This window comes from Streptomyces sp. NPDC059787 (genome assembly GCF_042732315.1).
Lineage (GTDB): Bacteria > Actinomycetota > Actinomycetes > Streptomycetales > Streptomycetaceae > Streptomyces > Streptomyces atrovirens.
The window spans coordinates 1-115,343 of the sequence record NZ_JBHWHX010000023.1; the positions used below are offsets into that span (position 1 = coordinate 1).

At 71.6% G+C, this 115,343-nt stretch carries 100 protein-coding genes, 1 tRNA gene and 1 riboswitch (1 of these 102 running past the window's edge); of the genes, 87 read left to right on the forward strand and 14 right to left on the reverse strand.

The window, feature by feature from the left end; translation table 11 throughout:
- Positions 1-457 precede the first annotated feature (457 nt).
- The 7 genes from ACFV5H_RS21910 (at position 458) to ACFV5H_RS21940 (ending at position 7,633) form a co-directional block, all read left to right on the forward strand.
- Positions 458-1,747, forward strand: a complete 1,290-nt coding sequence (locus ACFV5H_RS21910; RefSeq protein ID WP_371101826.1) for an ABC transporter substrate-binding protein — start codon at positions 458-460, stop codon at positions 1,745-1,747.
- A 14-nt stretch (positions 1,748-1,761) separates the two neighbouring features.
- A complete protein-coding gene (locus ACFV5H_RS21915; protein ID WP_385049183.1) occupies positions 1,762-2,718 on the forward strand; it encodes a carbohydrate ABC transporter permease in 957 nt (318 codons plus the stop codon).
- Complete coding sequence (locus tag ACFV5H_RS21920) at positions 2,715-3,590, forward strand: carbohydrate ABC transporter permease (RefSeq protein WP_385049180.1); 876 nt, start codon at positions 2,715-2,717, stop codon at positions 3,588-3,590. The genes ACFV5H_RS21915 and ACFV5H_RS21920 overlap by 4 nt, the downstream gene beginning before the upstream one ends.
- A 10-nt stretch (positions 3,591-3,600) precedes the next feature.
- Positions 3,601-4,200, forward strand: coding sequence for a hypothetical protein (locus tag ACFV5H_RS21925; RefSeq protein ID WP_385196808.1), 600 nt, complete (start codon positions 3,601-3,603; stop codon positions 4,198-4,200).
- Between the two features lie 100 nt (positions 4,201-4,300).
- Positions 4,301-7,036 carry a Tat pathway signal sequence domain protein gene (locus ACFV5H_RS21930; RefSeq protein WP_385049174.1) on the forward strand — a complete coding sequence of 912 codons (2,736 nt, stop codon included), beginning with the start codon at positions 4,301-4,303 and terminating at the stop codon, positions 7,034-7,036.
- Between the two features lie 36 nt (positions 7,037-7,072).
- The gene (locus tag ACFV5H_RS21935) at positions 7,073-7,522 is read left to right on the forward strand and encodes an SRPBCC family protein (protein WP_385196811.1); all 450 of its coding nucleotides are present in this window, start codon (positions 7,073-7,075) and stop codon (positions 7,520-7,522) included.
- Between the two features lie 39 nt (positions 7,523-7,561).
- Positions 7,562-7,633 (forward strand) — tRNA-Val (locus tag ACFV5H_RS21940).
- A 58-nt stretch (positions 7,634-7,691) separates the two neighbouring features.
- On the opposite strand, the gene ACFV5H_RS21945 is transcribed toward ACFV5H_RS21940, so the two are convergent.
- Positions 7,692-8,417 (reverse strand): 3'-5' exonuclease, encoded by a 726-nt coding sequence (locus ACFV5H_RS21945; protein ID WP_385049169.1) that lies wholly within the window; start codon positions 8,415-8,417, stop codon positions 7,692-7,694.
- A gap of 168 nt (positions 8,418-8,585) precedes the next feature.
- On the opposite strand from ACFV5H_RS21945, the gene ACFV5H_RS21950 reads away from it, so the two are divergent.
- From ACFV5H_RS21950 to ACFV5H_RS21965, 4 genes are all read left to right on the forward strand, one after another.
- Entirely contained in the window at positions 8,586-9,152 is a 567-nt protein-coding gene (locus ACFV5H_RS21950) for a DUF4365 domain-containing protein (RefSeq protein ID WP_385049166.1), read from the forward strand.
- A complete protein-coding gene (locus tag ACFV5H_RS21955) occupies positions 9,149-10,384 on the forward strand; it encodes a hypothetical protein (RefSeq protein WP_385196813.1) in 1,236 nt (411 codons plus the stop codon). Before ACFV5H_RS21950 ends, ACFV5H_RS21955 begins: the two co-directional genes overlap by 4 nt.
- 113 nt (positions 10,385-10,497) lie before the next feature.
- Positions 10,498-12,474, forward strand: coding sequence for a threonine--tRNA ligase (thrS, locus tag ACFV5H_RS21960; protein ID WP_385196816.1), 1,977 nt, complete (start codon positions 10,498-10,500; stop codon positions 12,472-12,474).
- An 82-nt stretch (positions 12,475-12,556) separates the two neighbouring features.
- Positions 12,557-13,123: an HIT family protein gene (locus ACFV5H_RS21965; protein ID WP_385049157.1), complete on the forward strand. Its 567-nt coding sequence runs from the start codon at positions 12,557-12,559 to the stop codon at positions 13,121-13,123.
- An 81-nt stretch (positions 13,124-13,204) separates the two neighbouring features.
- Here the strand turns inward: ACFV5H_RS21965 and ACFV5H_RS21970 are convergent, their stop codons facing one another.
- Entirely contained in the window at positions 13,205-14,860 is a 1,656-nt protein-coding gene (locus tag ACFV5H_RS21970; protein WP_385049153.1) for a hypothetical protein, read from the reverse strand.
- A 218-nt stretch (positions 14,861-15,078) separates the two neighbouring features.
- Entirely contained in the window at positions 15,079-17,277 is a 2,199-nt protein-coding gene (locus ACFV5H_RS21975) for an elongation factor G-like protein EF-G2 (RefSeq protein WP_385049150.1), read from the reverse strand.
- Positions 17,278-18,193: 916 nt separating this feature from the next.
- Here ACFV5H_RS21975 and pgsA point away from each other — a divergent pair.
- The 15 genes from pgsA to relA all read left to right on the forward strand — a co-directional run bounded on the left by pgsA (position 18,194) and on the right by relA (position 33,713).
- Positions 18,194-18,865, forward strand: a complete 672-nt coding sequence (gene pgsA, locus ACFV5H_RS21980) for a phosphatidylinositol phosphate synthase (protein ID WP_385049147.1) — start codon at positions 18,194-18,196, stop codon at positions 18,863-18,865.
- Positions 18,862-19,803 carry a phosphatidylinositol mannoside acyltransferase gene (locus ACFV5H_RS21985; RefSeq protein WP_385049144.1) on the forward strand — a complete coding sequence of 314 codons (942 nt, stop codon included), beginning with the start codon at positions 18,862-18,864 and terminating at the stop codon, positions 19,801-19,803. Before pgsA ends, ACFV5H_RS21985 begins: the two co-directional genes overlap by 4 nt.
- Positions 19,800-20,963, forward strand: a complete 1,164-nt coding sequence (locus ACFV5H_RS21990; protein ID WP_385049141.1) for a glycosyltransferase family 4 protein — start codon at positions 19,800-19,802, stop codon at positions 20,961-20,963. The genes ACFV5H_RS21985 and ACFV5H_RS21990 overlap by 4 nt, the downstream gene beginning before the upstream one ends.
- Before the next feature lie 194 nt (positions 20,964-21,157).
- Positions 21,158-21,700, forward strand: a complete 543-nt coding sequence (locus ACFV5H_RS21995) for a hypothetical protein (RefSeq protein ID WP_385049138.1) — start codon at positions 21,158-21,160, stop codon at positions 21,698-21,700.
- A gap of 141 nt (positions 21,701-21,841) precedes the next feature.
- Entirely contained in the window at positions 21,842-22,753 is a 912-nt protein-coding gene (pdxS, locus tag ACFV5H_RS22000; RefSeq protein ID WP_073933758.1) for a pyridoxal 5'-phosphate synthase lyase subunit PdxS, read from the forward strand.
- Entirely contained in the window at positions 22,747-23,352 is a 606-nt protein-coding gene (gene pdxT / locus ACFV5H_RS22005) for a pyridoxal 5'-phosphate synthase glutaminase subunit PdxT (protein ID WP_385049310.1), read from the forward strand. The genes pdxS and pdxT overlap by 7 nt, the downstream gene beginning before the upstream one ends.
- A 48-nt stretch (positions 23,353-23,400) precedes the next feature.
- Positions 23,401-24,153: a YebC/PmpR family DNA-binding transcriptional regulator gene (locus ACFV5H_RS22010; RefSeq protein WP_385049135.1), complete on the forward strand. Its 753-nt coding sequence runs from the start codon at positions 23,401-23,403 to the stop codon at positions 24,151-24,153.
- A gap of 108 nt (positions 24,154-24,261) precedes the next feature.
- The gene (gene ruvC, locus ACFV5H_RS22015; RefSeq protein WP_385049133.1) at positions 24,262-24,828 is read left to right on the forward strand and encodes a crossover junction endodeoxyribonuclease RuvC; all 567 of its coding nucleotides are present in this window, start codon (positions 24,262-24,264) and stop codon (positions 24,826-24,828) included.
- On the forward strand, positions 24,825-25,430 hold the full coding sequence (gene ruvA / locus ACFV5H_RS22020; protein ID WP_385049130.1) for a Holliday junction branch migration protein RuvA: 606 nt from the start codon (positions 24,825-24,827) through the stop codon (positions 25,428-25,430). Before ruvC ends, ruvA begins: the two co-directional genes overlap by 4 nt.
- Positions 25,431-25,458: 28 nt before the next feature.
- Positions 25,459-26,532 carry a Holliday junction branch migration DNA helicase RuvB gene (gene ruvB / locus ACFV5H_RS22025; RefSeq protein WP_385196818.1) on the forward strand — a complete coding sequence of 358 codons (1,074 nt, stop codon included), beginning with the start codon at positions 25,459-25,461 and terminating at the stop codon, positions 26,530-26,532.
- A gap of 165 nt (positions 26,533-26,697) precedes the next feature.
- Positions 26,698-27,189, forward strand: coding sequence for a preprotein translocase subunit YajC (gene yajC / locus ACFV5H_RS22030; RefSeq protein ID WP_073933764.1), 492 nt, complete (start codon positions 26,698-26,700; stop codon positions 27,187-27,189).
- Positions 27,190-27,321: 132 nt separating this feature from the next.
- Positions 27,322-29,094 carry a protein translocase subunit SecD gene (gene secD / locus ACFV5H_RS22035; RefSeq protein ID WP_385057365.1) on the forward strand — a complete coding sequence of 591 codons (1,773 nt, stop codon included), beginning with the start codon at positions 27,322-27,324 and terminating at the stop codon, positions 29,092-29,094.
- A 1-nt stretch (position 29,095) separates the two neighbouring features.
- On the forward strand, positions 29,096-30,214 hold the full coding sequence (gene secF / locus ACFV5H_RS22040; protein ID WP_385196821.1) for a protein translocase subunit SecF: 1,119 nt from the start codon (positions 29,096-29,098) through the stop codon (positions 30,212-30,214).
- Positions 30,211-30,750: an adenine phosphoribosyltransferase gene (locus tag ACFV5H_RS22045; RefSeq protein WP_073933767.1), complete on the forward strand. Its 540-nt coding sequence runs from the start codon at positions 30,211-30,213 to the stop codon at positions 30,748-30,750. Before secF ends, ACFV5H_RS22045 begins: the two co-directional genes overlap by 4 nt.
- A gap of 440 nt (positions 30,751-31,190) precedes the next feature.
- On the forward strand, positions 31,191-33,713 hold the full coding sequence (gene relA / locus ACFV5H_RS22050) for a GTP pyrophosphokinase (protein ID WP_385057361.1): 2,523 nt from the start codon (positions 31,191-31,193) through the stop codon (positions 33,711-33,713).
- A 74-nt stretch (positions 33,714-33,787) separates the two neighbouring features.
- Here the strand turns inward: relA and ACFV5H_RS22055 are convergent, their stop codons facing one another.
- On the reverse strand, positions 33,788-35,017 hold the full coding sequence (locus ACFV5H_RS22055) for a DUF349 domain-containing protein (protein WP_385057359.1): 1,230 nt from the start codon (positions 35,015-35,017) through the stop codon (positions 33,788-33,790).
- 138 nt (positions 35,018-35,155) lie between these two features.
- Positions 35,156-35,977 (reverse strand): peptidylprolyl isomerase, encoded by an 822-nt coding sequence (locus ACFV5H_RS22060; protein ID WP_385057357.1) that lies wholly within the window; start codon positions 35,975-35,977, stop codon positions 35,156-35,158.
- Positions 35,978-36,160: 183 nt separating this feature from the next.
- Between ACFV5H_RS22060 and ACFV5H_RS22065 the strand changes: the two genes are divergently transcribed.
- From ACFV5H_RS22065 to nusB, 19 genes are all read left to right on the forward strand, one after another.
- Positions 36,161-36,871, forward strand: coding sequence for an MBL fold metallo-hydrolase (locus ACFV5H_RS22065; protein ID WP_385057355.1), 711 nt, complete (start codon positions 36,161-36,163; stop codon positions 36,869-36,871).
- Positions 36,872-36,882: 11 nt separating this feature from the next.
- A complete protein-coding gene (gene hisS / locus ACFV5H_RS22070; RefSeq protein WP_385196823.1) occupies positions 36,883-38,145 on the forward strand; it encodes a histidine--tRNA ligase in 1,263 nt (420 codons plus the stop codon).
- A gap of 263 nt (positions 38,146-38,408) precedes the next feature.
- Positions 38,409-39,077, forward strand: coding sequence for a vitamin K epoxide reductase family protein (locus tag ACFV5H_RS22075; protein ID WP_385057351.1), 669 nt, complete (start codon positions 38,409-38,411; stop codon positions 39,075-39,077).
- Positions 39,078-39,119: 42 nt separating this feature from the next.
- The gene (locus ACFV5H_RS22080) at positions 39,120-40,475 is read left to right on the forward strand and encodes a replication-associated recombination protein A (protein WP_073933774.1); all 1,356 of its coding nucleotides are present in this window, start codon (positions 39,120-39,122) and stop codon (positions 40,473-40,475) included.
- Positions 40,476-40,778: 303 nt separating this feature from the next.
- Positions 40,779-41,393, forward strand: a complete 615-nt coding sequence (gene rpsD / locus ACFV5H_RS22085) for a 30S ribosomal protein S4 (protein WP_385057350.1) — start codon at positions 40,779-40,781, stop codon at positions 41,391-41,393.
- Positions 41,394-41,582: 189 nt separating this feature from the next.
- Complete coding sequence (locus ACFV5H_RS22090; protein ID WP_385057348.1) at positions 41,583-42,035, forward strand: DUF948 domain-containing protein; 453 nt, start codon at positions 41,583-41,585, stop codon at positions 42,033-42,035.
- A gap of 7 nt (positions 42,036-42,042) precedes the next feature.
- On the forward strand, positions 42,043-42,423 hold the full coding sequence (locus tag ACFV5H_RS22095) for a hypothetical protein (RefSeq protein WP_385057347.1): 381 nt from the start codon (positions 42,043-42,045) through the stop codon (positions 42,421-42,423).
- Positions 42,423-45,095 (forward strand): alanine--tRNA ligase, encoded by a 2,673-nt coding sequence (gene alaS / locus ACFV5H_RS22100; RefSeq protein ID WP_385057345.1) that lies wholly within the window; start codon positions 42,423-42,425, stop codon positions 45,093-45,095. The genes ACFV5H_RS22095 and alaS overlap by 1 nt, the downstream gene beginning before the upstream one ends.
- 35 nt (positions 45,096-45,130) lie before the next feature.
- Positions 45,131-45,595 (forward strand): Holliday junction resolvase RuvX, encoded by a 465-nt coding sequence (ruvX, locus tag ACFV5H_RS22105; protein ID WP_385057367.1) that lies wholly within the window; start codon positions 45,131-45,133, stop codon positions 45,593-45,595.
- A gap of 127 nt (positions 45,596-45,722) precedes the next feature.
- Positions 45,723-47,429 carry an endolytic transglycosylase MltG gene (mltG, locus tag ACFV5H_RS22110; RefSeq protein ID WP_385196825.1) on the forward strand — a complete coding sequence of 569 codons (1,707 nt, stop codon included), beginning with the start codon at positions 45,723-45,725 and terminating at the stop codon, positions 47,427-47,429.
- The gene (locus tag ACFV5H_RS22115; RefSeq protein ID WP_385196828.1) at positions 47,429-48,256 is read left to right on the forward strand and encodes a shikimate dehydrogenase; all 828 of its coding nucleotides are present in this window, start codon (positions 47,429-47,431) and stop codon (positions 48,254-48,256) included. Before mltG ends, ACFV5H_RS22115 begins: the two co-directional genes overlap by 1 nt.
- A gap of 51 nt (positions 48,257-48,307) precedes the next feature.
- Positions 48,308-48,739: a hypothetical protein gene (locus ACFV5H_RS22120; protein WP_385057339.1), complete on the forward strand. Its 432-nt coding sequence runs from the start codon at positions 48,308-48,310 to the stop codon at positions 48,737-48,739.
- A gap of 182 nt (positions 48,740-48,921) precedes the next feature.
- A complete protein-coding gene (gene aroC, locus ACFV5H_RS22125; protein WP_385057338.1) occupies positions 48,922-50,106 on the forward strand; it encodes a chorismate synthase in 1,185 nt (394 codons plus the stop codon).
- Positions 50,103-50,618 (forward strand): shikimate kinase, encoded by a 516-nt coding sequence (locus ACFV5H_RS22130; protein WP_385057336.1) that lies wholly within the window; start codon positions 50,103-50,105, stop codon positions 50,616-50,618. The genes aroC and ACFV5H_RS22130 overlap by 4 nt, the downstream gene beginning before the upstream one ends.
- The gene (gene aroB / locus ACFV5H_RS22135) at positions 50,615-51,709 is read left to right on the forward strand and encodes a 3-dehydroquinate synthase (protein ID WP_385057334.1); all 1,095 of its coding nucleotides are present in this window, start codon (positions 50,615-50,617) and stop codon (positions 51,707-51,709) included. Before ACFV5H_RS22130 ends, aroB begins: the two co-directional genes overlap by 4 nt.
- A gap of 126 nt (positions 51,710-51,835) precedes the next feature.
- The gene (locus tag ACFV5H_RS22140; RefSeq protein ID WP_385057332.1) at positions 51,836-52,699 is read left to right on the forward strand and encodes a Pro-rich N-terminal domain-containing protein; all 864 of its coding nucleotides are present in this window, start codon (positions 51,836-51,838) and stop codon (positions 52,697-52,699) included.
- Between the two features lie 523 nt (positions 52,700-53,222).
- Positions 53,223-54,329: an aminopeptidase P family protein gene (locus tag ACFV5H_RS22145; RefSeq protein ID WP_385057330.1), complete on the forward strand. Its 1,107-nt coding sequence runs from the start codon at positions 53,223-53,225 to the stop codon at positions 54,327-54,329.
- A 70-nt stretch (positions 54,330-54,399) separates the two neighbouring features.
- The gene (efp, locus tag ACFV5H_RS22150; RefSeq protein ID WP_385057328.1) at positions 54,400-54,966 is read left to right on the forward strand and encodes an elongation factor P; all 567 of its coding nucleotides are present in this window, start codon (positions 54,400-54,402) and stop codon (positions 54,964-54,966) included.
- A gap of 2 nt (positions 54,967-54,968) precedes the next feature.
- On the forward strand, positions 54,969-55,400 hold the full coding sequence (gene nusB, locus ACFV5H_RS22155; RefSeq protein WP_073933788.1) for a transcription antitermination factor NusB: 432 nt from the start codon (positions 54,969-54,971) through the stop codon (positions 55,398-55,400).
- Between the two features lie 227 nt (positions 55,401-55,627).
- On the opposite strand, the gene bldD is transcribed toward nusB, so the two are convergent.
- Positions 55,628-56,131 (reverse strand): transcriptional regulator BldD, encoded by a 504-nt coding sequence (gene bldD, locus ACFV5H_RS22160; protein ID WP_018570201.1) that lies wholly within the window; start codon positions 56,129-56,131, stop codon positions 55,628-55,630.
- A 264-nt stretch (positions 56,132-56,395) separates the two neighbouring features.
- Here bldD and pyrR point away from each other — a divergent pair, with 264 nt between their 5' ends.
- The 14 genes from pyrR to ACFV5H_RS22230 all read left to right on the forward strand — a co-directional run bounded on the left by pyrR (position 56,396) and on the right by ACFV5H_RS22230 (position 73,306).
- Entirely contained in the window at positions 56,396-56,971 is a 576-nt protein-coding gene (gene pyrR / locus ACFV5H_RS22165) for a bifunctional pyr operon transcriptional regulator/uracil phosphoribosyltransferase PyrR (RefSeq protein WP_385196830.1), read from the forward strand.
- 104 nt (positions 56,972-57,075) lie between these two features.
- Complete coding sequence (locus tag ACFV5H_RS22170) at positions 57,076-58,056, forward strand: aspartate carbamoyltransferase catalytic subunit (RefSeq protein WP_385051724.1); 981 nt, start codon at positions 57,076-57,078, stop codon at positions 58,054-58,056.
- Between the two features lie 5 nt (positions 58,057-58,061).
- Positions 58,062-59,348: a dihydroorotase gene (locus ACFV5H_RS22175; RefSeq protein ID WP_385196832.1), complete on the forward strand. Its 1,287-nt coding sequence runs from the start codon at positions 58,062-58,064 to the stop codon at positions 59,346-59,348.
- Positions 59,345-59,905 carry a hypothetical protein gene (locus ACFV5H_RS22180; RefSeq protein ID WP_385051721.1) on the forward strand — a complete coding sequence of 187 codons (561 nt, stop codon included), beginning with the start codon at positions 59,345-59,347 and terminating at the stop codon, positions 59,903-59,905. The genes ACFV5H_RS22175 and ACFV5H_RS22180 overlap by 4 nt, the downstream gene beginning before the upstream one ends.
- A complete protein-coding gene (gene carA, locus ACFV5H_RS22185) occupies positions 59,902-61,044 on the forward strand; it encodes a glutamine-hydrolyzing carbamoyl-phosphate synthase small subunit (protein WP_385051719.1) in 1,143 nt (380 codons plus the stop codon). Before ACFV5H_RS22180 ends, carA begins: the two co-directional genes overlap by 4 nt.
- Positions 61,037-64,345 carry a carbamoyl-phosphate synthase large subunit gene (gene carB / locus ACFV5H_RS22190; protein WP_385051717.1) on the forward strand — a complete coding sequence of 1,103 codons (3,309 nt, stop codon included), beginning with the start codon at positions 61,037-61,039 and terminating at the stop codon, positions 64,343-64,345. The genes carA and carB overlap by 8 nt, the downstream gene beginning before the upstream one ends.
- Before the next feature lie 237 nt (positions 64,346-64,582).
- On the forward strand, positions 64,583-65,689 hold the full coding sequence (locus ACFV5H_RS22195) for a quinone-dependent dihydroorotate dehydrogenase (protein WP_385051715.1): 1,107 nt from the start codon (positions 64,583-64,585) through the stop codon (positions 65,687-65,689).
- A complete protein-coding gene (gene pyrF / locus ACFV5H_RS22200; protein WP_385051713.1) occupies positions 65,686-66,531 on the forward strand; it encodes an orotidine-5'-phosphate decarboxylase in 846 nt (281 codons plus the stop codon). Before ACFV5H_RS22195 ends, pyrF begins: the two co-directional genes overlap by 4 nt.
- A gap of 256 nt (positions 66,532-66,787) precedes the next feature.
- Positions 66,788-67,111, forward strand: a complete 324-nt coding sequence (locus ACFV5H_RS22205; RefSeq protein ID WP_003977346.1) for an integration host factor — start codon at positions 66,788-66,790, stop codon at positions 67,109-67,111.
- A 60-nt stretch (positions 67,112-67,171) separates the two neighbouring features.
- Positions 67,172-67,729, forward strand: a complete 558-nt coding sequence (gmk, locus tag ACFV5H_RS22210) for a guanylate kinase (protein ID WP_030867773.1) — start codon at positions 67,172-67,174, stop codon at positions 67,727-67,729.
- Between the two features lie 62 nt (positions 67,730-67,791).
- Positions 67,792-68,064 carry a DNA-directed RNA polymerase subunit omega gene (gene rpoZ / locus ACFV5H_RS22215; protein ID WP_004933985.1) on the forward strand — a complete coding sequence of 91 codons (273 nt, stop codon included), beginning with the start codon at positions 67,792-67,794 and terminating at the stop codon, positions 68,062-68,064.
- 121 nt (positions 68,065-68,185) lie between these two features.
- Positions 68,186-69,388 carry a bifunctional phosphopantothenoylcysteine decarboxylase/phosphopantothenate--cysteine ligase CoaBC gene (gene coaBC, locus ACFV5H_RS22220; RefSeq protein ID WP_385051710.1) on the forward strand — a complete coding sequence of 401 codons (1,203 nt, stop codon included), beginning with the start codon at positions 68,186-68,188 and terminating at the stop codon, positions 69,386-69,388.
- Between the two features lie 237 nt (positions 69,389-69,625).
- Positions 69,626-70,834: a methionine adenosyltransferase gene (gene metK, locus ACFV5H_RS22225; RefSeq protein ID WP_385051708.1), complete on the forward strand. Its 1,209-nt coding sequence runs from the start codon at positions 69,626-69,628 to the stop codon at positions 70,832-70,834.
- Positions 70,835-71,158: 324 nt separating this feature from the next.
- A complete protein-coding gene (locus ACFV5H_RS22230; protein WP_385051706.1) occupies positions 71,159-73,306 on the forward strand; it encodes a primosomal protein N' in 2,148 nt (715 codons plus the stop codon).
- Positions 73,307-73,394: 88 nt separating this feature from the next.
- Here the strand turns inward: ACFV5H_RS22230 and ACFV5H_RS22235 are convergent, their stop codons facing one another.
- Entirely contained in the window at positions 73,395-73,943 is a 549-nt protein-coding gene (locus ACFV5H_RS22235) for a hypothetical protein (RefSeq protein ID WP_385051704.1), read from the reverse strand.
- A 328-nt stretch (positions 73,944-74,271) separates the two neighbouring features.
- Between ACFV5H_RS22235 and fmt the strand changes: the two genes are divergently transcribed.
- The 12 genes from fmt (at position 74,272) to ACFV5H_RS22295 (ending at position 90,164) form a co-directional block, all read left to right on the forward strand.
- Positions 74,272-75,204, forward strand: a complete 933-nt coding sequence (fmt, locus tag ACFV5H_RS22240) for a methionyl-tRNA formyltransferase (RefSeq protein WP_385051702.1) — start codon at positions 74,272-74,274, stop codon at positions 75,202-75,204.
- A gap of 66 nt (positions 75,205-75,270) precedes the next feature.
- Positions 75,271-76,689: an RsmB/NOP family class I SAM-dependent RNA methyltransferase gene (locus ACFV5H_RS22245; RefSeq protein ID WP_385051700.1), complete on the forward strand. Its 1,419-nt coding sequence runs from the start codon at positions 75,271-75,273 to the stop codon at positions 76,687-76,689.
- Between the two features lie 259 nt (positions 76,690-76,948).
- Positions 76,949-77,635, forward strand: a complete 687-nt coding sequence (gene rpe / locus ACFV5H_RS22250; protein ID WP_385051698.1) for a ribulose-phosphate 3-epimerase — start codon at positions 76,949-76,951, stop codon at positions 77,633-77,635.
- Between the two features lie 78 nt (positions 77,636-77,713).
- A complete protein-coding gene (locus tag ACFV5H_RS22255; RefSeq protein WP_385051695.1) occupies positions 77,714-78,757 on the forward strand; it encodes a sugar-binding transcriptional regulator in 1,044 nt (347 codons plus the stop codon).
- Between the two features lie 499 nt (positions 78,758-79,256).
- Positions 79,257-80,699, forward strand: coding sequence for a GuaB1 family IMP dehydrogenase-related protein (locus ACFV5H_RS22260; protein WP_385196877.1), 1,443 nt, complete (start codon positions 79,257-79,259; stop codon positions 80,697-80,699).
- 285 nt (positions 80,700-80,984) lie between these two features.
- Positions 80,985-82,463 carry an amino acid permease gene (locus tag ACFV5H_RS22265; protein ID WP_385051693.1) on the forward strand — a complete coding sequence of 493 codons (1,479 nt, stop codon included), beginning with the start codon at positions 80,985-80,987 and terminating at the stop codon, positions 82,461-82,463.
- Between the two features lie 10 nt (positions 82,464-82,473).
- Complete coding sequence (locus ACFV5H_RS22270; RefSeq protein WP_030867804.1) at positions 82,474-82,926, forward strand: Lrp/AsnC family transcriptional regulator; 453 nt, start codon at positions 82,474-82,476, stop codon at positions 82,924-82,926.
- A 29-nt stretch (positions 82,927-82,955) separates the two neighbouring features.
- Positions 82,956-83,657, forward strand: coding sequence for a hypothetical protein (locus ACFV5H_RS22275; RefSeq protein WP_385196835.1), 702 nt, complete (start codon positions 82,956-82,958; stop codon positions 83,655-83,657).
- On the forward strand, positions 83,657-85,834 hold the full coding sequence (locus tag ACFV5H_RS22280) for a bifunctional polysaccharide deacetylase/glycosyltransferase family 2 protein (protein WP_385196837.1): 2,178 nt from the start codon (positions 83,657-83,659) through the stop codon (positions 85,832-85,834). The genes ACFV5H_RS22275 and ACFV5H_RS22280 overlap by 1 nt, the downstream gene beginning before the upstream one ends.
- Positions 85,835-85,995: 161 nt before the next feature.
- A complete protein-coding gene (locus ACFV5H_RS22285) occupies positions 85,996-87,189 on the forward strand; it encodes an MFS transporter (protein WP_385051687.1) in 1,194 nt (397 codons plus the stop codon).
- 439 nt (positions 87,190-87,628) lie between these two features.
- Entirely contained in the window at positions 87,629-88,417 is a 789-nt protein-coding gene (locus ACFV5H_RS22290; RefSeq protein ID WP_385196839.1) for a carbon-nitrogen hydrolase family protein, read from the forward strand.
- Positions 88,418-88,466: 49 nt separating this feature from the next.
- Positions 88,467-90,164, forward strand: coding sequence for a flavin monoamine oxidase family protein (locus ACFV5H_RS22295; RefSeq protein ID WP_385196841.1), 1,698 nt, complete (start codon positions 88,467-88,469; stop codon positions 90,162-90,164).
- Here ACFV5H_RS22295 and ACFV5H_RS22300 read toward each other — a convergent pair.
- Positions 90,125-90,871 carry a DUF5995 family protein gene (locus tag ACFV5H_RS22300; protein WP_385196843.1) on the reverse strand — a complete coding sequence of 249 codons (747 nt, stop codon included), beginning with the start codon at positions 90,869-90,871 and terminating at the stop codon, positions 90,125-90,127. The two genes, ACFV5H_RS22295 and ACFV5H_RS22300, sit on opposite strands and share 40 nt — an antisense overlap.
- A 173-nt stretch (positions 90,872-91,044) precedes the next feature.
- Between ACFV5H_RS22300 and ACFV5H_RS22305 the strand changes: the two genes are divergently transcribed.
- The gene (locus tag ACFV5H_RS22305; RefSeq protein ID WP_385051730.1) at positions 91,045-92,169 is read left to right on the forward strand and encodes a glycoside hydrolase family 6 protein; all 1,125 of its coding nucleotides are present in this window, start codon (positions 91,045-91,047) and stop codon (positions 92,167-92,169) included.
- Here the strand turns inward: ACFV5H_RS22305 and ACFV5H_RS22310 are convergent.
- Entirely contained in the window at positions 92,151-93,554 is a 1,404-nt protein-coding gene (locus ACFV5H_RS22310) for a uracil-xanthine permease family protein (protein ID WP_385196845.1), read from the reverse strand. The two genes, ACFV5H_RS22305 and ACFV5H_RS22310, sit on opposite strands and share 19 nt — an antisense overlap.
- A gap of 175 nt (positions 93,555-93,729) precedes the next feature.
- On the opposite strand from ACFV5H_RS22310, the gene ACFV5H_RS22315 reads away from it, so the two are divergent.
- Positions 93,730-94,188, forward strand: coding sequence for an acyl-CoA thioesterase (locus tag ACFV5H_RS22315; protein ID WP_385051677.1), 459 nt, complete (start codon positions 93,730-93,732; stop codon positions 94,186-94,188).
- On the opposite strand, the gene ACFV5H_RS22320 is transcribed toward ACFV5H_RS22315, so the two are convergent.
- A complete protein-coding gene (locus tag ACFV5H_RS22320; protein WP_385051675.1) occupies positions 94,148-95,353 on the reverse strand; it encodes an MFS transporter in 1,206 nt (401 codons plus the stop codon). The genes ACFV5H_RS22315 and ACFV5H_RS22320 overlap by 41 nt on opposite strands.
- A gap of 132 nt (positions 95,354-95,485) precedes the next feature.
- On the opposite strand from ACFV5H_RS22320, the gene ACFV5H_RS22325 reads away from it, so the two are divergent.
- Positions 95,486-96,676, forward strand: a complete 1,191-nt coding sequence (locus ACFV5H_RS22325; protein ID WP_385196847.1) for an ROK family transcriptional regulator — start codon at positions 95,486-95,488, stop codon at positions 96,674-96,676.
- A gap of 274 nt (positions 96,677-96,950) precedes the next feature.
- Here the strand turns inward: ACFV5H_RS22325 and ACFV5H_RS22330 are convergent, their stop codons facing one another.
- Entirely contained in the window at positions 96,951-97,709 is a 759-nt protein-coding gene (locus ACFV5H_RS22330; protein WP_385051671.1) for an SDR family oxidoreductase, read from the reverse strand.
- Positions 97,710-97,923: 214 nt separating this feature from the next.
- Entirely contained in the window at positions 97,924-100,248 is a 2,325-nt protein-coding gene (locus ACFV5H_RS22335) for a chitinase C-terminal domain-containing protein (protein WP_385196849.1), read from the reverse strand.
- A gap of 223 nt (positions 100,249-100,471) precedes the next feature.
- Positions 100,472-100,602: riboswitch (FMN riboswitch) on the forward strand.
- Between the two features lie 145 nt (positions 100,603-100,747).
- Here ACFV5H_RS22335 and ACFV5H_RS22340 point away from each other — a divergent pair.
- The 9 genes from ACFV5H_RS22340 (at position 100,748) to ACFV5H_RS22380 (ending at position 108,214) form a co-directional block, all read left to right on the forward strand.
- Positions 100,748-101,362, forward strand: coding sequence for a riboflavin synthase (locus ACFV5H_RS22340; RefSeq protein WP_385051667.1), 615 nt, complete (start codon positions 100,748-100,750; stop codon positions 101,360-101,362).
- Positions 101,359-102,000: a nicotinamide riboside transporter PnuC gene (locus tag ACFV5H_RS22345; protein WP_385196852.1), complete on the forward strand. Its 642-nt coding sequence runs from the start codon at positions 101,359-101,361 to the stop codon at positions 101,998-102,000. Before ACFV5H_RS22340 ends, ACFV5H_RS22345 begins: the two co-directional genes overlap by 4 nt.
- Complete coding sequence (locus ACFV5H_RS22350; RefSeq protein WP_385196854.1) at positions 101,997-103,286, forward strand: bifunctional 3,4-dihydroxy-2-butanone-4-phosphate synthase/GTP cyclohydrolase II; 1,290 nt, start codon at positions 101,997-101,999, stop codon at positions 103,284-103,286. The genes ACFV5H_RS22345 and ACFV5H_RS22350 overlap by 4 nt, the downstream gene beginning before the upstream one ends.
- A 21-nt stretch (positions 103,287-103,307) precedes the next feature.
- Entirely contained in the window at positions 103,308-103,793 is a 486-nt protein-coding gene (ribH, locus tag ACFV5H_RS22355) for a 6,7-dimethyl-8-ribityllumazine synthase (RefSeq protein ID WP_385051661.1), read from the forward strand.
- Positions 103,794-103,827: 34 nt separating this feature from the next.
- A complete protein-coding gene (locus tag ACFV5H_RS22360) occupies positions 103,828-104,100 on the forward strand; it encodes a phosphoribosyl-ATP diphosphatase (RefSeq protein ID WP_029383007.1) in 273 nt (90 codons plus the stop codon).
- A 48-nt stretch (positions 104,101-104,148) separates the two neighbouring features.
- Complete coding sequence (gene hisG / locus ACFV5H_RS22365; protein ID WP_385051659.1) at positions 104,149-105,033, forward strand: ATP phosphoribosyltransferase; 885 nt, start codon at positions 104,149-104,151, stop codon at positions 105,031-105,033.
- Between the two features lie 19 nt (positions 105,034-105,052).
- Positions 105,053-105,523: a PH domain-containing protein gene (locus tag ACFV5H_RS22370; RefSeq protein WP_385196857.1), complete on the forward strand. Its 471-nt coding sequence runs from the start codon at positions 105,053-105,055 to the stop codon at positions 105,521-105,523.
- A gap of 280 nt (positions 105,524-105,803) precedes the next feature.
- Entirely contained in the window at positions 105,804-107,141 is a 1,338-nt protein-coding gene (locus ACFV5H_RS22375; protein WP_385196859.1) for a hemolysin family protein, read from the forward strand.
- A complete protein-coding gene (locus tag ACFV5H_RS22380) occupies positions 107,138-108,214 on the forward strand; it encodes a hemolysin family protein (protein ID WP_385196861.1) in 1,077 nt (358 codons plus the stop codon). The genes ACFV5H_RS22375 and ACFV5H_RS22380 overlap by 4 nt, the downstream gene beginning before the upstream one ends.
- A gap of 182 nt (positions 108,215-108,396) precedes the next feature.
- Here the strand turns inward: ACFV5H_RS22380 and ACFV5H_RS22385 are convergent, their stop codons facing one another.
- Together ACFV5H_RS22385 and ACFV5H_RS22390 are read right to left on the reverse strand one after the other, a co-directional pair.
- Positions 108,397-110,259: an AAA family ATPase gene (locus ACFV5H_RS22385; RefSeq protein WP_385196864.1), complete on the reverse strand. Its 1,863-nt coding sequence runs from the start codon at positions 110,257-110,259 to the stop codon at positions 108,397-108,399.
- Positions 110,260-110,688: 429 nt separating this feature from the next.
- A complete protein-coding gene (locus tag ACFV5H_RS22390; RefSeq protein WP_385051728.1) occupies positions 110,689-111,309 on the reverse strand; it encodes a uridine kinase in 621 nt (206 codons plus the stop codon).
- A gap of 287 nt (positions 111,310-111,596) precedes the next feature.
- On the opposite strand from ACFV5H_RS22390, the gene ACFV5H_RS22395 reads away from it, so the two are divergent.
- From ACFV5H_RS22395 to ACFV5H_RS22410, 4 genes are all read left to right on the forward strand, one after another.
- The gene (locus tag ACFV5H_RS22395) at positions 111,597-112,991 is read left to right on the forward strand and encodes a peptidase C39 family protein (protein WP_385196867.1); all 1,395 of its coding nucleotides are present in this window, start codon (positions 111,597-111,599) and stop codon (positions 112,989-112,991) included.
- Positions 112,992-113,133: 142 nt separating this feature from the next.
- A complete protein-coding gene (locus ACFV5H_RS22400) occupies positions 113,134-113,274 on the forward strand; it encodes an SCO1431 family membrane protein (RefSeq protein ID WP_385051646.1) in 141 nt (46 codons plus the stop codon).
- A 94-nt stretch (positions 113,275-113,368) separates the two neighbouring features.
- Positions 113,369-114,025 (forward strand): TetR/AcrR family transcriptional regulator, encoded by a 657-nt coding sequence (locus ACFV5H_RS22405; protein WP_385051644.1) that lies wholly within the window; start codon positions 113,369-113,371, stop codon positions 114,023-114,025.
- Positions 114,026-114,299: 274 nt separating this feature from the next.
- Positions 114,300-115,343, forward strand: partial view of an acyl-CoA dehydrogenase family protein gene (locus ACFV5H_RS22410; RefSeq protein WP_385051642.1) — the 5' portion only. Its footprint extends 129 nt past the window's final position; the window shows 1,044 of its 1,173 coding nt (coding positions 1-1,044); the start codon lies at positions 114,300-114,302; its stop codon lies off the right edge, out of view.

A 115,343-nucleotide genomic window follows, 5' to 3' on the forward strand; every position in this document is an offset into this window, starting at 1 on the left:
GTGGGAGAGCGCTTCGTTCACACCGAAGAGGTCACTGGTTCGAACCCAGTATCGCCCACCGGATCATCAGGCGGCCCCGCGCACCAATACTGAGCCGGGGCGCCTCGTCGTGTGCGGCCGGCCGGCGCGTCCGCGGCGGGGTGCCGCCGGGCGAGGACCCTTCCCGTGTCTCCGAGGCGTTCCGCTTCCGGCCGTCTTCATCCAACCGTGACCTTCCGCCGCGCCCGTCCCGGTAGGCTCCGACATGTTCGGCGGGTCGGCCGCAGGGCTGCCACCTGGGATTTTGTGGCCGGCCCTGGCTCTGCGGGCGAGGTGACCGCCGCCGGTGCCGGATCGCGGCGCACATGAATTCCTGTCCGAATCATTGACGTGCCCGTAGGCCCTCCGTAACTTGTGCCAGCAAGCGCTTACTTGAAACGATTCATGAGGCGGACGCGAACGTCGCGGGGAGGCTCATATGCAGCAGGGTGGGAATGTGGAGAGGCGGACGATCCTCAAAGCGGCGGGGGCCTCGCTGGCCGTCGCGGGGATCGGGGCGACGGCCACCGCCTGCGGTGGCGGCAGCGGTTCGGGAGACGGAACGGTCACGATCCGTTACGCGTGGTGGGGTGGCGAGCCGCGCACCATCGCCATCAAGAAGACGATCGCGCTCTTCGAGAAGAAGTTCCCGAAGATCAAGATCAAGCCTGAATTCACCGACTACGAAGCGTTCTGGGAGAAGTTCCAGACCCAGGCCTCCGGCGGGAATCCGCCGGACGTTTTCCAGAATGCGGTCGGCTTCCTGCGCAAGTACGACAAGCGCGGTGTTCTGCTGGATCTCAAGTCGCAGGCGGACGCCGGAAACCTGAGCCTGGAGAACTTCCGCAACGGCGTGCTGGCGAACGGTCAGGTCGACGGCAAGCAGATCGCCGTCCCCGTCGGTGCCAACACCATGTCGCTCGTCATCGACCTCAAGGCCTTCGAGAAGGCCGGCGTGGAGGCGAAGTTCGGCTGGACCTGGGACGAGTACTTCGACGCGCTGCAGACGATCCAGGACAAGCTGAAGATCGCCGGCGACACCGGCTACTTCAGCATCATGTACCTCTACGACCTCTACCTGCGCCAGAACGGCAAGGCCTTCTTCACGGACACCGACCTCGGCTTCACCGAGGACGACCTGACGCAGTGGTGGGAGGACGGCTACAAGCGCGTGCGGTCCGGGCTCGTCGCCGACCCGAAGAAGGTCGAGCAGGTCAAGCCCAAGTCCGCGCTCTCGGCGGGCCTCGCGGCGTCCGAGTTCACCTGGGACAACTTCTCCATCCGCTACGAGGGCGAGGGCGAGTCGGACTACGGGCTCGCGCCGATCCCCACCACGGACGGCAAGGAGACCGGCCAGTACCTCGGCTCGCTGATGCTGAGCGCCTTCTCCGGGACCGAGCACCCCAAGGAAGTCGCCCAGTTCATCGACTTCATGGTCCACGACCCCGAGGTCGGCAAGATCATGGGCTACGACCGCGGCATCCTCGCCACCACCGAGCAGTACGAGGCGTTCAAGCCCACCGACGACAACAACAAGGGCGTCGCGGCCTACGAGGAGGAGGTCGCCGAGGCCGGCGTCCTCGGCAAGATCACCCCGCACCCGTCGGGTGCCGACGTCATCGAGGCCGCGTTCCTGCGCATCGGTGGCGAGGTCGCCCAGGGCAAGACCAAGCCGGCCGACGCCGCCAAGGCACTGTTCGGCGAGGCCAAGGCCGCGTTCGCCGGCTGAGGGGACGTACCACCATGACGCTCGTCAAGGAAGCGCCCGCGCGCCCGGCCGGGAAGCGGCCCGCCGCCCCCGCCGCCGGGCGGCGCGGGCGGCGCCGCGAGACTCTCGTCGGCTATCTGTTCATGTCGCCGTGGATCGCGGGGTTCCTGCTGCTCACGGCGGGGCCGATGATCGCGTCGCTGTACTACGCGTTCACCAGCTACAACCTGTTCTCGCCGCCCAAGTGGATCGGCCTGGACAACTTCACGACGATGTTCCAGGACCCGCGCTGGCAGAAGTCGGTCGAGGTCACGCTCAAGTACGTCGTCGTGGCGACTCCCCTGAAGCTGCTGCTCGCGCTCGGTGTCGCGCTGCTGCTCGCGCAGAAGCGGCGCGGACAGGGCCTGTACCGGGCCGCGTTCTACATGCCCTCGCTCGTCGGCGCCAGCGTCTCCGTCGGCTTCGTGTGGCGGGCGCTGTTCTCGGACGACGCGGTCGTGGACCGTACGCAGAAGGTCTTCGGTTTCGACGTGGGCGGCTGGATCGGCAACCCGGACTACGTCATCTACGCCCTGGTGGCCCTGAGCATCTGGCAGTTCGGCGCGCCCATGGTCATCTTCCTGGCCGGCCTCAAGCAGGTCCCGCAGGAGCTGTACGAGGCCGCCGAGATGGACGGTGCCGGACCGCTGCGCAGGTTCTGGAACGTCACGCTGCCGATGATCTCCCCGGTGCTGTTCTTCAACGTGCTGCTGGAGTCCATCCACGCGTTCCAGGTGTTCGGCTCCGCCTACGTCGTCTCCGACACCCGGTGCGGGCCCGCCGACGCCACGCTCGTCTACACCTGTTACCTCTACCAGAAGGGCTTCAAGGAGGCCCAGATGGGCTTCGCCTCCGCGATGGCCTGGACGCTGGTGATCGCGGTGGCGCTCGTGACGGCGGTCCTGTTCTGGTCGCAGAAGAAGTGGGTGCACTACGAGGAGGCCGCCAAGTGACCAGTGCCACCAGCCCTGCCCTGCCCACCGCGAACGAGCGGCGGCGCTTCGGATCGATCGCCTGGCACGTGGGCGCGCTTCTCGTCCTCGCGGTCGTCCTCTATCCCGTGATCTGGGTGGTCGGCGCCTCGTTCAAGCCGAGCAAGGACATCATCGCCAGCCTCGACCTGCTGCCCACGAAGCCGGTCTGGGAGAACTTCTCCGGGCTCGCCGACGGCATCTCCGGCATCTCCATCGGCAGCTTCTTCTGGAACTCGCTGGTGTACGCGCTCCTCGCCGTGGCCGGTGTCGTCCTGTCCAGCTCGCTGACCGCGTACGCCTTCGCCAAGATCCGGTTCGCCGGACGGAACCTGCTCTTCACGCTGATGATCGGCACGCTGCTGCTGCCGTACCACGTGCTGCTCATCCCGCAGTACGTGCTCTTCCGCAACCTGGAGCTCACCGACACCCTGGTGCCGCTCGTCGCGGGCAAGTTCCTGGCCACGGAAGCCTTCTTCGTGTTCCTGATGGTGCAGTTCATGCGCGGACTGCCCAGGGAGCTGGACGAGGCCGCCAAGCTCGACGGCTGCGGGCACCTGCGCACCTACTGGTCGATCGTGCTGCCGCTGAGCCGGCCCGCGATCATCACCAGCGCGATCTTCACCTTCATCAACGCCTGGAACGACTTCATGGGACCGTTGATCTACCTCAACACCCCCGAGAAGTACACCGTCTCGCTCGGCCTGATGATGTTCCGCGACCAGGAGGGCGTCTCCAACTACGGCAGCATGATCGCGATGTCGCTGGTGGCGCTGGTGCCCGTCATCGCCTTCTTCATGGCCTTCCAGCGCTACCTCATCGACGGTATGGCGACCTCCGGACTGAAGGGCTGAGGCGGTCACCATGGCGCAAGCACGCGTGAAGGCGCGCACCTCGCGCAGGGAGTCGGTCTTCGGCGAGCGCTTCTCGGTCTTCGCCGAGTGCCTGCTCACCGGCGTGTGGATCGCCGTGGCCTGTCTCGGGGTCGTCACCTACCCCGCGGCCTTCGCCGCCGGCGCGCGGCATCTGCGGCGCCGTACCACCCACCAGGGCGGCGGCCTGCGGGAGTTCGTCACGGACTTCCGTACGGCCGTACGCGGCGGGTGGGCCGTCGGGCTCGCCGGGTGGGCCGTGGCCGCCGCGGTGTGGGTGGACGTCCTGGCCGCGCGGGCCGGACTCCCCGGTGGACCGCTCGTCGGGGCCGTCGGTGTCCTCGCGCTGATCGGGGCCGCCGTGGCCCTGTTGCGGGCGGCCGCCCTCTGGGCGCCCGGCACCACCTGGCGGGCGCTGCTCGCGGACGCCGGCCGGCGGACCGTGCTCGACCCCGCCGGGTCCTTCCTGGTCGTCTGCGGGCTGGCCGTCGTGGTCCTGTCCGCCTGGTTCGTCCCGCCGCTGGCGGTCCCCGTCCTGGGGGCCGTCGCGGCGGCGGCCGTCGCCGTGGAGACGCGGTACCGGCACCGCTGAGAGGCGGTGCCCCTCTTTCCAGGTCGGCGCTTCGGCGCCGCACCTCTCTCTGTCATGCCCTTGACATCACCTTGCGGTGTCGCAACGGAAAGGAAAGGCCATGTCCCCCATTCCCCGCAGATCCCTGCTCAAGGCGGCCGCCGTCGCCGGAGCCGCCGCCCAGTTCAGCTGGGCCCTGGGAACACAGAACGCCGCCGCCGCGCCCCGCGCGGAAGCCGCCGACGCCGACCCGGTGACCCTCGACTGGCTGGAGGACGGCGGTCTCGGCGCGGCCCCCGGCTCCACCGTCGGCGTGCCCTGGCCCAAGGGCGCCCACCAGGAGGACCAGACCTTCGCGCTGACCGACGCCGACGGAAAGTCCGTCCCCGTCCAGTCCTGGCCGCTCGCCTACTGGCCCGACGGCTCCCTCAAGTGGACCGCGCACGCCGTGAGTTCGGGCTCCGGCAAGCTCACCCTGACCACCGGGGCGCCCACGGCGCCCGAGAAGAAGGTCACCGTCGACAAGCGCGGCGGCACCATCGACATCTCCACCGGTGTCATCACCGCCAGGATCGGCAAGTCCGGCTCCACGATCGTCAAGTCGGTCCGTCGCGGCTCGACCGAGATCGCCCGCGACGGCCGCCTCGTCGTACTGCGCCAGCCCGAGTACGAGGACGGCGACCAGACCACCGTCAGGACCGAGCGCTTCGACGGCGCCATCTCCGACGTCACCGTCGAGCAGGAAGGCCCCGTCCGCGCGGTCGTCCGCGTCGACGGCAAGCACCGCAAGGGCCACCGCGACCTGCTGCCCTTCTCCATCCGCCTCTACTTCTACGCCGGCGCCGACTCCTTCCGCATGGTGCACACCATCACCTACGACGGAAAGCAGGAGCCCGGCAAGGCCAGTGGCGACTTCGTCCGGGGCCTCGGCGTCCGCTTCACCGTGCCCATGCGCGACGAGTCCTACGACCGCCACATCCGCCTCGGCGGCGAGGGCACCGGCCTGCTCCGCGAGGCCGTCAAGGGCATCACCGGACTGCGCCGCGACCCGGGAGCCGCCGTCCAGGCCGCCCAGTTCGCCGGCGAGAAGCTGCCCGACCCCGCCACCTGGGACCAGCGGGTCACCACCCGCCTGCAGTACATCCCCGAATGGGGCGACTACACCCTCTCCCAGCTCTCCGCCGACGGCTTCACCCTGCGCAAGCGCACCAAGAAGGGCCACGGCTGGATCGGCGCCGGCGGCGGCCGGCGCGCCTCCGGCTTCGGCTACGTCGGCGGCGTCACCGGCGGCCTCTCCTTCGGCCTGCGCGACTTCTGGGAGAAGCACCCCGCCCAGCTCGACATCCGCGACGCCCAGACCGACGAGGCCGAGGTCACCCTCTGGCTCTGGTCACCCGAGGCCCAGCCCATGGACCTGCGCTTCTACCACGACGGCATGGGCCAGGACACCTTCCCCGAACAGCTCGAGGGCCTCAACATCACCTACGAGGACTACGAGCCCGAGTTCGGCACCCCGTACGGCATCGCCCGCACCTCCGAACTCCTCTTCTGGGCCAACGAGTCCACCCCGAGCGCCGACAGGCTCGCCGAACAGGTCGAGGCGGTCCGCGTCCTCCCGCAGCTCGCCGCCCCGCCCAAGCAGCTCGTCGCCGCAGGCGTCTTCGGCAAGGGCCTGTTCGCCGAACCGGACCGCTCCACCCCCGCCAAGGCCAGGATCGAGGACCACCTCGACTTCCTCTTCACCTACTACAAGGACCAGGTGGAGCAGCGCCGCTGGTACGGCTTCTGGGACTACGGCGACATCATGCACACCTACGACACCGTGCGGCACCAGTGGCGGTACGACGTCGGCGGCTACGCCTGGGACAACTCCGAGCTCTCACCCGACCTGTGGCTCTGGTACGCGTACCTGCGCTCCGGCCGCGCCGACATCTTCCGCTTCGCCGAGGCGATGACCCGCCACACCGGCGAGGTCGACGTCTACCACATCGGCAAGTGGGCCGGCCTCGGCACCCGCCACGGCGTCCAGCACTTCGCCGACAGCGCCAAGCAGCAGCGCATCGCCAACACCACCTACCGGCGCTACTACTACTTCCTCACCGCGGACGAACGCGTCGGCGACCTCATGCACGCCAACGTCGACTCCGACGAGACCTTCCTGGTCCTCGACCCCATCCGCAAGATCCGCACCGAGCCGTACACGCCGGACCGCAACGCCCTGTCGATCGGTTTCGGCACCGACTGGAGCGGACTGGTCTCCGCCTGGCTCACCGAGTGGGAACGCAGGGGCCCGAAGTGGGAGAAGGCCAAGGCCCGCGTGCTCTCCACCATGGAGACCATCGCCGCCCAGCCCAACGGCTTCGTCCAGGGCACCGGCCTGTACGACCTCGACACCGGGAAGTTCGCGATCGCGGACGAACCCGTGGTGGGCGTCTCCCACCTGTCGGCCGTCTTCGGCCTCAACGAACTCTGCGCCGAACTCATCGACCTCGTCGACATGCCGAAGTTCAACGAGGCGTACTACGACTACTGCCGCTACTTCAACGCCAGCAAGACGGAACAGGCAGCCCGCTACGGCTCCAACTTCGGCAGCCTGATCCTCTTCCAGGGCCACTCCCGCCTCGACGCCTACGCCGCCGTACAGACCGGCGACGAGAAGCTGGCCGAGAGGGCCTGGCAGAAGTTCTACGACTCCGACGGCTACAAGGAGTCGGCACCCTGGAAGACCGAGAAGGTCAGCGGCCCGACGGCCCTGGTCGCAGGCAGTGAGGCCACCTGGGTGTCCACCAACGACACCGCGCTCTACGGCCTCGCCGCCATCGAGCTGCTGTCGCTGCTCGGGGACCGGATGCCGTAGACGCACACAACGGGCGCGGACGGGAACACGACGTCCATGGACTGGAACCATCACCGCTTCCGCAGTCTGTGGACCCTGTCCGCGCCCGCCCCGGTGGTCTACCGCGTCCTGGAGCGGATCGAGGACTACCCCCTGTGGTGGCCCCAGGTACGGGACGTCACCCGGCTCGACGACACCAGCGGGATCATCACGATCCGCTCCCTCCTGCCGTACGACCTGACCTCGACCGTGCGGGAGGGCCGGCGCGACCCGGAGACCGGGATCCTGGAGGCCGGCCTCTCCGGCGACATCGACGGCTGGGCCCGCTGGACCGTCACCCGCCTGGGGCCCCACGGCTGCCTCGCCCACTACGAGCAGGAGGTCGACGTCCGCAAACCACTGCTGCGCCTGCTCGCCGTGCCCGGACGGCCCGTCTTCCGCGCCAACCACGCGCTGATGATGCGGGCCGGCCGGCGCGGCCTGGCCGCCCACCTGGAAGCGGTTTGAAGGAACCGTCCCCGGACCTGTATTGTTCAGTGCGTTCCCGGGCGATTAGCTCAGTGGGAGAGCGCTTCGTTCACACCGAAGAGGTCACTGGTTCGAACCCAGTATCGCCCACCGGGAAAGCCGGTCCGTCCCCGACGGACCGGCTTTTTTTATGTGCCCACCCGATGCCTCATGCCGCCGCCGACAGATCCGGACGCAGTGGCCACGCCGGGTCCACCACCTCGTCCGTGCCCGTGCGCGCGAACCACGCCTGCAGCCCCCGCGCCTGTGCCGCGTGCCACACCGCCTGCAAGGGGTGCAGCTCGGCGGGGGACAGCCGTTCCAGCCGGGACGCGAAACGCCGCCCCACCGCCCGGGTCACCTCCAGCGCGGCCGTCGCGTCCGCCGCCGCGTCGTGCGCCCCCTCCAGGGCGACGCCGTAGTGCGCGCACAGATCGGTCAGCGTGCGCCGGCCCTTGCGATAGCGGTCCAGGTGCTTGTCCAGCACCCACGGGTCCAGCACCAGCAGCGGCGTCCGCTCGAACCAGCGGCCCAGCGACGACGCGCGATGCCGGCGCAACTCCCGGTCCAGCAGCGTCAGATCGAACGGCGCGTTCATCACCACCAGCGGCCGGCCCACCCTGGCCTGCTCCGCCAGCGCCTGAGCCATCTCGTACATCACCGGCGCCGGCCAGCGGCCGTTGCGCTGCAGGTGATCGTCGGTCAGCCCGTGCACCTCCGTCGCCGCGGCCGGCACCGGCACCCCCGGATTCACCAGCCAACGGGTCACCCGCGGCCGGGCGCCCGGCGCGTCCTGCACGACGAGGGCGGCCGACACGATCCGGTCGGTCTCGACGTCCACACCCGTCGTCTCCGTGTCGAAAGCGGCCAACGGCCCTTCGTACCAGCACGCCATACCCAACAACCCCTCGTTCACCGTCGGCAGTCGACGCACCGTCCGCTGCCCGATCCGGTGATACCCGGCCTGTTTGCGCCGTACGCCGGAAGGAGACAACAGGAGTACGGGTCTTTGCAGTTCAACGACCCACAGCGGGAAAACACTTGTTCTGGAAGGCTGTTGGTCATGGCCATCGCGCAGCCCGAACGGGGCGGGCTGCTGCCCGAGCGCACGCCACCCACTCGCGGCACTCTCGCCACCACCGCCTGCATGGAGACACTGCAGGTCGGCTATCTGCACGCCGTCGCCGCCGCCGCGGGCTGCTCACTGTCCCAGCCGTTCCCGGACAACGGCATCGACTGGCACGTCAGCCACAGCGCCGCCGGGCACGTCGTCGACGACGAGGTCACCATCAAGGTGCAGCTCAAGGCGACCTACCAGCTCCGCCCCCACCCGCCGGGCCACTCCTTCTCCTTCACGCTGGACAACGCGCACCTGGAGAAGCTCGCCCGCACCCCGGTCTCGGTGCACAAGATCCTGGTCGTGATGATCGTGCCGCGCTCCCAGGACGACTGGCTGCGCGCCGGCCACGACCGGCTCGACCTGCGGCACTGCTGCTACTGGACCAACCTCGCCGGACACCCGGTCACCGGCCGGCGCCGCACCACCGTACGGATCCCCACCTCACGCATCTTCGACGACCGGGCGCTGTGCGAGATCATGACGCGGGTCGGGACGGGAGGAAAACCGTGACGCACCGCCCGACCGGGGAACCCTTGAGGCCCGTACGCCCCCATCCCGCCGACGCCGCCCACGACGGCCGGCCGCCCGAGCCCGCCGACATCGACCCCGCCGTGCTCACCGCCCTCCTGTACCGGCACGGCTGGCAGCGACGCGGCGGCGCCATCGGACGCTACGGCCGCTGGACCCCGCCCGGACCCGGCACCGGCACCAGCCTGCTGGTACCGGCGAGCCGCGCCTTCCCGGACAGCGAGGACCTGCTCACCGAGGCCCTGCAAGCACTGTCCCGCAGCGGCACACCCTCCGCCCGCGAGATCCTGCTCGCCCTCGCCGTACCCAGCGACGAGATCCACTGGTGGCGCGACATACCGGCGGGACCCGGCGGCGCCACCGCCTGGACCGCGGAGGAACAGCTGCGCTCCGCCGCCCGCCGGACCCTCCTGGCCGCCGCACTCGCCACCCGCGCGCGAGCCGGCTTCCACGGCGCCCGGCACCGCCGCCAGGCCGCCGCCGCACTGGACGCCGTCCTCGTCGGACCCGCACCCGGCGGGCGCCGGCTGACCGCGTTCGCCCCCGTCACCACCGGCCGCCCCCTCGCCGTACGCCTCCACCACGCCCTGTACGCCACCCGTGAGGCCATCGACTACCGCCGCGCCACCGGCGGCATGGACGCCTTCGACACGGCCGTCACGGCGGGCGTCAGCCATGAGCTGACCGAGGCCCTCGTCGCCCTGGTCCGGGGCACGGAGGGCGCCCGGATCGCCGTGGCCTGGGCCCCGGCGGCCGGTGTGCCCGAGGGCTGCGCCGCCGCCGCGGAACCCGTCGAGTTCTCACCCGGCGACCTGCCCGTGCTGCTCGAGGCCGGCCTGCGCTACCGGCGCGCGGAGCCGTCGACGACGGTGCGGATCACCGGCACGGTGGTCCGGATGCACAGGTCGGGGCACCGCGGCGAGGGCACGGTCCGGCTGCGCGTACTCGCCGGGGCCGAGGTCGGTCACGTCCGGATCGCACTCGGCGAGGAGGACTACCGCGTCGCCGGACACGCCCACCTCGTCGGACTGCCGGTGCGGGTGCGCGGGCGGCTGGAGAGCCGGGGCGGCTTCCGCCGGCTCACCGACGTCGGCGAGCTGGCACCGGTGCAGGTCGACGAGGCCGAGCGGGACCGGCTGGCGAAGGCGCTCCAGGCGAACGCGGAGACCGCGGCCTTCTTCGGTGAGGCCTGCGGACCGGACTGCGAGGACTGACACCGGACCGCGGGGACTGATTTCGCGGTCGGCGGGCCCGGGTCGGTACGATCGCACCCATGCGTGCGCTCCGGTATGGCGCCGCGACCACAGCCTTCAGTCAGGAGAGACCGGTGTCAGACGTCCGTGTGATCATCCAACGCGATTCCGAGCGGGAAGAACGCGTGGTGACGACGGGCACTACGGCCGCCGAGCTCTTCGCCGGCGAGCGCTCGGTCATCGCCGCGCGCGTGGCCGGGGAGCTCAAGGACCTCGCCTACGAGGTCAAGGACGGCGAGACCGTCGAGGGAGTGGAGATCTCCTCCGAGGACGGTCTGAACATCCTGCGCCACTCCACCGCGCACGTCATGGCCCAGGCCGTGCAGGAGCTGTTCCCCGAGGCCAAGCTGGGCATCGGCCCGCCCGTCAAGGACGGCTTCTACTACGACTTCGACGTCGAGAAGCCCTTCCACCCCGATGACCTCAAGGCCATCGAGAAGAAGATGCAGGAGATCCAGAAGCGCGGGCAGAGGTTCTCCCGCCGCGTGGTCACCGACGAGGCCGCCCGCGAGGAGCTCGCCGACGAGCCGTACAAGCTGGAGCTGATCGGCCTCAAGGGCTCCGCCTCGCACGACGACGGCGCGGACGTCGAGGTCGGCGCCGGCGAGCTGACCATCTACGACAACCTGGACGCCAAGACCGGCGAGCTGTGCTGGAAGGACCTCTGCCGGGGCCCCCACCTGCCCACGACCCGGAACATCCCGGCCTTCAAGCTGATGCGCAACGCCGCCGCCTACTGGCGCGGCAGCGAGAAGAACCCGATGCTCCAGCGCATCTACGGCACCGCCTGGCCGACCAAGGACGAGCTGAAGGCACACCTGGAGTTCCTCGCCGAGGCCGAGAAGCGCGACCACCGCAAGCTCGGCTCCGAGCTGGACCTGTTCTCCATCCCGGAGCAGATCGGCTCCGGCCTCGCCGTCTTCCACCCCAAGGGCGGCATCATCCGCCGGGTCATGGAGGACTACTCGCGGCGCCGCCACGAGGAGGAGGGCTACGAGTTCGTCTACACCCCGCACGCGACGAAGGGGAAGCTCTTCGAGACCTCGGGCCACCTGGACTGGTACGCCGACGGCATGTACCCGCCCATGCAGCTCGACGAGGGCGTGGACTACTACCTCAAGCCCATGAACTGCCCGATGCACAACCTGATCTTCGACGCGCGCGGCCGCTCGTACCGTGAACTGCCGCTGCGGCTCTTCGAGTTCGGCACCGTGTACCGGTACGAGAAGTCGGGCGTGGTGCACGGCCTGACCCGGGCCCGCGGCTTCACCCAGGACGACGCGCACATCTACTGCACCCGCGAGCAGATGTCGGAGGAGCTCGACAAGACGCTCACCTTCGTGCTGAACCTGCTGCGCGACTACGGCCTGAACGACTTCTACCTGGAGCTGTCCACCAAGGACCCGGAGAAGTTCGTCGGCTCCGACGAGGCCTGGGAGGAGGCCACCGAGACGCTGCGCCAGGTCGCCGAGAAGCAGAACCTGGAGCTCGTGGCGGACCCGGGCGGCGCCGCCTTCTACGGCCCGAAGATCTCCGTCCAGGCCAAGGACGCCATCGGCCGCACCTGGCAGATGTCGACCATCCAGCTCGACTTCAACCTGCCGGAGCGCTTCGACCTGGAGTACACCGGCGCGGACGGCTCCAAGACCCGCCCGGTCATGATCCACCGCGCGCTGTTCGGAAGCATCGAGCGGTTCTTCGCGGTGCTCCTGGAGCACTACGCGGGCGCGTTCCCGGCGTGGCTCGCCCCGGTCCAGGCGATCGGCATCCCGATCGGCGACGCGCACGTCGAGTACCTGGAGAAGTTCGCGGACACGGCCCGCAGGCAGGGGCTGCGCGTCGAGGTCGACTCCTCCTCGGACCGCATGCAGAAGAAGATCCGCAACGCCCAGAAGCAGAAGGTGCCCTTCATGGTCATCGCGGGCGACGAGGACATGGCCAACGGTGCCGTCTCCTTCCGCTACCGCGACGGCTCCCAGGAGAACGGCATCCCCGTCGACGAGGCCATCGCGAAGATCGCGAAGGTCGTCGAGGAGCGGACCCAGGTCTGACCGCGCGGATGACTCCGAGGCCCCCGGGAGCGATCCCGGGGGCCTTTTCCGCGGTCCTCCGATGACGCCATATGCTGCACGCATGACGAGTGAGCCGGAGCAGCAGTTGGGAGTGGGCACGCAGGACGCGTTCCAGCGTCTGTGGACGCCCCACCGGATGGCGTACATCCAGGGCGAGAACAAGCCGAGCGGCCCGGGCGCCGACGACGGCTGCCCCTTCTGCTCCATCCCGGCCAAGTCCGACGAGGACGGGCTGATCCTGCGGCGCGGCGAGCGGGTCTACGCGGTGCTCAACCTCTACCCGTACACGGGCGGCCATCTGATGACCGTGCCGTACCGGCACGTGGCCGACTACACGGACCTCACCGCTCAGGAGACGGCGGAGCTCGCCGAGCTCACCAAGCAGGCGATGACGGCACTGCGTACCGCGTCGGGCGCGCACGGCTTCAACATCGGCATGAACCAGGGCACGGTCGCGGGCGCGGGCATCGCCGCCCACCTCCACCAGCACGTCGTCCCCCGCTGGGGCGGCGACACGAACTTCATGCCGGTGGTCGGCCACACGAAGATCCTGCCCCAGCTCCTGGCCGACACGAGGAAGATGTTGTCGGAGGCGTGGCCTGCGTCGGCCGGCCCGTCCGGCGTCTGAGGACGAGGCCGTTCAGGCCGGTGGGGGTCTGGGGGCGTAGCCCCCAGTGACCGTCACCGCAGCCGCCTGACCGCCGGAGGCCTACGCGTCGTACACGTCGGCCTTCCGAGGCGAAGCGTCCTGCACCGCCGTGCTGAGGAACGACGACCGCGACCCGAACTTCTCCGTGTCCACCCCGTTCTCCTCCAGCACCTTGATCGCGGCGGAGTGCACCACCCGCAGCACAGGCGCGGCCGCCCGCAACGCGTCGTCCGCCATGAACCGGTGCCGCCACGGCTTGTCCGCCCACGCGTGCCGCAGACCGAACGGCTCCGGCAGGCTCAGCTTGCCGCCCAGCCAGTACAGCAGCGGCGGGTACCAGGTCAGCGGCGCCCGGGCGGCCAGGCGTACCACCTCGTCCGAGTCGACCAGCGGGAGCTTCACCTTCCGGGTCTCCCAGAACCTGATCGACTTCTGGACCTCCTTCTCCTTGGCCGCCGGCTTGCTGGTGAACAGCGAGTGCACCGGCCCCAGCGCGTGCCCGGTGACCTCGATGCGCAGCGTCTCGTGCAGCACGGTCACGGTGATCAGCATGGTGATCACCAGCTGGCCGTCCCACAGCGTCCACTGCACGCCCAGATAGTGCCGGTCGCCCGCGCCGAACTGCTGCTTGTTGCAGATGTCCTGTATGGCGTGCGACTTGACCTGGTACGCCTCGACGTCCGTGCCCTCGGGCCGGGAGACCGCGTCGGCGTTCTCACCGATGGGGGTGACGATCCAGTGCCGTACCGACGGCTTGGGGAAGCCGCCGGTGTGCAGCGGCCCGCGCTCCAGCATCCGCAGCCGGTCGTGGATGGACTTGATGACGTCCCAGCTGCGGAACGGGTTGATCTCCCGGTCCGGGTGGAGGGGCACCAGGTCCTCGGCGAGCTGCCAGCTGCCCCAGCGGGTGCCCATGCCGAGTATGCCCTTGGGGCCGGCGTAGAAGACGGAGTTGGACTGCTGTTCGGCGCTGAGCCGGGCCAGGGACTGGCGCAGTTGCTCGGCGGCCGTCTCGCCGGGGCTGCTCGGCACCGCCTCGGGCACCTTGGCGCCGATGCTGCTGCCGGAGAGCAGGCCGCTCCAGCGCTCGCGCAGGTCCCTCGCCGTGCGCTCGCAGATCTGCTTGGCCCAGAACCAGCCCAGCACCGGGGCGACGACCGCCGCGCGCGCGTACCAGCCCCAGAATCCGTCGAACGGCATGCGGATCAGGAACAGCACGGCGAGGGCACCCACCGCGACCAGCAGGGTGGTGGCCAGCGCGCCCGCCCGCTTGTCCTCCCGCCTGGACATCGTCGTACGGATCTGGAAGACCAGCAGCCACACCAGCAGCCCCGGCAGGAAGAGCAGACCGCACAGGACCATGACGGCGCTCAGCCAGTTGTCCCGCTCGCGGCGGATGCGGTGCGCCGCCAGTGAGTGCTCGACCACCACCTGCGGCTGGGTGCCGAAGGACTGGATGAGCGGCGCGCGGCCGGAGCCGAGCATCCGGTCGATGATCGCCCTGGAGTACGCCTCGCCCAGGTTCGGCCGGAACAGCTTCAGCCTGGGTGCGCTCACGGCCGACTTGTGCCACTCGTTGTTGGCCTTGAGTATCTCCTCGGCCTCGTTGTCCCGGTAGGCCGCCGAGGCCAGCGCGAGCGTCGGCGTCTGCCCCTCGTCGCCCGTGCGCGGCACCTGCGGACCGAAGAAATCCGCGTAACCGCTCTCAACGGTCATTCCCGCCCCCGATCGCCGCGACTGTCGTCTTGCGGCCTTCCCGACTTCCTTGCTGCGCACACCTGTTGATCAGGTCTTCAGCGTATCCGTACCCGCCGTCGTCCGTCGGCGGACGGCCGAAGCCGTCCGCCGCCACGGAGTGAAGCACTCCGGAGTCGTCCCGGTGCGAGGGGCGTACGCGGGCGCCCGCCGGGTCTCCCGGGGGCGCCCGTCGCCGGTTACGAGGCGGTACGCGCCTCTTCCTTGACCCGTTCCGCCACGTTCGACGGCATGGGTTCGTGCCGCGCGTACCGGCGGCTGAACCGGGCGGTGCCGTGCGAGAGGGAGCGCAGGTCGACGGCGTACCGGTCGATCTCGATCTCGGGAACCTCGGCCTTGATGAGGGTGCGTCCACCGGGTGACTGCTCGGTGCCGAGCACCCGGCCGCGCCGGCCGGACAGGTCGCTCATCACGGGGCCGACGTAGTCGTCGCCGACCAGGACGCTCACCTCGGCCACCGGCTCCAGCAGATGGATCTTCGCGTCCGCGGCCGCCTCCCGCAGGGCCAGCGCGCCGGCCGTCTGGAACGCGGCGTCGGAGGAGTCCACGGAGTGCGCCTTGCCGTCGAGGAGTGTCACGCGGACGTCGATCAGCGGATGTCCCGTGGCGATTCCCTTGACGGCCTGGGCCCGTACGCCCTTCTCGACGGAGGGGATGAACTGGCGCGGCACCGCGCCGCCGACCACCTTGTCGACGAACTCGATGCCCGAGCCGTTCGGCAGCGGCTCCACCTCGATCTCGCAGATGGCGAACTGTCCGTGCCCGCCGGACTGTTTGACGTGCCGGCCACGCCCGGCCGCCTTGCCGCCGAACGTCTCCCTGAGCGACACCCGGTGCGGTACGACGTCGACCTGGACGCCGTAGCGGCTGCGCAGCCGTTCCAGGGCCACGTCCGCGTGTGCCTCGCCCAGGCACCACAGCACCACCTGGTGGGTGTCCTGGTTCTGTTCCAGCCGCATCGTCGGGTCCTCGGCCACCAGCCGGGACAGGCCCTGCGAGAGCTTGTCCTCGTCGGGTTTGCTGTGCGCCTGGATGGCCAGCGGCAGCAGCGGGTCGGGCATCTCCCAGGGCTCCATGAGCAGCGGGTCGTCCTTGGCGGACAGGGTGTCGCCGGTCTCCGCGCGGCTGAGCTTCGCCACGCACGCGAGGTCGCCCGCGATGACATGGGAGACGGGCCGCTGCTGTTTCCCGAACGGTGTGGACAGGGCGCCGATCCGCTCGTCCACGTCGTGGTCCTCGTGGCCCCGGTCGGCGAGCCCGTGTCCGGAGACGTGCACGGTCTGGTCGGCGCGCAGGGTGCCGGAGAAGAGCCGGATCAGGGAGAGCCGGCCGACGTACGGGTCGGAGGAGGTCTTCACGACCTCCGCGACCAGCGGGGCGTCCGGGTCGCACGGTTTCAGCTCGCGCGGCCTGCCGTCGACGGTGGTCACGCTCGGGGTGCCGTGCTCCAGCGGGGTCGGGAAGCCGCCGGTGACCAGCTCCAGCAGCTCGACCGTGCCGAGTCCCTGGCGGGCGCCGTCGGTGGCCGGGGCGGCGGCCAGGACGGGGAAGAACACCCCGCGCGCGACCGCCCGTTCCAGGTCCTCGATCAGCGTCCGGACGTCGACCTGCTCGCCGCCGAGGTAGCGGTCCATGAGGGTCTCGTCCTCGCTCTCGGCGATGATCCCCTCGATGAGCCGGCCGCGGGCCTCCTCGATCAGCGGGAGCTGGTCCTCGCCGGGTTCGGACTCCTTGCGTTCGCCGGTGGAGTAGTCGAACAGCTTCCGCGACAGCAGTCCGGTCAGACCCGTCACGGGCGCGTGCCCGTCGGGTCCCTCCGGGCCGTGCAGCGGCAGGTACAGCGGCAGCACGGCGTCGGGGTCGTCGCCGCCGAACGTCTCCGCGCAGACGCGGGTCATCTCCTCGAAGTCCGCGCGGGCCGCCTCCAGGTGCGTGACGACGATGGCGCGCGGCATGCCGACCGCCGCGCACTCGTCCCACACCATGCGGGTCGAGCCGTCCACGCCGTCCGAGGCCGAGACGACGAAGAGGGCCGCGTCCGCCGCCCGCAGACCGGCCCTGAGTTCCCCGACGAAGTCGGCGTATCCGGGGGTGTCCAGAAGGTTGACCTTGATGCCGTCCCATTCGAGGGGCACCAGGGAGAGCTGTACGGAGCGCTGCTGCCGGTGCTCGATGTCGTCGTAGTCGGAGACGGTGCCGCCGTCCTCCACACGGCCCGCCCGGTTCACCGCCCCCGCGGTCAGCGCGAGGGCCTCCACCAGGGTCGTCTTGCCCGATCCGGAGTGGCCGACCAGCACCACATTCCGTACGGACGTGGGATGGCCGGCCGCCTGTGCCCTGCCGGCGGCTCCGGGATGTGTGTGTGCCTTGTCGCCCATGATCCTGCCTCCCGTGCACGGTGAGGTCACTGTGGGCGCGGACCCGCGGAATCCGCGTGCGGTGCGGCTCCGGCGACGCCCGCGGTCCTTCGAGCTTTCCACTCCCGTCACGGCGCGTCCATACGAACGACGCGGTCCCGACGCCCGTCCCTGCCCGCAGCGGTGCGAACCGCGTCGCCGGCCAGGGCCTGCCCGACGGTCGAGCCGGAGAAAACCGGCGACGCCTCGCGGCCCGGGTGAGCGGGAGCGACGGGGCCCCGCGTGCGAGGTACCGCTCGAGCGGAGCCGGGAGCGGGGGAGCGCGCGCAGCCGCGAGGCGGGGGAAGGAGCCGACGAGACGGGGGTTCCTCCCGCGCGGCGGAGATCTCCTCCGCTCGAGCGGAGCCGAACGTGGGGGAGCCGGAGAGTGACGACAAAGCGGCCCGGGGTGTCCCACCCCCTTCGGGCAGTGGGGGAGTGCGTACCGGGCCCCGCGTCCGCGGAGTGGTCCGCCGGACGGACCCGCTCCCGCTCCCGCTCCCGCGCGGGCGTGGCGGGCGGCGGGTGGTGCGTGCCGGAGCGAGGGCATCGTGATCCTGCCCTCGCGTGGGTGTGACGGGTGGGCATCGGCACCGGTCGGCGCCGGTGAGTCCTGCCCTCGCGCGGGGCGTGGCGGGTGGTGCGTGCCGGAGCGAGGGCATCGTGATCCTGCCCTCGCGTGGGTGTGACGGGTGGGCATCGGTACCGGTCGGCGTCGGCGAGTCCTGCCCTCGCGCGGGGCGTGGCGGGTGGTGCGTGCCGGAGCGAGGGCATCGTGACCCCGCTCCCGCGCGGGTGTACGGGTGCCCCGCCGTCGCCCGCGCGCGTGCGTGGCTACGATTGGGCCCGCCGGGTGGCCAGCAGGGGCCACGCGGCCACACCGACCGTCGGGAAGGCCATGCTGAACAAGTACGCGCGTGCATTCTTCACGCGTGTCCTCACACCGTTCGCCGCGTTTCTCATCCGGCGGGGGGTCAGCCCCGACACGGTCACGCTCATCGGCACCGCGGGAGTGGTCGCGGGCGCGCTGGTCTTCTACCCCATGGGCGAGTTCTTCTGGGGCACGGTCGTGATCACGCTGTTCGTGTTCTCCGACCTCGTCGACGGCAACATGGCCCGCCAGCTGGGCCGCTCCAGCCGCTGGGGCGCCTTCCTGGACTCCACCCTGGACCGGGTCGCCGACAGCGCGATCTTCGGCGGCTTCGCCCTCTGGTACGCCGGGGGCGGCGACGACATCGCCCTGTGCGCGGTGTCGATCTTCTGCCTGGCCAGCGGCCAGGTGGTCTCGTACACCAAGGCGCGCGGCGAGTCGATCGGCCTGCCGGTCGCCGTCAACGGGCTCGTCGAGCGGGCCGAACGGCTGGTGGTCTCGCTGGTCGCGGCCGGTCTCGCGGGCCTGCACGCGTTCGGTGTACCCGGCATCCAGTACCTGCTGCCGGTCGCCCTGTGGATCGTCGCCGTCGGCAGCCTGGTCACGCTGATCCAGCGGGTGGTCACCGTGCGCCGCGAGTCCGCCGAGGCGGAGGCCGCGGAGCGGCAGGAGGCCCAGGGGAGCGAGGCCGCGAAGTGAGCGCCCAGGAGCGGCTGACCGACGCCTTGTACGGCGCCGGCTGGGGCACCGTCAGGAAACTCCCCGAGCCGGTCGCCGTGCGCCTCGGGAGGACCATCGCCGACCTCGCGTGGAAGCAGCGCGGCAAGGGCGTGCTCCGCCTGGAGAGCAACTACGCGCGCGTCGTGCCGGACGCGGGCCCGGAGCGGCTGGCCGAACTCTCCCGCGCGGGGATGCGGTCGTACCTGCGCTACTGGATGGAGTCCTTCCGGCTGCCCGCCTGGAGCCCCGAGCGCGTCGCGTCCGGGTTCGACCCCAAGGACCTCCACCACCTGACCGACGGCATGGCGGCCGGCAAGGGCGTCGTCCTGGCGCTGCCGCACCTCGCCAACTGGGACCTCGCCGGCGCCTGGGTCACCACGAAGCTCGGCATACCGTTCACCACCGTCGCCGAGCGGCTGAAGCCGGAGACGCTGTACGACCGTTTCGTCGCCTACCGCGAGGGCCTCGGCATGGAGGTGCTGCCGCACAGCGGCGGCTCCGCCTTCGGCACGCTGGCCCGGCGGCTGCGCGACGGCGGACTGGTCTGCCTGGTCGCCGACCGCGACCTGTCCGCCTCCGGTGTCGAGGTCGGCTTCTTCGGCGAGACCGCCCGGATGCCGGCCGGACCCGCCCTGCTCGCCCAGCAGACCGGGGCCCGGCTGCTGCCGGTGACCCTCTGGTACGACGACTCGCCGGTGATGCGGGGCCGGGTCCACCCGCCGGTCGAGGTCCCCGGGTCAGGCACGCGCGCCGAAAAGACGTCTGTCATGACACAGGCGCTGGCCGACGCCTTCGCCACGGGGATCACCGACCATCCGGAGGACTGGCACATGCTGCAGCGCTTGTGGCTGAGGGACCTCGACCCCGCGCGGGACCCCGCGACCGCCCCCGGGCAGGACCGGAAGGGGACCTCGTGAGGATCGGCATCGTCTGCCCGTACTCCTGGGACGTGCCGGGAGGCGTCCAGTTCCACATCCGTGACCTGGCCGAGTACTTCATCCGGCTCGGTCACGAGGTGTCCGTCCTCGCCCCGGCCGACGACGACACCCCGCTGCCCCCGTACGTCGTCTCGGCGGGCCGCGCGGTGCCGGTGCCGTACAACGGCTCGGTGGCCCGGCTCAACTTCGGCTTCCTGTCCGCCGCGCGGGTACGGCGCTGGCTGCACGAGGGTGCCTTCGACGTCGTCCACATCCACGAGCCGACCTCGCCCTCGCTCGGCCTGCTGACCTGCTGGGCGGCCGAGGGGCCGATCGTCGCGACCTTCCACACCTCCAATCCGCGCTCCCGCGCGATGATCGCCGCGTACTCGATCCTCCAGGCCGCCCTGGAGAAGATCAGCGCGCGGATCGCGGTGAGCGAGTACGCCCGCCGCACCCTCGTCGAGCACCTGGGCGGCGACGCGGTGGTCATCCCGAACGGCGTCGACGTCGACTTCTTCGCCAAGGCCGAACCCAAGCCCGAGTGGCAGGGCGGCACCATCGGCTTCATCGGCCGGATCGACGAGCCCCGCAAGGGCCTGCCGGTGCTGATGAAGGCCCTGCCGAAGATCCTCGCCGCCCGGCCGCGGACGCGGCTGCTGGTCGCCGGGCGCGGCGACGAGAAGGAGGCGGTCGAGTCGCTGCCCCGGGAGCTGCGCCCGCGCGTGGAGTTCCTCGGCATGGTCAGCGACGACGACAAGGCCCGCTTCCTGCGCAGCGTCGACCTGTACGTGGCGCCCAACACCGGCGGGGAGAGCTTCGGCATCATCCTGGTCGAGGCGATGTCGGCGGGTGCGCCGGTGCTCGCCTCCGACCTGGACGCGTTCGCGCAGGTCCTCGACCAGGGAGCGGCGGGCGAGCTGTTCGCCAACGAGGACGCGGACGCGCTCGCCGAGGCGGCCGTACGGCTCCTGGGGGACCCGGAGCGCCGCGCGGAGCTCCGCGAACGCGGCAGCGCCCACGTCCGCCGCTTCGACTGGTCGACGGTCGGCGCGGACATCCTGTCGGTCTACGAGACGGTGACGGCGGGCGCGGCGGCGGTGGCGACGGACGACCGCGCGACGGGCCTGCGGGCACGGTTCGGCCTGGCACGGGAGTAGAGCCTGCCCGGACCGTTCCCGCCCGCCGCGCGACGCCCGGCGCGTACTCCCGCGGAGGGGACCCCAGCCGTGTGGCCTGCCCTTCGGGCGGGCGACGGGAAGGGAGCGGACAGGCCCCGGGGACGAGGCCGTCCAGGCCGAAGGGGGTCCGGGGGCGCAGTCACCGAAGAGCGCCCCCGGTAGCCTTGCCGCCCGTGACCGCAACCCTCATCTGGATCCTCGTCGCCCTCGTCGTCATCGGCCTCTACCTGAGCTGGACGGCGGGACGCCTGGACCGGCTGCACGCCCGGATCGACGCCGCCCGGGCCGCGCTCGACGCCCAACTGCTGCGCCGTGCCTCCGTGGCGCAGGAACTGGCCACCTCGGGCGTGCTCGACCCCGCCGCGTCGATCGTGCTCTACGAGGCCGCGCACGCCGCGCGGCAGTCGGTCGAGGAGCAGCGCGAGGTCGCGGAGAGCGAGCTCAGCCAGGCGCTGCGCGCGGTGTTCGGCGACGCGCGGCAGGTGGACGCGGTCCGGGAGGCGCCCGGCGGCGAGGAGGCGGCCCTGGAGCTCGCCGAGGCTGTGCGCAGGGTGCCGATGGCCCGCCGCTTCCACAACGACGCCGTACGGGCGGCACGGGCGCTGCGCCGGCACCGCAAGGTGCGCTGGTTCCGGCTGGCCGGACACGCGCCCTTCCCGATGGCCTTCGAGATGGACGACGAACCGCCGGCCGCCCTGGTCGAGCGGGCCGCGTAACGGCGGGATCCGGCCACCCGGCCGGACCGCCGCCGACCGAAAAGGATCCACCGGCTTCTCATTGGCCCTTGCTGTGGCCTGGTCCGCTCACGTTTCCTCAGTGCTGCAGAAACCCCCTCCTTCCCCTCAGCGAGGTCATTCGTGTCCAGCACGCTCTCCGAAAACCAGGGTCCCGAGACCGGCACCGCCCGTGTGAAGCGCGGCATGGCCGAGCAGCTCAAGGGCGGCGTGATCATGGACGTCGTCACGCCGGAGCAGGCCAAGATCGCCGAGGACGCCGGCGCCGTCGCCGTCATGGCCCTGGAACGGGTCCCCGCCGACATCCGCAAGGACGGCGGCGTGGCCCGGATGTCCGACCCGGACATGATCGAGGGCATCATCGGCGCGGTCTCCATCCCCGTGATGGCCAAGTCCCGCATCGGCCACTTCGTCGAGGCCCAGGTGCTGCAGTCCCTCGGCGTCGACTACATCGACGAGTCCGAGGTCCTCACCCCGGCCGACGAGGTCAACCACAGCGACAAGTTCGCCTTCACCACCCCCTTCGTCTGCGGCGCCACCAACCTCGGCGAGGCCCTGCGCCGCATCGCCGAGGGCGCCGCCATGATCCGCTCCAAGGGCGAGGCCGGCACCGGCAACGTCGTCGAGGCCGTCCGCCACCTGCGCCAGATCAAGAACGAGATCGCCCGCCTGCGCGGCTACGACAACAACGAGCTGTACGCCGCCGCCAAGGAGCTGCGCGCCCCGTACGAGCTGGTCAAGGAGGTCGCCGAGCTGGGCAAGCTCCCGGTGGTCCTCTTCTCCGCCGGTGGTGTGGCCACCCCGGCCGACGCCGCGCTGATGCGCCAGCTCGGCGCCGAGGGCGTCTTCGTCGGCTCCGGCATCTTCAAGTCCGGCGACCCGGCCAAGCGTGCCGCCGCCATCGTCAAGGCGACCACCTTCTACGACGACCCGAAGATCATCGCGGACGCGTCCCGCAACCTCGGCGAGGCCATGGTCGGCATCAACTGCGACACCCTGCCCGAGACCGAGCGCTACGCCAACCGCGGCTGGTGACCGTGATCATCGGTGTCCTGGCCCTCCAGGGCGACGTACGGGAGCACCTCGTCGCCCTGGCCGCGGCCGACGCCGTGGCCAGGCCGGTCAGGCGCCCCGAGGAACTCGCCGAGGTCGACGGCCTGGTCATCCCCGGCGGGGAGTCCACCACGATCTCCAAGCTGGCGGTCCTCTTCGGCCTGATGGAGCCCCTCCGCGCGCGCGTGCGCGAGGGCATGCCCGTCTACGGCACCTGCGCCGGCATGATCATGCTGGCCGACAAGATCCTCGACCCGCGCTCGGGCCAGGAGACCCTCGGCGGCATCGACATGATCGTGCGCCGCAACGCCTTCGGCCGACAGAACGAGTCCTTCGAGGCCGCGGTCGACGTCAAGGGCGTCGAGGGCGATCCCGTGGAGGGCGTCTTCATCCGCGCCCCCTGGGTGGAGTCCGTCGGCGCCGGCGCCGAGGTGCTCGCCGAGCACGGCGGCCACATCGTCGCCGTCCGCCAGGGCAACGCGCTGGCCACGTCGTTCCACCCGGAACTGACCGGCGACCACCGTGTGCACGGCCTCTTCGTCGACATGGTGCGCGCGTGCCGGGCGACCGAGTCCTTGTAGGATTCCTGCGTTCGTTGCAGAGATGGGTTACGCGAAGGAGACAGGCAGATGTCCGGCCACTCTAAATGGGCCACGACGAAGCACAAGAAGGCCGTGATCGATGCCAAGCGCGGCAAGCTCTTCGCGAAGCTGATCAAGAACATCGAGGTCGCCGCGCGTATGGGCGGTGTCGATCTGGAGGGCAACCCCACCCTCTACGACGCCGTCCAGAAGGCCAAGAAGCAGTCGGTGCCGAACAAGAACATCGACTCCGCCATCAAGCGCGGTGGCGGTCTCGAGGCCGGTGGCGCCGACTACGAGACGATCATGTACGAGGGCTACGGTCCGAACGGTGTCGCGGTGCTCATCGAGTGCCTCACCGACAACCGCAACCGTGCCGCCTCGGACGTGCGTGTCGCGATGACCCGCAACGGCGGCTCCATGGCCGACCCGGGCTCGGTGTCGTACCTGTTCAACCGCAAGGGCGTGGTGATCGTCCCCAAGGGCGAGCTGACCGAGGACGACGTCCTCGCCGCCGTCCTGGACGCGGGTGCCGAGGAGGTCAACGACCTCGGCGAGAACTTCGAGGTGCTCAGCGAGGCCACCGACATGGTCGCCGTGCGCACCGCTCTGCAGGACGCCGGGATCGACTACGACTCCGCCGAGGCCAACTTCGTCCCGACCATGCAGGTCGAGCTGGACGAGGAGGGCGCCAGGAAGATCTTCAAGCTCATCGACGCGCTGGAGGACAGCGACGACGTGCAGAACGTCTTCGCCAACTTCGACGTGAGCGACGAGATCATGGAGAAGGTCGACGCGTAACGCGTCCACTGCTCAGCGGGCCGGCGGGACACTTCCGTCGGCCCGCCGCTCTGTCAGTGGCACCCGATAGCCTGCACAAACAGGTGATCGAGGGAAAAGGGGTGGCACGTGCGGGTACTGGGGGTGGACCCGGGACTGACCCGGTGCGGTGTGGGAGTCGTGGAGGGCGTCGCCGGGCGGCCGCTCACCATGCTCGGCGTGGGCGTCGTCCGCACGCCGGCCGACGCCGACCTCGGCCACCGCCTCGTCGCCGTCGAGCAGGGCCTCGAACAGTGGCTGGACGAGCACCGGCCCGAGGTCGTCGCCGTGGAGCGCGTCTTCAGCCAGCACAACGTGCGTACGGTGATGGGCACCGCCCAGGCCAGCGCCGTCGCCATCCTGTGCGCCTCCCGCCGCGGCATCCCCGTCGTCCTGCACACGCCCAGCGAGGTCAAGGCCGCCGTCACCGGCTCGGGCCGCGCCGACAAGGCGCAGGTCGGCGCCATGGTCACCCGCCTGCTGCGGCTGGACGCGCCGCCGAAGCCCGCCGACGCCGCCGACGCCCTCGCGCTCGCCATCTGCCACATCTGGCGTGCCCCCGCGCAGAACCGGCTCCAGCAGGCCGCCGCCCTGCACGCCTCCAGAACCTCCCGCGCACCACAAGCCCCGCGCGCATCGAAAGGCCGTACGACATGATCGCCTTCGTCAGCGGCACGGTCGCCGCCCTCGCTCCCGACACCGCGGTGGTCGAGGTCGGCGGGGTCGGCATGGCCGTCCAGTGCACGCCGAACACGCTCTCCACGCTCCGCGTCGGACAGCCCGCGAAACTCGCCACCTCCCTCGTCGTCCGCGAGGACTCGCTGACCCTCTACGGCTTCGCCGACGACGACGAGCGCCAGGTCTTCGTGCTGCTCCAGACCGCCAGCGGCGTGGGCCCCCGGCTGGCCCAGGCGATGCTCGCCGTGCACACCCCCGACGCCCTGCGCAGAGCCGTGGCCACCGGGGACGAGAAGGCGCTGACCGCCGTCCCCGGCATCGGCAAGAAGGGCGCCCAGAAGCTGCTTCTGGAGCTCAAGGACCGCCTCGGCGAGCCGCTCGGCGCCCCCGCCGTCGGCGCGCCGGTCACCAGCGGCTGGCGCGACCAGCTGCACGCCGCCCTGATCGGTCTCGGGTACGCGACCCGTGAGGCCGACGAGGCCGTGTCCGCCGTGGCACCCCAGGCGGAGGCCGCCGAGGGCACCCCGCAGGTGGGGCAGCTGCTGAAGGCGGCCCTGCAGACGCTGAACCGCGCCCGATAGCCCGTACGGAGAGCTGAGGCATACGCACATGAACTGGGACGACACCACCGACACCGACGCCACCGGCGAGCGGCTGGTGGGCTCTGTCGCCGACCGCGAGGACCAGGCCGTCGAGGCCGCCCTGCGCCCCAAGGACCTGGGCGAGTTCATCGGCCAGGAGAAGGTCCGCGAGCAGCTCGACCTCGTGCTGCGCGCCGCCCGCGCGCGGGGCGCCACCGCCGACCACGTGCTGCTCTCCGGCGCCCCCGGCCTCGGCAAGACCACCCTCTCGATGATCATCGCCGCCGAGATGGAAGCCCCCATCCGCATCACCTCGGGCCCCGCCATCCAGCATGCGGGCGACCTCGCGGCGATCCTCTCCTCCCTCCAGGAGGGCGAGGTGCTCTTCCTCGACGAGATCCACCGCATGTCCCGGCCCGCCGAGGAGATGCTCTACATGGCGATGGAGGACTTCCGCGTCGACGTGATCGTCGGCAAGGGCCCCGGCGCCACCGCCATCCCCCTCGAACTGCCCCCCTTCACCCTGGTCGGCGCCACCACCCGGGCCGGCCTGCTGCCGCCCCCGCTGCGCGACCGCTTCGGCTTCACCGCGCACATGGAGTTCTACGAGCCCGCCGAGCTGGAGCGGGTCGTCCACCGCTCGGCGAGCCTCCTCGACGTGGAGATCGACCCGGCCGGCGCCGCGGAGATCGCCGGCCGCTCCCGCGGCACGCCCCGTATCGCCAACCGCCTTCTGCGCCGCGTCCGGGACTACGCGCAGGTCAAGGCCGACGGGGTGATCACCAAGGACATCGCCGCGGCGGCCCTCGCCGTCTACGAGGTCGACGCCCGGGGCCTCGACCGGCTGGACCGGGCCGTACTGGAGGCCCTGCTGAAGCTGTTCGGCGGCGGACCGGTCGGCCTGTCCACGCTCTCCGTCGCGGTCGGGGAGGAACGTGAGACCGTGGAAGAGGTGGCCGAACCCTTCCTCGTACGGGAGGGCCTGCTCGCCCGCACCCCGCGCGGGCGGGTCGCCACCCCGGCGGCATGGGCGCATCTCGGCCTCACGCCGCCCCGCTCGGGGACCCCTGGAAACGGACAAGGGGACCTGTTCGGGGCGTGACGGCGAGGACGATGGCCCGGGCAGGAACCCCGGTGCCATGCTGAGCGTTGTTCCCTGCGCGCGGACTCGCTTAGACTCCGCCGATGCCACCCTTGTCGGCGGCAGTACATACCCCCAACCATCAGGCCGTTCACCATCGCGGTCGTGTGAAGGAAGTTCCGACCCGTGAGTCTCCTGACCCTCCTCCCGTTCATTGTGCTCATCGGGGCCATGTTCCTGATGACCCGGTCGGCCAAGAAGAAGCAGCAGCAGGCCATCGACATGCGGAACCAGATGCAGCCCGGTTCCGGCGTCCGCACCATCGGGGGCATGTACGCCACGGTCAAGGAGGTCAGTGAAGACACGGTCCTCCTCGACGCCGGTCCGGGTGTGGAGCTGCTGTTCGCCAAGAACTCGATCGGTGCCGTCCTGACCGACGAGGAGTACAACCGCATCGTCCACGGCATCGAGCACGACCTGAAGTCCGACGCGGACGTCGTCCCCGACGACGCCTCCTCCCTCACCGAGACCGACGACTCCTCCGACGCTGCCGCCGCCTCCGACGACACGCCTGTCGACCTCGGCAAGAAGGACGCGGCCGACGAGCCGGCCGACGCCGACGAGGCGAAGGCGGACGCGCAGTCGAAGAAGTCCGACGGCGACTCCGACGCGAAGTAGTCGTGGCCCGGGGCGCGCGGGTGCTGCCCGCGCGCCCCGGGACATGCCCGACTCGCACGGAGTCCCGACACCATGTCATGGCCGCCCGCCCGCCGATCCGGCGCGAGGCGGCCCGAGAGGGAGTACGAGAAGGTGGCAGCACTCAAAAAGGGACGGAACGCGAGCGCCACAAGTAAGCCGTGGCGCTCGCTCGCTCTGATCCTGATCGCCATCGTGGCGCTCACCGGCGGCATGTTCGCATCCGGGCACACCACTCCGCGTCTCGGCATCGACCTGGCCGGTGGTACGAGCATCACGCTGGCGGCGGTCCCCGAGGCCGGCCAGGAGTCCGCGATCAACAAGACCAACATGAACACCGCGGTCTCCATCATGGAGCGGCGTGTCAACGGTCTTGGCGTCTCGGAGGCCGAGGTCCAGACGCAGGGTGACCGCAACATCATCGTCAACATTCCCAAGGGCACCAATTCCAAGCAGGCCCGGGACCAGGTGGGCACCACCGCCAAGCTGTACTTCCGCCCGGTCGTCGCCACCGAACTCGCCGGTGGCGGCGCCGCTCCCACGCCCAGCGCGACCAGCGACGGCGCGGAGCAGGACTCCGACAAGGACAAGGCGACCGACAAGGCCACGGAGAAGGCGACCGACGGTTCCTCCCCGTCGGCGAGCGCCACCACCCAGGGCCGTGCCGTCACCGACGCGCTGAAGGCCGACGAGACGCCGTCCGCCTCCCCGAGCGGCACGGCCGAGGACGGGGCCAGCCCCTCCGCGTCCGCGACCGGCGGCACCTCCGGCGACGCCGACAGCAAGCTCCAGGCCCAGTACGCCGCGCTCGACTGCACCAAGGAGAGCGTCCGCGCCAAGGCCGGTGACGGTTCCAAGGCCGGCGACTCGACCGTCGCCTGTGGCCAGAATTCCCAGGGCCAGTGGCAGAAGTACATCCTCGGTCCCGCCGCGGTCGACGGCACGGACGTCGACGAGGCCGACGCCGTCCTGAACACCCAGACCGGTGCCGGCTGGACCGTCACCATGGACTTCACGGACAAGGGCGCCAAGAAGTTCGCCGACATCACCGGCCAGCTCGCCCAGAACCAGTCCCCGCAGAACCAGTTCGCCATCGTCCTGGACAACGAGGTCGTCTCCGACCCGTACGTCAGCCAGGCCCTGACCGGCGGCAACGCCGAGATCTCCGGCAACTTCACCCAGCAGTCGGCCCAGGAACTGGCCAACATGCTGTCCTACGGCGCCCTGCCGCTGACCTTCCGCGAGGACAGCGTCACCACCGTCACCGCCGCGCTCGGCGGTGAGCAGCTGAAGGCCGGTCTGATCGCCGGTGCCATCGGCCTCGCCCTGGTCGTCATCTACCTGCTGGTCTACTACCGCGGCCTGTCCTTCATCGCGATCCTGTCGCTGCTGGTGTCCGCCGCCCTCACCTACGTGATCATGTCGCTGCTCGGCCCGACCATCGGCTTCGCGCTGAACCTGCCGGCCGTGTGCGGTGCCATCGTCGCGATCGGCATCACGGCGGACTCGTTCATCGTGTTCTTCGAACGGGTCCGGGACGAGATCCGCGAGGGCCGCACCCTGCGTCCCTCCGTGGAGCGGGCCTGGCCGCGCGCCCGGCGCACCATCCTGGTCTCCGACTTCGTGTCGTTCCTCGCCGCCGCGGTGCTCTTCGTCGTCACCGTCGGCAAGGTCCAGGGCTTCGCGTTCACGCTCGGCCTGACCACCGTGCTCGACGTCGTGGTGGTGTTCCTCTTCACCAAGCCGCTGCTGACGCTGATGGCCCGCCGCAAGTTCTTCGCGAGCGGCCACAAGTGGTCCGGTCTCGACCCGGAGGCGCTGGGTGCGAAGCCGCCCCTGCGCCGCACCCGCCGTCCCTCCGCCCCCACCCAGACGAAGGAGGCGTGAGATGTCGAAACTCGGCACCCTCGGGGCCCGGCTGCACCACGGCGAGGTCGGCTACGACTTCATCAAGAACCGCAAGATCTGGTACGGCATCTCCATCCTGATCACCATCACGGCCATCCTCGGCCTGGCGGTGCGCGGCCTGCACATGGGCATCGAGTTCCAGGGCGGAGCGGTCTTCACCACCCCGAAGAACATGAGCGTCTCGGTCGCCCAGGCCGAGGGGTACGCGGAGGACGCCTCCGGTCACGACGCGATCGTCCAGAAGCTCGGTGACGGCAGCCTGCGCATCCAGGTCGCGGGCATCGACACCAAGACCTCGGACAGCATCAAGGACAAGCTCGCCGAGGACCTCAAGGTCGACGACGAGCGGATCAACGCCGAGCTGGTCGGCCCGAGCTGGGGCGAGCAGATCGCCAACAAGGCCTGGCAGGGCCTCGCCATCTTCATGATCCTGGTCGTGATCTACCTGGCGATCGCCTTCGAGTGGCGCATGGCACTCGCCGCGTTCGTCGCCCTGATCCACGACATCACCATCACCGTCGGCATCTACGCCCTCGTCGGCTTCGAGGTCACGCCGGGCACGGTGATCGGTCTGCTGACCATCCTCGGTTACTCGCTCTACGACACGGTCGTCGTCTTCGACAGCCTCAAGGAACAGACCAAGGACATCACCAAGCAGACCCGCTGGACCTACAGCGAGATCGCCAACCGTTCCATCAACAGCACCCTGGTCCGCTCCATCAACACCACGGTGGTCGCGCTGCTGCCGGTGGGCGGCCTGCTGTTCATCGGTGGCGGTGTCCTCGGCGCCGGCATGCTGAACGACATCTCGCTGTCGCTGTTCGTCGGCCTCGCCGCCGGCGCGTACTCCTCGATCTTCATCGCCACCCCGCTCGTCGCCGACCTCAAGGAGCGCGAGCCGGCGATGAAGTCGCTGAAGAAGCGCGTCCTGGCCAAGCGCGCCCAGGGCGCGACCGCGGACGGGACGCAGGAGGCCCCGGTCACCGGCGAGGACCACGACGACGAGCCCGAGGACGCCGCACCCGCGGTCGTCGGCCCGCGCGACCAGTCGGCCACCCGCACCCGCGGCCGGGGCCGTCCCTCAGGGAAGCGCCGATGACCGAGATCAGAGAGCTGCTGCTCAGCCGCATCCGGGACGTGGCGGACTACCCGGAGCCGGGCGTGATGTTCAAGGACATCACCCCGCTCCTGGCGGACCCCGCGGCGTTCTCCGCGCTCAGCGACGCCCTCGCCGACATCGCCCGCGCCACCGGCGCCACCAAGGTCGTCGGCCTGGAGGCCCGCGGGTTCATCCTCGGCGCCCCGGTCGCCATCCGCGCGGGCCTCGGCTTCATCCCCGTACGCAAGGCGGGCAAGCTCCCCGGAGCCACCCTCAGCCAGGCGTACGACCTGGAGTACGGCTCCGCCGAGATCGAGGTGCACGCCGAGGACCTGAGCGCCGCCGACCGCGTTCTGGTGGTCGACGACGTCCTCGCCACCGGCGGCACCGCCGAGGCGTCGGTCCAGCTCATCCGCAGGGCGGGCGCCGAGGTCGCGGGCCTGGCCGTACTGATGGAGCTCGGCTTCCTCGGCGGCCGCGCCCGGCTGGAACCGGCCCTGGCCGGCGCCCCGCTGGAAGCGCTGCTCACGGTCTGACCAGCGGCGCCGCACGCGAACCGCACACAGGGAACACCACTCGGGCGGGCCCGGAGGAATCCGGTGCCCGCTTGGGGTGTTTCCGGGGGCGGGCCGTCTTTCAGGGGCCCTCTTCACGGTCCGGCCTGCGGCGTCGCACGTGGACCGCACAGGGAACACCGTTCGGGCGGACTCGGAGGAATCCGGTGCCCGCTTCGGGTGTTTCCGGGGCGGGCCGTCTTTCAGGGGGTGCTGTTCACGGTCCGGCCTGCGGTGATGCACGTGGATCGTGCACGGGGGACGCCGTTCGGGCGGGCCCGGAGGAATCCGGTGCCCGCCTCGGGTGTTCCGGAAGTAGACCGTCCTCACATCCGCCCGCAGGCGATCCACGGGCACGGGATCGCTACCATGGGGTTTCCGGAGCCTGACCGGGGGACCCGGATCGCGCACGAGGAGCCCTCTTGCCAGACGAGGCCCAGCACCTGACCGCCGCCAAGCCCGAGTCCGCCTCGGCGGCCGCGGCCAAGCCCGCGCCGAGCGCGCCCCACGCGAAGAACGACACGCGCGGGCCGGTCCAGCACGCCCAGTCCGCGCCGGTCGACAAGCCCGAGCAGCCGCGCCCCAAGCCGGCCCCGCCCGAGCGCTCCGCGCCCCTGGCCCGCCCGAACACCGGCCAGCCGCGCTCCGGCTCCTCCAACCGCGTCCGCGCCCGCCTCGCCCGGCTCGGCGTCCAGCGCGCCAACCCGTACAACCCGGTCCTGGAACCGCTGCTGCGGATCGTCCGCAGCAACGACCCCAAGATCGAGAACGCCACGCTCCGCCAGATCGAGCGCGCCTACCAGGTCGCCGAGCGCTGGCACCGCGGCCAGAAGCGCAAGAGCGGCGACCCGTACATCACGCACCCGCTCGCCGTCACCACCATCCTCGCCGAGCTCGGCATGGACCCGGCCACGCTCATGGCCGGACTGCTGCACGACACCGTCGAGGACACCGAGTACGGCCTGGAGGACCTGCGCCGGGACTTCGGCGACGTGGTCACCCTCCTCGTCGACGGCGTCACCAAGCTCGACAAGGTCAAGTTCGGCGAGGCCGCGCAGGCCGAGACCGTGCGCAAGATGGTCGTCGCCATGGCCAAGGACCCGCGCGTCCTGGTCATCAAGCTCGCCGACCGCCTGCACAACATGCGCACCATGCGCTACCTCAAGCGCGAGAAGCAGGAGAAGAAGGCGCGCGAGACCCTGGAGATCTACGCGCCGCTCGCCCACCGCCTGGGCATGAACACCATCAAGTGGGAGCTGGAGGACCTCGCCTTCGCGATCCTCTACCCCAAGATGTACGACGAGATCGTCCGCCTGGTCGCCGAGCGCGCCCCCAAGCGCGACGAGTACCTCGCCATAGTCACCGACGAGGTGCAGCAGGACCTGCGCGCCGCCCGCATCAAGGCCACCGTCACCGGCCGCCCCAAGCACTACTACAGCGTCTACCAGAAGATGATCGTCCGCGGCCGCGACTTCGCGGAGATCTACGACCTGGTGGGCATCCGCGTCCTGGTGGACACCGTCCGCGACTGCTACGCGGCACTCGGCACGGTGCACGCGCGATGGAACCCGGTCCCCGGCCGGTTCAAGGACTACATCGCGATGCCCAAGTTCAACATGTACCAGTCGCTGCACACGACGGTCATCGGGCCCGGCGGCAAGCCCGTCGAGCTGCAGATCCGCACCTTCGACATGCACCGCCGCGCGGAGTACGGCATCGCCGCGCACTGGAAGTACAAGCAGGAGGCCGTCGCCGGCGCCTCCAAGGTCCGCACCGACGCGCCCAAGTCGTCCGGCAAGGGCAAGGACGACCACCTCAACGACATGGCCTGGCTGCGGCAGCTCCTGGACTGGCAGAAGGAGACCGAGGACCCCGGCGAGTTCCTGGAGTCCCTGCGTTTCGACCTGTCCCGCAACGAGGTCTTCGTCTTCACCCCCAAGGGTGACGTCATAGCGCTGCCCGCGAGTGCCACCCCCGTGGACTTCGCCTACGCCGTCCACACCGAGGTCGGCCACCGCACCATCGGGGCGCGGGTCAACGGCCGCCTCGTACCGCTGGAGTCGACCCTCGACAACGGCGACCTGGTGGAGGTCTTCACCTCCAAGGCGGCCGGCGCCGGCCCCTCCCGCGACTGGCTCGGCTTCGTCAAGTCGCCGCGCGCCCGCAACAAGATCCGCGCCTGGTTCTCCAAGGAGCGCCGCGACGAGGCCATCGAGCACGGCAAGGACTCCATCGTCCGCGCGATGCGCAAGCAGAACCTGCCGATCCAGCGCATCCTCACCGGTGACTCGCTGGTCACGCTGGCGCACGAGATGCGCTACTCGGACATCTCCGCGCTGTACGCGGCGATCGGCGAGGGCCATGTCTCCGCGCAGAACATCGTGCAGAAGCTCGTCCAGGCCCTCGGCGGCGAGGAGGCCGCCACCGAGGAGATCGACGAGTCGGTCCCGCCGGCCCGCAGCCGCAAGCGCCGCTCCAGCGCCGACCCCGGTGTCGTCGTCAAGGGCGTCGAGGACGTCTGGGTGAAGCTGGCCCGCTGCTGTACGCCGGTGCCCGGCGACCCGATCATCGGATTCGTGACCCGGGGCAGCGGCGTATCGGTGCACCGCAGCGACTGCGTCAACGTCGACTCGCTGTCCCGGGAGCCCGAGCGGATCCTCGACGTCGAGTGGGCGCCCACCCAGTCCTCGGTCTTCCTGGTCGCCATCCAGGTCGAGGCCCTCGACCGGTCCCGGCTGCTGTCGGACGTCACACGCGTACTGTCCGACCAGCACGTCAACATCCTCTCCGCGGCCGTCCAGACCTCCCGCGACCGTGTCGCCACCTCCCGCTTCACCTTCGAGATGGGCGACCCCAAGCACCTCGGTCACGTCCTGAAGGCCGTACGCGGCGTGGAGGGCGTCTACGACGTCTACCGGGTGACCTCGGCCCGCAACCGCACGTAGCGGACGGCAGACGCACGAAAGGGGGCTCCCGTACCTCGGGTACGGGAGCCCCCTTTCGTGTGCCGTGCGCGAGTTCAGCCGCCGAACTCGTGCAGACCCTTCAGCGCCTGGTCCAGCAGGGCCTGGCGGCCCTCCAGCTCCCGCTCCAGCTTCTCCGCCTTGGCGGTGTTGCCCTGCGCCCTGGCCTGCTCGATCTGGCCCTTCAGCTTGTCCACGGCGGCCTGGAGCTGACCGGTCAGACCCGCGGCACGCGCGCGCGCCTCCGGGTTCGTCCGGCGCCACTCGGCCTCCTCGGCCTCCTGCAGGGCCCGCTCCACGGTGTGCATCCGGCCCTCGACCTTCGGGCGGGCGTCCCGCGGCACATGGCCGATGGCCTCCCAGCGCTCGTTGATCCCGCGGAACGCGGCCCGCGCGGCCTTCAGTTCCGTGATCGGCAGGAGCTTCTCGGCCTCCTCGGCCAGCTCCTCCTTGAGCTTGAGGTTCTCGGTCTGCTCCGCGTCCCGCTCGGCGAAGACCGAGCTGCGGGCGGCGAAGAAGACGTCCTGGGCGCCGCGGAAGCGGTTCCACAGGTCGTCCTCGTGCTCGCGCTGGGCGCGGCCCGCGGCCTTCCACTCCGACATCAGGTCGCGGTAGCGGGCGGCCGTCGGCCCCCAGTCCGTCGAGCCCGACAGCGACTCGGCCTCCGCGACCAGCCGCTCCTTGGCCTGACGGGCCTCCTCGCGCTGCGCGTCCAGCTGCGCGAAGTGCTGCTTGCGCCGCTTGGAGAACGCCGACCGCGCGTGCGAGAACCGGTGCCACAGCTCGTCGTCCGACTTGCGGTCCAGCCGCGGCAGGCCCTTCCAGGTGTCCACCAGCGCCCGCAGCCGCTCACCGGCGGCCCGCCACTGGTCGGACTGCGCCAGCTCCTCCGCCTCGACGACCAGCGCCTCCTTGGCGTGACGCGCCTCGTCGGACTGCTTGGCCCGCTGTGCCTTGCGCTCCTCGCGGCGCGCCTCCACCAGCTCCACGAGCTTGTCCAGCCGGGCCCTGAGGGCCTCCAGGTCGCCGACCGCGTGGTGCGCGTCCACCTGCTCGCGCAGGTGCCCGATCGCGGTCTGGGCGTCCTTGGACGACAGGTCGGTGGTCTTCACTCGCTTCTCGAGGAGGCCGATCTCGACAACCAGGCCCTCGTACTTGCGCTCGAAGTAGGCCAGCGCCTCCTCGGGGGAGCCGGCCTGCCAGGAACCGACGACCTGCTCGCCGTCGGCCGTACGCACGTACACGGTCCCCGTCTCGTCGACGCGGCCCCACGGGTCGCTGCTCACAGCGCCTCCTCCACATGATGCCGTCGAGGGGGCCTCGAAGCTCCCCCGGGCATCGTCCACAGTTTCGTCACGGCCAACATAGGCGACCGACGGGATGCCTGTCCGCATCCCGCGCGACCGAAATTTCGCAGTTGGGGGTCAGGATTCGGTGACGGTCGCCTTGTCGATCACGACCGTCGCGTTGGGCGCCCCGTCACCCGCTCCGGTGTTCTCCCCGGCGTCGGCGATCTTCTTCAGCACCTCCATGCCGGCGTCCGAGACGGTGCCGAACGGGGTGTAGCTGGGCGGAAGCTGGCTGTCCTGGTAGACCAGGAAGAACTGACTGCCGCCACTGTCCGCCTGCCCGGTGTTGGCCATCGCGACCGTGCCCGCCGGGTAGATGTTGTCCTTCAGGCTTTTGTCCTTCAGGTTCTCGTCCGGGATCGTGTAGCCGGGACCGCCGGTGCCGGTGCCCGTCGGGTCACCGCACTGCAGCACGTAGATGCCGTTCGTGGTGAGCCGGTGGCACTTGCTGTGGTCGAAGTAGCCCTTCTTCGCCAGGAAGTCGAACGAGTTGACCGTGTGCGGGGCCGCCGACGCCTTCAGCGCCACGTCTATCCCGCCGCAGGTCGTGTCCAGCTTCAGGGTGTACTTCGCCGACTTGTCGATGGCGACCGCCGGCTCCTTCTTCCAGGTCTTCGACGCGACCTTGCCCTCGGCGGGCTTGTCGCACGGGTCCGGAGCCTTGCTGGTCGGTGCGGCGCTCGGTGTGACCTCCGCGTTCGCGTTGGTCTTGTCGTCGTCCTGCTCGAACGCCCCGGTCGTGTACAGCGCGCCGCCGCCCACGAGGACCACACCGAGCACGGACGCGATCACCGAGTTGCGCGTCCGCGACTTCCGCCGTGCTTCGGTGCGCCGCTGCTGCTGCCGCAAGAACTTCTCCCGGGCGAGCTGACGCCGCCGCTGCTCCTGGCTGACCACCGGATTCTCTCCTCATGCGTCTCGTGTGCCGGCCGGTACGCGTGCGTGCGTGCGGTGAGCCGACCGCCTGCGTGTGCCCCGTACCGTATATGGGTTCGCTGAGGAATCGGCAGCGCCGGTAGGCTCTGACCACGGGCGCAGCCCCGTCGCAAGCCTCCCGTATCGACACAACGAAGGACGATCGTGCTCATTGCCGGGTTCCCCGCCGGGGCCTGGGGGACGAACTGTTATCTCGTCGCCCCCGCCGCCGGTGAGGAGTGCGTGATCATCGACCCCGGCCACCAGGCCGCCGACGGCGTCGCGGAGGCGGTCCGCAAGCACCGGCTCAAGCCCGTCGCCGTCGTCCTCACCCACGGTCACATCGACCACGTCGCCTCGGTCGTCCCGGTGTGCGGGGCGCACGACGTACCGGCCTGGATCCACCCCGGGGACCGCTACATGATGAGCGACCCCGAGAAGGGCATCGGCCGCGCCATCGGCATGCCGCTGATGGGCGAGCTGACGGTGGGGGAGCCGGACGACGTCAGGGAACTCACCGACGGCACGCGGCTGGACCTCGCGGGCCTCACGTTCTCCGTCGCGCACGCGCCGGGCCATACCAAGGGGTCGGTGACCTTCGGCCTGCCCGAGGCGGCGGACATCCCGCCGCTCATGTTCTCGGGCGACCTGCTGTTCGCCGGCTCCATCGGACGCACCGACCTGCCGGGCGGCTCCATGGACGACATGCTCGAGTCCCTGGCCCGCGTGTGCCTGCCGCTCGACGACTCGACCGTGGTGCTGTCCGGCCACGGCCCCCAGACGACCATCGGCCAGGAGCGCGCCACCAACCCGTATCTGCGGCAGGTGGCCGCCGGCCAGGGAGCCACCACCGAGGCTCCCCGACGAGGAATGTGACGAGACCTTCCGTGAGCACCTTCAAGGCCCCCAAGGGCACGTACGACCTGATCCCGCCGGACAGCGCCAAGTACCTCGCCGTCCGCGAGGCCATCGCCGCCCCGCTGCGGGGCTCCGGCTACGGCTACATCGAGACGCCCGGCTTCGAGAACGTCGAACTGTTCGCACGCGGTGTCGGTGAGTCCACCGACATCGTCACCAAGGAGATGTACGCCTTCGAGACCAAGGGCGGCGACCGGCTCGCCCTGCGTCCCGAAGGCACCGCCTCCGTGCTGCGCGCGGCCCTGGAGGCCAGCCTGCACAAGGCGGGCAACCTCCCGGTCAAGCTCTGGTACTCCGGCTCCTACTACCGCTACGAGCGCCCCCAGAAGGGCCGTTACCGCCACTTCTCCCAGGTCGGCGCCGAGGCGATCGGCGCGGAGGACCCGGCCCTCGACGCCGAGCTGATCATCCTCGCCGACCAGGCGTACCGCTCGCTGGGCCTGCAGAACTTCCGCATCCTGCTCAACAGCCTCGGCGACAAGGAGTGCCGCCCGGTGTACCGGGCCGCGCTGCAGGACTTCCTGCGCGGCCTCGACCTGGACGAGGACACCCTGCGCCGCGCGGAGATCAACCCGCTGCGCGTCCTGGACGACAAGCGCGAGTCGGTGCAGAAGCAGCTCACCGGCGCGCCCCTGCTGCGCGACTACCTCTGCGACGCCTGCAAGGCGTACCACGAGGAGGTCCGCGAGCTGATCACGGCGGCGGGCGTGGCCTTCGAGGACGACCCCAAGCTGGTGCGCGGCCTCGACTACTACACCCGTACGACCTTCGAGTTCGTCCACGACGGTCTCGGCTCCCAGTCCGCGGTGGGCGGCGGCGGCCGTTACGACGGCCTGTCCGAGATGATCGGCGGCCCCGCGCTGCCGTCCGTCGGCTGGGCCCTCGGCGTCGACCGCACCGTGCTGGCCCTGGAGGCGGAGGGCGTCGAGCTCGAAATCCCCGCCGCCACCAGCGTGTTCGCCGTCCCGCTCGGCGAGGAGGCCCGCCGGGTGCTGTTCGCCAAGGTCACCGAGCTGCGCAAGAACGGCGTGGCAGCCGACTTCAGTTACGGGAGCAAGGGCCTCAAGGCCGCGATGAAGGCCGCCAACCGCTCGGGCGCCCGCTACGCCCTGGTCCTGGGCGAACGCGACCTCGCCGAGGGCGTCGTCCAGCTCAAGGACATGGAGTCCGGCGAGCAGACGGCGGTCGGCGTCAACGAGATCGTGGCGGAACTGGAGTCACGGCTCGGCTGACCCCTCGTACCGACGAAGGCGCCGGAGGCCCGCGCGGGGCACCGGCGCCTTCGTCGTCAACGCCTGCGGGCGGCTTCACCCGGCCGGATGATCCCGGGCGGAGCGCATGTGCGACCGTCCCCCGGACATCGGCCGAAACCGCACGCTCACGGGCGGACGCCGGTACGCACTTATGTCCGCACAACGGCGGACCCACAGCCCCGTACGGCACAATGGCCCCTGCCCGAAGCAGGTCCACACTCCCCAGTGACGGAATCGGCGTGATGAGCAAGACGACAGTCAGGGACGTCGACATGGATCCCGAACCCCCGGCCGCACCGCAGCGGGCCGCCTCCGCGCCGCGCACGGAGGGCGCGAGCCGGGCCTTCGCCCTGCTCCTGGTGATCACCGGCGCCGCCGGCGTGCTCGCCGCGTGGGTGATCACACTCGACAAGTTCAAGCTGCTCGAGGCCAAGGTCAAGGGCGAGACGTTCGTCCCCGGGTGCAGCCTCAACCCCGTCGTCTCCTGCGGCAGCGTCATGGAGAGCGACCAGGCCTCCGTCTTCGGCTTCCCCAACCCGATGCTCGGCCTCGTCACCTACGGCATCGTCGTCTGCGTCGGCATGAGCCTGCTCGCCCGGGCCCGCTTCCCGCGCTGGTACTGGCTCACCTTCAACGCGGGCACCCTCTTCGGCACCGTGTTCTGCGCCTGGCTGATGTTCCAGTCCCTGTACCGGATCAACGCCCTGTGCCTGTGGTGCTGCCTGGCCTGGGTCGCCACGATCATCATGTTCTGGTACGTGACGTCGTTCAACATCCGCCAGGGCTTCCTGCCCGCCCCCGGCTGGCTGAAGGGCTTCTTCGGCGAGTTCACCTGGGTCATGCCGGTCCTGCACATCGGCATCATCGGCATGCTGATCCTGACCCGCTGGTGGGAGTTCTGGACCAGCTGACCGCCCGCCCGGGCTGTCGGTGCGGTGCTTTAGGGTTTCAGCGTGGAGCCCGACCTGTTCACCGCCGCAGCAGAAGAACGCCAGGAGAAGGACCCGACCGGCAGCCCCCTGGCGGTCCGGATGCGCCCGCGCACCCTCGACGAGGTGGTGGGCCAGCAGCACCTGCTGAAGCCGGGCTCCCCCCTGCGCAGACTGGTGGGCGAGGGCGCCTCGGGCCCCGCGGGACCCTCCTCGGTGATCCTCTGGGGTCCGCCCGGCACCGGAAAGACGACCCTGGCCTACGTCGTCTCCAAGGCCACCAACAAGCGCTTCGTCGAGCTGTCGGCGATCACCGCGGGCGTCAAGGAGGTCCGCGCGGTCATCGACGGCGCCCGCCGTGCCTCCGGCGGGTACGGCCAGGAGACGGTCCTCTTCCTCGACGAGATCCACCGCTTCAGCAAGGCCCAGCAGGACTCCCTGCTCCCGGCCGTGGAGAACCGCTGGGTCACCCTGATCGCCGCGACCACCGAGAACCCCTACTTCTCGGTCATCTCCCCGCTGCTCTCCCGCTCCCTCCTCCTCACCCTCGAACCGCTCACCGACGACGACATCCGGGACCTGCTGAAGCGCGCCCTCACCGACGAGCGGGGCCTGAAGGGCGCCGTCACCCTCCCCGAGGACACCGAGAACCACTTCCTGCGCATCGCGGGCGGCGACGCCCGCCGCGCGCTCACCGCCCTGGAGGCCGCCGCGGGGGCCGCGCTCGACAAGGGCGAGGCGGCGATCACCCTGGCCACGCTGGAGGAGACGGTCGACCGGGCCGCGGTGAAGTACGACCGTGACGGCGACCAGCACTACGACGTCGCCAGCGCGCTGATCAAGTCCATCCGCGGCTCCGACGTGGACGCCGCCCTGCACTACCTGGCCCGCATGATCGAGGCCGGCGAGGACCCCCGTTTCATCGCCCGCCGCCTGATGATCTCCGCCAGTGAGGACATCGGCCTCGCCGACCCGAACGCGCTGCCGATCGCCGTCGCCGCCGCCCAGGCCGTCGCCATGATCGGCTTCCCCGAGGCCGCCCTCACCCTCAGCCACGCCACCATCGCCCTCGCCCTCGCCCCCAAGTCCAACGCCGCCACCACCGCGATCGGCGCCGCCCTGGACGACGTACGCAAGGGACTGGCCGGTCCCGTGCCGTCCCACCTCCGGGACAGCCACTACAAGGGCGCGACCAAGCTCGGGCACGGCAAGGGCTACACCTACCCGCACGACCTGCCCGAGGGCATCGCCGAACAGCAGTACGCGCCGGACGCCCTGAAGGACCGCGCGTACTACGAGCCCACCCGGCACGGCGCGGAGGCGCGGTACGCGGACGCGGTGGAGTGGACCAGGAAGCACCTCGGTCGGAAGCGGTCCTGACCACCCTGTAGACTCTGCCGGAGTGCTGAGTCCCGTGTCCGGCTCCGGTCGGCGCCTCAGGCGGGACACCCAGCCGGATCCTTCGATCCAGGAGCGTCGCGCACCGTCGTAGGTGTCGCGGGCAGCCCACCACCCCCCCCGTAAGTCCCGGGACCGGTCGGTGGGCCGTTCGTGTGCTGCACGTATGTGCCCAGAACAGGGGAGCGGCTGCCCGTCAGGTCCTCACGGACCCGATGGGAATTCCCCGGCTGCGGATGCGACCTCCCGTAACCCTGAGGCAGCCGAAAAGGAAAAGGAAGAGAAGTGGCGAACCAGTCCCGCCCCAAGGTCAAGAAGTCGCGTGCCCTCGGCATCGCGCTGACCCCGAAGGCCGTCAAGTACTTCGAGGCCCGCCCCTACCCGCCGGGCGAGCACGGCCGCGGCCGCAAGCAGAACTCGGACTACAAGGTCCGTCTGCTGGAGAAGCAGCGTCTGCGCGCGCAGTACGACCTCTCCGAGCGCCAGCTGGTGCGCGCCTACGAGCGTGCCTCCAAGGTGCAGGGCAAGACCGGTGAGGCCCTGATCGTGGAGCTGGAGCGGCGCCTCGACGCGCTGGTCCTGCGTTCGGGCATCGCCCGCACGATCTACCAGGCCCGCCAGATGGTCGTCCACGGCCACATCCAGGTCAACGGCAAGAAGGTCGACAAGCCCTCCTTCCGTGTCCGCCCGGACGACGTCGTGCAGGTCCGCGACCGCAGCAAGGAGAAGACCCTCTTCACGATCGCCCGTGAAGGCGGCTTCGCCCCCGACGGTGAGACCCCGCGCTACCTCCAGGTGAACCTCAAGTCCCTGGCGTTCCGCCTGGACCGTGAGCCGAACCGCAAGGAGATCCCGGTGATCTGCGACGAGCAGCTCGTCGTCGAGTACTACGCCCGCTGACCCCAGCAGGCGCGCGGTATCCCGAACCCGCCGTCTCCCCGCCCCTCCGGGCGGGCGAGGCGGCGGGTTCGTCGTCGCTTCCCGCGACTCCACCGGTGGCGGACGGTAATCCGGTACGGAGTCCCGTCACCGGCGCGATAGGCTCGACCCACGACTTTCTCGATGTTCAGGCGCGTTTCAAGGGAGCGGGTGCACACAGTGTCCGGTGGCGAGGTGGCCGGAATCCTGGTGGCCGTGTTCTGGGCGATCCTGGTCTCCTTCCTCGCCGTCGCGCTGGCGAGGCTGGCCCAGACGCTCCGGGCGACCACCAGGCTCGTGGCGGACGTGACCGACCAGGCCGTCCCCCTGCTGGCGGACGCCTCGGCGGCGGTGCGCTCCGCGCAGACCCAGATCGAACGGGTCGACGCGATCGCCTCCGACGTCCAGGAGGTCACCTCCAACGCCTCCGCGCTGTCGACCACCGTGGCCTCCACCTTCGGCGGCCCCCTGGTCAAGGTCGCCGCCTTCGGCTACGGCGTGCGCCGCGCCGTCAGCGGCCGCAAGGACGACGCCCCGGCCAAGGACCCGAGGCGCAACGTGATCGTGGGCCGCACCGTCCCGGGCGCGCGGCGGGAAAAGCGGACCCGGGGAAAGAGGGACTGACCCAGCGATGTTCCGCCGAACGTTCTGGTTCACCACCGGCGTCGCCGCCGGCGTGTGGGCCACCACCAAGGTCAACCGCAAGATCAAGCAGCTGACGCCCGAGCACCTCGCCGTCACCGCGGCGAACAAGGCGATCGAGGCGGGCGGCCGGCTCAAGGACCGCGCGGTGGACTTCGCGCTCGAGGTCCGCGACAACATGGCCCGGCGGGAGGCCGAACTGGGCGACGCGCTCGGGCTCAACGCCCCCGTCGACCGCGAACTCCCCGCGCCCCGCGGCTACGCCGTGATCGAGAACCGCAACACCCCCAAGTACGTCGAGGGCCCGGCGCGGAAGCCGACGCACCAGACGTACCCGACGTACCCGTACAACCGGAATGAGGACCACTGATGGAGTCGGCCGAGATCCGCCGCCGCTGGCTGAGCTTCTTCGAGGAGCGCGGGCACACCGTCGTCCCGTCGGCGTCGCTCATCGCGGACGACCCGACTCTGCTGCTCGTCCCGGCCGGCATGGTGCCCTTCAAGCCCTACTTCCTGGGCGAGGTCAAGCCGCCCTTCGACCGCGCCACCAGCGTGCAGAAGTGCGTGCGCACACCCGACATCGAAGAGGTCGGCAAGACCACCCGCCACGGCACGTTCTTCCAGATGTGCGGCAACTTCTCCTTCGGTGACTACTTCAAGGAAGGCGCCGTCAAGCTCGCCTGGGAGCTGCTCACCGGCGCCCAGGACAAGGGCGGTTACGGCCTCGACCCCGAGCGCCTGTGGATCACCGTCTACCAGGACGACGACGAGGCCGAGCGGATCTGGCGCGACGTCGTCGGCGTACCCGCCGAGCGCATCCAGCGCCTGGGCAAGAAGGACAACTTCTGGTCCATGGGCGTCCCCGGCCCCTGCGGCCCCTGCTCCGAGATCAACTACGACCGCGGCCCCGAGTTCGGCGTCGAGGGCGGCCCCGCCGTCAACGACGAGCGGTACGTGGAGATCTGGAACCTCGTCTTCATGCAGTACGAGCGGGGCGAGGGCACCGGCAAGGACGACTTCGAGATCCTCGGGGACCTGCCGAGCCAGAACATCGACACGGGCCTCGGCCTGGAACGCCTCGCCATGATTCTGCAGGGCGTGCAGAACATGTACGAGATCGACACCTCCATGGCCGTCATCAAGAAGGCCACCGAGCTCACCGGCGTGGCCTACGGCGACGCCCACGCCTCCGACGTCTCCCTGCGCGTGGTCACCGACCACATGCGCACCTCCGTCATGCTCATCGGCGACGGCGTCACCCCCGGCAACGAGGGCCGCGGCTATGTGCTGCGCCGCATCATGCGCCGTGCCATCCGCAACATGCGCCTGCTCGGTGCCACCGGTCCGGTCGTCAAGGACCTGATCGACGTCGTCATCGGCATGATGGGCCAGCAGTACCCCGAGCTCGTCACCGACCGAGAGCGCATCGAGAAGGTCGCCCTCGCCGAGGAGAACGCCTTCCTCAAGACGCTGAAGGCCGGCACCAACATCCTCGACACCGCCGTCAGCGACACCAAGGCCTCCGGCGGCACCGTCCTCGCCGGCGACAAGGCCTTCCTGCTCCACGACACCTGGGGCTTCCCGATCGACCTCACCCTGGAGATGGCCGCCGAGCAGGGGCTCTCCGTGGACGAGGACGGCTTCCGCCGCCTGATGAAGGAGCAGCGGGAGCGCGCCAAGGCCGACGCCCAGGCCAAGAAGACCGGCCACGCCGGCGCCGGTGCCTACCGGGAGATCGCCGACAAGGCCGGCGCCACCGACTTCGTCGGCTACACCGACACCGAGAGCGAGTCCACGATCGTCGGCATCCTCGTCGACGGCGCCTCCTCCCCGGCCGCCACCGAGGGCGACGAGGTCGAGATCGTCCTGGACCGCACCCCGTTCTACGCCGAGGGCGGCGGCCAGATCGGCGACACCGGCCGCATCAAGGTCGACACCGGTGCCGTCATCGAGATCCGCGACTGCCAGAAGCCGGTCCCGGGCGTGTACGTCCACAAGGGCGTCGTCCAGGTCGGCGAGGTCACCGTCGGCGCCAAGGCCCAGGCCTCCATCGACGGCCGCCGCCGTACGGCCATCGCCCGCGCCCACTCGGCCACCCACCTCACCCACCAGGCGTTGCGCGACGCCCTCGGCCCGACGGCCGCCCAGGCCGGTTCCGAGAACCAGCCCGGCCGCTTCCGCTTCGACTTCGGCTCCCCGTCCGCCGTACCGACGGCCGTGATGACCGACGTCGAGCAGAAGATCAACGAGGTGCTCGCCCGCGACCTCGACGTCCGCGCCGACGTCATGGGCATCGACGAGGCCAAGAAGCAGGGCGCCATCGCCGAGTTCGGCGAGAAGTACGGCGAGCGCGTGCGCGTCGTCACCATCGGCGACTTCTCCAAGGAGCTGTGCGGCGGCACCCACGTGCACAACACCGCCCAGCTCGGCCTGGTGAAGCTGCTCGGCGAGTCCTCCATCGGCTCCGGTGTGCGCCGTATCGAGGCCCTGGTCGGCGTGGACGCCTACAACTTCCTCGCCCGTGAGCACACGGTCGTCGCCCAGCTCCAGGAGCTGATCAAGGGCCGCCCGGAGGAGCTTCCGGAGAAGGTCTCCGCCATGCTCGGCAAGCTGAAGGACGCCGAGAAGGAGATCGAGAAGTTCCGCGCCGAGAAGGTCCTCCAGGCCGCCGCCGGTCTGGCCGACTCCGCCAAGGACGTCCGCGGCGTCGCACTCGTCACCGGCCAGGTCCCCGACGGCACCACGCCGGACGACCTGCGCAAGCTGGTCCTCGACGTGCGGGGCCGCATCCAGGGCGGCCGGGCCGTCGTCGTCGCCCTGTTCACCGTGAACAACGGCAAGCCGCTGACGGTCATCGCCACCAACGACGCCGCCCGCGAGCGCGGCCTCAAGGCCGGCGAACTGGTCCGCACGGCCGCCAAGACCCTCGGCGGCGGCGGTGGCGGCAAGCCGGACGTCGCCCAGGGCGGCGGCCAGAACCCGGCCGCCGTCGGCGAGGCCGTCGACGCCGTCGAGCGGCTCGTGGCGGACACCGCCAAGTGAACGACCCGGTGAACGAGCAGGCGGACGGCCCGGCGATGCGTCGTGGCCGCCGTCTCGCGATCGACGTCGGGGACGCCCGCATCGGGGTCGCCTCGTGCGACCCCGACGGGATCCTCGCCACGCCGGTCGAGACCGTCCCCGGCCGGGACGTCCCCGCCGCCCACCGCAGGCTGCGGCAGCTCGTCGAGGAGTACGAGCCGATCGAGGTCGTCGTCGGTCTCCCCCGCTCCCTCAAGGGGGGCGAGGGCCCGGCCGCGGCCAAGGTCAGGCGCTTCGTGCAGGAGCTGGCCCGTATGATCACTCCCGTTCCGGTGCGACTCGTCGACGAACGCATGACGACGGTGACGGCGAGTCAGGGACTGCGCGCCTCGGGCGTGAAGTCCAGGAAGGGACGTTCCGTCATCGACCAGGCGGCCGCTGTGATCATCCTTCAGCAGGCACTGGAATCCGAACGGGTGTCAGGCAGACCACCCGGTGAGGGCGTCGAAGTGGTCATCTGATCGCGATACGGTAACGTTCCGCGCGATGCGGACGGTGTTCGAACAGCCGCCGCACAGAGAGAGGCGGTACGGGAGCCGTGGTCTTCAGGTGGCCGGGCGACCGCCGCCTCGCGGCTCTAGGGGATCGATGACTGAGTATGGCCGGGGCCAAGGCTCCGAACCGTGGCATCCGGACGACCCGTTGTACGGGGACGGCGGATGGGGCGGACAGCAGACCCAGCAGGGTCAGCAGTCCCCCTACGGCGGCCAGCCACAGCACTATCCGCAGCAGCCGCAGACGCAGCAGCAGTACGGCGACTGGGGCACCGGGGAGCAGCACGGGTACGACGGTCAGCAGTACCCGCAGTACGACCAGCAGCAACAGCCGCAGTACGACCAGCAGCAGTACCCCCCTCAGCAGCAACAGCAGCAGTACGACCAGAACGGCTGGCCCACGGGCTCCTACCCGCAGGACCCCTACGCGGCCGGCCCGACGGACCCGTACGCGGCCGGCCCGACGGACCCCTACGCGCAGCAGGCCGGAACGTACGGCGGGGAGCAGCCCGACCACTACGGCACCCCCGACGCCTACCCGCCGCCCGAACCGCCCGGCCGCCGCCGCGCCGAACCCGAGCCGCAGACGGACTGGGACCCGGGCCCCGACCAGGGCGAACACGCGTTCTTCGCGGGCGGCAACGACGATGACGGCCCCGACGAGGAGCCGGACGACCGGCGCGGGCGCGGCGAGCGCCGGGGCCGGGGCGGCAAGGAGAAGAAGCGACGCAGCGGCATGGCCTGTCTCGTCGTGGTCGTGGTCTTCGGCGGCGGTCTCGCGGGGGTCGGCTACTTCGGCTACCAGTTCTACCAGGATCGTTTCGGCAGTGCCCCGGACTTCGCGGGGGCCGGCAACGGCGAGCAGGTGACCGTCACGATCCCCAAGGGCGCCGGCGGTTACGCCATCGGCCAGGAGCTCAAGAAGATGGGCGTGGTCAAGAGCGTCGACGCGTTCGTCGCGGCCCAGGCGGCCAACCCGCAGGGCAAGACCATCCAGGACGGCGTGTACACGCTGGAGAAGGAGATGTCGGCCGCGAGCGCGGTCGAACTGATGCTCAGCCCGAAGAGCCGCGACAACCTGATCATCGCCGAGGGCAAGCGCAACAAAGCCGTCTACGAGCTCATCGACAAGCGCCTCAAGGTGGACGAGGGCACCACGGCCAAGGTCGCCGAGACCAAGTGGAAGACCCTCGGCCTGCCCGACTGGGCCGTGAACCACGAGGACGTCAAGGATCCGCTGGAGGGCTTCCTCTACCCGTCCAGCTATGCCGTCGCCAAGGGCCAGAAACCCGAGGACGTGCTGAAACAGATGGTGGCCCGTGCCACCGAGAAGTACGAGGAGCTGGACTTCGAGGGGAAGGCCGAGAGCCTCGGTCTCGAAGGGCCGTGGGAGCTGGTGACGGTCGCGAGCCTGGTCCAGGCGGAGGGCAAGACCCACGACGACTTCCGCAAGATGTCCGAGGTCATCTACAACCGGCTCAAGCCCACCAACACGGAGACGAACCAAGAGCTGCAGTTCGACTCGAGCTTCAACTACCTCCTGGGCCAGAGCGAGATCGACATCTCCGAGTCGGAGATCAACAGCAACCCCGACCCGTACAACACGTACACCAACAAGGGCCTGCCGCCCGGCCCGATCGGCAACCCGGGCGAGGAGGCCCTGCAGGCCGCGCTGAACCCGACGAGCGACGGCTGGATGTACTTCGTGGCCACGGACGGCATGCACGAGACCGAGTTCGCCAAGACCATCGCGGAGCACCAGAAGCTCGTCGACAAGTTCAACGCGTCGAGGGACAACTGATGCCGGCCGCCCGCAGAGCCGCCGTACTCGGCTCCCCGATCGCCCACTCCCTCTCCCCGGTGCTGCACCGCACCGCCTACGCCGAGCTGGGCCTGGAAGGCTGGACGTACGACCGTTTCGAGGTCGACGAGAAGTCCCTGCCCGGCTTCTTCGACACGCTCGGCACCGAGTGGGCGGGGCTGTCGCTGACCATGCCGCTGAAGCGGGCGGTGATCCCGCTGCTCGACTCGGTCAGCGAGACCGCGACGTCCGTCGAGGCGGTCAACACGGTCGTCCTCACGCCGGACGGCCGCCGGACCGGCGACAACACCGACATCCCCGGAATGGTCGCCGCCCTGCGCGAGCACGGCATCGACAAGGTGGAGACGGCCGCCATCATCGGCGCGGGCGCCACCGCGTCCTCCGCGCTGGCCGCACTGGCCCGGATCTGCTCGGGCGAGGTCACCGTCTACGTCCGCAGCGAGGCCCGTGCGGCGGAGATGCGGGAGTGGGCCGAACGGCTCGACGTCGCGGTGCGCATCGCCGCCTGGGACGACGCCGAGCAGGCCCTGCACGCCCCGCTGGTCGTCAGCACCACCCCGGCCGGTGTCACGGACACCCTCGCCAAGGCCGTCCCGGAGCGTCCGACGGCCCTCTTCGACGTGCTCTACGACCCGTGGCCGACCGTTCTCGCCGCCCGCTGGTCGGCGTACGGGGGCGCCGTGGTCAGCGGACTGGACCTGCTGGTGCACCAGGCGGTGCTCCAGGTGGAGCAGATGACGGGGCGTTCACCGGCCCCGCTGGACGCGATGCGAAAAGCGGGCGAGCGGGCTCTCGCGGCCCGCTAGGATCCACCCTCGGTTCCGCAGGGGGCGGAACAGGGGAGGGGAACGCGTTCCATGTCCGCAGGCATGCCGCTGGCGTCGGTGAAGTCCCAGATATTCGAGTCCGTGCTGGGCTTTCTGCCCGACTGGGTGCAGATCACGGTGCTGGCCCTGATCGTGCTCGCCGTCGTCGCGTCCTGGATCGTCAAGATCAAGCGCAAGATCGCGTACCGCCGCGCGGTCCGCAACGGCCAGCCGGTCCACGCGGCGGCCCAGTACGGCCAGGGCAGCGGCGCGGACCACCTGGGCCAGTACGCCCCGCAGCAGACCCGGCCTGCTCCGCGGGCCGTTCAGCAGCCGAGTGGCGCCGACTACCTGGGCCAGTACGCGCCGCCGCGCCAACAGGGCAGCGGCGGTGCGGACCAGCAGGCTCCGCGGCCGAGCGGGGCCGACTTCCTCGGCGCCTACGCGCCCCCGCAGCGCCGGGGCGAGGGCGGCCCGGCCTGATCCCTCCACCGCCCGGCCCGTGATCCCGCCCGTCCGCCTGATGGACCGGCGGCCGGGCACCCGGCCCGGACGTGGGAGGATCGGAGGTGGCGGACCGGGGCCGCGCACCCTGTCACGTCACAGCCGTACACGAGGACACGTGTACGCAGGCAGTACCGGGGCGCGAGCATTGAGGAGCACCGTTGAGCAGGTTGCGCTGGCTGACCGCGGGGGAGTCGCACGGTCCCGCACTCGTCGCGACGCTGGAGGGCCTTCCCGCCGGCGTACCGATCACCACGGACATGGTGGCGGACCACCTCGCGAGGCGGCGGCTGGGCTACGGTCGCGGCGCCCGGATGAAGTTCGAGCGCGACGAGGTCACCTTCCTCGGCGGCGTCCGGCACGGTCTGACCCTCGGTTCCCCGGTCGCGGTCATGGTGGGCAACACCGAGTGGCCGAAGTGGGAGCAGGTCATGGCGGCCGACCCGGTCGACCCGGAGGTACTGGCCGGCCTGGCGCGCAACGCCCCGCTGACCCGCCCCCGCCCCGGCCACGCCGACCTGGCCGGCATGCAGAAGTACGGCTTCGACGAGGCCCGCCCGATCCTGGAGCGCGCCTCCGCCCGCGAGACCGCCGCCCGCGTGGCGCTGGGCGCGGTCGCACGGTCGTACCTGAAGGAGACGGCCGGCGTCGAGATCGTCAGCCACGTCGTCGAGCTGGCCGCCGCCAGGGCGCCGTACGGCGTGTACCCGACCCCCGCCGACGTGCAGCGCCTGGACGAGGACCCGGTGCGCTGCCTGGACGCGGACGCCTCGAAGGCGATGGTCGCGGAGATCGACCAGGCCCACAAGGACGGCGACACCCTCGGCGGCGTGGTCGAGGTCCTGGCGTACGGCGTCCCGGTCGGCCTCGGCTCCCACGTCCACTGGGACCGCCGCCTGGACGCACGCCTGGCCGCCGCCCTCATGGGCATCCAGGCGATCAAGGGCGTCGAGGTCGGCGACGGCTTCGACCTCGCCCGCGTCCCCGGCTCGAAGGCGCACGACGAGATCCTCGCCACCCCCGACGGCATCAAGCGCGCGTCGGGCCGCTCCGGCGGCACCGAGGGCGGACTGACCACAGGCGAGCTGCTGCGCGTACGCGCGGCGATGAAGCCGATCGCGACCGTGCCGCGGGCGCTGAAGACCGTGGACGTCGTCACCGGTGAGGAGACCGCCGCCCACCACCAGCGCTCCGACGTGTGCGCCGTGCCGGCCGCCGGCATCGTCGCCGAGGCCATGGTCGCCCTGGTCCTCGCGGACGCGGTCGCCGAGAAGTTCGGCGGCGACAGCGTCACCGAGACCCGCCGCAACGTGACGTCGTACCTCGAGAACCTGGCCATCCGATGAGCTCACCGGTCATCGTGCTGGTCGGTCCGATGGGCGTGGGCAAGTCCACCGTGGGGCAGCTGCTCGCCGAGCGCCTGGGCGTCGCCTACCGCGACACCGACGACGACATCGTCACCGCCGAGGGCCGCACCATCGCCGACATCTTCGTCGACGAGGGCGAGCCCGCCTTCCGCGCGATCGAGAAGCGCGCGGTGCGCACGGCACTCGCCGAGCACGAGGGCGTCCTGGCACTCGGCGGCGGCGCGATCCTCGACGCGGAGACGCGCGCACTGCTCGCCGGACAGCGGGTCGTCTACCTGTCGATGGACGTCGAGGAGGCCGTCAAACGCACCGGCCTCAACGCCGCCCGCCCGCTCCTCGCGGTCAACCCGCGCAAGCAGTGGCGCGAGCTGATGGAGGCCCGCCGGCACCTGTACGAGGAGGCCGCCACGGCCGTCGTACCGACCGATGGCCGCACACCCGAGGAAGTCACCGAAGCGGCCCTGGACGCACTGGAGTTGAAGGACGCATGAGCAGCGAGGCAGTGACGCGGATCGCCATCGGCGGCACGGCGGGCACCGACCCGTACGAGGTCCTGGTGGGCCGTCAGCTCCTGGGCGAACTCGGCGGGCTGATCGGCGAGAAGGCCAAGCGCGTCGCGATCGTGCACCCGGAAGCCCTTGCCGAGACCGGCGACGCGCTCCGCGCCGACCTGGCCGAGCAGGGCTACGAGGCGGTCGCCATCCAGGTGCCCAACGCGGAGGAGGCCAAGACCGCCGAGGTCGCCGCCTACTGCTGGAAGGCGCTGGGCCAGTCCGGCTTCACCCGCACCGACGTCATCGTCGGCGTGGGCGGCGGCGCCACGACGGACCTGGCCGGCTTCGTGGCCGCGACCTGGCTGCGCGGGGTCCGCTGGATCGCCGTCCCGACCACCGTCCTGGCCATGGTGGACGCGGCCGTGGGCGGCAAGACCGGCATCAACACCGCCGAGGGCAAGAACCTCGTCGGGGCCTTCCACCCGCCCGCCGGTGTCCTGTGCGACCTGGCCGCCCTGGACTCCCTCCCGGTCAACGACTACGTCTCCGGACTCGCCGAGGTCATCAAGGCCGGCTTCATCGCCGACCCGGTGATCCTGGACCTCATCGAGTCCGACCCCCAGGCCGCCCGCACCCCGTCAGGCCCGCACACCGCGGAACTGATCGAGCGCTCGATCCGGGTCAAGGCGGAGGTCGTCTCGTCCGACCTGAAGGAATCGGGCCTGCGCGAGATCCTGAACTACGGCCACACCCTCGGCCACGCCATCGAGAAGAACGAGCGCTACAAGTGGCGCCACGGCGCGGCGGTCTCCGTCGGCATGCACTTCGCCGCCGAACTGGGCCGTCTCGCGGGCCGCTTGGACGACGCCACCGCGGACCGCCACCGTACGGTCCTCGAATCGGTCGGGCTTCCCCTGCACTACCGCTACGACCAGTGGCCCAAGCTGCTGGAGAACATGAAGGTCGACAAGAAGTCCCGCGGCGACCTGCTGCGCTTCATCGTCCTCGACGGCCTCGCCAGGCCCACGGTGTTCGAAGGCCCGGACCCGGCCGTCCTCCTCGCCGCGTACGGCGAGGTCGGGGAGTAGCCCCGGGCACTCATCACCGCCCCCGGCCGTTCACACAACGACGGCAGGGGGCGGTACCGTTCGGTAGCACGCGGGTCACCCCCGCTGTCAGCGCCCCATCGCCTGTACGAGACGGAGTGGCACCGGATGCAGCACGCAGTGGGTTCTCCGCTGCCGCCGCCCCATCAGCCGGGGCACGGACCGGCCGTCGGCTGGTCACCGGCCGCACACCACCCGGGCCAGCACCCGGGAGCGCACCAGGGTCCCGCCCCCGTGCCTCCTCCGGCACCGGGCTACCCCGCGCCTCCGCCCGGCCCCACCCCGCCCCTCGCGGGCCCGCGGCACGCCTCGATGCCCCCGCCGCCGGACACCACCGGCCACGTACCGCTGCCGCCCGGCGGCCCGGTCGCCATGCCCAGCCCGCCACAGGCCCCCGCGGCACCCGACCCGGCCGGCACGATCATCGCCGTGCTGCTCATAGGCCCCGCGGGCGCCGGCAAGACGAGCGTGGCCAAGTACTGGGCGGACCACCGCCGGGTGCCGACCGCCCACATCAGCCTCGACGACGTACGCGAGTGGGTCCGCTCCGGGTTCGCCGACCCGCAGTCCGGGTGGAACGACCACTCGGAGGCGCAGTACCGTCTGGCACGCCGCACCTGCGGATTCGCCGCGCGCAACTTCCTCGCCAACGGGATCTCGTGCATCCTCGACGACGCGGTCTTCCCCGACCGGCCGGTCGTCGGCCTCGGCGGCTGGAAGCGGCACGTGGGCCCCGGCCTGCTCCCGGTGGTCCTCCTCCCGGGCCTGGACATCGTCCTGGAGCGCAACGCGGAACGTTCCGGCAATCGCCGGCTCACCGACGAGGAGGTCGCCCGTATCCACGGCCGGATGGCCGGCTGGTACGGCTCGGGTCTCCCCATCATCGACAACTCCCAACTGGACATACCGGAAACGGCCCGCATCCTGGACGACGTCCTGGCCCGCGCGATAGCGAGCCCTCCGCAGTGGTGAACGCGGAGTCCCGGTAGCCGCCCTTCGTTGCGACAGCCCCGGCGCTGGTGGTGCCCGGGGCGGGGTGCGGCTTGCCCGCGCTTACGGAGTGCCGCCGCGCCCACCCGTGCCGCCCCAGCGGCACGACTGCCCGCAGCTGGGGCGGCGGGACTGCCCGCGAGTCGGTGGTGTCCGGGGCGGGGTGCGGCTTGCCCGCGCTTACGGAGTGCTGCCGCGCCCACCCGTGCCGCGCCAGCGGCACGACTGCCCGCAGCTGGGGCGGCGGGACTGCCCGTAGAGCTTGGGGGTGGGACGCTCCCGCGGTCGCCGATGCACGGGAGTGGGGTGTGGTGGTGCGGTGGAGGCCGCCGCTCAGCTGGTCCCCACCCGGCTCACCGTGGCAGCACGGTAGGGGCCCGACTGCGGCGGACTCACCGCACCACCACACCCCCGACCCCACGACGAGACCGCACGCGCCCCCGCCGCACCCCCACTCGGCCCCGCTCGACCGGCGACATCCAGCCACCCCTCCTACGCTCGAAGAATGTCAGAGGTCTACGCGGTCCGCCGCACCCGGCTACGGGAATGCTGCAACGCGGGCGGCAGCGCGGCGGCGCTGGTGTCCCGGCCCGCAAACGTGCGCTACCTCGCCGGCACCGCCCCCGAAGGCGCCGTGCTGCTGCTGGGCAGGACCGAGGACCTGCTGGTATGCGCCGGCCCACCCGACGACCGCTCCCCTCAGAACCACCCCGACGAATCCCTGCGCGTACACGTAGTCCCCGGCACCGGCGGCGACGCCGCCCTCGCCGCCGCCGACCTCGCCGTCGGCCAGGGTGTCGACTCCCTCGCCGTCGAGGAACACCACCTCACCGTGACCCGCCACCGCGCGATCCGCGACGCCGCCCCCCGCCTTCGCCTCGCCGGCCTCGGCTGCGCCGTCGAACAGCTCCGCATCGTCAAGGACGAGGAAGAGATCTCCTGCCTCCGCATCGGCGCGGAGATCACCGACCAGGCCCTCGGCGAACTCCTGGAGTCCATCCTCGTAGGCCGCACCGAACGCCACCTCGCCCTCGAACTCGAGCGCCGCCTGGTCGACCACGGCGCCGACGGACCCGCCTTCCCCACCTCCGTCGCCACCGGCCCGAACGCCGGCCGCCCCGGACACCGTCCCACCGACCGCCGCGTCGAGGAGGGCGACTTCCTCTCCGTCTGCCTCGGCGCCACCTACCGCGGTTACCGCTGCGAGATCGGCCGTACGTTCGTCATCGGCACGGCCCCCGCGGACTGGCAGATCGAGCTCTACGACCTCGTCTTCTCCGCGCAGAGAGCCGGACGCGAGTCCCTCGTCCCCGGCGCGGCCTGCCGTGACGTGGACCGAGCCGCCCGCCAGGTACTGGACTCCGCCGGGTACGCCGAGGCCCTCCCCGTACTCACCGGCCACGGCGTCGGACTCGAAATCGACGAGGACCCTCAATTGACTCCCTCGGCCATGGGTAAACTGGACGCTTGTGTGCCGGTCACCGTCGAACCGGGGGTCCACCTCCCGGGCCGGGGCGGGGTCCGGATCGATGACACGCTCGTCGTACGCCCCGAGGCGGACGGCGGACCCGAGCTACTCACCATCACGACCAAGGAGCTGCTCGCGCTCTAGCCCCACGCTGGGCGCGGGCGCACGCCCCGGCCGTCGTCCACGTCAGTCCAGTCCAGGAGATTCCGCAACCGTGGCTTCCACGAACGACCTCAAGAACGGCATGGTGCTCAAGCTCGAAGGCGGCCAGCTCTGGTCCGTCGTCGAGTTCCAGCACGTCAAGCCCGGCAAGGGCCCGGCCTTCGTGCGCACCAAGCTCAAGAACGTGCTCTCCGGCAAGGTCGTCGACAAGACCTTCAACGCCGGCGTCAAGGTCGAAACGGCCACCGTCGACAAGCGCGACATGCAGTTCTCCTACATGGACGGCGACTACTTCGTCTTCATGGACATGGAGACCTACGACCAGCTCATGGTCGACCGCAAGGCCGTCGGCGACGCCGCCAACTTCCTCATCGAGGGCTTCGAGGCCACCGTCGCGCAGCACGAGGGCGAGGTGCTCTTCGTCGAGCTCCCGGCCGCCGTGGAGCTGGTGATCCAGGAGACCGAGCCGGGCGTCCAGGGCGACCGCTCCACCGGCGGCACCAAGCCGGCCACGCTGGAGACCGGTCACCAGATCCAGGTCCCGCTCTTCATCACCACCGGTGAGAAGATCAAGGTCGACACCCGCACCAGCGACTACCTCGGCCGGGTGAACAGCTAACCGTGGCTGCCCGCAACACGGCCCGCAAACGCGCCTTCCAGATCATCTTCGAGGGCGACCAGCGCGGGGCCGAGGTCCTGACCGTCCTCGCCGACTGGGTCCGGCACGCCCGGTCCGACACCCGGCAGCCGCCGGTGAGCGAGTACACGATGCAGCTCGTCGAGGGTTACGCGGAGCACGCGAAGCGCATCGACGAGCTGATCGCCCAGTACTCGGTCGGCTGGACGATCGACCGGATGCCGGTCGTCGACCGCAGCATTCTGCGGCTGGGCGCCTATGAGCTGATCTGGGTCGACGAGACCCCGGACGCGGTGGTGCTCGACGAGATGGTGCAGTTGGCGAAGGAGTTCTCGACGGACGAGTCGCCTTCCTTCGTGAACGGGTTGCTCGGTCGGCTCAAGGAGCTCAAGCCGTCTTTGCGCCGCGAGGCGTAACCCGGCGTTCTTGTGCCCATGCGCCGTAGGGGTGCGGCAGTGCCGCGGCTGCGCGTCGTCTGTGGCTGATCGCGCCCATGCGGCGGAGCCGCATGTCGATACAGCCCCGCGCCCCTGGGGTGCGGCCCTCACGGCGTACAAAAGTGCGCACAAAAGACCGCCGGGGTGGTCGGAACCGTGAAGTTCCGACCACCCCGGCGGCACGTTTCTGCGTCCCCGCGGAGCGGTTACGCCTCCTCGTGGGAGGCCACCGCGCGGCGCGCGTCCGCGTCCAGGACGCCCCAGCTGATCAGCTGCTCGGTGAGGACCGAGGGCGACTGGTCGTAGATGACGGCGAGGGTGCGCAGGTCGTCCTGGCGGATCGAGAGCACCTTGCCGTTGTAGTCACCGCGCTGCGACTGGATCGTCGCCGCGTAGCGCTGCAGCGGGCCCGCCTTCTCGGCCGGCACCGTGGCCAGCCGCTCCAGGTCCAGGACCAGCTTCGGCGGCGGCTCGGCGGCGCCGCCCGGGGTCGTACCGGGCAGCAGCTCCTGCACCGGGACGCCGTAGAAGTCCGCCAGCTCCGCGAGGCGCTGCACGGTCACGGCGCGGTCGCCGCGCTCGTACGAACCGACCACGACCGCCTTCCAGCGGCCCTGGGACTTCTCCTCGACACCGTGGAGGGAAAGGCCCTGCTGGGTGCGGATCGCCCGGAGCTTGGCCCCGAGCTGTTTGGCGTATTCGCTGGACATATAGCTCCCCGGCACTGTGTCGACGCGACTCTGGCTGGTTTCCATGCCGCGCGGCTGGTAACTCACTGTGAGGTTACGCAGCGTTACTCTCGTGCGTCAAGCCGAATGGTCCACACCGACTCTTCCGTGGTAGCGAAGATCGGCTACGCCATTGGAGTGATCCGGGGTGTCGCTCCGGGCTGATCCCGACCTGATAGCCTGAGCGACGCAACCCGACGTCCTTTAAGATCCGTCCCGTGAGGCGGAGAAGGAGGTCCGTTTCACATGGACACGCAGAACACGCAGGACACGCAGTCCGATGCGCGGCCCGTTCTCGAAGGCCCCGACATCGCGCGGGTACTGACCCGCATCGCCCACGAGATCGTCGAACGCGCCAAGGGCGCCGACGACGTGGTGCTCCTCGGCATCCCGACCCGAGGCGTCTTCCTCGCCCAGCGGCTCGCCGCCAAGCTCGAGCAGATCACCGAGCGCAAGGTCCCGGTCGGCTCGCTGGACATCACCATGTACCGCGACGACCTGCGCATGCACCCGCCGCGTGCGCTGGCCCGCACCGAGATCCCCGGTGACGGCATCGACGGCCGGCTGGTCGTCCTCGTCGACGACGTGCTCTTCTCCGGCCGCACCATCCGCGCCGCCCTCGACGCGCTGAACGACATCGGGCGCCCCCGCGCGGTGCAGCTCGCCGTCCTCGTCGACCGCGGCCACCGCGAACTGCCCATCCGCGCCGACTACGTCGGCAAGAACCTCCCCACGTCGCTGCGGGAGACGGTCAAGGTCCTGCTCGCCGAGGAGGACGGTCGCGACACCGTGCTGCTCGGCGCCAAGCGGACCGCCCAGTAGCACCGCGGAGCGCACGCCGACCGGCGTGCGCCGGCCCGGCACGCCCACGCGCGTACCCGTCTGCCCGATTTCGCCTCATTGAACTGCCTTACGGAGCCTGACAGATGCAGCGTCATCTCATCTCGGCCGCCGACCTCACCCGCGACGACGCCGTCCTGATCCTCGACACCGCCGAGGAGATGGCCCGGGTAGCCGACCGGCCGATCAAGAAACTCCCGACCCTGCGCGGCCGGACCGTGGTCAACCTCTTCTTCGAGGACTCCACGCGCACCCGGATCTCCTTCGAGGCCGCCGAGAAGCGGCTCTCCGCGGACGTCATCAACTTCACCGCCAAGGGCTCCAGCGTCTCCAAGGGCGAGTCCCTGAAGGACACCGCCCAGACCCTGGAGGCCATGGGCGTCGACGCCGTGGTCATCCGGCACGGCGCCTCCGGAGCCCCCTACCGCCTGGCCACCTCCGGCTGGATCGACGCGCACGTCATCAACGCGGGCGACGGCACCCACCAGCACCCCACCCAGGCCCTGCTGGACGCCTTCACCATGCGGCGCCGGCTCGTCGGCCGGGACGCGGGGCTCGGGCAGGACCTGTCCGGCCGGCGCATCACGATCGTCGGCGACGTCCTGCACAGCAGGGTCGCCCGCTCCAACGTCGACCTGCTGCACACGCTCGGCGCCGAGGTCACCCTCGTCGCCCCGCCCACCCTGCTCCCGGTCGGCGTCGAAACCTGGCCCTGCGAGGTGTCGTACGACCTCGACTCGACGCTGACCAAGTCCGACGCGGTCATGATGCTGCGCGTGCAGCGCGAGCGGATGAACGCCGCGTTCTTCCCGACCGAGCGGGAGTACTCCCGCCGCTACGGCCTCGACGGCGACCGCATGGCGCGGATGCCCGAGCACGCCATCGTGATGCACCCCGGCCCGATGGTCCGCGGCATGGAGATCACCGCCGACGTCGCCGACTCCGACCGCTGCACCGTGATCGAACAGGTCACCAACGGCGTCTCCATCCGGATGGCCGTCCTGTACCTGCTGCTGGGCGGCAACGAGCCCGCCGTCGCCCACGCCCGCCCCACCGAGGAGAAGTAAGAACCATGAGCAAGATCCTGATCCGCGGTGCGAAGGTGCTCGGCGGCGAGCCGCAGGACGTCCTGATCGACGGCGAAACGATCACCCAGGTCGGCACCGAGCTCTCCGCCGAGGGCGCCGAGGTCGTCGAGGCCACCGGCAAGATCCTCCTGCCCGGCCTGGTCGACCTGCACACCCACCTCCGCGAGCCCGGCCGCGAGGACTCCGAGACCGTCCTGACCGGCACCCGCGCGGCGGCGAGCGGCGGCTACACAAGCGTCTTCGCCATGGCCAACACCTTCCCGGTCGCCGACACCGCCGGCGTCGTCGAGCAGGTCTGGCGGCTCGGCCAGGAGTCCGGCTACTGCGACGTGCAGCCCATCGGCGCCGTCACCGTCGGCCTGGAGGGGCAGAAGCTCGCCGAGCTGGGCGCCATGCACGAGTCCGCGGCCGGCGTCACCGTCTTCTCCGACGACGGCAAGTGCGTCCACGACGCCGTGATCATGCGCCGCGCCCTGGAGTACGTGAAGGCCTTCGGCGGCGTCGTCGCCCAGCACGCACAGGAGCCCCGCCTCACCGAGGGCGCCGAGATGAACGAGGGCGTCGTCTCCGCCGAACTCGGCCTCGGGGGCTGGCCGGCCGTCGCCGAGGAGTCGATCATCGCGCGGGACGTGCTGCTCGCCGAGCACGTCGGCTCACGCGTCCACATCTGCCACCTGTCGACCGCCGGATCCGTCGAGATCGTCCGCTGGGCCAAGTCCCGCGGCATCCGCGTCACCGCCGAGGTCACCCCGCACCACCTCCTCCTCACCGACGAGCTGGTCCGGTCGTACAACCCGGTCTACAAGGTCAACCCGCCGCTGCGCACCGAGCGCGACGTCATGGCCCTGCGCGAGGCGCTCGCCGACGGCACGATCGACATCGTCGCCACCGACCACGCCCCGCACCCGCACGAGGACAAGGACTGCGAGTGGGCCGCCGCCGCCATGGGCATGGTCGGCCTGGAGACCGCGTTGTCAGTGGTGCAGGAGACCATGGTCGACACGGGTCTGCTGGACTGGGCCGGCGTCGCCGACCGCATGTCCTTCACGCCCGCGCGCATCGGACAGGCCGAGGGCCACGGCCGTCCCGTCTCGGCAGGTGAGCCCGCCAACCTCACCCTCGTCGACTCGGCATACCGTGGCCCTGTGGACCCCGCGGGCTTCGCCTCGCGCAGCCGCAACACCCCGTACGAGGGCCGCGAGCTGCCGGGCCGTGTCACGCACACCTGGCTCCGGGGCAAGGCCACGCTCGTCGACGGGAAGCTCACGTGACACCTGTACTCCTGCTGGCCGCCGAGAAGGAATCGGCGGAAGTGACCGACTGGGCCGCCCGGATCGGCTGGGTCGTCGGACTCGCCCTCTTCGTGGCGCTCGTCTACTGGCTGATGCGCGAGGGCTGGAAGTGGCGGGGCACGCTCCAGGGCGACCTGCCCGAGCTGCCCACCGTGCCGGACGACCCCGGTCCGGCGAAACTGACGATGAGCGGCCGCTACCACGGCTCCACCACCGCCGGTCAGTGGCTCGACCGCATCGTGGCGCACGGCCTGGGCACCCGCAGCCGGGCCGAGCTCACGCTGACGGACGCCGGACTGGACGTCGTACGCCCCGGGGCGAACGACTTCTTCGTCCCGGCGGACGCGCTGCGCGGGGCCCGGCTCGACAAGGGCATCGCCGGCAAGGTCCTCACCGAGGGCGGCCTGCTGGTCGTCACCTGGGCGCACGGCGAGCGGCAGATCGACTCCGGCTTCCGCTCCGACCACGCGGCCGAGCACAACGAATGGGCCGAGGCCCTGAACCAGATGATCAACAAGACGGAAGGCGCACGATGACAACCTCCACCAGGGGAACCACCAAGGTTCCCGCCGTACTCGTCCTGGAGGACGGCCGGATCTTCCGCGGCCGTGCCTACGGGGCGGTGGGGGAGACCTTCGGCGAAGCGGTGTTCTCCACCGGCATGACCGGCTACCAGGAGACCCTCACCGACCCGTCGTACCACCGCCAGGTCGTGGTGATGACCGCCCCGCACGTCGGCAACACCGGTGTCAACGACGAGGACGCAGAGTCGAAGCGGATCTGGGTCTCCGGCTACGTCGTACGCGACCCCGCGCGCACGCCCTCCAACTGGCGCTCCCGGCGCTCGCTGGACGAGGAGCTCGCCGCGCAGGGCGTCGTCGGCATCAGCGGCATCGACACCCGCGCGCTCACCCGCCACCTGCGCGAGCGCGGCGCCATGCGCGTCGGCATCTTCAGCGGCGACACCGTGCGCGACGACGCGGCGCTGCTGGCCCGCGTCCAGGAGGCGCCCCAGATGAAGGGCGCCGACCTGTCCGCCGAGGTCGCCACCACCGAGCCGTACGTCGTCCCCGCGATCGGCGACAGGAAGTTCACGGTCGCCGCCGTCGACCTCGGCATCAAGGGCATGACCCCGCAGCGCATGGCCGAGCGCGGCATCGAGGTGCACGTCCTGCCGGCCACCGCGACCGTGGACGACGTCTACGCCGTGAACCCGGACGGCGTGTTCTTCTCCAACGGCCCCGGCGACCCCGCCACCGCCGACCATCCCGTCTCCGTGATGCGGGGCGTCCTGGAGCGCGGCACCCCGCTCTTCGGCATCTGCTTCGGCAACCAGATCCTGGGCCGCGCGCTCGGCTTCGGCACCTTCAAGCTGAAGTACGGCCACCGCGGCATCAACCAGCCGGTGCAGGACCGTACGACCGGCAAGGTCGAGGTCACCGCGCACAACCACGGCTTCGCCGTCGACGCCCCGCTGGACAAGGTCTCCGAGACCCCGTTCGGCCGCGCCGAGGTGTCCCACGTCTGCCTGAACGACAACGTGGTGGAGGGCCTCCAGCTGCTCGACCGCCCGGCCTTCAGCGTCCAGTACCACCCCGAAGCGGCAGCGGGCCCCCACGACGCCGCCTACCTGTTCGACCGCTTCGTTTCCCTGATGGAGGGCCAGCGTGCCTAAGCGCACCGATATCCAGTCCGTCCTGGTCATCGGCTCCGGCCCGATCGTCATCGGCCAGGCCGCCGAGTTCGACTACTCCGGCACCCAGGCGTGCCGCGTGCTGAAGTCCGAGGGCCTGCGGGTGATCCTCGTCAACTCCAACCCGGCGACGATCATGACCGACCCGGAGATCGCCGACGCCACCTACGTCGAGCCGATCACCCCCGAGTTCGTCGAGAAGATCATCGCCAAGGAGCAGCCCGACGCGCTGCTGCCCACCCTGGGCGGCCAGACGGCCCTCAACACCGCCATCTCGCTGCACGACAACGGCGTCCTGGAGAAGTACGGCGTCGAGCTGATCGGCGCCAACGTCGAGGCCATCAACAAGGGCGAGGACCGCGACCTGTTCAAGGAGGTCGTCGAGGAGGTCCGCAAGAAGATCGGGCACGGCGAGTCCGCCCGCTCGGTCATCTGCCACTCCATGGACGACGTCCTCGCCGGGGTCGAAACGCTCGGCGGCTACCCCGTCGTCGTCCGCCCCTCCTTCACCATGGGCGGCGCCGGCTCGGGCTTCGCCCACGACGAGGAGGAGCTGCGCCGCATCGCCGGCCAGGGCCTCACCCTCTCGCCGACCACCGAGGTGCTCCTGGAGGAGTCCATCCTCGGCTGGAAGGAGTACGAGCTGGAGCTGATGCGCGACAAGAACGACAACGTCGTGGTCGTCTGCTCCATCGAGAACTTCGACCCCATGGGCGTGCACACCGGCGACTCGATCACCGTCGCGCCCGCGATGACGCTCACCGACCGCGAGTACCAGGTGCTGCGCGACGTCGGCATCGCGATCATCCGCGAGGTGGGCGTCGACACCGGCGGCTGCAACATCCAGTTCGCGGTGGACCCCGAGGACGGCCGGGTCATCGTCATCGAGATGAACCCGCGCGTGTCGCGTTCGTCCGCGCTGGCCTCCAAGGCGACCGGTTTCCCGATCGCCAAGATCGCCGCCAAGCTCGCCGTCGGCTACACCCTCGACGAGATCCCGAACGACATCACCCAGGAGACCCCGGCCTCCTTCGAGCCCACGCTCGACTACGTGGTCGTCAAGGCCCCCCGGTTCGCCTTCGAGAAGTTCCCGAGCGCCGACTCCACCCTCACCACCACCATGAAGTCGGTCGGCGAGGCCATGGCCATCGGCCGCAACTTCACCGAGGCCTTCCAGAAGGCGCTGCGCTCGCTGGAGAAGAAGGGCAGCCAGTTCACCTTCGTCGGCGAGCCCGGTGACAAGGCCGAGCTGCTGCGCGAGGCGGTCCGCCCGACCGACGGCCGGATCAACGCCGTCATGCAGGCCGTCCGCGCGGGCGCCACGCCCGAGGAGGTCTTCGAGTACACGAAGATCGACCCCTGGTTCGTCGACCAGCTCTTCCTCATCAAGGAGATCGCCGACGAGCTGGCCGCCGCCCCCGAGCTGACGAGTGAGCTGCTCGCGGAGGCCAAGCGGCACGGCTTCTCCGACCAGCAGATCGCCGAGATCCGGGGCCTGCGCGAGGACGTCGTCCGCGAGGTGCGGCACGCGCTCGGCATCCGCCCGGTCTACAAGACGGTCGACACCTGCGCCGCCGAGTTCGCCGCGAAGACGCCGTACTTCTACTCCTCCTACGACGAGGAGACCGAGGTCGCGCCCCGCGAGAAGCCCGCGGTGATCATCCTGGGCTCCGGCCCGAACCGCATCGGCCAGGGCATCGAGTTCGACTACTCCTGCGTCCACGCCTCCTTCGCGCTGAGCGACGCCGGCTACGAGACCGTGATGGTCAACTGCAACCCGGAGACCGTCTCCACCGACTACGACACCTCCGACCGGCTCTACTTCGAGCCGCTCACCCTGGAGGACGTCCTGGAGATCGTCCACGCCGAGCAGCAGGCCGGACCGGTCGCGGGCGTGATCGTCCAGCTCGGCGGCCAGACCCCGCTCGGCCTGTCGCAGGCGCTGAAGGACAACGGCGTGCCGATCGTCGGCACCTCCCCGGAGGCCATCCACGCCGCCGAGGACCGCGGCGCCTTCGGCCGGGTCCTCAAGGAGGCCGGACTGCCGGCCCCCAAGCACGGCACCGCCACCACCTTCGCCGAGGCCAAGGCCATCGCCGACGAGATCGGCTACCCGGTCCTCGTCCGCCCGTCCTACGTGCTCGGCGGACGCGGCATGGAGATCGTCTACGACGAGACCCGCCTGGAGTCCTACATCGCGGAGTCGACCGAGATCAGCCCCTCCCGGCCGGTGCTCGTCGACCGCTTCCTCGACGACGCCATAGAGATCGACGTGGACGCCCTGTACGACGGCGAGGAGCTCTACCTCGGCGGCGTCATGGAGCACATCGAGGAGGCCGGCATCCACTCCGGCGACTCGGCGTGCGCCCTGCCCCCGATCACGCTCGGCGGCTTCGACATCAAGCGGCTGCGCGCCTCCACGGAGGCCATCGCGCGAGGCGTCGGCGTGCGCGGTCTGATCAACATCCAGTTCGCGCTGGCCGGGGACATCCTGTACGTCCTGGAGGCCAACCCGCGCGCGTCGCGCACCGTCCCCTTCACCTCGAAGGCGACCGCGGTGCCGCTGGCGAAGGCCGCCGCGCGGATCTCGCTGGGCGCGACCGTCGCCGAGCTGCGCGCCGAGGGCCTGCTCCCGGCGAACGGCGACGGCGGCGAGCTGCCGCTGGACGCGCCGATCTCCGTCAAGGAGGCCGTGATGCCGTGGTCCCGCTTCCGGGACATCCACGGCCGCGGCGTCGACACCGTGCTCGGCCCGGAGATGCGCTCCACCGGCGAGGTCATGGGCATCGACTCCGTCTTCGGCACGGCGTACGCCAAGTCGCAGGCGGGCGCGTACGGCCCGCTGCCGACCAAGGGACGCGCGTTCATCTCGGTCGCCAACCGAGACAAGCGCTCGATGATCTTCCCGGCCCGCGAGCTGGTCGCCCACGGCTTCGAGCTGATGGCCACCTCCGGCACCGCCGAGGTCCTCAGGCGCAACGGCATCAACGCCACGGTCGTGCGCAAGCAGTCCGAGGGCACCGGCCCGAACGGCGAGAAGACCGTCGTCCAGCTCATCCACGACGGCGAGGTCGACCTCATCGTCAACACCCCGTACGGCACCGGTGGCCGCCTCGACGGCTACGACATCCGTACGGCGGCGGTGGCCCGGTCCGTGCCGTGCCTGACGACGGTCCAGGCGCTCGCCGCCGCCGTCCAGGGCATCGACGCGCTCAACCGCGGCGACGTGGGCGTCCGCTCACTGCAGGAACACGCGGAACATCTGACCGCGGCCCGCGACTAGGGCCTGTCCGGCGGATCAGGCCGGAGGAAACCGGCGGTGCCTTGCAGCGCATGTGAGCGGGGTCTGGTGCGTGCAGCTGCAAGGCGGAGGAGGGCGTCGACGCGGAGCGTCGACAACCGACGACAACGCCGCAGATGTGCGTGCCAGGCCCCGCGTCTCCGGCATGATCCGCCGGGCCGGCCCCGACAGCCCCCAGGGGGACACCGGAAACGGTGTCCCCCTCTTCATGAGGACACCATGTACAAGATTCTCTTCGCTCTGCTCTTCCAGCGGATGGACCCGGAGCAGGCCCACCACCTGGCCTTCCGCTGGATCCGTCTCGTCGCGCGCGTCCCCGGCCTGCGCACCTTCGTCGCCGCCGTGCTCGCCCCCCGCCACAAGGAGCTGCGCACCGAGGCCCTCGGGCTGCGCCTGCACAGCCCGTTCGGTCTCGCCGCCGGCTTCGACAAGAACGCCGTCGGGATCGACGGCATGGCGATGCTCGGCTTCGACCACGTCGAGATCGGCACGGTGACCGGGGAGCCGCAGCCCGGCAACCCCAGGAAGCGGCTGTTCCGCCTGGTCGCCGACCGGGCCCTGATCAACCGCATGGGCTTCAACAACGAGGGCTCGCTCGCCGTCGCCGCGCGCCTGGCCTCCCGTACGCCCGTCTTCAGGACGGTCGTCGGCGTCAACATCGGCAAGACCAAGGTCGTGCCGGAGGACGAGGCCGTCGCCGACTACGTGAAGTCCGCCGAGCGGCTGGCGCCGTACGCCGACTACCTGGTCGTCAACGTCTCCTCCCCGAACACGCCCGGACTGCGCGACCTGCAGGCCGTGGACCACCTGCGTCCGCTGCTCGCCGCCGTCCGGGAGGCCGCCGACCGTACGGTGCCCGCCCGCCGGGTGCCGCTGCTGGTGAAGATCGCCCCCGACCTCGCCGACGAGGACGTCGACGCGGTCGCCGACCTCGCCGTGGAACTCGGCCTGGACGGCATCATCGCCACCAACACCACCATCGCCCGCGAGGGACTCGGCCTGGCGTCCTCGCCCGCCCTCGTCCAGGAGACCGGCGGCCTCTCCGGCGCCCCCCTCAAGGCGCGCTCCCTGGAGGTGCTGCGCCGCCTCTACGCGCGCGTGGGCGACCGGATCACCCTGGTCGGCGTCGGCGGCATCGAGAACGCCGAGGACGCCTGGCAGCGCATCCTGGCCGGTGCCACGCTGGTCCAGGGGTACAGCGCGTTCATCTACGAGGGCCCCTTCTGGGGCCGCGCCATGCACAAGGGGCTCGCCGCGCGGCTGCGCACCAGCCCGTACGCCACGCTCGCCGACGCGGTGGGCGCCGACGTGAGGACGACGGTATGACCGGCCCGGAACCCTTCGGCGCGCGGCTGCGCCGCGCGATGGACGAGCGTGGCCCGCTGTGCGTGGGCATCGACCCGCACGCCTCCCTGCTCGCCGAGTGGGGCCTGGACGACGATGTGACGGGCCTGGAGCGGTTCAGCCGCACGGTGGTCGAGGCGGTCGCCGACCGCGTCGCCGTGCTCAAGCCGCAGAGCGCCTTCTTCGAGCGCTTCGGCTCGCGCGGTGTCGCCGTCCTGGAGCGGACGGTGCAGGAGGCGCGGGCGGCCGGCGCGCTGGTCGTCATGGACGCCAAGCGCGGCGACATCGGCTCCACCATGGCCGCCTACGCCGAGTCCTTCCTGCACAAGGACGCGCCCCTGTTCTCCGACGCGCTCACGGTCTCGCCGTACCTCGGCTACGGCTCGCTGAGCCCGGCCGTCGCGCTGGCCCGGGAGACCGGCACCGGGCTGTTCGTGCTGGCGCTGACGTCCAACCCGGAGGGCGGCGAGGTCCAGCACGCGGTCCGTGCCGACGGGCGCACCGTCGGGGCGACCGTGCTCGGGCACCTGGCCGTCGAGAACGCCGGCGAGGAGCCGCTCGGGTCCTTCGGCGCGGTGGTCGGCGCGACGCTCGGCGACCTCTCCTCGTACGACCTGGACATGGGCGGGCCGATTCTCGCGCCCGGTATCGGCGCGCAGGGGGCCACGGCGGCCGATCTCCCGGCGGTCTTCGGCGACGCGGTGCGCAACGTGGTGCCGAACGTCAGCCGGGGAGTGTTGCGCCACGGTCCCGACGCGGTCGCTCTGCGTGACGCCGCGGAGCGGTTCGCGGAGGAGATCAGGGCCGCAGTGACGCCGGCCTGAACCGGCCGACGAGGGAATCCGTGGTCGTCGGACTCTGGATACATCCTCAAATCCAGGGGATTATGTCTTAAATGTCCGGCCTGACAGAGGCTGACCAGGACTTTTCCGCAGTTCTCGCTGACTCCGGCGGAGTTGGCCGCTAGTCTCCGACGGAGAGTGAACGGGCGACGGTGTCGTTCGTGACTCCCCAGGTGTGGGGCGACTAGGTTCCTCACCGGTCCGTATCCGACAGTTCGACATCCGAGGTGACGCAGGCGTGGCTCTTCCGCCCCTTACCCCTGAACAGCGCGCAGCCGCGCTCGAAAAGGCCGCCGCGGCTCGCCGGGAGCGGGCCGAGGTCAAGAATCGACTCAAGCACTCCGGCGCCTCCCTTCACGAGGTCATCAAGCAGGGCCAGGAGAACGACGTCATCGGCAAGATGAAGGTCTCCGCCCTGCTGGAGTCCCTGCCGGGCGTGGGCAAGGTCCGCGCCAAGCAGATCATGGAGCGACTGGGCATCTCCGAGAGCCGCCGCGTGCGTGGTCTCGGGTCCAACCAGATCGCCTCCCTGGAGCGCGAGTTCGGCAGCACCGGCTCCTGAGCGCGGGGCGGTCCGGGACCGGCGTCCCGGGCATCCCGCGATTGCTGGAATAATCGCTGCATGACTGAACGTCCGCGGCTGACCGTGCTCTCCGGCCCCTCCGGGGTCGGCAAGAGCACGGTCGTCGCCCATATGCGCAAGGAACACCCCGAGGTCTGGCTCTCGGTGTCGGCGACGACCCGGGCGCCCCGCCCCGGGGAGCAGCACGGAGTCCACTACTTCTTCGTCACCGACGAGGAGATGGACAAGCTGATCGCCAACGGCGAGCTGCTGGAGTGGGCCGAGTTCGCGGGCAACCGCTACGGCACCCCCCGCGCGGCGGTGCTGGAGCACCTGGAGGCGGGTGTGCCCGTGCTGCTGGAGATCGACCTCCAGGGCGCGCGGCAGGTCCGCGAGTCCATGGCCGAGGCCCAGTCGGTGTTCCTGGCTCCTCCCTCCTGGGAGGAGCTCGTGCGCAGGCTCACGGGCCGGGGCACCGAGTCGCCCGAGGTCATCGAGCGCCGGCTGGAGGCCGCGAAGACCGAACTGGCCGCCGAGCCGGAGTTCGACACCACCCTGGTCAACACCTCCGTCGAGGACGTGGCCCGCGAGCTGCTAGCCTTGATGAACGTCGTGTGATCGTGAGCAATCGTTCACCCATCGCGCCGACTGAATCTTTCCCATCCATCGGAAGGTAGAGCGTGTCCTCTTCCATCTCCGCGCCCGAGGGCATCATCAACCCGCCGATCGACGAGCTCCTCGAGGCCACGGACTCGAAGTACAGCCTCGTGATCTACGCGGCCAAGCGGGCCCGCCAGATCAACGCGTACTACTCGCAGCTCGGTGAGGGCCTGCTCGAGTACGTCGGTCCCCTCGTCGACACCCACGTCCACGAGAAGCCGCTCTCGATCGCCCTGCGCGAGATCAACGCGGGACTGCTGACCTCCGAGGCCGTCGAAGGCCCCGGTCAGTAATCGGTCGGTAAGTCGTATCAGCTGATTGCAGCTGACTTTTCCACAGGCCCGGCAGCACGTTGCCGGGCCTGTGGTGTCTCATGGGGGGTGGTCGCACATTTCCGAGGTCCGGGGAGAGACGGTGGACAAGCCGAAGGTCGTTCTGGGGGTCAGCGGCGGCATCGCCGCGTACAAGGCCTGTGAGCTGCTCAGGCGGCTGACGGAGTCGGGACACGACGTCCGGGTCGTCCCCACCGCCTCCGCGCTGCACTTCGTCGGCGCCGCCACATGGTCCGCGCTCTCCGGAAACCCGGTCTCCACCGAGGTCTGGGACGACGTCCACGAGGTGCCCCACGTCCGCATCGGGCAGCACGCCGACCTGGTGGTCGTCGCCCCCGCCACCGCGGACATGCTGGCCAAGGCGGCCCACGGCCTGGCCGACGACCTCCTCACCAACACCCTGCTCACCGCCCGCTGCCCGGTGGTCTTCGCCCCCGCCATGCACACCGAGATGTGGGAGCACCCGGCCACCCAGGAGAACGTGGCCACGCTGCGCCGCCGCGGCGCCGTCGTCGTGGAACCGGCCGTCGGCCGTCTCACTGGCGCCGACACCGGCAAGGGCCGGCTGCCCGACCCGGGCGAGATCTTCGAGGTCTGCCGCCGGGTGCTGGCCCGCGGCGTCACCGAGCCCGACCTCAGGGGCCGGCACGTCGTCGTCAGCGCCGGAGGCACCCGCGAGCCCCTCGACCCCGTCCGCTTCCTCGGCAACCGCTCCTCCGGCAAGCAGGGCTACGCCCTCGCCCGCACCGCCGCCGCCCGCGGCGCCCGCGTCACACTGATCGCGGCCAACACCGCCCTGCCCGACCCGGCGGGCGTGGACCTCGTCCGGGTCGGGACCGCCGTGGAGCTGCGCGAGGCCGTCCTCGGCGCCGCCGCCGACGCGGACGCCGTGGTCATGGCCGCGGCCGTCGCCGATTTCCGGCCGTCCGCCTACGCCACCGGCAAGATCAAGAAGAAGGACGACCAGGAGCCCGCACCCATCACCCTGGTACGGAATCCGGACATCCTCGCCGAGATCTCCGGCGACCGGGTGCGCGCCGGGCAAGTGATCGTCGGCTTCGCCGCCGAGACCGACGACGTGCTCGCCAACGGCCGCGCCAAGCTGAAGCGCAAGGGCTGCGATCTGCTGGTGGTGAACGAGGTGGGGGAGCGCAAGACCTTCGGCTCCGAGGAGAACGAGGCCGTGGTGCTGGGCACCGACGGCAGCGAGACCCCCGTCGCGCACGGCCCGAAGGAAGCCCTGGCCGAAACCGTATGGGACCTGGTGGCCGAACGCCTCGGATGAGTGATTCATTTCGTCGTCCGGTTCCCGAAACCTCGTCCTTCGGGGCGTGGCGCCTCTGGCCAACCTCGCTCGGCATGGGCAGAATGCCCGTGCCGCAGGTCACAGCGCTCTCGCGAGACGAGACGGGGGGACCCGTGGCGAAGCGCGACCGATAAACTGTTCCACGGACGGCGTCGGGTGCAGCCCCCGCCGTCCGCCAATGATCAGCCAGCAGCCGCTGCAACCCCAGGGAGCGTTGTGTCCCGTCGTCTGTTCACCTCGGAGTCCGTGACCGAGGGTCACCCCGACAAGATCGCTGACCAGATCAGCGACACCATTCTCGACGCGCTCCTCCGCGAGGACCCGACCTCCCGGGTCGCCGTCGAGACCCTGATCACCACCGGCCTGGTGCACGTGGCCGGCGAGGTCACCACCAAGACGTACGCGGACATCGCGACGCTGGTGCGCAACAAGATCCTGGAGATCGGCTACGACTCCTCGAAGAAGGGCTTCGACGGCGCCTCCTGCGGCGTCTCGGTGTCCATCGGCGCACAGTCCCCGGACATCGCGCAGGGCGTCGACGCCGCCTACGAGGCCCGCGTCGAGGGTGACGAGGACGAGCTGGACCGGCAGGGCGCCGGCGACCAGGGCCTGATGTTCGGCTACGCGACGGACGAGACGCCGACGCTGATGCCGCTGCCGGTCTTCCTCGCGCACCGCCTGTCCAAGCGCCTCTCCGACGTGCGCAAGAACGGGACCATCCCCTACCTGCGCCCCGACGGCAAGACCCAGGTCACCATCGAGTACGACGGCGACAAGGCGGTCCGTCTGGACACCGTGGTCGTCTCCTCGCAGCACGCCTCCGACATCGACCTGGAGTCGCTGCTCGCCCCCGACATCCGCGAGTTCGTCGTGGAGCCGGAGCTGAAGGCGCTCCTGGACGAGGGCATCAAGCTCGACACCGAGAAGTACCGGCTGCTGGTGAACCCGACCGGCCGCTTCGAGATCGGCGGCCCGATGGGCGACGCCGGCCTCACCGGCCGCAAGATCATCATCGACACCTACGGCGGCATGGCCCGCCACGGCGGCGGCGCCTTCTCCGGCAAGGACCCCTCCAAGGTGGACCGCTCGGCCGCGTACGCGATGCGCTGGGTCGCCAAGAACGTGGTGGCGGCCGGCCTGGCCGCCCGCTGCGAGGTCCAGGTGGCGTACGCCATCGGCAAGGCGGAGCCGGTCGGCCTGTTCGTCGAGACCTTCGGCACCGCCACGATCGACACCGAGAAGATCGAGAAGGCCATCGACGAGGTCTTCGACCTCCGCCCGGCCGCGATCATCCGCGACCTCGACCTGCTGCGCCCGATCTACGCCCAGACCGCCGCCTACGGCCACTTCGGCCGTGAGCTGCCCGACTTCACCTGGGAGCGCACCGACCGCGTGGACGCCCTGCGCAAGGCGGCGGGGCTGTAGACCCTGCCACCCCGCGTCCGACCGAGGCCCGGCGCCCCTTTCGAGGGGCGGCCGGGCCTCGGCGCGTACGAGCCGCTCCGCCGTGAACGCCCGCGCACGCCGCGGGAGTGAGCCCTGTGCTGTGAGCGCGGCGACGGCACGGCCCGGTGCGAAGGGCACGGATACTTCCGGGTGACGACCCTCGCAGGTCCGAATCCCGCCGCCGGTCCCGGACCGGTGGGGCCGAGCGGACCGGGGCGGAAGCGCCCTCGGGCGTTCGTGATCCGCACCCGCCTCGGCCCCGGACCGGCGTCGCTGTCAGTGGTGTTTGGTAAGAATGCAGGCGTGAGCAGCGAGAACGGACAGTCGGACGGCGGCGCGGAGGGCGCGCCGCCCGAGCAGCTCGCGCTCATCCGGGAGAGCGTGCGCAAGGCCAGGACGCCCCGGGCCAAACCGCGCACCTGGCGCGGCGCCGCGCTCGCCGGGGAACTGCCGGTCGCCCGGGTCCTCGTCGACAAGGGCGTGCTCCACCTCGACCGCTACTTCGACTACGCCGTGCCCGCGGAGCTGGACGCCGACGCGCAGCCGGGGGTGCGGGTGCGGGTGCGGTTCGGGGCCGGACGGCACCGGGTGCGGGAGGGGCGGCGCGAGGGCGGCGGACTGATCGACGGGTTCCTCGTCGAGCGGCTCGCCGAGTCCGACTACTCGGGGCCCCTGGCGGCGCTGGCGCAGGTCGTCTCGCCCGAACCGGTGCTGGACGAGGAGCTGCTGGGCCTCGCCCGCGCGGTCGCCGACCGGTACGCGGGCAGCCTCGCCGACGTCCTCCAGCTCGCCGTGCCGCCGCGCAACGCCCGCGCCGAGCAGCGGCCCTCCCCCGACCCGCTGCCGCCGCCCCCGGCGCCCGCCCCCGGCTCCTGGGAGCGGTACGAGCAGGGGCCCGCCTTCCTGGAGGCACTGGCCTCGGGAGGCGCCCCACGGGCCGTGTGGAACGCGCTGCCGGGGTCGCGGTGGAGCGAGGAACTGGCCAGGGCCGTCGCCGCCACCCTGGCCTCCGGGCGCGGCGCTCTGGTCGTCCTGCCGGACGGAAGGGCCGTGGCCCGCGCCGACGCGGCGCTCACCGAACTGCTGGGGGAGGGACGGCACGCGGTCCTCACCGCCGACGCCGGGCCGGAGAAGCGGTACGCGCGGTGGCTCGCCGTACGGCGGGGCTCCGTACGGGCCGTCATCGGGACGCGGGCGGCGATGTTCGCACCGGTACGGGACCTCGGACTGGTCGCCGTCTGGGACGACGGCGACGACAGCCACAGCGAGCCGCACGCCCCGCAGCCCCATGCCCGTGAGGTGCTGCTGCTGCGGGCGGCGCAGGACAGGTGCGGCTTCCTGCTGGGCAGCCGGCACTGCACCGTGGAGGCCGCCCAGCTGGTGGAGACCGGCTGGGCCCGGCCGCTGGTCGCCGGGAGGGAGCGGGTGCGGGCCGCCGCGCCGCTGGTACGGACCGTGGGGGACGGGGACCTCGCGCGTGACGAGGCCGCCCGCGCGGCGCGGCTGCCGAGTCTCGCCTGGCAGGCCGCCAGGGAGGGGCTGCGGCACGGACCGGTGCTCGTGCAGGTGCCCCGCCGTGGATATGTGCCGCGGATGGCGTGCGCCGGCTGCCGGGCACCCGCGCGGTGCCGGCACTGCTCCGGGCCGCTGCAGGCACAGGGGGCCGACGATCTGCGGTGCGAGTGGTGCGGGCGCGAGGAGAGCGGCTGGCACTGCCCCGAGTGCGGCGGATTCCGGCTGCGGGCCCAGGTGGTCGGGGCCCGGCGGACCGCCGAGGAGCTGGGCCGCGCCTTCCCCGCGGTCCCGGTGCGCACCTCCGGGCGCGAGCATGTGCTGGACACGGTGCCGGGGACACCCGCGCTGGTGGTCAGCACCCCCGGCGCGGAGCCGGTGGCCGAGGGCGGATACGCGGCGGCGCTGCTGCTGGACGGGTGGGCCATGCTGGGCCGGCCCGATCTGCGGGCCGGGGAGGACGCGTTGCGCCGCTGGATCGGCGCGGCGGCGCTGGTCCGGCCGCAGCCCGAGGGCGGCACGGTGGTCGTGGTCGCCGAGCCGACCCTGCGGCCCGTGCAGGCGCTGGTCCGGTGGGACCCGGTCGGGCACGCGGTACGGGAACTGGCCGAGCGGGGCGAACTGGGATTCCCGCCGGTGTCGCGGATGGCTGCGGTGTCGGGGCCCGGCGAGGCGGTGGCCGAGTTCCTCCGCGCGGTGGAGCTGCCCGCGCGGGCGGAGATCCTGGGCCCGGTGCCCCTGCCGGTCACTCCGGCGGGCCGCCCGCGCCGGCCGGGCGCCCCGCCCCCCGGCGAACACTGGGACCGGGCACTGGTCCGGGTGCCTCCCGGCAACGGCGCCGCGCTGACCGCCGCGCTGAAGTCGGCCCAGGCGACCCGCATGGCCCGCGGCGGGAACACCCCCGTATGGGTCCGCGTCGATCCCCCGGACATCGGCTGAGGACACCGGCCGAACCCGCCGGGACGTGCCGCGCCCTCCCGGGGGCGGTGCGTCCGGGAGGGCGGGGTGCGGTGCGGCGAGCGGGGGCTCAGCCGTTGCGGGGAGAGGGTAAGGCCGTCGGGCGCGGGTCGTCGCGGAAGGACGGACTGCCGGCCGTGGGCTGGGTCGGCATGGAGTGGGCCGCGGGGGCGGGGACCGTCGGCACCGTGGTGACGCCGGCGACCGCGTTCACCGTGCGCGTGCCCGGCGCCTCCGCGGCGGCCTCGCCGGCCGCCGACGCCTGGGCGGCGGCACGGCGGGCGCCGTAGCGGCGGTGGACCGCCTGCTTGGTGACCCCGAGCGCCGAGCCCACGGCGTCCCACGAGAAGCCCAGGGAACGGTCGAAGTCAACGGCCGCCGTGACCAGGGTCTCGACACTGTCCCGCAGCTCCTGGGCGAGACGGACCGTGGGGGCGGGGGCGCGTCCGTAGACGACGAAGCCCGTGGAGGGCCCGGAGCGGCGCGGGCGGTAGACGTTGCCCAGCTGGGCGGTGAGCGTGCGCAACGCGTCCACCTGCCGGCGGACCCGCTCGATGTCCCGCACCAGCAAGTGCAGGCTGGCCCGAGCCTGGGCGTCGTGGGTTGCGTGGTCGGCCATGAACAAGCCTCTCGAACCGGCGTGAAAGGAATTGAGCCCGTGTCGGGGCCCGTGGTCAACTCTTCGCTGACCAACGCGGGAGCGCTCCGCGGGTCACGGGGTGGGGGCGTGGCGGCATATGCGTACGCCCCCGCGCGGGGTGTGCCCCGGCCTTCGGCCGGGCGGATTTCTCCCGCTCGCGCACCACCCGTTTCCAGTCAGTCGAGAGGTGGACGTCCGCCGTGGGGGTTCGCCGCCGTCGGCTCGTCCCACACAGGTGCTTTCGACGCCGCCCCATAGACTGGTGCGCTGCCGTGTCCGTTCCCGCCCGAGAGGCCCCAAGCACCCCATGAAGCTCGTCTTCGCCGGTACCCCCGAGGTCGCCGTTCCCGCACTGGACGCTCTTCTCGCCTCCGGGCGGCACGAGGTGGCCGCCGTCGTCACGCGGCCCGACGCGCCCGCCGGGCGGGGGCGCAGGCTCGTCGCCTCCCCCGTCGCCGAGCGGGCGGAGGAGGCCGGGATCGAGGTGCTGAAGCCGGTGAAGCCCCGGGACCCCGAGTTCCTGGAGCGGCTCGAGGAGATCGCGCCGGACTGCTGCCCCGTCGTCGCCTACGGCGCCCTCCTGCCCAGGGCCGCCCTCGACATCCCCGCCCGGGGCTGGGTCAACCTGCACTTCTCGCTGCTGCCCGCCTGGCGCGGCGCCGCACCCGTGCAGCACGCCATCATGGCCGGCGACGAGATCACCGGCGCCGCCACCTTCCTCATCGAGGAGGGCCTCGACTCCGGACCCGTCTACGGCACCGTCACCGAGGAGATCCGCCCCACCGACACCAGCGGCGACCTGCTCACCCGGCTCGCCTTCGCCGGTGCCGGGCTGCTCGCCGCCACCATGGACGGCATCGAGGACGGCACCCTGAAGGCCGTACCGCAGCCCGCCGACGGCATCAGCCTCGCCCCCAAGGTCACCGTCGAGGACGCCCACGTCGACTGGAACACCCCGGCGCTGCGCGTCGACCGCGTGGTGCGCGGCTGCACCCCCGCGCCCGGCGCCTGGACCACCTTCCGGGGCGAGCGGCTGAAGATCGTCCAGGCCGCCCCCGTACCGGACCTGACCGACCTCGCGCCGGGGCAGCTGTCCGCCGGCAAGAACAACGTGCACGTGGGTACCGGTTCGTACGCCGTGGAGCTGCTGTGGGTGCAGCCCCAGGGCAAGAAGCCGATGCGGGCGGCGGACTGGGCGCGCGGGGTGCGGATCGCCGCCGGGGAGACCGTCGGCGCCTGACGCCCCCGGGGCCTCCACGACGTAGGCTGGACCGCGCATCTCACCCCACATCCGGAGCACCTTTTCGTGAGCGACCAGCCCCGTCGGCCCCGCAAGCCCGCCAAGCCCTACCGCCGGCCCAAGAAGGACCCCGTCCGCGTCCTCGCCTTCGAGGCCCTGCGGGCCGTCGACGAGCGGGACGCGTACGCCAACCTCGTCCTGCCCCCGCTGCTGCGCAAGGCGCGCGAGAACGGCGACTTCGACGCGCGCGACGCGGCGCTGGCCACCGAGCTGGTGTACGGCACACTGCGCCGCCAGGGGACGTACGACGCGATCGTCGCCGCCTGCGTCGACCGGCCGCTGCGCGAGGTGGACCCGCCGGTGCTGGACGTGCTGAACCTCGGCGCGCACCAGCTGCTGGGCACGCGCATCCCGACGCACGCCGCCGTGTCCGCCACGGTCGAACTGGCCCGGGTGGTGCTCGGCGACGGCCGTGCCAAGTTCGTCAACGCCGTGCTGCGCAAGATCGCGCAGGACGACCTCGACGGCTGGCTGGAGCGGGTCGCGCCGCCCTACGACGAGGACCCCGAGGACCACCTCGCCGTGGTGCACTCGCACCCCCGCTGGGTCGTCTCCGCGCTGTGGGACTCCCTCGGCGGCGGCCGGGCCGGCGTCGAGGAGCTGCTGCGGGCCGACAACGAGCGGCCCGAGGTGACCCTGGTCGCCCGTCCCGGACGGGCGACCACCACCGAACTGCTCGACGAGGAGGCCGCCGTCGCCGGCCGCTGGTCGCCGTACGCGGTGCGGCTCACCGAGGGCGGGGAGCCGGGCGCCATCACGGCGGTCGCCCAGGGCCGGGCCGGCGTGCAGGACGAGGGCAGCCAGCTCGTCGCGCTCGCGCTCGCCGACGCGCCCCTCGAGGGCCCCGACCGGATGTGGCTGGACGGGTGCGCCGGACCGGGCGGGAAGGCCGCGCTGCTCGGCGCGCTCGCCGCCGAGCGGGGCGCCGTGCTGCTGGCCTCCGAGAAGCAGCCGCACCGGGCCGGACTGGTGGCGAAGGCGCTCGCCGGGAACCCGGGGCCGTACCAGGTCGTCGCCGCCGACGGGACGCGCCCGCCGTGGCGGCCCGGCAGCTTCGACCGGGTGCTGGTCGACGTGCCGTGCACCGGCCTCGGCGCCCTGCGCCGCCGCCCCGAGGCGCGCTGGCGGCGCCGCCCGGAGGACCTGGACGGCTTCGCCCCCCTCCAGCGCGGGCTGCTGCGCACCGCCCTGGAGTCCGTACGGGTCGGCGGTGTCGTCGGCTACGCCACCTGCTCCCCGCACCTGGCGGAGACCCGGGCCGTGGTCGGTGACCTCCTCAAGCAGTTCCCGGACACCGATCTGATCGACGCCCGGCCGCTGCTGCCCGGCGTACCGGATCTCGGCGAGGGCCCCGACGTACAGCTGTGGCCGCATCTGCACGGCACCGACGCGATGTACCTGGCCCTCATCCGCCGCACCGGCTGACGGCCGCCTCCCGGCCGCCGTCCTCGCGGGCCGGCCACCGCGCCTTCGGGCCACGTCCGTGAACAAGGGACACGGGGCCGGCACCGACCGCACGACGAGCAGGCCCAGGGCGGCCGGGCCGGGGCACCTGGCGGAGTTCGTCCCGGCGGTCGGCGGCACCGCCACATGCCCGGTACGACGGTCGCGCCGGAGGCGAGCGCCGCCGGGCCCGCGCGGGACCGGTGCGAGCAACCCCCGCAGGACATGGCACGCTTGGTGCATGGCCGCGCAGATCAACCCCAGCATCCTGTCCGCCGACTTCGCCCGCCTCGCCGACGAGGCGAAGGCGGTGGACGGCGCCGACTGGCTCCACGTCGACGTCATGGACAACCATTTCGTCCCGAACCTCACGCTCGGCGTGCCGGTCGTGGAGTCGCTCGCCCGTGCGACGGACACCCCGCTGGACTGCCATCTGATGATCGAGGCCCCCGATCGATGGGCACCCCAGTACGTGGAGGCGGGGGCCGGTTCGGTCACCTTCCACGTCGAGGCGGCCACCGCGCCCGTGCGGCTCGCCCGGGAGATCCGCGCCAAGGGCGCCCGCGCCTCCATGGCGCTGCGGCCGGCCACCCCCATCGAGCCGTACGAGGACCTGCTCCCCGAGCTCGACATGCTGCTGATCATGACGGTCGAGCCCGGCTTCGGCGGGCAGGCGTTCCTCGACATCATGCTTCCGAAGATCCGCCGCACCCGCGAGCTGATCCGCAAGCACGGTCTGGAGCTCTGGCTCCAGGTCGACGGCGGGGTCTCGGCGTCCACCATCGAGCGGTGCGCCGACGCCGGCGCCGATGTCTTCGTCGCGGGTTCCGCCGTGTACGGGGCGGCGGACCCGGCCGAGGCGGTACGTGCACTGCGCAACCAGGCGGAGGCCGCGACGGCCAAGGCATCATGGGCATGCGACCACTGAGCGTCAGGAACATGAACGGCGCCCGGGAGGGCTGATCGACCGCGCCGGATCTGCAAGGATGAACGGCGAATCCAGAGTGTGAACAGCAGTGAGGAGATCGCCGTGTCGGGTATGTCGGCGGGCCGGTCAGCCATGCGGATGGGACCCGCTGAGCTGGTGCAGGCGGCGGCCATGGCCCGCCGCTTCTACCTCGAGGGCAAATCCAAGATCCAGATCGCCGAGGAGTTCGGCGTCAGCCGCTTCAAGGTGGCCCGGGTCCTGGAGACCGCCCTCGAACGGGATCTCGTACGGATCGAGATCCGCGTGCCGGCCGAGCTGGACGCGGAGCGCTCCGACGCGCTCCGCGCCCGGTACGGCCTGAGGCACGCCGTCGTGGTCGAGTCCCCGGCCGAGGCCGAGGAGACACCCGACCCCGAGAACCTGGGAGAGGTGGCCGCCGACCTGCTCGGCGAGCTGGTCAACGAAGGGGATGTGCTGGGTCTGGCCTGGGGCCGGTCCACCATCCACATGGCGGCGGCCCTGGACCGGCTGCCGCCCTGCACGGTCGTGCAGCTCACGGGCGTGTACGACGCCGGGACCGCCGAGCGCGGCTCGGTGGAGGCCGTGCGGCGTGCCGCACAGGTGTCGGGCGGCGACGCCCACCCCATCTACGCGCCGATGCTGCTGCCGGACGCGGCCACCGCTCAGGCGCTGCGCCACCAGACCGGGATCGCGCGGGCCTTCGAGTACTTCGACAAGGTCACCGTCGCCTGCGTCTCCATCGGTTCCTGGGAGCCGGGCATCTCCACGGTGCACGACATGCTCAGCGACGAGGAGCGGGCGCACTACGCCTCCCTCGGGGTCGCCGCGGAGATGTCCGCGCACCTCTTCGACTCGGAGGGGCGCAGGGTCGGCCGGGACCTGGGGGAGCGGTGCATCACGGTCAAGACCGACCAGCTGCGCCGGGTGCCCGAGGTCGTCGCGATCGCGGGCGGACAGCGCAAGGGGCCCGCGATCGACGCCGTACTGCGCTCCGGTCTCGTCACCAGCCTGGTGACGGACACGTCGGCCGCGGACTACCTGATGACGGCGGGGCCCACCCCGCGGTCCGCCCTCAACCGCGCGGACCCGGACGGCCACTGACGGCGAGTGAGGCGGGGGGCGGGCCCGGCAGCACCGGCCGCATGGTGCCGCGACAGGCCCCGCTCCTCCGCCTCCCGGCCACCACCTGCTGAGGTGACGTACGGCCTGACCGGCCGGCTCGTGGCCGCGCCGGTCCTCGACGGGGTCACCGGCGAGGCGGGCCTGATGGATCGCCGCGCCCGGGCCCCGGACCTGTCCGACCGGTTCGGCCGCGACGGGACGCCCTCGCCGGCTCCCTCTCCGGCCGCACCGTCCGGCCCGAGGGCGCCGTGGAGCGCGGGCTGCCGGTCGTCGTACGCGGCGGCGCCGGGCGACCGCCCGGGACACCGGCGCCCACCGTGGCCCCGCCCCTTGGAGGATCCTCCGAGCAGGGCTCTGACCAGCCTGGATGATCCGCCCGGAGCGGGCGTTCCGGTCGTCATGGGACAATGAAGTACGTGCTCTTCCCCCTGGCTGACCTGTCCGGGGGCCACCTCTGATCGACTGGGATGTGCAGCACGTGCGTTTCCTCAACGACATCCAGCCCGCGTACGACCTGACGTACGACGACGTCTTCATGGTGCCCAGCCGCTCCGCGGTCGGCTCGCGGCAGGGCGTGGACCTCAGCTCGCCGGACGGCACCGGCACCACCATCCCGCTGGTCGTCGCGAACATGACCGCCATCGCCGGACGCCGCATGGCCGAGACGGTGGCCCGGCGCGGGGGACTCGTCGTCATCCCGCAGGACATCCCGATCGAGGTCGTCACCGAGGTCGTGTCCTGGGTCAAGGGCCGCCACCACGTCCTGGACACCCCGATCGTGCTGGCCCCGCACCAGACCGTCGCCGACGCGCTCGCCCTGCTGCCCAAGCGCGCGCACAACGCGGGCGTCGTCGTCGACGACGGGCACCGGCCGGTCGGCGTGGTCACCGACACCGACCTGTCCGGCGTGGACCGCTTCACCCAGCTCGAAGAGGTCATGTCCAAGGACCTGATCCTCATCGACGCGGACATGGACCCGCGCGAGGCCTTCAACACCCTCGACGCCGCCAACCGCCGCTACGCGCCCGCCGTGGACCAGGACGGCCGTCTGGCGGGCATCCTGACCCGCAAGGGCGCCCTGCGCGCCACCCTGTACACCCCGGCCACCGACGCGCAGGGCCGGCTCCGCATAGCCGCCGCCGTCGGCATCAACGGCGACGTGGCCGGCAAGGCCCAGCAGCTGCTGGACGCCGGCGTCGACACGCTCGTCATCGACACCGCGCACGGGCACCAGGAGTCGATGATCAGCGCCCTGAAGCTGGTCCGCGACCTCGACCCGCGGGTGCCGGTCGTCGCCGGCAACGTCGTCGCCGCCGCGGGCGTCCGCGACCTGATCGAGGCCGGCGCCGACATCGTCAAGGTCGGCGTGGGCCCCGGCGCCATGTGCACCACCCGCATGATGACCGGCGTCGGCCGGCCGCAGTTCTCCGCCGTCCTGGAGTGCGCCGCCGAGGCGAGGAAGTACGGCAAGCACGTGTGGGCCGACGGTGGTGTCCGGCACCCGCGCGACGTGGCGATGGCGCTCGCCGCCGGCGCGTCCAACGTGATGGTCGGCTCCTGGTTCGCCGGGACCTACGAGTCCCCGGGCGACCTCCAGCACGACGCGAACGGCCGCCCCTACAAGGAGTCCTTCGGCATGGCCTCCGCGCGTGCCGTGCGCAACCGCACCTCCGAGGAGTCGGCGTACGACCGCGCCCGCAAGGCGCTGTTCGAGGAGGGCATCTCCACCTCCCGCATGTTCCTCGACCCCAACCGGCCCGGCGTCGAGGACCTGATCGACTCGATCATCGCGGGCGTCCGCTCCTCCTGCACCTACGCCGGGGCCGGATCGCTCGAGGAGTTCGCCGAGAAGGCCGTCGTCGGCGTCCAGAGCGCCGCCGGCTACGCCGAGGGCAAGCCGCTGCACGCCAGCTGGAGCTGACGGGCCCTCACCCCCGCCCGGCCCCCGCCGACCCCGCCCCGGGATCGACGGGGGCCGGCGCGCAACGGTCGAAAGCCCCCGCGCAACGAACACCCGCGTCCCCGCCGGTAACGCAATGATCTTGCGGTGGTGCGCAAGGTTGCTGCATTTCAGGAGCAACGAAGAACCTCGTAGGGTTACGCGCTGTACGTGTGTGGCGGGGACCCCGCTCGACGGGTCCCGGCTGTCGCGGGACGCCGTCGGTCCCCTGCCGCGGAAGACCGGCAGCGACGAAGGAGTCAGCGCGTGCTCGACCAAGGCGCACCCCCGCACAACGGCCGCCCCGCCGCCCCGCCTTCCCCGGGCCTCGGCGCGCGCCTGATGCGCCGCAAGCCCGTGGAACGCCTGGTCGCGGAGGGTGGTCAGGGTGAGGGTGGCTCCCTGCGGCGGTCCCTCGGACTGTGGCAGCTGACCATGATCAGCATCGGCGCCACCCTCGGCACCGGCATCTTCGTCGTCCTCGGCGAGGCCGTTCCCAAGGCCGGCCCGGCCGTCACGCTGTCCTTCGTCATAGCCGGTCTGACGGCCCTCTTCTCCGCCCTCTCCTACGCCGAGCTGGCGGGCACCATCCCGGTCTCCGGCTCCTCCTACTCGTATGCGTACGCAACGATGGGCGAGCTGGTCGCCTGGGTCTGCGGCTGGTGCCTGATGCTGGAGTACGGCGTGTCGGTCGCCGCCGTCGCCGTCGGCTGGGGCGAGTACCTCAACGAACTCCTCGACGGCACCATCGGCGTCACCATCCCGGCCGCGCTCTCCGCCCCGCCCGGCGACGGCGGCGTCTTCAACCTGCCCGCGCTGATCGTCGTCCTGCTCGCCATGGCGTTCCTGATGGGCGGCGCCCGCGAGTCCGCCCGCGCCAACACGGTCATGGTCGTCGTGAAGATCGGCGCGCTGGTGCTGTTCTGCGCCATCGGCGTCCAGGGCTTCCGCTCCGGCAACTACGAGAACTTCATGCCGCTCGGCATGGCCGGCGTCAGCGCCGCCGGGGCGACGCTCTTCTTCTCGTACATCGGCTTCGACGCCGCCTCCACCGCCGGCGAGGAGGCGAAGAACGCCCAGCGCGACCTGCCCCGCGCGATCCTGCTGTCGCTCGCCATCATCACCGCGCTGTACGTCCTGGTCGCCGCCGTCGCCGTGGGCGCCAAGCCCTGGCGGCAGTTCACCGACTCCGAGGCCACGCTCGCCCAGATCATGCGCGAGGTCACCGGTCAGGGCTTCTGGGGCACCCTGCTGGCGTTCTGTGCCGTCATCGCCATCGCCAGCGTCGTCCTGACCGTGCTCTACGGCCAGACCCGCATCCTGTTCGCCATGGCCCGGGACGGACTGGTGCCCAAGGCGTTCGGCAAGGTCAGCCCGAAGACCGGCACGCCCCGCACCAACACCCTGATCGTCTCCCTCTTCTGCGGCGTACTGGCCGCCGCCATCCCGCTCGGCCAGCTCGCCGACGCCACCAGCATCGGCACCCTGTTCGCCTTCGCGCTGGTCAACGTCGCCGTCGTGGTGCTCCGCCGGACCCGCCCCGACATGCCCCGCACCTTCCGGGTACCGCTGTCGCCGGTGCTGCCCGCCGTCGGCTTCGCGTTCTGCCTGTGGATGATGGGCAGCCTGTCGGCCGTCACCTGGGTGGTCTTCGGTGTCTGGATGGCCGCCGGGCTCGTGTTCTACTTCCTGTACGGCCACCGCCGCTCCCGGCTCGCCGTCCCCGCCGCACCAGAAGCGAAGTGAACCACCCGCAGTGCTGAACGATCTCGACGAACGCATCGTGCACGCCCTCGCCGAGGACGCCCGCCGCTCCTACGCGGACATCGGCCAGCTCGTCGGCCTGTCCGCGCCCGCCGTGAAACGGCGTGTGGACCGGCTGCGCGCCACCGGGGCCATCACCGGATTCACCGTACGGGTGGACCCGGCCGCCCTCGGCTGGGAGACGGAGGGGTTCGTCGAGATCTACTGCCGCAGCAACACCTCCCCGGAGACCATCCAGCGGGGCCTGGAGCGCTACCAGGAGGTCGTGGCCGCCTCCACCGTCACCGGTGACGCGGACGCGGTCGCCCAGGTCTTCGCCTCCGACATGCGCCACTTCGAACGGGTCCTGGAACGCATCGCGGGCGAGCCGTTCGTCGAGCGGACGAAGTCCGTGCTGGTGCTGTCCCCGCTGCTGCGCCGGTTCTCGTCGGGATCGCCCGCGTAGGGAGCCCCGTTCCGGCGTACGCTGGCTCCATGCGGAGTCAGGATGATTCCGGACATGTGCGGACCGTCTCGCCGACTGATCCGTGCTTCCCCGTGTTCGTCGACTCCACCGGCAGGCGCGCGCGGGTGCTCCGGCGCACCGGATACGGCGTGGCCGGACTGGCGGCCGCGTACCTGACGGTGCTGGTACTGAGCCTCATGGGGGCGACCCCGTTCGCACCGGGCGCCCTGCTGCCGCCCCTGCCCGGAGAGGCCACGGCCCCGTCGGTGCCGGACCGGGAGGGGGGACCGGACGACGGACCCCGACCGCCCGGCGGTGTGCTCGACCCGGGGCGGAGCGACTTCGGCGGCGCCGGCACGGCGGTGGGGCCGGGCTCCCCACTGGTTCCCCTGCTCACGCCGCCCGGCGGTCCGCTCCTCACCCCCGCGGCCCCGCTCGTCCCCGGTGGACCGGAGCCCCCGGTCCCGGCCGAACCGGAGCCCCCCGCGACCGGCGTTCCGTCGGCACCGCAGGAGCCCGACGCCCCCGCCCCCGACGACCCGTCCGCACCCGACCCCGGCACCGGAAGCGAACCCGCCCCCGAGCCGCCCGCGGGGACGGACGAGCCGCCTGCCCCGGAGCCCCCGCCGGACACGCCCCAGTCCACCCCGCCCCCCGGTCCGTCCGAGCCGCCGTCCGACGCCCCGGTCGGCTCCCCGCCCGGTGACGCGCCCGTGGCCGGGACCCCCTGATGCGACGCCGCCACCGGCCGGTCCGTCCCCCACCGGCGACACCCGGGCCGCGGCGGACCCGATCGCCCCTGCCGCCCCGGCACCGCTTCCGCGTCGTCGTCCCACTCGTCCTGCTGGCCTTCGTCGTCTCGGTGCTCCTGGTCGAGGGGTACACGACCCGGGGCTTCTCCGGAGACCAGGAGGGACGCGCCGGGAAACCGGCCACCGGCGCCCCCCGGGAGGTCACCGGCGGCGGCCCGGTCGTCGACACCACCCACGGCCACCTGCGCACCTACCGGGCGCCGGCCAGAACGGTGGTCCTGACCTTCGACGACGGTCCGGACCCCGTCTGGACACCCCGGATCCGGGCCGTCCTCGACCGCCACGGCACGCCCGGCACCTTCTTCGTCACCGGCCAGCAGGCCGTGCGCCACCCCGCGATCCTGCGTGATCTGATCCGCTCCGGTCACGAGATCGGGGTGCACACCTTCTCCCACCGGGACCTGGCCACGCTGTCCGCGAGCGAGACCGACCGCGAGCTGGCGCTGACCCAGCTCGCCCTCGCCGGAGCCGGGGGCGTCAACAGCTCGCTCCTGCGGATGCCCTACTCCTCGACCACCACCGCCCTGGACGGACCGGCCTGGTCCGTCGCCCGGCACCTGGGCGAGAAGGGCTACGTGCTGGCGTTCGTCGACCAGGACACCAGGGACTGGCGGCGGCCGGGCGCGCGGGCGATCGCCGACGCGGCCACACCGGACGTGCCGGGCCGGGGAACGGTCGTGCTCCTGCACGACTCGGGCGGGGACCGGTCGCAGACCGTCCGGGCGCTGGACATCCTGATCCCCCGGCTCCAGGCCCAGGGCTACCGCTTCACCACGATCGCCGACCTCGTCGGCACCGACGGTCTCACCAGCCCCGTCGACACGGGAACCCTGTGGAAGGGCCGGGCGTTCGTGGCCGCCGTGACCGTGTCGGGCACGGCGGTGTCGGTCGTGGGCGTGCTGCTGCTGGTCGTCGGGGCGCTCGTCCTCGCGCGGTGCGCGCTGATGCTGGTCCTCGCCCACCACCACGTCCACCGGCGTCCGCACCCCGCCGCCGGCCGGCCCGTCACCCGGCCCGTCAGCGTCGTCGTCCCCGCGTACAACGAGAGACTGTGCATCGCCAAGACGCTCCGCTCGCTCGCCGTGAGCGATCACCCCGTGGAGATCATCGTCGTGGACGACGGTTCCGACGACGGCACCGCCGACGTCGCCGAGTCACTCGGCCTCCCGGAGACCACGGTGCTCCGCCGGCCGAACGGCGGCAAGGCGTCGGCCCTCGACGCCGGCGTCCGGCGGGCCTCCCACGACCTCGTCGTCATGCTCGACGCCGACACGGTCTTCGCCCCCTCGACCGTCCACCGCCTCGTCCAGCCGTTCGCCGATCCGGCCGTCGGCGCCACCGCCGGCAACGCCAAGGTGGGCAACCGCCGGGGTCTGCTGGGGCGTTGGCAGCACATCGAGTACGTGATGGGCTTCAACCTGGACCGCCGCATGTACGACCTGCTGCGCTGCATGCCGACCATCCCCGGTGCCGTCGGGGCCTTTCGCGTCACGGCCCTGCGGGACGCCGGGATGATGAGCGGCGACACCCTCGCCGAGGACACCGACATCACCATGGCCCTGCACCGGGCCGGGTGGGAGATCCGCTACACCGAGGACGCGCTCGCCTGGACCGAGGCGCCGGCCACACTGCGGCAACTGTGGCGCCAGCGCTACCGCTGGAGCTACGGCACCATGCAGGCCGCGTGGAAGCACCGGCACGCGCTGGTCGAGCGCGGCCACGCGGGCCACTTCGGCCGCCTCGGGCTGCCCCTGCTGGCCGTCTTCCAGATCCTCACCCCGCTCCTCGCCCCGCTGATCGACCTGCTGACCGTCTACGGCCTGGTCTTCGGGGACCCGCTCCGCACGATGCTGGCGTGGACCGGCGTGCTGGCCGTGCAGACCGTCTGCGCGGCCTACGCCTTCCGCCTCGACGGTGAGAGCCTCCGGCCGCTGTGGACGCTCCCGCTGCAGCAGATCGTCTACCGCCAGCTCATGTACCTGGTGCTCCTCCAGGCCTGCCTCACCGCGGTCAACGGGTACCGGCTGCCCTGGCAACGCCTCAAGCGCAGCGGCGACGTCGTGCTGCCGTCCCGGCTCCCCGCCCGGGAGCGGTGAGCGCCGGCCGGGGAAACACCGGGCGGGACCCCTCACGACCGGTCTAGCATGAGGGTCATGACCTGGCGACATTGATCCACCGGCCGCGCCTCCCGAGGGCCGCCTCGGCCGCCGTACGTCCTCGACGTCCGGTGTCCGAACCGCCCTTACGGGAAGGCCTCATGACTCTCACGCCCACGCGTGCCTCCGACGTCCGCGTGCGACGGCTGACGACCACGCTGTACGGCTATTCGTTCCTCGAAGACTTCATCCTGCTCTACCCGGTGTACGCGCTGCTGTTCAGCGACACCGGCCTGTCCGTCGGGCAGATCTCCTCCCTGTTCGCCCTCTGGTCGGTGACCGGTGTGCTGCTGGAGGTCCCCTCCGGGATCTGGGCCGACGCCGTCTCGCGCCGGCTGCTGCTGTGGCTCGGCCCGCTGCTCACCGCCGCCGGCTTCGCCCTGTGGGTGCTCGTCCCGTCGTACGGCGCCTTCGCCGTCGGCTTCGTGCTGTGGGGCGCCGGCGGGGCGCTGGGCTCCGGTGCGCTGGAGGCGCTGGTCTACGACGAGCTGGAACGGCTCGACGCGGCCGGCCGCTACGCCCGGATCATGGGCCGGGCCCGCGCGGCCGGGCTGGTCGCGGTGATGGCGGCGACGGGACTCGCCGGCCCCGTGCTCACCCGGGGCGGCCACACCGCCGTCGGGGCCGCCAGCGTGCTGGTGTGTCTGCTGGCGGCGGCCACGGCACTCCGGTTCCCCGAGCACCGCTCCCCGAAGACCGGACACGAGAACCGGACGGCGACCCTGCGCGCCGGGCTCGCCGAGGCCCGCGCCGACCGGTCGGTACGCGGGGCGCTGCTGCTCGTACCGGCCGTGAGCGCGGTGTGGGGCGCCCTCGACGAGTACACGCCGCTGCTGGTGCGGGGGACCGGTGTCGCGGACGGGACGGTTCCCTACCTGCTCCTGCTGATCTGGGCCGGTGCCACGGCCGGGAGCCTGCTGGCGGGCGAGGGCGAGCGGCTCGGCACGGGCGGGCTCGCCGCCCTGCTCGCCGGTGCCGGCCTCGCCCTGGCCGCCGGCGCGGCCGACGGCACCCCGTGGGGGCTGGGTCTCGTCGCCCTCGCCTTCGGCGGCTTCCAGGCGGCGACCGTGCTGGCCGACGCCCGTCTCCAGCGACGCATCGAGGACACCGGCCGGGCCACCCTCACCTCGGTCGCGGGCCTGGGCACGGAACTGACGACGGTCGCGGTCTACGGCGGCTACGCACTGATCGCCTCGGGCGGCGCCCACAGCACCGCTTTCGCGGTGTTCGCGGTGCCGTACCTGGCGACGGCGGCCCTGCTGCTCGCCGGGGCCGCCAGGGCACGCCGTGAGTGAGGGCTCGCCGTAGCGCCCACGGCGGGCAGCCGTGCCGCATGCCGTCGTTTCCGCGGGCAGCTGTGCCGCTGGGGCGGCACGGGTGGGCGCGACGGCACCCCGCATGCGCCGGGCCGCGCGAACACCCCCCGGCCCACATCAACGCCGGGCGCCCCGTACCGCGCCGGGCCGCGCACCCCACCCCCGGCCCGCACCGACGCCGGGGCACCCATACGGCACCGGCCCACCCCAACGTGGGGCACCCACACGGCGCCGGCCCACGCGAACCCACCGCCCATCGCGGGAGCGACGAGCGCCGCGCAACGAATCGCCGCCACCCCCACCCCGCACGCAACAAACCCCTCACCGACGCGCAACGGCTCCGCCTTGTCCCCCCGAGCCGCCCGCCCGTACCGTCTATCCGACCCCCGAAACCCCCGCGTACCGGTGAGGAACACGCATGCGCACCGCCCTGCTCCAGAGCTCCGGCCGCCCCGGATCCGTCGTCGAGAACCTCAAGGTCCTCGACGAGGCGTCCGCCCGCGCCGCCGCCGCGGGCGCCGGGCTGCTCGTCACCTCGGAGCTGTTCCTGACCGGGTACGCGATCGGCGACGACATCGCCCGGCTCGCCGAGCCCGCCGACGGCGACGCGGCCGACGCGATCACGGAGACCGCCACCCGGCACGGCCTCGCGATCGCCTACGGCTACCCCGAGCGGGACGGCGGACGCGTCTTCAACTCCGTGCAGCTGATCTCCGCCGCCGGCACCCGCCTCGCGAACTACCGCAAGACCCACCTCTACGGCTGCTTCGAACGGGACCACTTCACCCCGGGAGAGCGAACCGTCGTGCAGGCCGAGCTCGACGGCCTCACCATCGGCCTGATGATCTGCTACGACGTCGAGTTCCCGGAGAACGTGCGCGCCCACGCGCTGGCCGGCACCGACCTCCTCCTGGTGCCCACGGCACAGCTGCACCCGTTCCAGTTCGTCGCCGAGTCCGTCGTGCCGGTGCGGGCGTTCGAGAACCAGATGTACATCGCGTACGTCAACCGGGTCGGCCAGGAGGGCGAGTTCGAGTTCGTGGGCCTGTCCACGCTCGCCGCCCCCGACGGAGTCGCCCGCACCCGGGCCGGCCGCACCGAGGAACTCGTCGTCGCCGACGCCGACCCCGTCCTCCTCGCCGCGTCCCGTGAGGACAACCCGTATCTGCAGGACCGCCGCCCCGGCCTCTACGGGTCCCTCGTCTGAGCCTCCTCCCCCACCCCCCCGCTTCACCTGTGCAAGGAGTCCGCACCCCATGACGTCCACCGTGCCCAACGCGATCGAGCACGCCGACGAGCAGCAGCCGCCGATCACCATGTTCGGCCCGGACTTCCCGTACGCGTACGACGACTTCCTCGCCCACCCGGCGGGCCTCGGACAGATACCGGCGACCGATCACGGCACCGAGGTCGCCGTGATCGGCGGCGGCCTGTCCGGCATCGTCGCCGCGTACGAGCTGATGAAGATGGGCCTCAAGCCGGTCGTGTACGAGGCCGACCGGATCGGTGGCCGGCTGCGCACCGTCGGCTTCGACGGGTGCGACGACTCCCTGACCGCCGAGATGGGCGCGATGCGCTTCCCGCCGTCCTCCACGGCGCTCCGGCACTACATCGACCTGGTCGGACTGCGCACCCGTCCCTTCCCCAATCCCCTCGCCGAGGCGACGCCGTCCACCGTCGTCGACCTCAAGGGCGAGTCGCACTACGCCGAGACCCTCGACGACCTGCCCCAGATCTACCGGGACGTCGCCGACGCCTGGGCCGAGTGCCTCGAAGAGGGCGCCGACTTCTCCGACATGAACCGCGCCCTGCGCGAGCGCGACGTCCCGCGTATCCGGGAGATCTGGGCGAAGCTGGTCGAGAAGCTCGACAACCAGACCTTCTACGGCTTCCTCTGCGACTCAGAGGCCTTCAGGTCCTTCCGCCACCGCGAGATCTTCGGCCAGGTCGGCTTCGGCACCGGCGGCTGGGACACCGACTTCCCCAACTCCATCCTGGAGATCCTCCGCGTCGTCTACACCGAGGCCGACGACCATCACCGCGGCATCGTCGGCGGCTCCCAGCAACTGCCCCTGCGCCTGTGGGAGCGCGAGCCGGAGAAGATCGTCCACTGGCCGTACGGCACCTCGCTGAAGTCCCTGCACCCGGAGGGCGAGCCCCGCCCGGCGGTCACCCGGCTCAACCGCACCGCCGGCAACCGGATCACGGTGACGGACGCCGACGGGGACATCCGTACGTACCGGGCGGCGATCTTCACCGCCCAGTCCTGGATGCTGCTGTCCAAGATCGCCTGCGACGACTCGCTCTTCCCGATCGACCACTGGACCGCCATCGAGCGCACCCACTACATGGAGAGCTCCAAGCTCTTCGTGCCGGTCGACCGGCCGTTCTGGCTGGACAAGGACGAGGAGACCGGCCGGGACGTCATGTCGATGACGCTCACCGACCGCATGACCCGTGGCACGTACCTCCTCGACGACGGCCCCGACAAGCCCGCCGTCATCTGCCTCTCCTACACCTGGTGCGACGACAGCCTGAAGTGGCTGCCGCTGTCCGCGAACGAGCGGATGGAGGTCATGCTGAAGTCGCTCGGCGAGATCTACCCCAAGGTCGACATCCGGAAGCACGTCATCGGCAACCCGGTGACCGTCTCCTGGGAGAACGAGCCCTACTTCATGGGCGCGTTCAAGGCCAACCTGCCCGGCCACTACCGCTACCAGCGCCGCCTGTTCACCCACTTCATGCAGGAGGCGCTGCCGGAGGACAAGCGGGGCATCTTCCTCGCCGGTGACGACATCTCCTGGACGGCCGGCTGGGCGGAGGGTGCCGTCCAGACCGCGCTGAACGCGGTCTGGGGCGTCATGCACCACTTCGGCGGCGAGACCGACCCGACCAACCCGGGTCCCGGCGACCTCTACGACGAGATCGCCCCGGTGGAACTCCCCGAGGACTGAGTCCGCCCCCCGCTGCCGGGTCGGTCCGGCAGCGGGGTGAGCAGCATGCGGCCGGCGAAGCCCACCGCCGTGTCCAGGCGTTCGGTGAACTCCCCGGCGACGTCCGGCAGTCCGCGCAGTGCCCACAGGGCGCGGGCCGCCGTCCAGGCCGCGTCCCGGGCGCGTTCCAGGCTCCACGCGCCCAGCAGATGGGTCAACGGGTCGGCGATCCGCAGCAGTTCGGGGCCCGGTGTCAGCTCTTCGCGGATCCGGTCCTCCAGCGAGAGGAGGAGTTCGCCCACCTGGTCGAACTCGTCCTCCAGATCGACGGGTTCGCAGCCGAGCGTACGGCAGGTGTCCACGACGGCGAGCGCGAGATCGTGGCCGATGTGCGCGTTGATGCCCGCGAGCGCGAACTGCAGCGGACGTACGCCGGGGTGCCGGCGGAACTGGAACAGCGGACGCCAGCAGGCCGGTGGCCGCCGCTCCCGCGACACCGCGTCCACCGCCGCCAGATAGCGCTCCGCGAACCGTACGTCCAGCGCGATCGCCGCCCGGGCGTCCCGGAACCGGCCCGCGTCGATCCGCCGGTCCACGGCCTCCGTGACGGCGAGGTAGACACGGTTGAACACCGCGACCCCGTCCCGCGCGGGCAGGGCCGCGTCGAGGGCGCGCATACGGGAGACGACCCCGTCCACGGCGGTGAGGACTTGTTCGCATCGCACCATGAGCGCAGAGTCGCACCTTTAGGGTGGCGTCAGTGACGGCGGGCCCGACGCTTCCCCGGAACGGGGGAACGCACCCGTCGTGGGGGAGGGGGAGCAGTACTGTGTCAGGCTCGCGTGCCCAGCGCCTGTCCGCGCGGAGGGCCGAGCGCCGGCGTACCGCCCGGCGCGGCACGATGGTCGCGGCGGCCTCCGTGGTGGTCGCGGTCGGCACCGTCACGGGGATGATGTCGGCGGTCGGCGGCGGACGCGGCGCGGACGAGGCACGCCCCGGGGTGACCTCCTCGCCGCGCCTGGAACCGCTGCCCGTCGTGCCGTCACCCTCGCCCTCGCCGTCGGCGACGAAGTCCCCTTCTCCCACGGCCGGTCCGACGAAGAAGGCGAGCCCGAAGGCGTCCGCGTCCAGGACCGGGGAGAAGCGGCAGACCGCCCCCGTGCCCACCCGCCTCTACCGCCACCCCGACTCCCAGGTCCTGGACTGGGTGCGGACCAACCCCGACGACCCGCGCCGCGCGGTCATCGAGTCCCGGATCGCCGACCGGCCGGCGGCCGTGTGGTTCGCGGACTACTCCCCGGAGACGGTCACCTCCCGGGTGCGTGCCGTGGCGTCGGGCGGCGCGGCGCGGGGCCGGACGCCGGTCCTCGTGCCGTACGCGATCCCCGACCGCGACTGCGGCGGGCACTCCGAGGGCGGGGCGCCCGATCTGGCGGCCTACGACGCCTGGATCGACCGGTTCGCCGCCGGACTGGGCGGCAGCGAGGTCATCGTGATCCTGGAGCCCGACGCGATCGCCCAGTCCGAGTGCCTCTCCGCCGGGCAGCGCGCCGACCGCTTCGCCTCGCTGGCCCGCGCCGGCCGGGTGCTGAAGGACGCCAACCCCCGGGCGCGGGTCTACTTCGACGCCGGGCACTCCGGCTGGCACGGCGCGGCCGAACAGGCCGCCCTGCTGCGGCAGGCCGGGGCCGCCTCGGCCGCCTCCTCCGACGGTGTCTTCAGCAACGTCTCCAACTTCCACGCCACCGCCGACGAGGTCACCTACGACCGTGCCGTGCTCGACGCCCTCGGCGGCCCGCCGGGCCTCGGCGCGGTGATCGACACCAGCCGCAACGGCAACGGTGCCCCGGCGGACGGCGCATGGTGCGACCCCGCGGGCCGCAAGCTCGGCCGGCCCCCGACGCTGAGCACCGGGGAGACCGGCATCGACGCCTACCTGTGGGTGAAGCTGCCGGGGGAGTCCGACGGCTGCAAGGGGGCGCCGGGCACCTTCACCCCGTCGTACGCCTACGACTTGGCACGCTGATCGCCCTCGGTGTCCTCGGTGTCGTAGGAGGACGTGCCCTCGTCGAGCAGCGGCTCCTGCGTCTTGAGGTGGGCGGGCGCGAAGACGCGCAGCGCGTGGTAGCCGGTGATGACGACCAGCGTGCCGAGCGCGATGCCGCTGAGGGAGAAGGTGTCGGTGAACTCCATCGTGACGTTGCCGACGCCGATGATGATGCCCGCGGCGGCCGGCACCAGGTTCAGCGGATTGCGCAGGTCCACCTTGGCGTTGATCCAGATCTGCGCGCCGAGCAGGCCGATCATGCCGTACAGGATGACGGTGATCCCGCCGAGGACCCCGCCCGGGATGGCCGCCACGACCGCGCCGAACTTCGGGCAGACACCGAACAGCAGGGCGAAGCCGGCGGCGGCCCAGTACGCGGCCGTGGAGTAGACGCGGGTCGCGGCCATCACGCCGATGTTCTCGGAGTAGGTGGTGTTGGGCGGGCCGCCGACCGCGGTGGACAGCATGGAGCCGACACCGTCGGCGGAGATGGCCGTGCCGAGCTTGTCGTCGAGGTTGTCGCCGGTCATCTCGCCGACCGCCTTGACGTGCCCGGCGTTCTCGGCGATCAGCGCGATGACCACCGGCAGGGCGACCAGGATCGCCGACCACTCGAAGGACGGGCCGTGCAGGGCCGGCAGTCCGATCCAGTCGGCCTGGCCCACTCCGGACAGGTCCAGGCGCCAGTGGTCGGTGACCTTGCCGCTCGCGTCCGCCGAGTGGATCCGCCCGAAGATCCGGTCGAGCGCCCAGGACAGGACGTATCCGAAGACCAGCCCGAGGAAGATCGCGATGCGGGACCAGAAGCCGCGCAGGCAGACCACGGCGAGCCCGGTGAACAGCATCACGAACAGGGCGGTCCACTGGTCCTGCGGCCAGTAGGTGGAGGCGGTCACCGGTGCCAGGTTGAAGCCGATCAGCATCACCACCGCACCGGTGACGATCGGCGGCATCGCGGCGTGGATGATCCGCGCCCCGAACCGCCGCACCGCCAGACCCACCAGGAACAGCGCGGCCCCCACCACGAACACCGCGCCGGTGACGGTGGCGCTGGAGCCGCCCTGGGCCCGGATGACCGCGGCGACACCGACGAAGGAGAGCGAACAGCCGAGGTAACTCGGCACCCGGCCACGCGTGGCCAGCAGGAAGACGACGGTCGCGACACCCGACATCATGATCGCCAGGTTGGGGTCCAGACCCATGAGCACCGGGGCGACGAAGGACGCCCCGAACATCGCCACGACGTGCTGGGCCCCCAGACCCGCCGTACGGGGCCAGGAGAGCCGTTCGTCGGGGCGGACCACCGCGCCGGGGGCCGGGGTGCGTCCGTCGCCGTGCAGTTTCCACCGGACGCCGAGATTCATGGGCTGTCGCTTTCGTCGTACGTGCAGCGTGTCCGGACCATTGTGCGGGCTGAGCAGCGGTGCCTCGTACAGGCGGACGGGCGTGGCCGACCCGGCTGAGCGTCTGCTTAGGATGAGGACGCGCCGCTGTTCGATGTAAACGGCACTCATCCCGTACGTCCCAGGAGTCCCACCCGTGACCGCCGAAGCCCCGCTCGCCCCCGCCCTGCTCCACGGCCGGCTGATCCCCGTGACCGTCCACTTCGACGACCTCGACGCACTGGGGCTGCTGCACAACGCCCGCTATCCGCTGCTCGTCGAGCGGGCGTGGACCGAGCTGTGGCAGGAGAAGGGCGTCCGCTTCGACGGCGACTGGGTGGCGGCCGGCGACGCCTGCAACGCGGTCCGGGAACTGCGCATCGGCTACGAGGTCCCGGTGACCCGCGCCGGTACGTACGCGGTCCACCTGTGGCTGGAGCGGCTCGGCAGGACCGGACTGACGTACGGCTTCCGCTTCTGCTCGCAGGACGGGGAAGTGACCTACGCGCGGGGCAGCCGGGTGCTGGTGCGGCTGGACGCCACGACCCTGCGCCCGGCGCCCTGGAGCGAGGCGTTCAGGGACGGGGCTCGGGAACTGCTGCCTCCGGACGCGTGACCTTCGTACGGTCTCCCGCGCGCAGCACGCCCGCGAAGCCCGCGATGCCGCACGACAACACCGTCACCAGGACGAACGACACCATCAGACTGGTCGCCTGGGCCAGCAGGCCGATCGCGCTCGGGGCGATCAGGCCCGAGGTGTAGGTGATGGTCGCGACGCCCGCGATGGCCAGGCTCGGGTTGGAGCCGCTGCGGCCGGCGGCGGCGAAGCACAACGGCACGACCACCGCGATGCCGAGCCCCATCAGCGCGAACCCGCCCATCGCCACCGCGGGGTGCTCGGCGAACACGATCAGCAGTCCGCCCAGCAGGGCGACGACACCGCTCGCGCGGACCGTGCGCACGGCGCCGTAGCGGTCCACCACGTGGTCCCCGGCGATCCGGGCGACCGCCATGGTGAGCGTGAAGCCGGTGGTGCAGGCCGCCGCGAGACCGGCCGAGGTCTCCAGCTGGTCGCGCAGATAGACCGCCGACCAGTCCAGGCTCGCGCCCTCCGCGAACACCGCGCAGAAGCCGATCGCGCCGATGAGCAGCGCGGAGCGGGGCGGCAGCGCGAACCGCGGCGGCGGCTCCTCGTCCTCGGTGGGCTGCAGGTCGAGCACCCAGGTGCAGGCGGTCGCACCCGCCACCGTCAGGACGGCGGCCGCGAGCGCGTGGTGCAGCCGGGCGTCCGCGCCGAGGTGGGCGGCGAGCGTGCCGGCCGCCGAGCCGACCAGGGCGCCGGCGCTCCACATGCCGTGCAGCCCCGACATGATCGACTTGTCGAGCCGGTTCTCCACCTCCACGCCCAGCGCGTTCATCGCCACGTCGGACATGCCGGCCGTGGCGCCGTAGACGAACAGGGCCAGGCAGAGGGTGAGCAGGTTCGGGGCGATCGACGGCAGGGTCAGCGCGAGCGTCCACAGCGCGATCAGGCCGCGCAGCGCCGTGCGGGCGCCGAAGCGGTGGCTGATGCTTCCCGCGAGCGGCATCGCGAGGGACGCCCCGAGCGCGGGGAAGGCGAGCGCGAGGCCCAACTGCCCGGCGCTCACCCCGGCGTGGTCCTGGATCCAGGGGACGCGGGTGGCGAACGAGCCGGTGACGGCGCCGTGTACGGCGAACACGGCGGCCACGGCGTACCGCGCCCGTCTCACATCATGCTGCTGATGGACCACTGCGCTCATCGTCCCGCCCCTCCCGGTCGTCGGTTTCCGCACGCGCCGCCGTAAACTATCAGGAACCCTGCCTGAAAGATATGGGGTATCCGGAGGCGGAGCATGCGCCGGCCGGCCCCGCCGATCTGGAAGGATCCCGGCATGGCCGCATCCCCGAGCACCGCCAGAGCCATCAACGACCGGCTCGCCCTGCGCCTGCTCCAGCAGGAAGGCCCGCTGACCGCCGGGCAGTTGAAGCAGCTGACCGGGCTGTCCCGGCCGACCGTCGCCGACCTCGTCGAGCGGCTCACCGCCGCCGGGCTCATCGCGGTGGCCGGCGAGGCGGGGGAGCAGCGGCGCGGCCCCAACGCCAAGCTCTACGGCATCGTCGCGGACCGGGCCCACCTGGCCGCGCTGGACGTCCGCACCGAGGGCGTCACCGTGGTCGTGTCGGACCTCGTCGGCGAGGTCCTGGCCGAGGCCGCCCTGCCCATCACCGGGGACGCGGGCACCGGACCGGCGGTCGAACAGGCGGTCACGCTGGTCGAGCGGACGGCGAAGGAGGCGGGCGCCGACCGGCTGCACACCGTCGGGATCGGGGCCCCCGGGCTGATCGACCCCGCGAGCGGCGAACTGCGCGACTCCACGGGCCTGCCCGAGTGGCACCGGCGCCTGGTCGCCGCGCTCCAGGAGCGGCTCCCCGAGGCCCGGGTCAGCGTGGAGAACGAGACCAACCTCGCCGCGCTGGCCGAGCAGCGCGACGGCGCGGCCCGCGGCCGGGACACCTTCGTCCTGCTGTGGCTGGGCCACGGCACCGGTGCCGCCGTGATCCTCGACGGCGCCCTGCGCAGGGGCGCCTCCGGCGGCACGGGCGAGATCGGCTTCCTCCCGGTCCCGGGCACGAGCGGCCCGCCGTCGGCCACGGACTGCGCGGGCGGCTTCCACTCCCTGGTGGGGGCGGCGGCGGTCGCCCGGCTGGCGGAGGAGTACGGCGTCGTGGCGGAGCCGGACACCGAGCCGCCGGCGGCCGGCGCGGTACGGACGGCCGTCGCGTCGGCCGCCCCCGCCTCCCCGGAGGCACGCTTCCTCGACACCCTGGCCGACCGGATCACGGTGGGCGTCGCCTCGGTGGTCGCGCTGCTCGACCCCGGCCACGTGGTCCTGGGCGGCGAGGTCGGCCAGGCCGGCGGCGAGACACTCGCCGCGCGGGTACGGGACCGCCTGGCCGCCATGTCCCCCCTGCCCGCCGACGTACGGCCCAGCACCCTGGGCGGCGGCGCGGTACTGCGCGGAGCCCTCCTGACGGCCCGCGACCGGGCCCAGGACGAACTGTTCGGCGTGCCCGGGCACTGAAGCCGCAGACGGCAGTGTCCCGAGACGGCACGGGACTGTGGTGATGTGCGGCTACCGCCGCATGGGCGCGACCGGTCGCGGCAGCGCCCCGAAGGGGCGCGGGGAACTGCGCGACCAGCCACGACGGCGCCGCGGACGCTCGACGGCACATCCACCGCACTTCCGGCGGAGCGCCCGGCTGCTCGCAGGCTGCAGGGCACGGGGAGAGCCCTCGCCGAGGGGGTGCTCCGGTCGCGTGCCCGCCGTGGTGGGCCCGGGGAGGCGGACCTCCCGTTCACCGGTGGGCGGTACGGGCCCCGAACCGCTTCGCCAGGTACTCGTCGAACGTACCCTTGCCGGTCGCCCGCTCCGGGGCGAGGTGGCCGCCCGCGCGGAAGGCGTCGTAGGCCGCGCCGCGCAGCGGGACCTTCACCACCGCGCGGCGGCGGCCCGTGGCCTTCAGATACGCGCGGGCCAGGGAGTCGAACGTCCGGACCTCCGGGCCGCCCATGTCGTCGACGCGGCCCGCCGGCGCGCCCTGGGCCAGCTCGGCCAGGCGGTCCGCGACCTCCGTGACATCGACAGGCTGGTCCTTCACCCGGGCCGGCAGCAGCAGGACCGGCAGCCTGGCCATGCCCTGGAGGACCGTGAACACCAGGTCGTGGAACTGGGTGGCGCGCAGCACCGTCCAGCCCAGCCCCGACTCCTCGACCAGCCGCTCCACGGCCAGCTTGGACCTGTAGTAGCCGAACGGCACCCGGTCGACACCGACGATCGAGATGTACACGAGGTGTCCGACCCCCGCCCGCCGGGCCGCCGCGATCAGGTTCCGCGCGGCCTTCTCGTCGCCACCGCGCGGTGACGACGCGCAGTGCACGATCGTGTCCACGCCCGTGACGGCCTCCTCCAGCGCCGGCCCGCCTTCGCGCAGATCGACGGCGTACGGCTGAGCGTGCCGGCTGAGCCCCCGCACCTCGTGTCCGCCCGCCCGCAGCCGCGCGACGATGTGCCGGCCGAGCGTTCCGGTACCGCCGGTCACCAGGATCGTGCTCATGCTGTTCCGTCCCTTCGGACACCCGGCGCTCCCCGGCGGAGCGCCCCGCGTCTGCTGGGACGGATCGGCCACCGCCGGATGTGACATCGGTCCGGGGACCCGCCCCTGTACGGAGTCCAGCTTCTCCGGGTCCGGCACCGGGCGCATCCGCGCGTGGTGAGGCCCGGCGGCGGGCAAGGGCCGTCGTCACCGCCGCCGGACCGGTCTGCGAGGGTCAGCAGGCTCCCTGGTCCCGCCACACTCCCCATTCGCCGGTGGTGCCGGGCTCCTCGCCCTTCGTCCACCACTGCGCCTTCCAGACGTGGCCCCCGTGGGACACCACGCTGCCCCCGCCGTACGCGGCCGAGGCGTCCCAGGCCGGGTCCGCGCAGTCGCCGGGCGGCGTCGTGGGCGGGTCGGTCGGCGTCGTGCCGCCGCCCGGCTCGACGACGGTCGTCCCGCGCGCCAGGTCCCCGGCTAGGGCGTACGCCTTGCCGCCGATCGTCACCGTCCAGTTCGACGGGGTCGACACCGGCAGGTAGTAGTTGAACGACAGGTCGACGGTCGCGCCCGGCGCCAGCGACTGCCACGCCGGCAGCTTCAGCGACACCCGGTGGAAGTCGCCCTTCAGGCCGCCCGCGTTGCCGCCCGTGTGGTCGCTGCTGATGACCTTGGTGCCGAAACCGGACTGGTCGGAGGCGTTCCCCGGGGCCGAGGTCGCGTAGTCGAACCGGAACTCCGTACCGCCCGGCAGCGCGGTCCTCGTGTTGTTCGTGATCCGCAGCTTGGGCGTGATCGGGTAGTTGGAGTCCCCCAGCTTGAAGTCCGTGAACTCCACGTCCACGTTCACGGCCTCCGCCGGCAGGTCCGCGTTCGACTTCTTCGCGCCGTACGGCGCGGCCGCCCTGAACTTGTCGTACATCAGCGAGGTGAGCGTGTCGCCCGCCTCGTACTGGCCCTCGGCGGCGTTCCAGTCGTAGTCGCCGGCCAGCTCCCAGATCATGGTGCCGCCGATGCCGCGGTCCACCACGTAGTCGGCCTTGGCCCCGACCGACTGCTCGTCCTCGGTGGAGAGGAAGACCTTCTTCTCGGCGTTCCACAGCCAGGGGGCGACCAGCGTCGGGTCGTACTTGCGGGCGTACGTGCCCGTCAGCTTCGTGTCCGCCGGGAAGCCGTAGTCGGTGACGTAGTCGCCGACGATCCCCTTCTCGAGGTTCTTGGCGTGCCACATCGGGTTGGAGCCCGCCGGGGACTCCTTGCCGTCGGTGTCGAGGTCGTGCCAGAGGTTGTCGATGCCGACGGCGCCGTCACCGCACCTGGTCAGGCCGGAGCCGGCCGGGCAGGAGGAGGCGGACGCCTTGCCCCACAGGCCGTCGGTCCCGCCCTGGACGTTCTTGTGGCCGCGGGTGTAGTACGGCAGGCCGATGTTGATGCGGCCGGCCGGCATGGAGCCCCGGAAGTAGTGGTAGGCCCAGTCGGTGTTGAGGTAGCCGATGCCGCCGTACTGGGCGCTCCCGTAGACGTTCGCGGCGGCCAGCTCGGCGTCCTTGCCGTCGTCGAACAGGGAGGCGTTCGGGCCGACGTACTCGTTCCAGGCGCCGTGCAGGTCGTACGACATGATGTTGACGTAGTCCAGGTACTTCTGGACCTGGAAGGTCTCCATGCCGCGCAGCAGATAGCCGGACGAGGGGGCGGCCACGGTGAGCATGTAGTGCCTGCCGTCCGCCGCGCCCGCGCGGTCCAGCTTCTCGCGCAGCGTCTTCATCAGCGCCGCGTAGCCCTTGACCAGCCCGGCCCGGCGGGCGTTGGCGAAGGACCAGTCGAGCGGGTTGCCCGCGTCCTTCATCGTCGTCGGGTACTCGTAGTCGATGTCGACGCCGTTGAAGCCGTACGTCCGGATGAAGTCGACCGCGGAGTCGGCGAAGGTGTCGATGCCGGCCTGGTTGACCGAGCCGTCGGCGTTGGTGGCCGTCGAGTAGAAGCCGCCGGAGTCCACGCGGTTCCCGCCGTCGTCGATGTAGCCGCCGGTCTCGGCCCAACCGCCCACCGAGATCAGCGTCTTGACGTCCGGGTGCTGCTTCTTGAACTTGTTGAGCAGGTTGAAGTGGCCCTTGTAGGGAAGCTGCGGGTCCGTCTCCGCGCCGGCCACGCCGGGCCACGTCATGCCCGTCGCCGGGTTGGCGGCGGTGTCCGGGCCGACCGAGATCTTGTCGCCCTTGTCGATGTGCGCGAACGCGTAGTTGATGTGGGTGATCTTGTCCCACGGGATGTCGGACGCGAGGTAGGCGGGCTTCCCGTCCTTGCCGGTGCGCCAGCCGGTGAAGTAGCCGATCACCCGGCGCTGGTGGTCGGCGCCCATCTTCTCCCGGCCGGCCGGGTCGTAGACCGAGCAGTACGGGACGTCGACGCCCGGCGTCGAGTACAGCCCGTCGGGACGGCAGGACTCCTGGTCGGCGGCGTGCGAGACGGTGGCCGGGAGGGCGGCGAGCAGCAGGCCGGCGACGGCGGCGGCGGAGGCGAGCAGCGCGGGTCTCGCTCCGGGGCGTGAGGGGGACGGCACAGTGGGTTCCTCTCCGGGGAAGTTGGCTCGGACCCTAAGAGGACTAGACCAAAGCGTCAATAGGTATGGACCAATTCGGCGGACCGTCAAGGGAGTGCCACGGCGGGGGAGTTGCCCCTCGTGCGACCCTCGGCGGTCTCCGCGTCACTTCCTGTGAGCCACTCCACACTCCTCGCCCGCATGGAGTGCGGACGTCCGTGGCAGACTGGCCCTGTACCAGTAGCAGCGCACTCCGGGGTCGGTGAAAGTCCGAACCGGCGGTTACAGTCCGCGACCCGGTCGCCTCCAGCGACCGGTTGACCAGGTGAAATTCCTGGACCGACGGTTAAAGTCCGGATGGGAGGCAGTGCGCGGCGGGCGGGCATCCATGCGCGCCGCCGTACCGGTTCGCCCTCTGGGCGAACCCTGTCCGGCGTCGCCCCTGGTGTCCTCGTCCGCGGTTTCTGTCGTCATCGACAGCCCCGGAGTCCGTGCCCGAAGAGGCAGGAGGACCCGGGAAGTGTTCACCGGAATCGTCGAAGAGCTGGGCGAGATCACCGCCGTCGAGACCCTCGACGACGCCTGTCGCTTCCGGCTGCGCGGCCCCGTCGTCACCGAAGGCGCGCAGCACGGCGACTCCATCGCCGTCAACGGCGTCTGCCTCACGGTCGTCGAGCACGAGGGCGACGAGTTCACCGCCGACGTCATGGCGGAGACCCTGAAGCGTTCCAGCCTCGGCGTCCTCGCCGTCGGCTCCCGCGTCAACCTCGAACGCCCCACGGCAGTCGGCTCCCGCCTCGGCGGCCACATCGTCCAGGGGCACGTCGACGGCACCGGCGAGATCCTCGGGCGCGAACCGTCGGAGAACTGGGAGATCGTGAAGATCTCCCTCCCCGCCGGCCTCTCCCGCTACGTCGTGGAGAAGGGCTCCATCACCGTCGACGGCATCAGCCTCACCGTCGTCGACGCCGGGCCCGACTTCTTCACCGTCAGCCTGATCCCCACCACCCTGGCCCTGACCACCCTCGGCATCAAGCAGCCCGGCGACCCGGTCAACCTCGAGGTGGACGTCATCGCCAAGTACGTCGAGCGGATGCTCGGCGACCGCGCCATCGGTGAGGGGGCTCCCCGGTGAACTGGCTCAACTCCGAGGCCTTCACCCTCTTCGACCAGCACATCAAGTGGTCGGACATGATCGGCAACGTGGTCGGTCTGATCGCCCTCGCCCTCGGCTGGCGCCGCTCCCTGTGGACCTGGCCCGCCCAGTTCGTCTCCGGTCTGATCCTCTTCACGGCCTTCGCCGCCGCCCACCTCTCGGGCAGCGCGGGCAAGCAGATCGTCGTCATGCTGGTCGCCGCCTGGGGCTTCTGGCAGTGGAACCGCGGCCGGCGACAGGCGCAGGACGGCTCCATCGCCGTACGGTTCGCGACGTGGCGCGAGCGCGCCGCACTGCTGACCGGGGCCGCCCTCGGCACCCTCGCCGTCGGCGGGCTGTTCACCCTCTACCCGTCCCTGTCCTGGGACCCCTGGCCGGACGCCTACATCTTCGTCGGCACGATCGTCGCCATGTACGCGCAGGCCCGCGGCATGGTCGAGTTCTGGTTCGCCTGGCTGCTCGTCGACCTCGTCGGCGTCCCCCTGAACTTCGCCAACGGCTTCGCCTTCTCCGGCTTCGTCTACGTCATCTACGGCGCGCTCGTCCTGTGGGGACTGCGCGACTGGTGGCTGCGCTCCCGCGACGCGCGGCCCACCCTGGAAGGAGCGCCCGCATGAGCACGGCACCGATCCTGTACAGCACCGACGGCGTCGAGGACCTCATGCTCGACCCCGTCGAGCAGGCCCTCGCCGACATCGCGGCCGGCCGCCCGGTCGTGGTCGTCGACGACGAGGACCGCGAGAACGAGGGCGACCTCGTCATCGCCGCCGAGAAGGCCACACCCGAGATCATCGCCTTCATGATGAGCGAGTGCCGCGGCCTGATCTGCGTTCCCATGGAGGGCGACGAACTGGACCGGCTGCGCCTCCCGCAGATGGTCGACGACAACACCGAGTCGATGAAGACCGCGTTCACCGTCTCCGTCGACGCCTCCGCCGCCCACGGCGTGACCACCGGCATCTCCGCCGCCGACCGCGCCACCACGCTCCGGCTGCTGGCGAGCGGCACCGCCGAACCCACCGACCTCGTCCGCCCCGGCCACGTCTTCCCGCTGCGCGCCCGCCCCGGCGGCGTACTGGTGCGCAACGGCCACACCGAGGCCGCCGTCGACCTCGCCCGCCTCGCCGGTCTGCGCCCGGCCGGAGCCATCGTCGAGATCGCCGGCGAGGACGGCACCATGCTCCGGCTGCCCGAGCTGATCCCGTTCGCCCGCAAGCACGGCCTGACGATCATCTCCATCGAGGACCTGATCGCCTACCGCCGCTCCGCCGACCCCACCGTCCGCCGCGAGGCCGAGGTCCATCTGCCCACCTCCCACGGCACCTTCACCGCGTACGGCTACCGCTCCACCGTCGACGGCGTCGAACACGTCGCCCTCGTCCACGGCGACATCGGCGACGGCGAGGACGTCCTCGTCCGCCTCCACTCCGAATGCCTCACCGGCGACATCTTCGGCTCCCGGCGCTGCGACTGCGGCCCCCAGCTCGACGCCTCCCTGGACCGCATCCAGGCCGAGGGCCGCGGAGTCGTGGTCTACCTGCGCGGACACGAGGGACGCGGCATCGGCCTGATGTCCAAGCTGCGCGCCTACGAACTCCAGGAACGCGGCCGGGACACCCTCGACGCCAACCTCGAACTCGGCCTGCCCGCCGACGCCCGCGACTACGGCGCCGGCGCGCAGATCCTCGCCGACCTCGGCGTCCGCGACGTCCGCCTGATGACCAACAACCCCGACAAGTCCGACGCGCTCGCCCGCCACGGCATCGAGGTCACCGGACGCGAGCCGATGCCCGTCACCGCGAGCGAGCACAACCTCCGCTACCTGCGCACCAAGCGGGACCGGATGGGCCACGACCTGCCCTGGCTGGACACGCCGACCGTGCCCGCCTGCGGCAACCAGTAACGAGAAACACCGAGGAGAGACGTGAGCGGCAAGGGTGCACCGGAACTGTCCGTACGCGACGTGGGGGACCTGCGGGTCGCCGTCGTCGCCGCGCAGTGGCACGAGAAGGTGATGGACGGACTGGTGGACGGCGCCCTGCGCGCCCTGCACGACCTCGGCATCGACGAGCCGACCCTGCTCCGGGTCCCCGGCAGCTGGGAACTCCCCGTCGTCGCCAAGGTCCTGGCCGGCCGGGGCTACGACGCGGTCGTCGCCCTCGGCGTCGTCATCCGGGGCGGCACGCCCCACTTCGACTACGTGTGCCAGGGCGTCACCCAGGGCCTCACCCAGGTCTCGGTCGACACCGGTGTCCCCGTCGGCTTCGGCCTGCTCACCTGTGACGACGAGGAGCAGGCCCTGGACCGCGCCGGACTGCCCGGCTCCAGCGAGGACAAGGGGCACGAGGCGGTCACCGCGGCCGTGGCCACCGCGGCCTGCTTGCGTTCGGTATCCGAACCCTGGCGGTGAGCAGTCCCCGTCACCGCGTAGGGTAAGGACCACCATGTCCAAGAAGACGTTCGAGGAGCTGTTCACCGAGCTCCAGCAGAAGGCCGCCCACGGCGACCCCGCCACCTCCCGCACCGCCGAGCTGGTCGACAAGGGCGTCCATGCCATCGGCAAGAAGGTCGTCGAGGAGGCCGCCGAAGTCTGGATGGCCGCCGAGTACGAGGGCAAGGAGGCGGCCGCCGAGGAGATCTCGCAGCTGCTCTACCACGTCCAGGTGATGATGGTCGCCCGCGGCATCTCCCTCGACGACGTCTACGCCCACCTGTAAACCCTCACGCCCACGATCGCACCCCCTCACACGAAGGAAGCCGACCTCATGCTGCGCATCGCCGTCCCCAACAAGGGTTCCCTGTCAGGCCCCGCGGGGGAGATGCTGCATGAGGCCGGCTACCGGCAGCGCCGCGAGTCCAAGGAACTGCGGATCGTCGACCCGGCGAACGAGGTCGAGTTCTTCTACCTCCGCCCGCGCGACATCGCCATCTACGTCGCCTCCGGACAGCTCGACATCGGCATCACCGGCCGCGACCTGCTGATCGACTCCGGCGCCGCCGCCGAGGAGATCCTCTCCCTCGGCTTCGCCCGCTCCACCTTCCACTACGCCACCAAGCCGGGCACCATCGGCGGCCTGGCGGACCTGAAGGGCAAGACGATCGCCACCTCCTACGAGGGCATCGTCGCGGGACACCTCGCCGACCACGGCATCGACGCCTCCGTCGTCCACCTCGACGGCGCCGTCGAGACCGCCGTCCAGCTCGGTGTCGCCCAGGTCATCGCGGACGTCGTCGAGACGGGCACCTCGCTGCGCAACGCCGGCCTGGAGGTCGTCGGCGAACCGATCATGAAGTCCGAGGCCGTCGTCATCCTCCCCCGGGCTCGAACACACTCGCCCGGGGGGACCCCCACCACCGGCGCGGACGGCGAGGAGCCCAAGGTGCGCCAGTTCCTGCGCCGCCTCCAGGGCGTCCTGGTCGCCCGGACGTACGTGATGATGGACTACGACTGCCGCGTCGAACAGCTCGAGAAGGCCGTCGCCCTCACCCCGGGCCTGGAGTCCCCCACCGTCTCCCCGCTGCACAACGAGGGCTGGGTCGCCGTCCGCGCGATGGTCCCCTCCAAGGAGGCCCAGCGGATCATGGACGACCTGTACGACATCGGCGCCCGCGCCATCCTCACCACGGCCATCCACGCCTGCCGCCTCTGACCGGGTCCGGAGCACCACCATGTCCGACACGACCGCGGGCCGGCTGCCCGGCCTGCCCGTCACCTTCCGCCCGGGCCGCACCCGCGCGGTGCTGCTCACGGCCGGCGCCGTGCTCTTCGTGGTCATCACCCTGATCGCGCTGCTGCTGGAGCAGCTCAGCCCGGGGGAGCGGATCAGCTTCGTGTTCACCGCCGCGCTGCTGGCCGGCGTGCTGTTCCTGCTGGCCCGGCCGAAGGTCGTCGCCGACGAGACGGGCGTCACCGTCGTCAACATCGTGAGCCGGCGCCGCCTGGAATGGGCGGAGATCCTTCAGGTGAACCTCCGTCCCGGTGATCCCTGGGTCTTCCTCGATCTCAGCGACGGCACCAGCCTGCCCGCGCTCGGCATCCAGCCGGGCATCGCCAGACAGCGGGCCGTCGCCGACGCGCGGGCCCTGCGGGCGCTCACCGAGGCCCGCTCCACGGCCGGGCCCGAGGCACCCCGGAGCTGACCGGGACCGCCCCTCGGGGACGGCTCGGGGCCCGGCTCCGGGAAGCGTCGGGGACGTCCACCTGCCGCAGTCGCCCATGTCTTGATTAATCTGGTGGGCACAGGCGCGACGACCGCGCCTGTGCCCCTGCCGCCCCGCCCGGTGCACAGGGGCTCCAGCTATCCGAGGAGTGACCCTCTCCGGCGATGGACGGATCGTCCTGTAGTACCTGCGCCGCCCCCTGCCGACACAGCGCGGACCCGCATCCCGAGGTCCGCGCGCATGCGGAGGCGGCGGCATCATGACCACCCCCTTGCTGCTTCTCGCAGCCGCTTTCCTGCTGATCCTGGCCAACGGATTCTTCGTGGCCGCCGAGTTCGGTCTGGTCACCGTCGAGCGACCGGACGCCGAGGAGGCCGCCGCGGGCGGCGACCGGCGTGCCCGCCGGGTCGTCGAGTCGCTCAGGGAACTCTCCTTCCAGCTCTCCGGCACCCAGCTCGGCATCACCATCACCTCCCTCGTCGTCGGCATGCTGGCCGAACCGGCGCTCGCCGGACTGCTGCACGGCCCCTTCACCGGCATCGGCGTCCCCGAGGGCGCGGTCTCCGGTGTCTCCGTCGTCGTCGGCATGCTGCTGGCCTCCGCGGTGCAGATGGTGATCGGTGAACTCGTGCCGAAGAACTGGGCCGTGTCCCGCCCCCTGCAGGTCGCCCGCTTCGTGGCCGGCCCGCAGCACGCGTTCGCCCGGCTCTTCCGCCCGGTCATCGCCGGGCTGAACGCCGTGGCCAACCGCCTGGTGCGGGCCCTGGGCATCGAGCCCACCGAGGAACTGGCCTCCGCCCGCACCCCCGGCGAGCTCGTCTCCCTGGCCCGGCACTCCGCCCGGGCCGGCGCCCTGGAGCAGGACACGGCGGACCTCTTCGTCCGCACCCTGTCCCTCGGCGAACTGACCGCACAGCACGTCATGACACCGCGCGTGAAGGTCAGCGCCCTGCAGTCCTCGGCGACCGCCGAGGACGTGGTCAACCTGACCCGGGCCACCGGTCTGTCCCGCTTCCCCGTCTACCGGGAGCGGATCGACGAGATCGTCGGCATGGTGCACCTCAAGGACGCCCTCGCGGTGTCCGTGCACGACCGGCTGCGCACCCCCGTGGGCCGCATCGCCCGTCCGGCGCTGCTCGTCCCCGAGACCCTGCCCGTACGACCGCTGCTCACGCGGCTGCGCAGCGAGCAGCCCATCGCGGTCGTCGTCGACGAGTACGGCGGCACGGCCGGCGTCGTCACACTGGAGGACATCGTCGAGGAGCTCGTCGGCGAGGTGCGCGACGAGCACGACGGACAGGACGTCCCCGAACTCGCCCCCGCCCCGCCCGAGGACGGCAACCCCGCCTGGGACGTCGACGGCGGCGTCCGGGTCGACATCCTGCGGCGCATAGGCCTGGAGGTGCCCGAGGGCCCGTACGAGACGGTGGCCGGCCTGGTCGCCGATCTGCTCGGCCGGATCCCGGCCGTCGGCGACCGCGCGGAACTGCCCGGCTGGCGGCTTTCGGTCCGCAGGGTCGGCCACTACCGTGCCGAACGCGTCCGCCTGGTCAGAACGGCCCCGCTGCCGCTGCCGCTGGTGGAGGTGGCCGGATGAGCGTGCTGCAACTCCTCTTCGCCGCGCTGCTCGTGCTCGCCAACGGATTCTTCGTCGGCGCCGAGTTCGCGCTGGTCTCGGTCCGCCGCAGCCAGGTCGAACCGCTCGGCACGGCCCGCGCCCGCCAGGTGCTGTACGGCCTGGAGCATCTGCCGCAGATGATGGCGGCGGCCCAGTTCGGCATCACCGTCTGCTCGCTGACCCTGGGCGCGGTCGCCGAACCGACGGTCGCCCGTCTGCTGGAGCCGGTCTTCGAGTGGATGCACCTGCCGCACGGCATGATCCACCCGCTCGGCTATGTCATCGCGCTCGCCGCGGTGGTCTTCTTCCACCTCGTCATCGGCGAGATGGTCCCGAAGAACCTGGCGATGGCGGCCCCCGAGAAGGCCGCGTTGTGGCTGAGCCCCGGCCTGGTCTGGTTCGCCCGCCTGTGCAGGCCGGTCACGATCGCGCTCGGCGCCTGCGCCCGGGCCGTCCTGCGGCTCTTCCGCGTCGAACCGAAGGACGAGGTCGAGGCCGTCTTCACCAGCGAACAGCTCAACCGGCTGGTGGAGGACTCCGGCCAGGCGGGTCTCCTCGACCCCGAGGAGGCCGAGCGCCTGGAGGACGCGCTGGAGCTGGGCTCCCGCCCGGTGACGGACGTCCTGCTGGACCGCGAGTCACTGGTGACGGTCACGCCCGCGGTCACCCCGGGACAGATCGTGGAGCTCACCGCCCGCACCGGGTACTCCCGGTTCCCGGTGGCCGCGGACAGCGGTGCCTTCATGGGCTACCTGCACGTCAAGGACGTACTGGACCTGGAGGACTCCGACCGTGCCGTCCCGCAGCACCTGTGGCGCCCGATGACGACCCTCCGCCCCGAACTCCCCCTGGACGACGCCCTCACGGTGATGCGCCGCGCCGCGACCCACCTGGCCCAGGTCTCCGACCCCTCCGGCAAGGTCCTGGGCCTGGTCGCCCTGGAAGACGTCCTGGAACTCCTGGTGGGCGAAGTACGCGACCCGGCCCACCGAGAGGTGACGGTCACCCCCCAGAGAGCGAGCGGAACCCCGGAGGAGGCCCTGACCCCCTGACCGCGGGCAGCCACGCCGCCCCAGCTGCGGGCAGTCGTGCCTCCCCCAGTGGGGAGGTACCCCCAGGGCGGCACGGGTGGGCGGTGGGGGTACCTCCCGCTCGAGCGAAGTCGAGAGTGGGGGAGGCACCCCCTCCAGCGGGGTGAGCGGAAACCACCCCCGCCGGCCACCCCACCGGGGCCTCACAACCCCGGTGGGTCGGCCGGCCCCCGCCCCGACAGAACCTCCCCGTACGCCTGCATGAGATCCGGCAACCGCAACGTAGCCAGATCATCCCGAGTCAACGCCCCCGGATACACCGACAACCGCAGATCCCGATAAGCGCAGCTCTTCTCGTACAGCGTCCGCAAGAACCGCCCGTTCCCCAGCTCGTCGATCCACCCCTGGTCCACCACATGCCCGGCGATCGACCGCAGCTCGTCCAACGCCTCCTCGTCCCACACATCCCCGTTCTCCCCCGCCAGCACCTCCCCGATCGAGGTCAGCTCCAGCGGCCGGTACGAGGGAAAGTCCACCCGCGAGGTGAACCGCGACGACAGCCCGGGATTCGCGGTGAGCAGCCGGTCCATCCCCTCCGGATACCCGGCAAGGATCACCACCAGGTGGTCCCGGTTGTCCTCCGCCCGCTTCAGCAGCACCTGCAGCGCCTCGTCCCCGTACGCGTCCCCCTTGCCGTACCCGGAGTTGGACAGCGAGTACGCCTCGTCCACGAACAGCACCCCGCCCAGCGCGGAGTCGATCAGCTCATTGGCCTTCACCGCGGTCTGCCCCAGGTACTCACCGACCAGGTCCGCCCGCTGGGCCTCCACCAGATGGTCACCACCGAGCAGCCCGAGGGCGTAGAACACGCGGCCGAGGATGCGGGCCACCGTGGTCTTCCCGGTCCCGGACGGTCCGGAGAAGACGAAGTGGCGTTTCGGCGGCTGCACCGGCAGCCCCTGCCCGGCCCGCAGCCGCGCCATGTTCAGCTGCGCCGACAACGCCTTGACCTGCCGCTTCACCGGCTCCAGGCCCACCATGCGCTCCAGTTCGGCGAGCGCCTCCTCCAGTAACGCGGGGTCCGTGGGCCCGGTGGGCAGCGGTGACGCCCCGGAGCCCGCCCGCTCCCGCACACCCGGAGCGGTGATGGGGGGCAGGGGGCCCGGTACGGGCTCGGGCTCGGACAGCCGCAGATCACGCCCCTCGGCGCCGAACAGCGGATCGAGAATGTCGGGGCCGTCCATGACGTCCTGCCCGGCCCCGGTGAGCGTGATCGCGGCGAGATCGGCGGAGTCGTCGTACCCGTCGCCCTCGGCGATCGCGGCGAGCCGGGCGGAGGTGTCCATGAAGGCCGGATCGACCCGGTGCACGGCCCGGTACAGGGGGAGCGCGGCGGCGCTGCGGCCGGTCCCCTCGTGGGCGCGGGCCAGCCAGTAGCGCAGCTCCTTGCGCTGCGGCTGTTCGCTGCGGCACCGCATCAGCGCCGCCGACAGCAGCGGTTCGGCCTGCCCGTACATCTCCAGCCGCACCCGCGCCATGCCGCCGAACAGGCCGGCCTCGATGCCCAGCAGCGGGTCCTCGACGAGGGAGTCCGTGTGCCGGACCAGCTGCTCCCAGTCCTTGACCAGGTAGGCGCGGCAGGCGTGCAGGAAGCGGACCTGCGGATCGGTGTCCACCGGGGGCAGTCCGGCGAGCGCCCGGTCCAGCTCGGGGACGTGGCGCCCGTCCAGCCAGTGGGAGGCGTGCGCCAGCAGCAGATCGCGGGGGCTCTCCAGCACCGGCTGCACCCACCAGCCCAGCCAGTACCAGGAGTTGAGGGTGCGGCGGTGCCGGGTGCGCTGCTCGCCGAAGCGCTCCCGGTGCCGGAACATCCTGAGCAGCGCGGTCGTCGTGTCGACGCGCAGCGCGTGCAGCCCGAGCCAGCCGTCGGCCATCCCCGGGTCGATCCGCACCGCGGCCCGGAACTCCTCCTCCGCCTGTGGATAGGCGCCCATCGTGTAGGCGTCCACGCCCCGCAGCCAGGCGAGGTCGGCCGGGGTCTGCGGGCCCTGCGTGCCGAAGTCCATCACGTCCCCCACGAACCGTGCCCCCGTCGGTGTGCCGGCCGGCCCTCGTCCGTCGGCTCCCGTTGGTCGAACCGCTGCGCCGCGGACCGGAGTTGGAAGGTGCGCGAAGCAGCGTCCGTAGGGCGCACCGAGGGCATCGTACCTGCGGCGGCGGTACGTCCGTAGGGTGCCGCACCCGCCGAAGGGCGAGGTGGGAGGGGGAGCACGGGCCATGCGCGGTGACCCAGGGTGATCGTCATATGCCACTGGGCACCCGAAAAACACGAAGAGGGCAGAACGAAGCCCCCGATCACGGGGGAACAACCGGGGGCTTCGCGTCTGCCGGCGGCTCCGAAGGGCCGCACATTGAGAACGTAAGACCTGTACGCGCCCCCGGTCAAGCCGAGTTGGGGTACTCCGGCGACTTGTCCGGGACCGCTCTTCACGGGTTCACCACAACGCGGGCGGCCCGTCACCGTGCGTGAGCGGAGGGGGTGATTCACCCGCCCCGGCGGGCCCGGGAAGCAGCTCGTATCCCTTCGGGCGCTGCCGCACCAGAAGCCCCGCGAAGGGGCGTGAGGGGTCGCCCGCGAAGTGCTCGCGTTCCGCGCGGACCCAGCCCTCCCAGAACTCCCGCTGCTCGGCCCCGTCGCGGGCCCGCCCCCGCGACCAGGACTTCTCCCGGGGGAGGTCCATCCACAGCAGCAGCGCCAGATACGGGCGCAGGGCCCGGCGTCCGGCGCCGACGCCCTCCACGACGATCACGGGGGCGGGCGGCAGCGGGCGGGGCGGTCCGAAGCGGCGGGTCCGCCAGTCGTAGGGGGAGTAGCGCGCGGTCTCGCCGCGGCCGAGCGGCTCGATCACCTGGCTCAGCAGCCGTCCGGTCCAGTCGAACAGTTCGGTGTGGCTGGCGATGTCGTCGAGCCGCAGCACCGGAGCGCCGTCCAGTGCCTCGGCCAGCCGCATGGCGAACGTCGACTTCCCCGAGCCGGCGTGCCCGTCGACACCGACGAGCCGGACCGGGCCGCACGAGGGGGCGAGCCGGCGGATGCGGGAGACGAGATCGTGAATGGCTGGTTCCTGGGGGCGGGGAAGGGGAGAGGGGGCTTACCGGAGCACTCTAGGCCCCCGGACGGACGAGCCCCGGACGGGCCGGTCCTCGGCCGGGCGGGCCCACCGCGGGTGCCGCCATTGGTCGAGTCCCATGTTGGTCGGGCGCGGTACGGCCGGGGTGCTGGCAGGATCCGCCCGGCTGCGTCCATAGTTGGCGCACACCCGCTCCACCCGGCGGACGCCCGCCGTCCGGCCGGCCGTGCTTTGGTCCTGTCCCGACTCCGACACCTGGGGGTCCTCCACCCATGAGCAGAGCCGAACTGCCGTCCCGCAGATCCCTTCTGGTCGCGGCCGTCGTCACCGCCGTCGCCGGGAGCGCGGGCCCGGCGTCCGCCGGCACCCCGACGGCCGGTACCCCGGCCGGACGCACCACCGCCACCGGCACGGCCGGCGTCGGCCGGACCGCCGCCCGCCCCGTCGACAACCGGTTCTGGACCTCGTACACCGACTGGCGCGGCGGCACCGCCGTCGGGACCCGTGCCGTCGCCGGTGTCCGCCCCGGGCTTCTGATCGCGAGGCCCGCCGGCACCACGGACTACACCGATCCGCACACCGGCCGCACGGCCGCCTGGGAGTACGCGACCTGGACCTCTCCCGTGCACCGTCTCAGGGTTCCGGCGACGGAGGTCATCGCCTCCTGGAACGCGCACACCCCTGAGGGCACCTGGCTCCAGACCGAGCTGAAGGGCACGTACTCCGACGGCACGGACACCCCCTGGTACGTCATGGGCCGCTGGGCCGCCGGCGACCAGGACATCCGGCGCACCTCGGTGGACGACCAGAGCGACGGGAAGAGCAGCGTCTGGACGGACACGCTCTCCGTGGACGACGCGGCCTCGGGCCTGCGCGTCGTCTCGTACCGGCTGCGACTGACCCTCCACCGCCGCCCCGGTACCCGGCTCACCCCGACCGTGTGGCGGCTCGGCGCGATGGGCTCCGACATCCCCGACCGGTTCACCGTCCCCGCCTCCGAGCCCGGCCTCGCCGAGGAGCTGATCGTCCCGCGCTACTCGCAGGAGATCCACAAGGGCCAGTACCCGGAGTACGACAACGGCGGCGAGGCCTGGTGCAGCCCCACCTCCTCGCAGATGATCGTCGAGTACTGGGGCGGCAGGCTCACCGAGGAGCAGCTCTCCTGGGTCGACCCGTCCTACGCCGACCCGCAGATCTGCCACGCGGCCCGCCACACGTTCGATCACCAGTACGAGGGCTGCGGCAACTGGCCCTTCAACGCCGCCTACGCGGCCACCTTCGACGGCCTGGCGGGCGTGGTCACCCGCCTCGGCTCCCTCACCGACCTGGAGACGCTGATCGCCGCGGGCATCCCGGCCATCACGTCGCAGTCGTTCCTGGCGGAGGAGCTGACCGGGGCGGGGTACGGCACCTCCGGGCACCTGATGACGGTGATCGGCTTCACCGCCGACGGCGATGTGATCGCCAACGACCCCGCCTCGGACGACAACGCGGCCGTACGCCGTGTCTACCGGCGGCGCGAGTGGGAGAACATCTGGCTGCGGACCAAGCGGTACAACGCCTCCGGGAAGGTGGTGTCCGGCACCGGAGGGGTCTGCTACCTCTACTTCCCGGCCCGGCCGACCCCGCGGCAGCGCAAGGCGCTCGCGGCGGTGGGCGTGCGCTGAGCCGGCCCCGCCGGCGGCCCCGGGCGACCGGGGCCGCCGGACGTCTGTGACCGACGTCTCGGCCGCAGAAGCCGCTCACGGTGGCAAGGTGGACGTCAGTCGCAGGGGGAGTCCACCGCACCACGGAGATCAGCGAGAAGCCATGACCGCGAACGCAGCCACCGTCACCCGCGCCCGTACCGGCGGCCCCCGGGAGGACGGCCCGAAGATCCTCGAACACGTCATGGGATGGACCCTCGTCGTGGTCCTCGCGATGTTCGTGACCCAGCTGGGACTGTTGTAACCCGAGGTCACGGGGCTACCGGCCCAAGTCCTCCGGATGACCTGACATACTGCGGCGGGATGTCCCACCGCCCGCAGGAAGACCTGGGTCGAAATTGAACATCAGCCGGCAGTCCGCCGTACGCCCCGCGGCACGCGGTACCGAGCGTTCGTCCGCGCGTCGCGCCGAACTCATCGCCATCGGGCGGAGGTTGTTCGCGGACACGTCGTACGACGCGCTCTCGATGGACGACATCGCACGCCAGGCGCAGGTCGCCAAGGGGCTGATCTACTACTACTTCCACTCCAAGCGCGGCTACTACCTGGCGATCATCGAGGACTCGGTGGCCGGCCTGGTCACCTTCGCCGCGGGCGGGGCCGGACTGCCGCCCGCGGAGCGGGTGCACCGCACCATCGACAGCTATCTGCGGTACGCCGAGCACAACCAGGCCGCCTACCGCGCGATCGTCAGCGGCGGCGTCGGCTTCGACACCGAGGTGCACGCCATCCGGGACGGGGTGCGCGAGGCCATCGTCGCGACCATCGCCGAGGGCGCCTACGGCCGTACGGACATCGCGCCGGTGGCGCGGATGGGGCTGCTGGCCTGGGTGTGCAGCGTGGAGGGCGCCGCGCTCACCTGGATCGACCGCGGTGAACTGTCCCGCGAGACCATGAGCGAGCTGCTGGTGAAGACGCTCGGTGGGACCATGCGCGCCATCGAGGAGCTGGACCCCGCCCACCCGGCCCCGGCGCCCGCCCGCCGCGACGCCTGAGACGGGCCCCGGCCCTTGATCGGTTCCCCGTTCTCGGTGTCACCTTTCGGGTGAATATTCCGTTCGGCAAGGGCGCGGAAACTTTTTGAAGTGAGCGGTCGTTAACTGGTGACTTGCTGCGGCCGATCGGGCATACTCGCAGCGCACAGCCGCTGGTCAGCAGCTTCCGAGACCCGGGAGTGCGAGCATCGGCCAGGCACCGATACGACCCCGGCGGAGCCGCCCCCACCCAAGGCGCACGCCGATGTGCCCGAACAGGGAGGAGAGCGTCGCCATGCCCGACCGCGCCCCGCAGCCGGTGGACCGGCAACTGCCCACGGACGAGGCCCGGGACCTCATCTCGCTCGTCCGCGACATCGCGCAGCGCGAGGTCGTCCCGCAGGCGGCCGAGGAGGAGGACGCGGGCCGCTTCCCCCGCGAACTGTTCACCCTGCTCTCCGAGTCCGGCCTGCTCGGCCTGCCCTACGACTCCGAGCACGGCGGCGGGGACCAGCCGTACGAGGTCTACCTCCAGGTCCTCGAAGAGCTCGCCGCGGCCCGGCTCACCGTCGGCCTCGGCGTCAGCGTGCACACCCTGGCCTCCTACGCGCTCGCCGCCTTCGGCGCCAAGGAGCAGCAGGCCGAGCATCTGCCCGCGATGCTCGGCGGCGGCCTGCTCGGCGCCTACTGCCTCTCCGAGCCCGCCTCGGGCTCGGACGCGGCCTCGCTGCGCACCAAGGCGGTGCGCGACGGGGACGACTGGGTGATCACCGGCACCAAGGCATGGATCACCCACGGCGGCATCGCCGACTTCTACACCGTCATGGCCCGTACCGGCGAGGAGGGCCCGCGCGGCATCACCGCGTTCCTGGTGCCCGGTGACGCCGAGGGGCTGAGCGCCGCCGTGCCGGAGAAGAAGATGGGGATGAAGGGCTCGCCCACCGCCCAGGTCCATCTCGACGGCGTCCGGGTCCCCGACGCGCGGCGCGTCGGCGAGGAGGGGCAGGGCTTCGCGATCGCCCTGTCGGCGCTGGACGGCGGCCGGCTCGGCATCGCCGCCTGCGCGATCGGCCTGGCCCAGGCGGCGCTGGACGAGGCGCTCGGCTACGCGGCCGAGCGGCGGCAGTTCGGCAAGCCGATCGCCGACTTCCAGGGGCTGCGCTTCATGCTCGCCGACATGGCCACGCAGATCGAGGCGGGGCGCGCGCTGTATCTGGCGGCGGCCCGGCTGCGCGACGCGGGGCGGCCGTTCGCCAAGCAGGCCGCCATGGCCAAACTGCACTGCACCGACACGGCGATGCGGGTCACCACCGACGCCGTGCAGATCCTCGGCGGCTAC

Coding starts and splice junctions, on each gene's coding strand:
- ACFV5H_RS21910 (WP_371101826.1), top strand. CDS start 458: ATGCAGCAGGGTGGGAATGTGGAGAGGCGGACGATCCTCAAAGCGGCG.
- ACFV5H_RS21915 (WP_385049183.1), top strand. CDS start 1,762: ATGACGCTCGTCAAGGAAGCGCCCGCGCGCCCGGCCGGGAAGCGGCCC.
- ACFV5H_RS21925 (WP_385196808.1), top strand. CDS start 3,601: ATGGCGCAAGCACGCGTGAAGGCGCGCACCTCGCGCAGGGAGTCGGTC.
- ACFV5H_RS21930 (WP_385049174.1), top strand. CDS start 4,301: ATGTCCCCCATTCCCCGCAGATCCCTGCTCAAGGCGGCCGCCGTCGCC.
- ACFV5H_RS21935 (WP_385196811.1), top strand. CDS start 7,073: ATGGACTGGAACCATCACCGCTTCCGCAGTCTGTGGACCCTGTCCGCG.
- ACFV5H_RS21945 (WP_385049169.1), bottom strand. CDS start 8,417: ATGGCGTGCTGGTACGAAGGGCCGTTGGCCGCTTTCGACACGGAGACG.
- ACFV5H_RS21950 (WP_385049166.1), top strand. CDS start 8,586: ATGGCCATCGCGCAGCCCGAACGGGGCGGGCTGCTGCCCGAGCGCACG.
- ACFV5H_RS21965 (WP_385049157.1), top strand. CDS start 12,557: ATGACGAGTGAGCCGGAGCAGCAGTTGGGAGTGGGCACGCAGGACGCG.
- ACFV5H_RS21970 (WP_385049153.1), bottom strand. CDS start 14,860: ATGACCGTTGAGAGCGGTTACGCGGATTTCTTCGGTCCGCAGGTGCCG.
- ACFV5H_RS21975 (WP_385049150.1), bottom strand. CDS start 17,277: ATGGGCGACAAGGCACACACACATCCCGGAGCCGCCGGCAGGGCACAG.
- pgsA (WP_385049147.1), top strand. CDS start 18,194: ATGCTGAACAAGTACGCGCGTGCATTCTTCACGCGTGTCCTCACACCG.
- ACFV5H_RS22010 (WP_385049135.1), top strand. CDS start 23,401: ATGTCCGGCCACTCTAAATGGGCCACGACGAAGCACAAGAAGGCCGTG.
- ruvA (WP_385049130.1), top strand. CDS start 24,825: ATGATCGCCTTCGTCAGCGGCACGGTCGCCGCCCTCGCTCCCGACACC.
- ruvB (WP_385196818.1), top strand. CDS start 25,459: ATGAACTGGGACGACACCACCGACACCGACGCCACCGGCGAGCGGCTG.
- secF (WP_385196821.1), top strand. CDS start 29,096: ATGTCGAAACTCGGCACCCTCGGGGCCCGGCTGCACCACGGCGAGGTC.
- ACFV5H_RS22045 (WP_073933767.1), top strand. CDS start 30,211: ATGACCGAGATCAGAGAGCTGCTGCTCAGCCGCATCCGGGACGTGGCG.
- ACFV5H_RS22075 (WP_385057351.1), top strand. CDS start 38,409: ATGAGCAAGACGACAGTCAGGGACGTCGACATGGATCCCGAACCCCCG.
- ACFV5H_RS22095 (WP_385057347.1), top strand. CDS start 42,043: ATGTTCCGCCGAACGTTCTGGTTCACCACCGGCGTCGCCGCCGGCGTG.
- alaS (WP_385057345.1), top strand. CDS start 42,423: ATGGAGTCGGCCGAGATCCGCCGCCGCTGGCTGAGCTTCTTCGAGGAG.
- ruvX (WP_385057367.1), top strand. CDS start 45,131: ATGCGTCGTGGCCGCCGTCTCGCGATCGACGTCGGGGACGCCCGCATC.
- mltG (WP_385196825.1), top strand. CDS start 45,723: ATGACTGAGTATGGCCGGGGCCAAGGCTCCGAACCGTGGCATCCGGAC.
- ACFV5H_RS22115 (WP_385196828.1), top strand. CDS start 47,429: ATGCCGGCCGCCCGCAGAGCCGCCGTACTCGGCTCCCCGATCGCCCAC.
- ACFV5H_RS22120 (WP_385057339.1), top strand. CDS start 48,308: ATGTCCGCAGGCATGCCGCTGGCGTCGGTGAAGTCCCAGATATTCGAG.
- ACFV5H_RS22130 (WP_385057336.1), top strand. CDS start 50,103: ATGAGCTCACCGGTCATCGTGCTGGTCGGTCCGATGGGCGTGGGCAAG.
- aroB (WP_385057334.1), top strand. CDS start 50,615: ATGAGCAGCGAGGCAGTGACGCGGATCGCCATCGGCGGCACGGCGGGC.
- ACFV5H_RS22140 (WP_385057332.1), top strand. CDS start 51,836: ATGCAGCACGCAGTGGGTTCTCCGCTGCCGCCGCCCCATCAGCCGGGG.
- ACFV5H_RS22145 (WP_385057330.1), top strand. CDS start 53,223: ATGTCAGAGGTCTACGCGGTCCGCCGCACCCGGCTACGGGAATGCTGC.
- bldD (WP_018570201.1), bottom strand. CDS start 56,131: ATGTCCAGCGAATACGCCAAACAGCTCGGGGCCAAGCTCCGGGCGATC.
- pyrR (WP_385196830.1), top strand. CDS start 56,396: ATGGACACGCAGAACACGCAGGACACGCAGTCCGATGCGCGGCCCGTT.
- ACFV5H_RS22170 (WP_385051724.1), top strand. CDS start 57,076: ATGCAGCGTCATCTCATCTCGGCCGCCGACCTCACCCGCGACGACGCC.
- ACFV5H_RS22175 (WP_385196832.1), top strand. CDS start 58,062: ATGAGCAAGATCCTGATCCGCGGTGCGAAGGTGCTCGGCGGCGAGCCG.
- carA (WP_385051719.1), top strand. CDS start 59,902: ATGACAACCTCCACCAGGGGAACCACCAAGGTTCCCGCCGTACTCGTC.
- ACFV5H_RS22195 (WP_385051715.1), top strand. CDS start 64,583: ATGTACAAGATTCTCTTCGCTCTGCTCTTCCAGCGGATGGACCCGGAG.
- pyrF (WP_385051713.1), top strand. CDS start 65,686: ATGACCGGCCCGGAACCCTTCGGCGCGCGGCTGCGCCGCGCGATGGAC.
- gmk (WP_030867773.1), top strand. CDS start 67,172: ATGACTGAACGTCCGCGGCTGACCGTGCTCTCCGGCCCCTCCGGGGTC.
- ACFV5H_RS22235 (WP_385051704.1), bottom strand. CDS start 73,943: ATGGCCGACCACGCAACCCACGACGCCCAGGCTCGGGCCAGCCTGCAC.
- fmt (WP_385051702.1), top strand. CDS start 74,272: ATGAAGCTCGTCTTCGCCGGTACCCCCGAGGTCGCCGTTCCCGCACTG.
- rpe (WP_385051698.1), top strand. CDS start 76,949: ATGGCCGCGCAGATCAACCCCAGCATCCTGTCCGCCGACTTCGCCCGC.
- ACFV5H_RS22275 (WP_385196835.1), top strand. CDS start 82,956: ATGCGGAGTCAGGATGATTCCGGACATGTGCGGACCGTCTCGCCGACT.
- ACFV5H_RS22280 (WP_385196837.1), top strand. CDS start 83,657: ATGCGACGCCGCCACCGGCCGGTCCGTCCCCCACCGGCGACACCCGGG.
- ACFV5H_RS22285 (WP_385051687.1), top strand. CDS start 85,996: ATGACTCTCACGCCCACGCGTGCCTCCGACGTCCGCGTGCGACGGCTG.
- ACFV5H_RS22290 (WP_385196839.1), top strand. CDS start 87,629: ATGCGCACCGCCCTGCTCCAGAGCTCCGGCCGCCCCGGATCCGTCGTC.
- ACFV5H_RS22295 (WP_385196841.1), top strand. CDS start 88,467: ATGACGTCCACCGTGCCCAACGCGATCGAGCACGCCGACGAGCAGCAG.
- ACFV5H_RS22300 (WP_385196843.1), bottom strand. CDS start 90,871: ATGGTGCGATGCGAACAAGTCCTCACCGCCGTGGACGGGGTCGTCTCC.
- ACFV5H_RS22305 (WP_385051730.1), top strand. CDS start 91,045: ATGGTCGCGGCGGCCTCCGTGGTGGTCGCGGTCGGCACCGTCACGGGG.
- ACFV5H_RS22310 (WP_385196845.1), bottom strand. CDS start 93,554: ATGAATCTCGGCGTCCGGTGGAAACTGCACGGCGACGGACGCACCCCG.
- ACFV5H_RS22320 (WP_385051675.1), bottom strand. CDS start 95,353: ATGAGCGCAGTGGTCCATCAGCAGCATGATGTGAGACGGGCGCGGTAC.
- ACFV5H_RS22325 (WP_385196847.1), top strand. CDS start 95,486: ATGGCCGCATCCCCGAGCACCGCCAGAGCCATCAACGACCGGCTCGCC.
- ACFV5H_RS22330 (WP_385051671.1), bottom strand. CDS start 97,709: ATGAGCACGATCCTGGTGACCGGCGGTACCGGAACGCTCGGCCGGCAC.
- ACFV5H_RS22350 (WP_385196854.1), top strand. CDS start 101,997: ATGAGCACGGCACCGATCCTGTACAGCACCGACGGCGTCGAGGACCTC.
- ACFV5H_RS22360 (WP_029383007.1), top strand. CDS start 103,828: ATGTCCAAGAAGACGTTCGAGGAGCTGTTCACCGAGCTCCAGCAGAAG.
- hisG (WP_385051659.1), top strand. CDS start 104,149: ATGCTGCGCATCGCCGTCCCCAACAAGGGTTCCCTGTCAGGCCCCGCG.
- ACFV5H_RS22370 (WP_385196857.1), top strand. CDS start 105,053: ATGTCCGACACGACCGCGGGCCGGCTGCCCGGCCTGCCCGTCACCTTC.
- ACFV5H_RS22375 (WP_385196859.1), top strand. CDS start 105,804: ATGACCACCCCCTTGCTGCTTCTCGCAGCCGCTTTCCTGCTGATCCTG.
- ACFV5H_RS22380 (WP_385196861.1), top strand. CDS start 107,138: ATGAGCGTGCTGCAACTCCTCTTCGCCGCGCTGCTCGTGCTCGCCAAC.
- ACFV5H_RS22385 (WP_385196864.1), bottom strand. CDS start 110,259: ATGGACTTCGGCACGCAGGGCCCGCAGACCCCGGCCGACCTCGCCTGG.
- ACFV5H_RS22395 (WP_385196867.1), top strand. CDS start 111,597: ATGAGCAGAGCCGAACTGCCGTCCCGCAGATCCCTTCTGGTCGCGGCC.
- ACFV5H_RS22400 (WP_385051646.1), top strand. CDS start 113,134: ATGACCGCGAACGCAGCCACCGTCACCCGCGCCCGTACCGGCGGCCCC.